This window comes from Burkholderia sp. WAC0059 (assembly GCF_002870125.1).
Lineage (GTDB): Bacteria > Pseudomonadota > Gammaproteobacteria > Burkholderiales > Burkholderiaceae > Paraburkholderia.
On record NZ_PNEO01000004.1, the window covers coordinates 224276 to 314164 of the forward strand.

Here is an 89889-nt window from a genome sequence, read left to right on the forward strand (position 1 = left end):
CGCAAGCTCAAGACGCTGCTCGACGTCGGCCTCGGCTACATCCGCCTCGGCCAGTCCGCCACGACGCTCTCGGGCGGCGAGGCGCAGCGCGTGAAGCTCTCGCTCGAACTCTCCAAGCGCGACACGGGCCGCACGCTCTACATCCTCGACGAGCCGACGACCGGCCTGCACTTCCACGACATCGCGCTGCTGCTCGAAGTGATCCACCGGCTTCGCGACCAGGGCAACACGGTCGTCATCATCGAGCATAATCTCGACGTGATCAAAACCGCCGACTGGGTCATCGACCTCGGCCCCGAGGGCGGCGCCGGCGGCGGGCAGATCATCGCGCAGGGCACGCCGGAAGACGTCGCGCAGTCGAAGGCGAGCTTCACGGGCCGCTATCTGGCCCCGCTGCTCGGCCGCACGGTCGCCGCGGCGGCCGCGGCCGCCCGGTAGGAGCAGGGGCGCGTTCGCGCGAGGAAAACCAAGACGACGCCGGCGACGGCGTCGCGGCAAGCCGGCAATAGCACGATCGGAAAGCGAAACACGAGATGGTCAAACGCAACGAAGCGCCGGAAAACAGGCAGGTGCACGATCTGCGCCCGCGTCCGGTCAGGCCGGCCGACGAGGCGGGCGCACCGCGGCTCTCCGTCGTCGAGGCGGGGAGCTACGCGAGCGCCGTGCTGGCCCTGTGGGCGACGCTGGAGTTCAAGCTGCTCGGCGCGCTGCTCGCCGGCATGCTCGTCTACCAGCTCGTGCATGCCATCTCGCCGCTGATCGAGCGCCACACGTCGAGCCAGCGCGCGCGCTGGGCGGCCGTCGTGCTGCTCTCGACGATCATCGTCGGCGTGCTCACGGGCGTGACGGTCGGCGTCATCGAGCACTTCGAGCGGGACATGCCCGGCATGCAGAAAGTGCTCGACCAGACGATGGCGTTCCTCGACCACGCGCGCGGCCGCATTCCCGACGCGGTCGCCGCCTATCTGCCCGTGGACGTCGGCCAGATGAAGGTGAAGGCCGTCTCGCTGATGCGCGAGCACGCCACCCAACTGCAGCAGGGCGGCAAGAGCGCCGCGCGGGTGTTCGGCCACATCGTGATCGGCATGATCATCGGCGCCATCGTCGCGGTCGGCGAGCAGCGCGGCACGCGGCGGCTGCCGCTCGCGCGGGCGTTCGTCGCGCGCGTTTCGCGCTTTGCCGACGCGTTCCGCCGCATCGTCTTCGCACAGGTGAAGATTTCGGCGATCAACACTGCATTCACGGGCGTCTATCTGCTCGTCGCGCTGCCGCTCTTCCACTCGACGCTGCCGCTCGCGAAGACGCTCGTCATCGTCACGTTCGTCATCGGCCTGCTGCCCGTGATCGGCAACCTGATTTCCAACACGCTGATCGTCGCCATCGCGCTGACCGTGAGCCTGCCGGCCGCGATCACGTCGCTCGCGTTCCTGGTCGTCATCCACAAGCTCGAGTATTTCCTGAACGCGCGCATCGTCGGCGGCGAGATCGAAGCGCGCTCGTGGGAACTGCTCGTCGCGATGATGGTGATGGAAGCCGCGTTCGGCATTCCCGGCGTCATCGCGGCGCCGATTTTCTACGCCTACGTCAAGCGGGAACTGGTCAGCCTGCGGCTCGTCTGAGGCCGCGGCCGTCGCCTCGGGCGGCCCGGGACGACGGAACGGATCAGCAAAACATTAGCGGAACACGACCGTCTTGCTGCCGTTGAGCACGATGCGATGCTCGACGTGCCACTTCACGGCGCGCGCGAGCGTCACGCACTCCACGTCCCGGCCGATCGCGGTGAGCTGCTCCGGCGTCATGCTGTGGTCGACCCGCTCCACCTCCTGCTCGATGATCGGGCCTTCGTCGAGATCGGTCGTCACGTAGTGCGCGGTCGCGCCGATCAGCTTCACGCCGCGGTCGAACGCCTGGTAGTAGGGCTTCGCGCCCTTGAAGCTCGGCAAGAACGAATGATGGATGTTGATCGCGCGGCCGGCCAGCCGCTCGCAGAGCGCCGGCGAGAGGACCTGCATGTAGCGCGCGAGCACGACGAGGTCCGCGCCGTGGCTCTCGATCACCTCGAGCACGCGCGCTTCCTGCGCGGCCTTCGCCTCGGGCGTCGCATGCGCAAGCGGGAAGTGGTGGAACGGAATGTTGTAGCTCGCGGCAAGCTGGTAGAAGTCGCTGTGGTTCGAGAGGATGGCCGGAATCTCGATCCCCAGTTGGCCCGTGCGATAGCGGAACAACAGGTCGTTCAGGCAATGGCCGATCTTCGAGACCATGATGACGACGCGCGGCTTCCGGTTCGCGTCGTGCAATTCCCAGCGCATGCCGAACTGCGAGGCGAGCGGCGCGAAGTCCGCGCGCAGCGCGTCGAGGCCGGGATCGCCGCCGACCTGCTGGAAATGCACGCGCATGAAGAATTCGCCCGTGTGGCTGTCGCCGAACTGCGCCGAATCGAGAATGTTGGCGCCGCGCTCGAACAGGAAGCCCGACACGGCATGCACGATGCCCGGCCGGTCGGCGCACGACAGTTTGAGAATGAAGCTGTGATCGGTCGACATGACCCCGGTAACTCCGTGTTTCAGTGATTCGGTGCGGCCCCGGCGCGAACTAGAGCGCCGGCGGCGAGAACAACGCGTCGATGCCCTCGCAGGCTGCCTCGTCGATCCAGCGACGGCGCAGCAGGCAGTCGAGCGTCGCGAGGCTCGCGTCCACCGTCATTTCGCCATCCTCGATCCAGCGCGCCACGTCGTCGATGCGCGCGAGCCGGTGCTCGCCGACTTCGCCGTCCTGATTATGCGGGGCGAAATCCTCGGGCAGCGCGAGATCGTAGATGAAGATCTGCTCGGCCTGCGTGCCCTCGGGCAGCGACTGCAGCACATGAACCGCGCGTCCCGGCTGCGCGCGCGAAGCCAGCGCCTCGGCGATGCCGGCTTCCTCCCAACACTCCTTGACGATCGTCGCCTCGACGCCGAAGCCCCAACCGATGCCGCCCGCCACGACGTTGTCCAGCATGCCCGGATCGGTGGCCTTGGTCTCGCTGCGCCGCGCGATCCAGAGCTGCGGCGCGCGGCCCGCCCATTCTACGACGCCGTTCAGATGGACCGCCCACGTCATCGTGCCGAAGAAGCGCGAGGCGGCCCGCTCGATGTAGGCGAGCGGCGGCGCGTCGAACGCGTTGCGGATCGCGTAGATCTCGTCGCGCCAGCCGTGAATCCGGCCCTCGGCCGCGAGCGCGCCGATCACGGCGCCGAGCGCGGCGCTGCGCAGCGTCTGCGTATTCAGATGCGGCGCGAGCGAGATGCGCGCGCCGTCCTGCACGAACACGTCCGGCCAGCGCGCGAGCAACGGCGCGTCGGTCGCGCGAATCCAGCCGACGCGCTCGTCGCCGATCCAGAACGGAAAATGCGCGCTCACGTCGAAACGGCGCGCGGCGCCGATGCAGGGCAGGGTCATGTCGGGGTACTCCGTGAATGCGGCCGGCGCGGCGGCGATTGCGGCGGCGCGCCGGCCGCCTGCCGCCCGCGGGTCCGGTCTCGCGGCGCGAGGCGGCCGCCGGACAGGACGCGGACGGTCGGATGATATCGGGCGATGCGGGCGATCAATGCCCGCCGAACGACGTGATCGTGAAAAGCGGCAGGCCGGCGGCGGTCAGGCGCTTCGAGCCGCCGAGGTCGGGCAGATCGATGATCGCCGCGCCCTCGACGACCTGCGCGCCGAGCCGCTGGAGCAGGCGCGTGCCGGCCAGCATCGTGCCGCCGGTCGCGATCAGGTCGTCGACGATCACGACCCGGTCGCCGGGACCGCAGGCGTCCTCGTGAATCTCGACGGTGGCGCTGCCGTATTCGAGCGTGTAGGTCTCGGAAACGGTCCGGTACGGCAGCTTGCCGGCCTTGCGCACGGGAATGAAGCCGAGGCCGAGCTCGTAGGCGACCATCGGCCCGATGATGAAGCCGCGCGCGTCGAGCCCGGCCACGTAGTCGAGCTTCGTGCCGACGTAGCGCTCGACGAACAGGTCGATCAATACGCGCAGCGCCTTCGGATTGCGCAAAAGCGGGGTGATGTCGCGAAACTGCACGCCCGGCTGCGGCCAGTCGGGCACCGTGCGGATCTGGCCGTGGATGAACTGCGCGGCATCCGCGGATGCGCTCGCGGGAACGTGGGACATGAATCTCTCCGGGTAATGTGGGTAACGCGTGCGGGCCGCGGCATGGGCTCGGCCGGCCAGAAGCGCGGCAATGGCCGCTTCCGTCCGCAATCGGGCGCCGCCGCCGGCGCTCAAGGCGCGTGCGCGCCGCTCCCGACGCCCGCGCGGCGGTGCCGCGACAGGCGCTCTTCGGCCAGCGCGAGCGGCTCCGGCAACCCGCGCAGCACGACGATGTCGTTTTCGCGCAGCACCGTGTCCGGGTCGGGCTCGACGCCGCGAATGCTGTGCCGGCGGATCGCCGTCACCTCGACGCCGAGCGCGTACAACCCGAGTTCGGCCAGCGTGCGGCCCACGGCGTCCGCGCGCGCGTCGACCGGCACCGATTGTAGCCGCACCTGCTCGTGGCCGTCGTCGTCGACGTCGTCCGTGCCGTGAAAATAGCCGCGCAACAGGCTGTAGCGCTCGTTGCGCATCTCCTCGACGCGGCGCACCACGCGCCGCATCGGCACGCCCATCAGCACGAGCATGTGCGAGGCGAGCATCAGGCTGCCCTCGACGATCTCGGGAATCACCTCGGTCGCGCCCGCCGCGAGCAGGCGTTCGAGATCGGCGTCGTCGACCGTGCGCACGATCACCGGCAGCGTGGGCTCGAGTTCGTGGACGTGGTGAAGCACGCGCAGCGCCGACTGCGTATTCGCGTAGGTGATCGCCACCGACGCCGCGCGGTGAATGCCCGCCGCGACGAGCGATTCGCGCCGCGCGGCATCGCCGTACACCACCGATTCGCCGGCCGTCGCGGCCGCGCTCACGCGGTCCGGGTCGAGGTCGAGCGCCACGTAGGAGAGCCCTTCGTGCTCGACCATGCGCGCGAGATTCTGGCCGGCCCGGCCGTATCCGCAGATGATGACGTGGCCGCTCTGCTTGAGGCTTTCCGTCGCGATGCGCGTCATCTGCAGCGATTGCTGCATCCATTCCGTCGAGGAGAAGCGCAGCACGATGCGGTCCGCGTTCTGGATCAGGAACGGCGCGGCCAGCATCGAGAGCAGCATGGCCGCGAGGATCGCCTGCATGAGCGTGGCGTCGACGAGGTGCTGGTCGAGAATCAGGTTCAGCAGCACGAAGCCGAACTCGCCGGCCTGCGCGAGCCCGAGGCCCGTGCGCATCGCGACGCCGGGCGCGGAACCGAACAGGCGCGCGAGCGCCGTGATCATGACCGCCTTGAGCAGCACCGGCCCGACGAGGAACGCCAGCACGATGAGCGGGTGACGCCAGATCACGAGCGGGTCGAGCAGCATCCCGGTCGTCACGAAGAACAGGCCGAGCAGCACGTCGCGAAACGGCTTGATGTCCTCTTCCACCTGATGCCGGTACGGCGTCTCGGCGATCAGCATGCCGGCAATGAAGGCGCCGAGCGCGAGCGACAGGCCGAACCGGTCGGTGATGAACGCCGCGCCGAGCGTGACGAGCAGCACGTTCAGCACGAACAGTTCCTGCGAGCGGCGCCGCGCGACGACGTTGAACCAGCGCGTCATGAAGCGCTGTCCGACGATGAGCAGCAGCCCGAGCGCGCAGACGATCTTCAGGAACGCGAAGCCGAGTTCGACGACGAGCGACGCCTGGCTGCCGCCGAACGCGGCGATGATGATGAGGAGCGGCACCACGGCGAGGTCCTGGAACAGCAGCACGCCGAAGATGTTGCGGCCGTGCGCGGACTCGATCTCGAGCCGCTCCGCGAGCATCTTGCTCACGATGGCCGTCGAGGACATCGCGAGCGCGCCGCCGAGCGCGACGCAGCCCTGCCAGGTGAGGTGCACCCAGTGCTCCAGCACCGTGCCGACGAGCAGCGCGACGAGGATCGTGCCGAGCACCTGCAGCAGGCCGAGCCCGAACACCGCCTGGCGCATCGCGCGCAGCTTCGCGAGCGAGAACTCGAGGCCGACCGAGAACATCAGGAACACGATGCCGAACTCCGCCAGGTTCTGCGCGCCCTGCAGGTCCGGCACGATGCGCAGCGCGTGCGGGCCGACCACGATGCCCACGCTCAGGTAGCCGAGCATGGGCGGCAGGTTCAGGGAGCGGAACAGCACGACGCCGGCCACCGAAGCGAGCAGCAGGAACAGCGTCATTTCCAGCGGGGAGATCATCGTGAAAAGCGTCCTCGTTCGTCAGCGATACCGGCGCGCGGCGCCCGGCACGGTCGGGCTCGCGAACCTGGGCGGAATCGGGCGGCCGGCGCGGGCAGCCGCCGGCGCGCGGCCCGTGACCGGAGCGCCGGCGCGGCGAACAAACGCCTTTGCTATACTCCGCGAATGATAGCGAAAATCAATGGCGATCGGGCACTGTCGCTGGCCCGCGACGTGCTCCAGATCGAAGCCGACGCAGTTTTCGGGCTGCGCGAGCGGCTCGACGAGAGTTTCGTCCGCGCCCTCGATCTCATCCTCAACTGTCGGGGCCGCGTGGTCGTCTCCGGCATCGGCAAATCGGGCCACATTGCCCGCAAACTGGCCGCCACGCTGGCTTCCACCGGCACGCCGGCCTTCTTCGTCCACCCGGCGGAAGCCAGCCACGGCGACCTCGGCATGGTCACGGCCGACGACGTTTTCATCGCGATGTCGAACTCCGGCGAATCGGAAGAGCTCGTGACGATCCTGCCGCTCGTCAAGCGCCTCGGCGCGAAGCTCGTCGCGATGACGGGCCGGCCCGGCTCGACGCTGGCCCAGCTCGCCGACGTGCATCTGAACTCGGCCGTCGAGAAGGAAGCCTGCTCGCTGAACCTCGCGCCCACGGCGAGCACCACCGCGGCGCTCGCGCTCGGCGACGCGCTCGCGGTGGCCGTGCTCGACGCGCGCGGCTTCGGCCCCGACGACTTCGCGCGCTCGCACCCCGGCGGCACGCTGGGCCGGCGTCTGCTCACCTACGTGCGCGACGTGATGCGCACCGGCGAACAGGTGCCGCGCGTACTGCCCGACGCGACGGTGAGCGACGCGCTCTTCCAGCTCACGGCCAGGCGCATGGGCATGACGGCGATCGTCGACGAAGCCGGCCGCGTGAGCGGTATTTTCACCGACGGCGACCTGCGCCGCGTGCTCGAGCGGGCCGGCGACTTCCGCACGCTGCCGATCGCGTCGGTCATGACGCACTCGCCGCGCACGATCGGCCCCGACCAGCTCGCGGTCGAGGCCGTGGAACTGATGGAGCGCCACCGAATCAATCAGATGCTGGTCGTCGATACGGCCGGCAAGCTGATCGGTGCCCTTAACATGCACGACCTGTTTTCGAAGAAGGTGATCTGATGGCCGCACCGGAACTTGACGCTACCGCCCGCGCCGCCCGCGTGCGCCTGATGATTTTCGACGTCGACGGCGTGCTGACCGACGGCGGCCTGATGTTCACGGGCGCGGGCGACACGATGAAGTCGTTCAACTCGCTCGACGGCTACGGCGCGAAGCTGCTGCGCGAGGCCGGCATCGAGACGGCCATCATCACGGGCCGGCACTCGGAAATCGTCGCGGTCCGCGCGAAGGAGCTCAGGATCCCGCACGTCTTCCAGGGCGTCGAGGACAAGCGCGTCGCGTTCGCGCAACTGCTCGCCGACACCGGCGTCGCGCCCGAGGCCTGCGGCTACATGGGCGACGACTGGCCCGACCTCGCCGTCATGCTCCAGTGCGGCCTCGCGGCGGCACCGGCCAACTCGCACCCCGAGGTGCTCTCCCGCGCGCACTGGGTGAGCCGCGCGCGCGGCGGCCACGGCGCCGCGCGCGAGCTCTGCGATCTGCTGCTGCGCGCGCAGGGCCGCTACGAGGCGATGCTCGCCGCGGCCTGCGGAGCCACGCACGGATGAACCCGAAGTTTCAACTGACGTCGCTGATTCCGGTCGTCGCCATAGCCGTGCTCGCGGCCCTCACGTGGTGGCTGCTGGAAGCGACGCGGCCGGCGCCGGACAATCAGCCCGAGCGCCCGCTCACGCACACGCCCGACTATTTCGCCGACAACTTCTCGGTCTCGGAGCTCGACCAGTCCGGCTCGACGCAGTACCGCCTGACGGCCACCCATCTCGTCCATTACGAGGACGACCAGAACAGCGACCTCACGCTGCCGGCCGTGCGCGCGTTCCAGCCCGGCAAGCCGGTCGTGACGGCCACGGGGCTGCGCGGCACCGTCAACGGCGACGCGTCGATCGTCGACCTGTACGACCACGCGCGCATCGTGCGCGACGCCGGCTTCGGCGACCCGCGGATGCAGGCCGATTCCGAGCATTTCCACGTGCTCGTCAACGACGATGTCATCCTGACCGAAAAGCCGGTTAAACTTCAGCGCGGCCAGTCTATCGCGACGGCCACCAACGGCATGAACTACAACAACGTCACCCGGGTCATCAAGCTCTACGGCAACGTCCGGGGCACGATCGCCCCGGCTGATTCCGGCGGCTCCTCCTGACACCCCGGAACCGTCCACTCCAGCCATTCCAGGCGTGACTGCATGAACGAATCGCTCCCCCGCTCCCTGTCCGGCCGCGCGCAGCGCCTGCGCCGCGCGGCCTTCGCGATGCTGTGCGCACTTGCCGCGGCGCTGCCGCTCGCCTTCGCGAGCCCCGCCCACGCGGAGCGCGCCGACCGCGACAAGCCGCTCAACATCGAGGCGGACAACATGACCTACGACGACCTGAAGCAGGTGACGGTGTTCACGGGCCACGTCGTCGCGACCAAGGGCACCATCCTGATCAAGGCCGACAAGCTCGTCGTCCATCAGGACCCGGAAGGCTATCAGTACGCGACGGGCACCGTGACGGGCAGCACGCTCGCCTACTTCCGCCAGAAGCGCGAGGGGGTCAACGAGTACATCGACGGCAACGCCGAGCGCATCGACTACGACGGCAAGCAGGACCTGACCACGCTCACGACCAACGCCACGGTGCGTCGCCTGCAGGGCCTCACGACCGTGATGGACCAGGTGCACGGCAGCGTCATCACCTACGACGGCCAGAACGACTTTTACACGGCGAAGGCCGGCAAGGACGTCGCGGGCCCCGGCAACCCGACCGGACGCGTGCGCGCGATGCTCTCGCCGAGCAACGGCGGCGCGGCGCCGCTCACGGGCGCGTCGGCCACGCTCGCGCCCTCGACCACGCTGCAGGAGGCGCCGCAACAATGAGCGCCACCGCCCTGCACAACCGCCAGCCGGCCGGCACGACGAGCTCTCTCGCCGTGCGCAACCTCAAGAAGCGCTACGGGTCGCGCACCGTCGTGAAGGACGTCTCGCTCGACGTGAAGAGCGGCGAGGTGGTCGGCCTGCTCGGCCCGAACGGCGCGGGCAAGACCACGTCGTTCTACATGATCGTCGGGCTCGTGCCGCTCGACGCCGGCGAGATCGACCTCGACGGCCAGTCGATCAGCCTGCTGCCGATCCACAAGCGCGCCTCGCTCGGCCTGTCGTACCTGCCGCAGGAAGCGTCGGTGTTCCGCAAGCTGTCCGTCGAGCAGAACATCCGCGCGGTGCTCGAACTCCAGCACGACGAAAACGGCAAGCGTCTCTCGAAGGACGTGATGACCGCGCGCGCCGAGGCGCTGCTCGACGAGCTGCAGATCACCCATCTGCGCAACAACACGGCGCTGTCGCTGTCGGGCGGGGAGCGACGCCGGGTCGAAATCGCGCGCGCGCTCGCAACCGACCCCAGTTTCATCCTGCTCGACGAGCCGTTCGCGGGCGTGGACCCGATCGCCGTGCTGGAAATCCAGAAGATCGTCAAGTTTCTGAAACAGCGCAATATCGGCGTGCTCATCACGGACCACAACGTGCGCGAAACGCTCGGCATCTGCGACCACGCCTACATCATCAGCGACGGCTCCGTCCTCGCGGCGGGCGCGCCCGGCGACATCATCGAGAACGAAAGCGTACGCCGCGTCTATCTCGGCGAACATTTCCGCATGTAACGGAACACGGGGCTCACGGCGGACCGCGCAAGACGCGAACAAGCCTCTCCGACCCGCGCGGCGCGCTATCCCGCTCCGCCGCCCTTCCCTGCCGGCGAACCCGCGCCGGCAATCGTTCCGGCAAACCGGCTCCGGGCGCCCTGTCCGGCACGGCGCGAGCTTTCCGCGTCCGTCCCCTTTGCGCCCCGCGCACGGCCGTGCTCCGGCCATCCCCGATCGCCCCCGTCGCGGGCGCGGCGAGGTATCGCGGGCGTGGCAAACTCTTTACAATGATTCGCACATCGCCATGAAAGCCAGCCTCCAACTCCGCCTCTCGCAGCATCTTGCGCTGACTCCACAATTGCAACAGTCGATCCGGCTGCTGCAATTGTCGACGCTCGAACTGCAACAGGAGGTTGCGGCGGCGATCGCCCAGAACCCGCTGCTCGAAAACGAGGACGACTGGATCGCGAGCCCGCTGCGCGTCGCCTCCGACGGCTCGCTGATCGCCCAGCCGCCCACGACGGCCGGGTCCGAGGGGATGGCGGGCGGTTCGGCCGCCACGGCGACGACCGGCAACGGTACGGCCAACGGCGAGCGCGGCGACGGCGAACCGCAGGGCGTCGACGAGTACAACGGCCTGAACGCCGATGCGAACGGCGACGCGAGCCAGTGGAACCTCGACGACTTCGGCCGCTCGGGCAATGCGTCCGACGACGACGACCTGCCGCCGCTGCAGATCCACGAATCGACGACCACGCTGCGCGACCATCTGACGGCGCAGTTGCGCGTCACCCAGGCGAGCCCGCGCGACCGCGCGCTCATCACGTTCCTCATCGAATCGCTCGACGACGACGGCTACCTCGGCGCGACCTTCGACGAAATTCTCGCCGACCTGCCCGAAGAGCTCGAAGTCGATACCGACGAGCTGAACGCCGCGCTCGCGCTGCTGCACAGTTTCGATCCGGCGGGCGTCGGCGCGCGCTCGGCCTCCGAATGCCTGAAGCTGCAACTGCTGCGCCTTGCGCCTTCGGAAACGCGCACGCTCGCGCTCGAGATCGTGTCGCATCACCTCGAACTGCTCGCGACGCGCGACTTCACGCGGCTGCGCAAACACCTGAAAGCGAGCGACGACGCGCTGCGCGACGCGCACGCGCTGATCCGCTCGCTCGAACCGTTCCCGGGCGCAGCTTACGGCAAGGCCGAAGCCGACTACGTGGTGCCCGACATCATGGTCAAAAAAATCGGCCAGAACTGGCACGCCGAGCTGAATCCCGAAGTCGTGCCGAAGCTGCGGATCAACCATCTCTATGCGAACATCCTGCGCAACAACCGCGGCGATCCGGGCAGCGGTTCGCTGCGCCAGCAACTGCAGGAAGCGCGCTGGCTGATCAAGAATATTCAGCAGCGCTTCGAGACGATTCTGCGCGTGGCGCAGGCCATCGTCGAGCGACAGAAGAATTTTTTCGTGCACGGCGAAATTGCAATGCGCCCCTTGGTTTTGCGGGAGATTGCTGATACGCTGGGCTTGCACGAGTCGACGGTCTCGCGTGTGACGACCGGTAAGTACATGCTCACCCCGTTCGGGACGCTTGAATTTAAGTACTTCTTCGGATCTCACGTATCGACCGACACGGGAGGCGCGGCCTCCTCCACCGCCATTCGCGCGCTCATCAAGCAACTGATAGGAGCTGAAAACCCCAAATCGCCCCTTTCGGACAGCCGCATAGCCGAGCTGCTGGCGGAACAGGGTTTCGTGGTCGCGCGCCGCACCGTCGCGAAGTACCGCGAAGCGCTGAAGATTCCGGCGGTCAATCTGCGCAAGTCTCTTTAGCCCGTTCGGGCCTCGTCGGGGTTCCGCGCGGGCCGTTCCCGGCCGCGGCGCTAGTTGGCGAAGATGGCCGGCCGAGGTATCCCGCCGTTTGCCGCCCCTGCCTGCAGGCCCGGTTCACGGCGAGCCCATCGACCGGCACATTGCACGCTCGCATCGCGTTCCCGACGGCCATCAGCCTGGAGAAGCACGATGAATCTGAAGATCAGTGGACACCATCTCGAAGTGACGCCGGCGTTGCGAGAATACGTGATCACCAAACTGGACAGGGTGCTAAGGCATTTCGATCAGGTCATCGACGGGAACGTGGTCCTCTCGGTCGACAACTACAGGGAAAAGGACAGGCGGCAGAAGGTCGAAGTCAATCTTCATCTGAAGGGCAAGGACATTTTCGTGGAAAGCGCGAACGGCGACCTGTACGCGGCCATCGATCTCGTGATCGACAAGCTGGACCGCCAGGTCGTGCGCCACAAGGATCGCGTCCAGGGACACCAGCACGACGCGCTCAAACATCAGAGCGCGGTCGGCGTGGAGTTGCCGCCGCCGCAGTAAGGCGCAGCACGTCGGCCATGCCGACCCTCCAGAACAGACCGCCCGGCACGCCGGGCGGTTTTTTCATGGGCAGGGATGGGGGAAGCCTGAGAAATCGCAGGAATCGGGACCATCGCGGGAGTCGTGAAAGCCCCGTCGCGGAACGCCCGCGATACATGGCGCATCGCACCATCCGCGCATACGCTTGTTCTATAATGATCCCGTCATTTTTCGGGGTATTCCGGCCCCGGGGTTTCGGCACCGGGCTTCATCGCCTGCCGCGGCGCCCGACGCTCGGGCATCGCGACAGTCCGCTTCCGGCGCGGGACATCCGCCAGCCGCCGGGGTGAGGAGCATTCAGGCCACGTTTTCGCCTGCAAACATGAATCGTTTAGCCAAAATACTTCCTCTCGAGAACGTCGTCGTCGGCCTGGCCGTTACCAGCAAGAAACGCGTCTTCGAGCAGGCTGGTCTGATCTTCGAAAACCAGAACGGCATCGCCCGCAGCACGGTCACCGACAATCTTTTCGCGCGCGAGCGCCTCGGTTCCACGGGCCTCGGCGAAGGCGTGGCGATTCCGCACGGCCGCATCAAGGGCCTGAAGCAGCCGCTCGCGGCGTTCGTGCGCCTCGCGGAGCCGATTCCGTTCGAGGCGCCCGACGGTCAGCCGGTTTCGCTGCTGATCTTCCTGCTCGTGCCCGAGCAGGCCACGCAGCAGCACCTCGACATCCTGTCCGAGATCGCGCAACTGCTGTCCGATCGCGACACGCGCGAGCGTCTGCATACGGAGCAGGACCGCGAGACGTTGCATCGCCTGCTCACCCAGTGGCAACCTTGATGCCGGGCGCCCGCTCCCGCGCCGCGCAGGCGGCCTCGCACACCTGACCGGCGAAGCTCGCGCAGCCAGCGGCCCACTACGGAGTCACCGACTCATGGACACTTCCAGCATCAACGCCCAAAGCATCTTCGACGACAACGCCGCCACGCTGAAACTGAGCTGGCTGACCGGTCACGAGGGCTGGGAGCGCGGCTTCCCGGCCGAGAGCGTCGCCACCGCGACCTCGAGCGCGGACCTCGTCGGCCACCTGAACCTGATTCACCCGAACCGCATCCAGGTGCTCGGCGAAGCCGAAATCCACTACTACCACCGCCAGACCGAGGAAGACCGCTCGCGCCACATGGCCGAGCTGATCGCGCTCGAGCCGCCGTTTCTCGTCGTCGCCGGCGGCGTCGCCGCGCCGCCCGAACTGGTGCTGCGCTGTACCCGCTCGTCGACGCCGCTCTTCACCACGCCGATGTCGGCCGCTGCCGTCATCGACAGCCTGCGCCTCTACATGTCGCGCATCCTCGCGCCGCGCGCGACGCTGCACGGCGTGTTCCTCGACATTCTCGGCATGGGCGTGCTGCTCACGGGCGACTCGGGCCTCGGCAAGAGCGAACTGGGGCTCGAACTGATCAGCCGCGGCCACGGCCTCGTCGCCGACGACGCCGTGGACTTCGTGCGGCTCGGCCCCGACTTCGTCGAGGGCCGCTGCCCGCCGCTCCTGCAGAACCTGCTCGAAGTGCGCGGCCTCGGCCTGCTCGACATCAAGACGATTTTCGGCGAGACGGCCGTGCGCCGCAAAATGAAGCTCAAGCTGATCGTCCAGCTCGTGCGCCGCCCGGACGGCGAATTCCAGCGCCTGCCGCTCGAAAGCCAGACGGTCGACGTGCTCGGCCTGCCGATCAGCAAGGTGACGATTCAGGTTGCGGCCGGCCGCAACCTCGCGGTGCTCGTCGAAGCCGCCGTGCGCAACACGATCCTGCAACTGCGCGGCATCGACACGCTGCGGGACTTCATGGACCGCCAGCGGCTCGCCATGCAGGACCCCGACAGCCAGTTTCCGGGCAAGCTCGTCTGACCGGCGCGGCCTGCGCGGGGCGTCCCGATTGCGCGAGGCAGATGCTATGATGGCCGGAACCGGGTTTTCCGACTTCCCATGCGCATCATCCTGATCACCGGCATTTCAGGCTCCGGCAAATCGGTGGCGCTCAACGCGCTCGAGGACGTGGGTTACTTCTGCGTCGACAACCTGCCGCCCCGTTTTCTGCCGCAGCTCGCCGAACACCTCGCCAACGAGGGCTACGCGCGTCTCGCCGTCGCGATCGACGCGCGTTCGAGCTCGTCGTTCGACGGCATACCCGAAATGATCGGCGCGCTCGCGCAACGCAACGACGTGCGCGTGCTGTTCCTGAACGCGAGCACCCAGGCGCTGATCCAGCGCTTTTCCGAAACGCGCCGCCGGCATCCGCTCTCGGGCTCGAGCACGCACGACGCGAACGTGGGCATGCTGAAGTCGCTCGAGGAAGCGATCGAGCACGAACGCGAACTCGTGTCGAACCTCGCGGAATTCGGCCACCAGATCGACACGAGCAACCTGAGCGCGAACGCGCTGCGCGCCTGGGTCAAGGTCTTCGTCGAGGAGGAGCGCGGCGCGCTCGCGCTCACGTTCGAGTCGTTCGGCTTCAAGCGCGGCGTGCCGCTCGACGCCGACTTCGTGTTCGACGTGCGCACGCTGCCGAATCCGTATTACGACGGCCGCCTGCGTCCGCTCACCGGGCTCGACAAGCCGGTCATCGATTTTCTGACCGCGCAGCCGGCCGTCAACGAGATGATCGAGGACATCCACGCGTTCATCGCGAAGTGGCTGCCGCGGTTTCGCGACGACAACCGCAGCTACCTGACCGTCGCGATCGGCTGCACGGGCGGTCAGCATCGTTCGGTCTTCATCGCGCAGACGCTCGCCGCTCGCCTTGCGGGCGAGGCGAGCGTGATCGTGCGCCATCGGGACGCGCCGCTCGACGTGGGCGACTCGTCCCGGCTGATCGCCTAACCGGCCGCATCGCGCGGCCTTAACCGTATAAGCGTTGCGCCATGCCCATCCCGCCCGCCGTGCTGGCAGATTTGCCGCTCTTTCCGCTGCATACGGTGCTGTTTCCCGGCGGGTTGCTGCCCCTGAAGATTTTCGAGGCGCGCTATCTCGACATGGCCCGCGCCTGCCTGCGCGAGCAGACGCCGTTCGGCGTCTGTCTGCTCAAGAGCGGCACCGAGGTCGCTCAGCCGGACGAGCCCGCCGTGCCGGAAACGGTGGGATGCCTCGCCGAAATCGACCAGTGCGACGTCGAGACCTTCGGCATGCTGCTGATCCGCGCGCACGGCACGCGGCGCTTCCGGCTGCTTTCGCACCGCGTCGAAGCGAGCGGTCTGCTGGTCGGCATGGCCGAGCCGCTCGCCGACGACACGCCGCTCGAAGGCCAGGACCGGCTCGCCTGCTTCGGCGCCTGCGCGGAGGTGCTCGAGCGGATCATCGCGACGATCCGCTCGCGTGACCCGGACGGCGTGCCGTTCGCGGAGCCGTTCAGGCTCGACGACCCGTCATGGGTGTCGAACCGGCTCGCCGAGGTGCTGCCGATCCCGCTGCGCGCGCGCCAGAAGCTGATGGAACTCACCGACGCGGGCGCGCGAATCGACGTGGTTCACCACTACATGCGGCAGCATCAACTGCTCTAGCCCCGGCGCGTCAACCGACCGCTAAAGCAAAGACCCGCGCAGGCTGTCGAGCAGCTTGCGTACCGGCGCCGGCACGCCGAACGCCTCGATCTCGCGCAGCGCCACCCAGGCGGTTTCCGCGTCCGGCAGATCGACTCGCGCGAGCGCGTCCTGCTCCATCTCGATCATGCGCGGCTCGATATCGAGCCGGAAATGCGTGAACGTATGGCTGAACGGCGCAAGCGGCGTTGCGTTGCCCCGCGCGCCAAACGACTGCGCGCGCGCGCCGAGCGCGCTTTCGTCGCCGGCTTCGGGCAGGCTCCAGAGCCCGCCCCAGATGCCCGAAGGCGGACGCTTCTCGAGCATCACCGCGTCGCCGTCGAGCAGCACGAGCATCCAGGTGCGCCGCGTCGGCACGGCTTTTCTCGGCTTCGCGGCCGGCAGTTCGCGCTGCCGGCCCGTCACGTTCGCGACGCAATCGGCCGCGAACGGACAGCGCACGCACGCGGGCTTGCCGCGCACGCAGAGCGTCGCGCCGAGGTCCATCAATCCCTGCGTATAGGCACTCACGTCTTCGTCGCTCGCGTCGACGCCCGGCACGAGCGATTCGGCCAGCGCCCACATTGCATTCTCGACGCGCTTCTCGCCCGGAAACCCTTCGATACCGAACACGCGCGCGAGCACGCGCTTCACGTTGCCGTCGAGAATCGTCGCGCGCGCGCCGAACGCGAACGACGCGATGGCCGCCGCCGTGGACCGGCCAATGCCCGGCAGCTCCGCCAGCGCCTCGACCGAATCGGGAAACGCGCCGCCGTGCCGCTCGACGACGGCCTGCGCGCAGCGGTGCAGATTGCGCGCCCGCGAGTAATAGCCGAGCCCGGCCCAGAGCGCCATCACGTCGTCGAGCGGCGCAGCGGCCAGCGCGCCGACGTCGGGAAAGCGCCCGAGAAATCGCGCGTAATACGGAATGACGGTCGACACCTGGGTCTGCTGCAGCATGATCTCGGACAGCCAGATCCGGTAGGGGTCGCGCGTGTTCTGCCACGGCAGGTCGTGGCGGCCGTGCACGCGCTGCCAGCCGATGAGCGTGGCGGCGAACCCGGCGGACGGCGGCGGGGAAAAAGGGCGTTCGGACATGATCGAAGAATCAGCGCTGGCAGCGCGGACAGTAGTAGGTGGAGCGCTGGCCCTGCACGATCTGCCGGACCGGCGAGCCGCACACGCGGCACGGCTGGCCCGCGCGGTCGTAGACGAAGTATTCGAGCTGGAAGTAGCCGCTCTCGCCGTTGCTGCCCACGAAGTCGCGCAGCGTGCTGCCGCCCTTCTCGATCGCGGCGGCAAGCGTGGCGCGCACCGCCTCCGCAAGCAGTTCGTAACGCGCGAGCGAGATGCGCCCGGCCGGCGTGGTCGGCCGGATGCCGGCCCGGAAAAGGCTTTCGGACGCGTAAATGTTGCCCACGCCGACGACGATGTCGCCCGCGAGCAGCGCCTGCTTGACGGAAACCTTGCGGCCGCGCGTCTCGCGATGGAGCAGCACGCCCGAGAACGACTGCGCGAACGGCTCGATGCCGAGCCTCGCGAGAAGCGGATGGCCGAGCACGTCGCCCGCCTCGCGCGAATGCCAGAGCACGGCGCCGAAGCGGCGCGGGTCACGAAAACGCAGCACGAAGTCGTCGAAAATCCAGTCGACGTGATCGTGCTTCGCCGCCGCGGGCGGCTTCGGCACGTTGCGCAGCACGCGCAACGTGCCCGTCATGCCCAGATGAACGATGCACCAGCCCTCGTCGACTTCGAGCAGCAGATATTTGCCGCGCCGCCCGACCCGGCGGATCGTGCGCCCGCCGAGCAGGGCCGCGAGCGCGGGCGGCACGGGCCAGCGCAACGCGCCCGTACGCACGTCGACGCGCTCGACGCGGCGTCCGGCCACCCACGGCTCGATTCCTCTGCGCGTTACTTCGACTTCCGGCAACTCGGGCATGTCTGACAGGTCTGCAACTTGCGTGTTGGTTGGTGCGCGTATTGTAGCGAGCGCGTTACAATCGACCGAAACATTCGACGCCACTCCATGGAGCTGTCTTTCGTGAAACTGTTTGCAAAGCGCCGGCGAGCGGCGCTGCCGCGCCTGTCCGCTGCCGTTTCCGTGCGCCGAGTGGTCGGCGCGGCGGTTCTCGCGGCGTGGGCCCTGACCGCCTCCAGCGCTTACGCGCAGGATTCGGCCCCCGACACGGACGACAGCACCGTCTCGCTGCCGGACCCGTTCGGCCCGGAATCCGCCGACGAGCAGAAGGATCTGCCGAAGGTCGATCTGTCGAGCCAGATCGTGTTCCAGGTGCTCGCGGCCGAAATCGCGCTGCAGCGCAATCAGCCGGCGCCGGCCTACCAGACCTATCTCTCGCTCGCCCACGAGACGCACGACCCGCGCATGGCCGAACGCGCGACCGAAATCGCGCTCGCCGCGCAGAGCCCGTCCGACGCGCTCAACGCCGCGCAGCTCTGGCAGCAGTACGCGCCGGACTCCGAGCGCGCCGTGCAGCTCGACGCCTCGCTGCTCGTGTTCTCGGGCCGCCCCGAAGACGCCGAGCCGCTGCTCGCGCGCGAACTGGCGCGGGTGCCGGCCGACAACCGCAGCAACGCGATCCAGTCGCTGCAGTTGCTGCTCTCGCGCGGCCCGAACCGCGCCGGCGGTCTCGAGGTGCTGAGGGATCTGCTCAAGAACGACATGAACCGCCCCGAGGCCCAGCTCGCGGTCGGCCGCCAGCAGTTGCTGGCCGACGACGCGCCGGGCGCGCGCAAGTCGTTCGAGCAGGCGCTCGCGATCCAGCCCGACTATCTGCCGGCCGCGCTGATGCTCTCGCAGATGGGGCCGGAAGAGCGCGACGAAGGCATCGCCGCGATCGAAAAGTACGTGCAGCAGAATCCGAAATCGCACGACGGCCATCTCGCGCTCGCGCAGACCTATCTCTCGGCGAACCGTCTCGACGATGCGCAGAAGCAGTTCGAGATCATGCACCGGGACGACGGCACCGACCTGATGCCGTTGATGGCGCTCGCGCTGATCGACATCCAGCAGAAGAAGTACGGCGACGCGCAGAAATACCTGACCCAGTACGCACAGCAGGCCGGGAAGACGCCCGGCGCGGACCCCGGCCAGGCTTACCTTTACCTTGCGCAACTCGCCGCCCAGCAGAAGAACAACGGGGCCGCGAACGACTGGCTCAACCACGTCACGCCGGCGAGCCAGCAGTACATTCCCGCGCAGATCGCGCGCGCGCAATTGCTCGACCAGGAAGGCAAGGTCGACGATGCGCGCCAGCTCCTCGCCAACATCGACACGACCGACCCGCGCGACGAAGCAGTGATCGCACGCACCGACGCGGCGATCCTGTTCGACGCGAAGCGCTATCCGGAGGCCGAGGCGCGGCTCGCGAAGGCAACGACCGATTTCCCGGACGACCCGGACCTCGCCTACGACTACGCGATGGCCGCCGAAAAGAACGGCCATTACGACGTCATGGAAACGGAGCTGCGCAAGCTGATCCGCACGGAGCCCGACAATCCGGAAGCTTACAACGCGCTCGGCTACTCGCTCGCCGATCGCAACGAGCGCCTCCAGGAAGCGGACAAGCTGGTCGAGAAGGCGTCGTCGCTCGCGCCCGACGACGCGTTCATCATGGACAGCGTCGGCTGGGTCAAGTACCGGCTCGGCGACACGGGCGACGCCATCAAGCTGCTGCGCCGGGCATTCAGCCTCCAGCCGAACGCCGAAATCGGCGCGCATCTGGGCGAAGTCCTGTGGAAAAACGGGGACCAGACCGAAGCTCTCGCCACCTGGCGCGAAGCATTGAAGATCGAACCCGACAACGACACGCTCCAGAAAACGCTCAAGCGCTTCCAGATTAACGATCTCTGATGCACGCATCCGTTTTTGACCCGCGCGCCGCCGCGCCCGCCGCACGAACGGGCCGCGCCCGCCGCGCGGCGGGCGCGGTTGCCGTCGCCGCGCTCTTCGCCCTCGCAGGCTGCGCCACGCCGCCGCACGAATCTGCCACCTCGAACGCCGCCCCGGCGCTCACGGCCCAGACGAGCCGCGCGTACCAGGGCCGCTTCGCCGTCCAGTACGTCGACCAGTACGGCCGCCAGCAAAACGCGTACGGCAACTTCGACTGGAAGGAAGCCGGCAGCACGATCACGCTGCAACTGCGCGACCCGTTCGGGCAGACGCTGGCCATCGTCACCTCGTCGCCGGCCGAGGCCATGCTCGAGCTGCCGAACCGGCAACCGCTCGTCGCCGACAACGTCTCGACGCTGATGCAAAACGCGCTCGGCTTCACGCTGCCCGTCGAAGGGCTGCGCTACTGGCTGCAGCCGTCCGTCGCCCCGACTTCGCCGGCCGAAACGAGCGCCGATCCGCAGCAGACCTCGCACCTTTCGCAGATCCGCCAGGACGGCTGGACCATCGACTATCTCGCCTATGCGAACGCCCCGGCCACGGGCGTGAAGCGCCTGAATCTGACCCGCACGGATCCGCCGCTCGAAATCAAGCTCGTGCTCGACCAGTAAGCCCCCGCACGCGGAAAAACCATGATCGAAACGAACGATGCGCTGCGGGATTGTCTCGCGCCGGCCAAGCTGAACCTGTTCCTTCACATCACCGGACGACGCCCGGACGGCTATCACGCGCTGCAAACCGTCTTCCAGCTACTCGACTGGGGCGACACGCTGCACTTCGCCCTGCGCGACGACGGCCGCATCGCGCGCAAGACCGCCGTGGACGGCGTGCCGGCCGAGCACGACCTGACGGTGCGCGCGGCCACGCTGCTCAAGCAGCACACCGGCACGGCGGCCGGCGTCGAAATCGACATCGAAAAATGCCTGCCGATGGGCGCCGGGCTCGGCGGCGGCAGCTCGGACGCCGCCACGACGCTGCTTGCGCTGAACCGTCTCTGGAAACTCGGCCTTTCGCGCGCCGAACTTCAGGCGCTCGCGCTAAAGCTCGGCGCGGACGTGCCCTTCTTCGTGTTCGGCCGGAACGCGTTCGCCGAGGGGGTGGGCGAAGCGCTCGAAGCAGTACAATTGCCGCGGCGTCATTTCCTCGTGGTAACGCCGCGAGTACATGTTCCGACAGTCGCGATTTTTTCCGAGAAGTCGTTGACAAGGGACACAAGTCCCATCACAATGACGGACTTTCTTGCACAGCAAGACTGCAGCGAAGGTTGGCCGGACAGTTATGGCCAGAACGACATGCAGCGGGTTGTTGCGGAAAAATACGCGGAAGTCGCGCAGGTGCTCGGATGGTTTGATAACATCGCGCCCGCACGGATGACCGGATCGGGGGCAAGCGTTTTTGCCGCGTTTGCCAGCGCTGCCGAAGCAGAAGCGGCGCGGGCCGGATTGCCGGCCGGCTGGGCCGGCGCGGTGGCAACCAGTCTCGATACGCATCCACTCCTTGCTTTCGCGGCATAGGTTTTGCATCGCCGGATGGCCCTACCCGTCCTGCGAAGCTCAAGGTTAGCGTAGGGGAGTCGCCAAGTTGGTTAAGGCACCGGATTTTGATTCCGGCATTCGAGGGTTCGAGTCCTTCCTCCCCTGCCAAAAATCTCGCATTTCTCCGCCTCCAGCCCAACGCAGGTGCACGATGAGCAGCCATGACGGCCTGATGGTTTTTACTGGCAACGCCAATCCTGCGCTTGCCCAGAATGTCGTCAATATCCTCGGGATCCCCCTCGGCAAGGCCATGGTCAGCCGTTTCTCCGACGGAGAAATCCAGGTCGAGATCCAGGAAAACGTGCGGGGCAAGGACGTGTTCGTCCTGCAGTCCACCTGCGCGCCGACGAACGACAACCTGATGGAGTTGATGATCATGGTCGACGCGCTCAAGCGCGCGTCCGCCGGCCGGATCACCGCCGCCATCCCGTACTTCGGCTACGCCCGCCAGGACCGCCGCCCGCGTTCGGCGCGCGTGGCGATCTCGGCCAAGGTCGTCGCGAACATGCTGGAAATCGCCGGCGTCGAGCGGATCATCACGATGGATCTGCACGCGGACCAGATTCAGGGCTTTTTCGACATCCCCGTCGACAACATCTACGCGACGCCCGTGCTGCTCGGCGATCTGCGCAAGCAGAACCACGAGAACCTGATGGTCGTGTCGCCCGACGTCGGCGGCGTGGTGCGGGCTCGCGCGCTCGCGAAACAGCTCGCCTGCGACCTCGCGATCATCGACAAGCGCCGTCCGAAGGCGAACGTGGCCGAGGTCATGAACATCATCGGCGAAGTCGAAGGCCGCACCTGCGTCATCATGGACGACATGGTCGACACGGCCGGCACGCTCTGCAAGGCCGCCCAGGTGCTCAAGGAGCGCGGCGCAAGGCAGGTGTTCGCCTACGCGACGCATCCGGTGCTTTCGGGCGGCGCGGCCGAGCGGATCGCTTCGTCGGAGCTCGACGAACTGGTCGTGACCGACACCATCCCGCTTGGCGCGGAAACGCGCGCCTGCCCGAAGATCCGCGTCCTCTCGAACGCGGACCTGCTCGCCGAGACGTTCGCGCGGATTCGCCGCGGCGACTCGGTGATGTCGCTCTTCGCGGAAAGTTAAAAGTATTGACGACGACCGCGGCGTCACGAAGATGCCGCGGTCGCCGTGCGATCGGTACGATCCGGACGAAGGTCCGTACCGCTATTCCCGGGCCGAAGCCGATGCGCGACGGCCCTGTTCTTACTGCCTGGTCGCGGGCGGTTGCATTGGAGAAACAACATGAAAGTCGTCGCTTTCGAGCGCAATCTGCAAGGTACGGGTGCGAGCCGCCGCCTGCGCAATACCGGCAAGACGCCGGGGATCGTGTACGGCGCGGGCGCCGAGCCCCAACTGATCGAACTCGATCACAACGCGCTGTGGCACGCCCTGAAGAAGGAAGTGTTCCACTCGTCGATCCTCGAGATCGAAGTGGCCGGCAAGTCGCAGCAAGTGCTGCTGCGCGACGTGCAATACCATCCGTTCCGCCAGCTCGTGCTGCACGTGGACTTCCAGCGCGTGGACCCGAAGCGCAAGCTCCACACGAAGGTGCCGCTGCACTTCCTGAACCAGGAAAGCAATCCGGCCGTGAAGCTGTCGGGCGCGATCATCTCGCACGTCGTCAACGAAATCGAAGTCGAATGCCTGCCGGGCTCGCTGCCCGAGTACCTCGAAGTCGATCTCGCGAAGATCGAAGTCGGCCAGACGCTGCACGCGAAGGACATCGCACTGCCGAACGGCGTCACGCTGACGGCGCACATCGAGGCCGAAAACCCGGTGATCGTGTCGGCCGCGATCCCGGCGGCTGGGGCATCCGCGGCGGCGGAAGGCGAAGAAGCGCCGGCGGCCGAGTAAGCCTTAAGCGCGAAACCAGCTATCCTCTCGATCCGTTCCGTCAGGACGGACGACGTGACCCGCCGCGGTTCGCCCCGGCGGGTTTTTTTCGTTCATCGAGGTTGCGCCGCCGGCGCGGCCGAGAGAGTACGCTCATGATCAGGCTGATCGTCGGGCTCGGCAATCCGGGCGCCGAATACACTGCGACACGTCACAACGCCGGATTCTGGCTGGTCGACCAGCTTGCCCGCGAGGCGGGCACCACGCTGCGCGACGAACGGCGCTTCCACGGGCATTACGCCAAGGCCCGGCTCTACGGCGAGGAAGTCCATCTGCTCGAGCCGCAGACCTACATGAACCGCTCGGGCCAGGCCGTCGTCGCGCTCGCGCACTTCTTCAAGATCATGCCCGACGAAATTCTCGTCGCGCACGACGAACTCGATCTGCCGCCCGGCGCGGCCAGGTTCAAGCTCGGCGGCGGAAGCGGCGGCCACAACGGCCTGAAGGACATCTCCGCGCATCTGTCCACGCAGCAATACTGGCGGCTGCGGCTCGGCATCGGGCATCCGCGCGACCTGATTCCCGAAAGCGCACGGTCCGGCGCGAAACCGGACGTCGCGAACTTCGTGCTCAAGCCGCCGCGCAAGGAAGAACAGGACGTGATCGACGCGGCGCTCGAACGCTCGCTCGCGGTCATGCCGCTCGTCGTCAAGGGCGAGCTCGAGCGCGCGATGATGCAGTTGCACCGCACGTAATTACGATGACGGCGCGCGGCATGCCGCGCGTCGCCGCTCCGGCCGGAGCTTCTTTCGCCGGAGACGAACAAGGAGAGCGTCTTGAGTCGTTACTGGAGTGACCTCGTGCACCGGCTGGTGCCCTACGTGCCGGGCGAGCAACCCGCGCTCGCCCGACCGGTCAAGCTCAACACCAACGAGAATCCGTATCCGCCCTCGCCGCGCGTGCTCGAGGCGATTCGACGCGAACTCGGCGAGGACGCCGAAACGCTGCGTCGCTATCCCGACCCGACCGCGAAGCGGCTGCGCGGGGCCGTCGCGAAACATCACGGCATTCGCGCCGACCAGATCTTCGTCGGCAACGGCTCGGACGAAGTGCTCGCGCACGCGTTCCAGGCCCTGCTCAAGCACGAACTGCCGCTGCTGTTTCCGGACATCACCTACAGCTTCTATCCGACTTACGCGCGGCTCTACGCGGTCGACTACCGGACCGTGCCGCTCGACGACGCCTTCGCGATTCGCCTCGACGACTACGCCCAACCCAACGGCGGCGTACTGTTCCCGAATCCGAACGCGCCGACCGGACACGCGCTGCCGCTCGCCGAAATCGAGCGGCTGCTCGAACGCAACACGGAGTCGGCGGTCGTGATCGACGAGGCCTACGTCGATTTCGGCGCGCAGTCGGCCATCGCGCTGATCGACCGCTACCCGAACCTGCTCGTCGTGCAGACAGTCTCGAAGTCGCGGTCGCTGGCGGGCATGCGGGTCGGCTTCGCGTTCGGCGACGCCGCGCTGATCGAGGCGCTGAACCGCGTGAAGGACAGCTTCAACTCCTACCCGCTCGACCGGCTCGCGCAGGCCGCCGCGACCGCGGCCTACGAAGACGACGCCTGGCTGCGCGCGACGTCCGCGCGCGTCGTCGCGAGCCGCGAGCGGCTCACGTCGGCGCTGCGGGCGCTCGGCTTCGAGATCGTGCCGTCGGCGGCGAACTTCGTGTTTGCCCGGCATCCGGGCCACGATGCGGCCACCCTCGCCGCCCAGCTGCGCGAGCGGGAAATCTTCGTCCGGCACTTCACCGCGCCGCGCGTCTCGCAGCATCTGCGCATCTCGGTCGGCACCGACGCCGAATGCGACACGCTCGTCGAAGCGCTAAACGGGCTCGTGGGAAAGAAGGCCGTCCGATAACGGCGGCGCCAGAACCGGCAGGACGGGAAAAGAAGAGCCAAGAAGAAATAAGGGGACGAGGGCCGGCCTTTCAGGCCTCGCGCCCCTTCGCAGCCGTCAACGCCTGGTACTTCTGCATCAATTGATCGCGCGTTTCCGCGTGCCGCGGATCGAGCGGAATGCACTCGACGGGACACACCTGACGGCACTGCGGCTCGTCGAAATGGCCCACGCACTCGGTGCATTGGTTCGGGTCGATCACGTAGATTTCCGGGCCCATCGAAATGGCGTCGTTCGGGCACTCGGGCTCGCAGACGTCGCAATTGATGCACTCGTCGGTAATCATCAGGGCCATGCTGTTCTCGCTTCGCGCCGGCGCAAGCGCCGGTTCCATCCGTCATCCGTTGACATGAACCTGTCAGTCTACGCCGCTTTTGCGTTGCGCTCAGGGCTTGCCGAACGGACCGCCCAGCGCGGCGACCTTCTCCTGCAGCCGCTTCTCGACGGACGGAAACACGAACTTGCTGACGTCCCCGCCCAGTTGGGCGATCTCGCGCACGATCGTGCCGGAAATGAACTGGTACTGATCGGACGGAGTCATGAACATCGTTTCGACGTCGGGCAGCAGATAGCGGTTCATGCCCGCCATCTGGAATTCGTATTCGAAGTCCGACACGGCACGCAGGCCGCGCACGATCACGCGCGCGTTGTTACTGCGCACGAAGTCCTTCAGGAGCCCCTTGAAGCTCGCCACCTGCACGTTCGGATAGTGGCCGAGCACCTCGCGGGCAATGTCGAGGCGTTCGTTGAGCGAGAAGAACGGCTTCTTGTTGCGGCTGTCGGCGACGCCGACCACCAGCGTGTCGAAAATGCTCGACGCGCGCCGCACGAGGTCTTCGTGGCCGCGCGTCAACGGGTCGAAGGTACCTGGGTACACGGCGACTACCATGGGGCTTCTCCTCTCAACGGAAACGGGGCGCCGGCGGCGAGAACGCCCGGCGCGGCGGCACGCGTGGCGGCAGTGAACCGCCCGGCGCCTGTTATCGAAGGCGCATTATTCATCATTTTCGCGCCGCAGCAAATGATAGAAAACGGCACCGGCACGGCCCGCCCTCGCGACGATCCAGCCCGCGAGCGCCGGTTCCGAGGCCGGATCGAGCGGCGCGCCCGATTCGACGTACAGGAATCCGCCCTCGGCGACGAGCGGCACGACCAGCCCGATGGCACGGCCCAGCACGTCGTCGCCGAAAGGCGGATCGAGAAACACGACGTCGAACGAACCCGGCGTCAATCCGGCCGCGAGCCTCAACGCATCGGCCTCGGCAATTTCGACGGCAGGCGCGGCCAGCCGCGCCTGGTTCGCACGCAGTTGCGCGGCGGCCCGCGGGCTGCGCTCGACCATCAGCACGCGCGCCGCGCCGCGCGAGGCGGCTTCGAAACCGAGCGCGCCGCTGCCGGCGAACAGATCGAGGCAACGCTGTCCGTCGAGCCGCTGGCCGAGCCAGTTGAACAGCGTCTCGCGCACGCGGTCGGGTGTCGGGCGCAAACCGTCGAGATCGAGCACGGGCAGCGGCGTGCGCTTCCAGTCGCCGCCGATGATGCGGACGGTATGCACCGCGCCGCCCCGGCCGGATGAGGCAGAACGAGCGTTGCGCGGACTGGGCGGGGCAGAACGGGACATGCGGGTTTCCGGTGGCTGGACGGGAACAGGGCGATGACGCGCCAATGGGGCGCAATCCAATGGGGACGCAATCTCGCCGCCGGGCGCCGTGTCCGGAGGCGCGCCCGACGGCCTGGCCGCACGTTACCACAGGCTTGTGCCGGCCACGACGCAGACGGGACGGCCTGACCTGATAAAATGACCGGTTTCCGCGCCCCGTATTCCGCCTTCGCGTTCGCTGCCCGTGGCCCTTGCCGGGTCCGCCGCGCCCGCGCGCGCTCACCCACGCCAGATCATGTTCAGCTTCTTCAAACGACTCCGGGGATCGAAAGCGACCGACGCGACCGACGCCGGGCAACCCGGAACAGCGCCGGCCGACGAACCCGTCAACGCGCAACCCGACGACGCATCGGCGCCGCAGGCGCCCGAAGTCCCGGGTACCGCGGCCATCGAAACGTCCAGCCCGCCCCCCGCCGTATCGGCCGGGCAACCCGTCCGCGCCGACGCGCCGGCGGCCCCGGCCATCGGGCCCGAGACGACCGGTGCCAGCGACGCAACCGGAATGCCCGGATTGTCTGAGGCGCCGCAAACGCCGGCCGCGGCGCCCAGCGAAGACGCCGCGGACACGCCCCAGCCGTCCGACACCGACATCGAAACGGGCGAAATCGTCCCGCCGCCCGCGCCGGAACCGGCCGCGAAACAATCGTGGCTGTCCCGGCTGAAATCGGGGCTGTCCAAGACCAGCTCGAATCTCGCGAGCATCTTCGTCAACGCGAAGATCGACGACGATCTCTACGAAGAGCTCGAAACCGCGCTGCTGATGTCGGACGCCGGCGTCGACGCGACCGGATATCTGCTCGATACGCTGCGCGCGAAGGTCCGCGCCGAGCGGCTCACCGACGCGGCACAGGTCAAGGTCGCGCTGCGCGCGTTGCTCGTCGATCTGCTCAAGCCGCTCGAACAATCGCTGGTGCTCGGCCGCGTCCAGCCGCTCGTCATGATGATCGCCGGCGTCAACGGCGCGGGCAAAACCACGAGCATCGGCAAGCTCGCGCGGCATCTCCAGCGCTTCGACCAGTCTGTCCTGCTGGCCGCCGGCGACACGTTCCGGGCCGCCGCGCGCGAGCAGCTTGCGATCTGGGGCGAGCGCAACGACGTGACCGTCGTGTCGCAGGAAAGCGGCGATCCGGCCGCCGTGATCTTCGACGCGGTCAGCGCCGCGCGCGCGCGCGGCATCGACGTCGTGATGGCCGATACGGCCGGGCGCCTGCCGACCCAGTTGCATCTGATGGAGGAGCTGCGCAAGGTCAAGCGCGTGATCGGCAAGGCGTACGACGGCGCCCCGCACGAAGTGCTGCTCGTGATCGACGCGAACACCGGGCAAAACGCGCTCACCCAGGTCAAGGCGTTCGACGACGCGCTCGGCCTCACCGGCCTGATCGTCACGAAGCTCGACGGCACCGCGAAGGGCGGCATTCTCGCGGCGATCGCGCGTCAACGCCCGGTGCCCGTCTATTTCATCGGCGTCGGCGAGAAGGCCGAGGATCTTCAGCCGTTCAACGCCGCGGAATTCGCCGACGCGCTGCTCGGCGGCTAGGCTCAGCCGGCGCTGAGCGTCGGGGCATTCACGCAAAAAAGGGCGTCGCAACGACGCCCTTTTTCGTTTCGCGTGCCCGGCGGCACCGCTACCGGAATCGCGCGCTCAGACCACGCTCACGGCGAATTCGCCGATGCCGTCCACGCCGCCGCGCATCAGGTCGCCCTTGACGACGGCCCCGACGCCTTCGGGCGTGCCCGTATAGATCAGGTCGCCCGGCTGCAGTTCGAACAGCGTCGAGAGGAACGCGATCGTGTCGGCGACCGGCCAGATGAGCTGGGAGATGTCCGAGCGCTGCTTTTCGTCGCCGTTGACGGTGAGCCAGATCGCGCCCTTGTCGATCTGGCCGACCTTCGACACCGGATGGATCGGGCCGATCGGCGCGGAATGGTCGAAGCCCTTGGCCGTGTCCCACGGGCGGCCGAGCTTCTTCGCCTCGGCCTGTAGATCGCGGCGCGTCATGTCGAGACCGAGCGCGTAGCCGTACACGTGGCCGAGCGCGTCCGCGACCGCGATGTCCTTGCCGCCCTTGCCGATCGCGGCGACGAGTTCCATCTCGAAGTGCACGTTCTTCGATTGCGCCGGGTACGGAAAGCGGCCGGTCTCGCCCGGCGCGACGTAGACGATCGCGTCGGCAGGCTTCGAGAAGAAGAACGGCGGCTCGCGGTTCGGGTCGTGGCCCATTTCGCGCGCGTGCGCCTCGTAATTGCGACCCACGCAGTAGATGCGCCGCACCGGGAAGCGCTCGCCGCTGCCGGCGACGGGCACGGATGCGACCGGCGCCGGTTCAAACACATAAGTCATGCTGTTCTCCGATTTCGTAGTCTGCCGCCCCGTGCGGCAAGAGGTGAGTGAGTTTAACGCGCCGCCTGGCCGCGTGCTCGTTCGTCCCCGAAACGGCCGCCCCCAGCCGGTCAGTCGTCAGGAAAACGGAAGGCGGCGGAGCCGGCTCGCCCCGTGCGGGCCGCCCCGTGCCGCTCGTGCGATACTGCGCGGATTCCGTTTCAATCCGTTCCGTATCCGGCCGAGCACGGCCGGCGCGCCTCCCGCCAGCCCGTTCCATGACCGACTCCGACTCCCCCGACACGTTCGCCTGCGCCCGCTTCATCAAGGAAATCGGCCGCGGACCGAACGGCGCCCGCGCGCTCTCGCCCGAGGACACCCGTGCGCTTTACGGCGCCATGCTCGACGGCCGCGTCCCCGATCTCGAGCTGGGCGCCGTCCTGCTGGCCTACCGGCTCAAGGGCGAATCCGCCGACGAACTGGCCGCGATGCTGGCCGCGGCCCACGCCTCGTTCGAACCGCTGCGCACGCCGGCCGGCGCGCACCGGGCCGTGTCGATCCCGAGCTACAACGGCGCGCGCAAGCAGGCGAATCTCGTGCCGCTGCTGGCTTTGCTGCTCGCCCGCGAGGGCGTTCCCGTGCTCGTGCACGGCGTCGCGATCGACCCGGGCCGCGTGACGAGCGCGGAAATCTTCGCGGCACTGCAAATTCGCGCCGCCGATAGCCACGACGAAATCGAAGCGCAGCTCGCGGCGCGGCGTCTCGCGTTCGCGCCCATCGAAGCGCTCGCGCCAAGGATCGCGCGGCTGCTCGCGCTACGCCGGCGCATGGGCGTGCGCAATTCCACGCATACGCTGGTCAAGCTGCTTCAGCCGTTCGCGGAGCCGGGACTGCGGCTCGTCAACTACACGCATCCGCCGTATCGCGACAGCCTGACGGCCCTGTTCGCCGCGCATCCCGAAGCGGCGGCGGGCGGCGCGCTGCTCGCGCGCGGCACGGAAGGCGAGGCGGTGGCCGACACGCGGCGCCAGGTGCAGGTCGACTGGCTTCACGACGGCGCCTGCGAAACGCTGGTCGAGCCGCAACGCTCGTCGCCCGACATGCCCGACGCCGATCTGCCCGAAAGCCGCGACGCGACCGCCACGGCCAGGTGGATCGAAGCCGTGCTGCGCGGCGACGCGCCCGTGCCGGACGCCATCGCCCGGCAAGTCGGGACGATCGCGTCGATCACCGCGCGAAACGCGAAATCCGGCGGGCCGGCCTCGCCGTCGTAACGCGTCGCGACCTGCTCCGGGCCCGTTTCATCGGGCTCCGGTTCGGCCCCCAGTTGACACGCCGGCCCGTCCTGGCATAAATTATCGGAATGCGTTCCTTCCAGAACACCCTCCGAATTACCCTCGGCCGTCTAGCACGGCCCCTATCGCTACGTCTAGCGTAAGCAAAGCGTAGCGCTGCGCGCGCCGCATCCGGCCTCGCAGTCCTCCCGGCAGTTTCGTAGTTCCAGCTTCACCCCAAACCGCAGTTCCCTTTACAACCTGTCAGTCGTTTGTATTCGTCCGTTTACCGTCCGGGCGAATCGCGAGGGTCGAAATGCACGTTGCATGGGCATCAGTCACGTTCGCTTCCGGCGCCATGGATACCTCCGGTATGTCCGTCGCCGCGGCGTTCGTCGTCCGTGCCCGTCCGCTGCGCCGGCCGGCCATCTCCGGCCGGCGCAACGTGCCTTCCCGGCAATCCGCCAGCCGCCCGTTGCCGGCCGCCTTCGCAGACGACACTCAGAACGAGGCTCGTCATGTTGCGTAACCCCGCCGAAAAATACCGCCCCTTTCCCGCCGTCCGCCTGAACGGTCGCCGATGGCCCACACGCACCCTCGAGCGCGCGCCCATCTGGATGAGCACCGACCTGCGCGACGGCAATCAGTCCCTGATCGAGCCGATGAGCGTCGAGCAGAAACTCGAATTCTTCGAGATGCTGGTCTCGATCGGCCTCAAGGAAATCGAAGTCGGCTTCCCGTCCGCCTCGCAGACCGACTTCGACTTCGTGCGCAGGCTCATCGTCGAGCAGCGCATCCCCGACGACGTGACGATCGAAGTGCTCGTGCAGTCGCGCGAAGAGTTGATCGCCCGCACGTTCGAAGCGCTCGACGGCGTGCCGCGCGCCATCGTCCATCTCTACAACGCGACTTCGCCGTCGTTCCGCAAAATCGTGTTCGGCCAGTCGAAGGAGCAGGTGAAGGCGCTCGCCATCGAAGGCACGCGCCTCGTGCGCGCCTATGCCGACGCGCGGCCGCAAACGCACTGGACCTACCAGTACTCGCCCGAAACCTTCTCTACGACCGAACTCACCTTCGCGCGCGAGGTCTGCGACGCGGTGGCCCAAACCTGGCGGCCGACGCGCGATCACAAGATGATCGTGAACCTGCCGGCGACGGTCGAGGCCGCGATGCCAAACGTCTACGCCGACCAGATCGAGTGGATGGACCGCAATCTCGCGTATCGCGACAGCATCGTGCTGTCGGTGCATCCACACAACGACCGGGGCACGGCCGTCGCGGCCGCCGAACTCGCGCTGCTGGCCGGCGCGGACCGCATCGAGGGCTGCATCTTCGGCAACGGCGAGCGCACCGGCAACGTCGATCTCGTCACGCTCGCGCTGAACCTCTACACCCAGGGCATCGATCCGGGCCTCGATTTTTCGGACATCGACGCGGTGCGCCGCGTGGTCGAGCGCTGCAACCAGATTCCGGTGCACCCGCGCCATCCGTATGCGGGCGATTTCGTGTTCACGGCATTCTCGGGCTCGCACCAGGACGCCATCCGCAAGGGCTTCGCGCAACAGCAACCCGACGCGCCCTGGGAAGTGCCGTATTTGCCCATCGATCCCGCCGACCTCGGCCGCAGCTACGACGCGGTGATCCGCGTGAACAGCCAGTCCGGCAAGGGCGGCGCGACCTGGCTGCTCGAGCGCGGCCTCGGCTTCGCGCCGCCGCGCCGCGTGCAGATCGAATTCAGCCACGCGGTGCAAACGGTCGCCGACACGTCCGGCGCCGAGGTGACGGGCGAATCGATCTGCGCCCTGTTCGCGCGCGAATATTTCCAGGCCGCGGGTCCCGCGGCGCATGCCGGCGCGCTTCGGCTGCGCTGGGCAGGCCACGACGTCGCCGTGCCCGTCGGCGCGGACGCGGACGACGCCTATGCGCAGGCCATCGCCGGCGCGCTCGGCGCGGCGGCAGGCGAGACGATCGAAATTACGTCCTGCGAAAGCGCGCGCACGGCCCGCGGCGACACGGCCGTGTTCGTCGGTTGCCGCGTCGGCGACCAGCCGCTGCGGTACGGCGTGGGCGTCGCGGCGGACGCGAAGACGGCCGCGCTCGAGGCGGTGGTAAGCGGCGTCAACCGGGCGGACTGGACGCAAGTCGAAAGCCGCGAGGCGGCCTGAGCCGCCCGGCGGCTTTTCGCCGGCACATGTAGCGGTAGCGTGCGGAAGATTTTTTCCTGTCAGAAACAGGACGAATGGGAAAGGAATCGGACGTCGGCGGCAAAACGGGCCGCCGACGCGTGCCCGGCGCGCCCACGAGGCGCTCCGGGTCTCTGCTTCACTCCAGCGCGCAACGCGTCGCCTGCCAGGCCAGCAGGCGCCATTGGCCGCTCTCCTGGGTCTGAATGGCCGTGTAGGCAATGGGAAAGAGCAGCGCGCCGCTGTTCGCCTCCATCTCGATCAGCGCGCGGCCGCTGACGACGCAGGTTTCGCGTCCGACCGTCAGCACGTCCTGCGACTGGATCTCGATCTGGCGATAGCGGCGCCGGCCGGCAGTGATCGCATCGATGAACTGGCGCTTGGTTTCGCGCTTGCCGTTCGTGTGCACGTAGATCACGTGGTCGGACAGCAGGGAATCGAGCAACGTGCCGTTGCCGTCCACCATCGCGCGAAAGCGCTCGCGCTCCAGCCCGCGAATCGCCTCGATCAGCTTTGCCGCCATCGCCCAAGCCCCTTTGCGCGCCTACCCCGGTCGGGCGCCGCACGCCACGAAATCCGCACCCAGCCCGACACACCCCCGACGCACCCTATAGCTGGCTGAAATTTATACCAGGATTCGGCTCTTTGATAACCCGGGTTCCACAGCACACCGCCCCCAGAAAAATCGGGGCAAATCGAATCAAATCGGCGAGTGCGCTCGAATAGGCAGCCACCACCTTTAGTTCACTATCAAATTCATGGATTCGATAGCAGAATAGGGAACCTCCAATCCCCTACGCGCTCCAAGTATTAGCACTCAGTTGATCAGAGTGCTAACATCCACGGTATAGTCGCTGTTTAGACTAGGCAAGACGCAAGATTTTTGAGGAGTTCGCCAACGTGAGCAACGCAATGACCCTTCCGAGTACTCTGAGCCCGTCGGCGGCCAAGGCCGCTCCGGCAGGTGTTCTGGCGCTCGCGCAGGCGTCCCTGCTGCCCGGCCAACTGGGCAATATCGACGCTTACATCCAGGCCGTCAACCGCATCCCCATGCTGACCCAGCAGGAGGAGCGCCAGTTCGCGACCGAATACCGCGAGCAGAACAATCTCGATGCCGCCCGGCGCCTCGTGCTGTCGCACCTGCGCCTCGTCGTGTCGATCGCGCGCAATTACCTCGGCTACGGCCTGCCGCACGCCGACCTGATCCAGGAAGGCAACATCGGCCTGATGAAGGCGGTCAAGCGCTTCGATCCGGCGCAGAACGTCCGGCTCGTCTCGTACGCGATGCACTGGATCAAGGCCGAGATCCACGAGTACATCCTGCGCAACTGGCGCATGGTGAAAGTCGCGACGACCAAGGCGCAGCGCAAGCTGTTCTTCAACCTGCGCAGCCACAAGCAGGGCCTGCAGGCGTTCACGCCCGAGGAAATCGACGGCCTCGCGCAGGAACTGAACGTCAAGCGCGAGGAAGTGGCCGAGATGGAAACGCGGCTCTCGGGCGGAGACATCGCGCTGGAAAGCCAGGTCGAGGACGGCGAGGAGTCGTTCGCGCCCATCGCCTGGCTCGCCGATTCGCACAGCGAGCCGACGGCCGTGCTCGCCGCGCGCCAGCACGACCACCTGCAGACGGACGGCATCGCGAGCGCGCTCGAGGCGCTCGACGCGCGTAGCCGCCGCATCATCGAAGCGCGCTGGCTGAACGTCGCCGACGACGGCTCGGGCGGTTCGACGCTGCACGAACTGGCCGACGAGTTCGGCGTGTCGGCCGAGCGCATTCGTCAGATCGAAGCGAGCGCGATGAAGAAGATGCGCACGGCGCTCGCCGAGTACGCCTGACGGCACCTGCGGCACGGACTTTTCCGCGCCGCATCATCGTTTCCCGAAAGCCCCGCCTTGTCCGCAAGGCGGGGCTTTCTTTTTTCCGTCCGCCACGTTGCGATCGTCCGCCTTCCAATTTTCCTAAGATAAAGGCGAGCTATCGTCGTAATGCGAAATGCATTTTAATTTGGACCCCGTTTCATTGACTTGAATCCGATCTGATTGCAATACTGAATATAGGGTGCGCCTGTGCGGCGCGACCCGACCGATCGGCGAATCGTCACGTCCCGGCAAGCCGCAGGCGCCTCCCGCCGTCGCCGGGCGTCAGACCGCATGCGTCGTTCATGACCTGACTGGACAACGATGTTTCGAGCAAAGCAGTCATCGATCATCATGGCCTCCCCATCCGATCGCCGACGCCGGCCGGGCGGCTCGCTGCGCGAGCGGCTCGCCCGCTGGTCGCACGGCCCGAGCTTCGCCCACGATCTCGCCGTCGTTCTCGCCTTCAAGCTCGTCCTGCTGATGGCCCTCAAGTACGCGTTCTTCAACCACCCGCAGGCGAAAGACATGTCGATGCCGCCGGCCTCAGTCGCCGAGGCCATCCTGTCCGTACCGGCGCCGAATACGCCGCCACCAGGGGACTCCCATGCCCATTAGCGAAACCGTCGATCTCTCGCGCCTGCAATTCGCCGTTACCGCGCTCTATCACTTCCTGTTCGTGCCGCTCACGCTCGGCATGACCTGGATGCTCGTCATCATGGAGTCGGTCTACGTGATGACGGGCAAGCCGATCTACAAGGACATGACGCAGTTCTGGGGCAAGCTCTTCGGCATCAACTTCGTGATGGGCGTGACGACCGGCCTCACGATGGAGTTCCAGTTCGGCACCAACTGGTCGTACTACTCGCATTACGTCGGCGACATCTTCGGCGTGCCGCTCGCCGTCGAGGGGCTTGCCGCGTTCTTCCTCGAATCGACCTTCGTCGGCCTGTTCTTCTTCGGCTGGGACCGGATGACGAAAGGCCAGCATCTGGTCGCGACGTTCTTCGTCGCGCTCGGCTCGAACCTCTCCGCGCTGTGGATTCTCGTCGCCAACGGCTGGATGCAGAACCCGGTCGGCGCCGCGTTCAACTACGAGACGATGCGCATGGAGCTCGCCAGCCTCTACGCCGTCATCTTCAACCCGGTCGCCCAGGTGAAGTTCGTGCACACGGTCTCGGCCGGCTACGTGACCGCGTCGATGTTCGTGCTCGGCATCTCGTCGTGGTATCTGATCCGCCGCCGCGACGTCGATTTCGCGCTGCGCTCGTTCGCCGTCGCCGCCGGCTTCGGCCTCGCCTCGACGCTGTGCGTGCTCGTGCTCGGCGACGAGTCGGGCTATCGCACCGGCGAAGTCCAGCAGGCGAAGCTCGCCGCCATCGAATCGGAGTGGGATACCGCGCCGCCGCCCGCGCCGTTCACGCTCTTCGGCATTCCCGATCAGCAGGCCGAACGGACCGACTACGCGATCCAGATTCCCTACGTGCTCGGTCTCATCGCAACGCGCTCGACCGACGAGCCCGTGGTCGGCCTGCGCGACCTCATCAACCAGGCGCAGACGCGTATCCGCAGCGGCATGCTCGCCTACGCGGCGCTCCAGAAGCTGAAGGAAGGCACGGCCGACGCCGCGACGCGCAGCACGTTCGACGCGCACAAGGCCGACCTCGGCTACGGCCTGCTGCTCAGGGAGTTCGCGCCGAACGTCGTCGACGCCACGCCCGCGCAGATCGACGCCGCCGCGAAGCATTCGATTCCGCCCGTCGCGCCGGTGTTCTGGTCGTTCCGGGCGATGGTGGGCCTCGGCATCCTGCTCCTGCTCACGTTCGTTCTCGCGTTCTGGTTCTGTGCCCAGCGCTCGCTGCTGCAACTCAATCGCCGATGGTTCCTGCGCTGGGCCGTCTGGGCCATCCCGCTGCCGTGGATCGCCGCCGAGTTCGGCTGGGTCGTGGCGGAGCTGGGCCGCCAGCCGTGGACCATCGCCGAGGTGCTGCCGACCGCGCTGTCGGCTTCGAGCCTCGCGCCCGGCGACGTGATGCTGAGCATCGGCGGCTTCGTCGTGTTCTATACGGCGCTCTTCATCGTCGAGATCACGCTGATGTTCAAGTACGCGCGACTCGGGCCGTCCGCGCTCCACACGGGCCGCTACTTCCACGAGCAGGACACGGCGCCGCTCGTCGGCAGCGGACACACCGCCTGAGTGCCGGGCACGTCGTCGACCGCATCGAGGAACCGACATCATGGACTACGAAACGCTGAGAGTGATCTGGTGGGTGCTGATCGGCGTGCTGCTGATCGGCTTTGCGCTGACCGACGGCTTCGACATGGGCGCCACGATCCTGCTGCCCTTCATCGGCAAGACCGATGCCGAGCGGCGCATCGTCATCAACACCGTGGGCGCGACCTGGGAAGGCAACCAGGTCTGGCTGATCACGGCGGGCGGCGCCATGTTCGCCGCCTGGCCGCTCGTGTACGCCGCGTCGTTCTCGGGCTTCTACTTCGCGATGCTGCTCGTGCTGTTCGCGCTCTTCTTCAGGCCGGTCGGCTTCGATTACCGCAACAAGCGCGAGGACCCGCGCTGGCGGCGCGCGTGGGACTGGGGGCTCTTCATCGGCGGCTTCGTGCCCGCCCTCGTGTTCGGCGTCGCGTTCGGCAACCTGCTCGAAGGCGTGCCGTTCATCTACGACAGCGACCTGCGCGTCACCTATCACGGCAGCTTCTTCGCGCTGCTCAATCCGTTCGCATTGCTATGCGGGCTCGTGAGCCTCTCGATGCTGGCCGCGCACGGCGCCGCGTTCATCCGGCTCAAGAGCGACGACGTGATCGCGCGCCGCGCGGCGCTGGCGCTGCGCATCAGCTCGCTCGTCGCCATCGTGCTGTTCGTTCTCGCGGGCGTGCTCGTGGCCACGCTGATCGACGGCTACCAGATCACCCGCGCGGCGTCGCCCGACGCGATGTCGAACCCGCTGCTCAAGGATACCGGCACGGGCCCAGGCCTCTGGCTCGCCAATTACGGCACCTATCCGTGGATGATCGTCGCGCCGGCGATCGGCGTCGCGGGCGGCGTGATCGCCTTCCTGCTGGCGGGCTCGCGCTTCGAGAAGAGCGCGTTCTTCGGCACCGGCCTCATGATCGTCGGCGTCATCCTCACGGCCGGATTCTCGATGTTTCCGTTCATCATGCCGTCCTCGCTCGACCCGCGCAGCAGCCTGACCGTCTGGGACGCCACGTCGAGCCGCATGACGCTCGAGATCATGCTCGTCGCCGTCATCATCTTCCTGCCGCTCATCCTCATCTACACGAGCTGGGTGTACCGCATCATGCGCGGCAAGGTCACGGCGGCCGTCGTGGAAGAAAACCGGCACTCGCTGTACTGAACCACGGTCCGACAGGAGCGAATCATGTGGTATTTCAGTTGGATTCTCGGCGTCGGCGTCGCGCTCGGCTTCGGCATCATCAACGTCATGTGGCTCGAGGCGAACAACAAGGTCTCCGCGACGGACGAGAGCGGCGACAAATAGGCAACGAATAAGCGGCGAATGGCGTCGACCGGCGGAACGGCCGCCGCCGGGTATCACGCGTCGTCGGGCGGCCAGCTTTCGCGGCTCGCCGCCCGGACCGCCTCCGCCGATTCGAGCGCAAGCGCTTCCTGGGCGCGCCGGCGACACAGCGCGTAGTCGAGGCCGCGCACGCGGGCCTTGACCGTCGGCACCGCAACCGGATCGACCGACAGCTCCGTCACGCCGAGACCGACGAGCAGCGGCACCGCCTGCGGATCGCCGGCCAGCGCGCCGCAAACGCCGACCCAGGTGCCGTGCTGCCGCGCGCCCTGCACGGTGGCCGCCACGAGGCGCAGCACGGCCGGATGCAGGCCGTCGGCCCGATCCGCGAGAGCGGGCTGGCAGCGGTCCATCGCGAGCGCGTACTGGGTCAGGTCGTTGGTGCCGATCGAGAGAAAGTCCGCGTATCGCGCCAGTTGGTCTGCCAGCAGCGCCGCCGACGGCACTTCGATCATCGCGCCGACCTCAATCGGACCGGTGCGACCCTGCTCCCGCGCGAGCGCGTCGATACGCTCGCGCAACCGCGCGAACTCGCCGGCATCGGTCACCATCGGCAGCAGAATGCGCACGGCACCCGCGGGCCGCACGGCCAACAGGCCGCGCAACTGGTCGTCGAGCAGTTCGGGCCGCGCCTGCGCGAGGCGAATGCCGCGCAGGCCGAGCGCCGGGTTCGGCTCGGGCGGCAGCGTCAGGTAATCGACGGCCTTGTCCGCGCCGACGTCGAGCGTCCGGATGATCGCCGTACGGCCGTCGAGCGCATCGACGATAGCCTGGTAGTCCAGACGATGCGCCTCGACGTCGGGCGCTTCCGGCCGGCGGGCGAGCAGCAGCTCGGTGCGCAGCAGGCCGACCGCGTCGGCGCCGCCGTCGACGGCCACGCGCGCGTCGTCCAGCGTCGCGATGTTGGCGGCCACCTCGATCGCGCGGCCGTCGCGAGTCGTCGCGCGCTGCCGCGACTTGAGCCGGTTCGCCTCCTGCCTTGCAATCAGACGCCGGCGCGCCGCCCTCGCCCGCGCCACGTCGTGCGTGCCCGGCGCGTGGACGAGCCGCCCCGCGTCGGCGTCGACGACGACCTGGGTGCCGTCGGCCAGCGCGTGCAGCGTATCGCCGACGGCGACGAGCACCGGAATGCCCGTCTGCCGCGCGATGATGGCCGCATGCGAAGTCGCGCCGCCGCGCGCCATCACGAGTGCCGTCACGCGTCGACGGTCGAGCGACGCGAGGTCCAACGGCGTGAATTCGTCGGCCGCGAGCACGGCTTCGTCGGGCAGCGCATGCCCCGGCTTGCCGGCATGCCCGAGCGTGCGCAGCACGCGCTTTTCGACGTCGCGCAGGTCGGCGACGCGGCCGGCCAGCAGCGGATCGGCGAGATTGCCGAGCACCGAAATCTGGGCGTGGATCGCCTCGTGCCATGCGAATCCGGCGCGCTTGCCGACGCGAACAAGGTCGTGCGCCACCTCGAGCAGCGCCGGATCGTCGAGCAGCATGCGGTGCACCGAGAAAATGTCGGCCTCGCCCGCCGCGCCGCGCTGCGACGCTTCCTGCACGGCGCGGGCCAGCTCGGCGTCCACGTCGGCCAGCGCCTGGTCGAGTTGCCGGCGCTCCGCTTCGGGCGCTGCGCTGGCGATCTCGGGCGGGGCGTGGGCCGCGTCGTCCCAATGCACGAGCGTGCCGACCGCGATGCCGGGCGCGGCGCCCACGCCCGCGAGCGACCCGGTCCCGTGCGGGGCGCCGCCGCGCGCCGCGGCCTGCTGCACGGGCAAACGCCGCCCATGCCCGGGCCGTTCCCCCGGGCTCTGACCGTCGACCTCCCGCCCGAGCGCCTCGGCGACCGCATCGATCGCCTCGCGCGCCTGCGGCCCCATGCCCACGAGTTCCACGCTCGCGCCCTCGGCCACGCCGAGGCCGAGCAGCCCGACCACGCTGTCGATCACCACCTTGCGCCCCCGATGGCGCACCTCCACGCGCGCGTCGAAACGGCGGGCCGACTCGCGCGCCCGCGCCGCCGGGCGTGCATGCAGACCGCCCGTGCGAGTCAGCGTCACTGTCGCGCGCGCTTCGTCCACGACCCGGCTCGCGCCACGCGCCGCTTCGACGGCGGCCGCATTGCGCGCGCGCAGTTCGAGGAGCGGGCTCGTCCCCGCGCACACCGCGCCTGCCTGTACGCGCGACACCACTTCGAAAGCGTCCGAATTGGCGATCGCCACGACCGACACGAGGCTCGGCACCGTGCTCGCCACGAAATCCCGCTCGAACTCGATCAGCAGATCGCCGCGCCGGACCCGCTCGCCCGGCGCGACGCGCGCCGCAAAGCCCCGGCCGTCCAGCCCGGCCGTATCGATGCCGATGTGCAGCAGCACCTCGGCACCCTCCGGGGTCTGCAGCGTCACCGCATGGCCGGTCGGCGCGAGATGCATCACCGTCCCGTCGCACGGCGCGACGAGCCGCCCCGCAACGGGGTCGATGCCGACGCCGTCGCCGAACATGCCCTGCGCGAACACGGGATCGGGAACTTCCGCGAGCGGCACGAGCAGCCCGCTCAGCGGCGCGACGAGTAGAACGTGGTCCTTCACGGCTTTCATCGGCTGCGACTCCTCTACGCGTTTCGTGCCCCTGCGCTCGATGCGCTTCGGTGATGCCGCGCGAACGACGCCGATCGCCCGGTGTCCGCCGGCTACGGGCTACGCTGCCGCGGCACCGGCGGGACGGGCTGCGCGTCAGTCATTCGCTGGCGATCGGCTCGCCTTCGACATAGGTCGCCGTCAGCGCAAGATCGCGATCGAACACGACGAGATCGGCCCAGGCCCCGCGCGCGATCCGTCCGCGATCCCCGATGCCGAGGTAATCGGCGGCGTGGTGCGACAGACGCTTCGACACGTCGGCGAGCGGCAGGCCGAGCGAGACGAGATTGCGCAGCGCGTCGTCCATCGTCAGCGTGCTGCCGGCGAGCGTCCCGTCGGCCAGCCGCACGCCGCCGAGACACTTGGTGACGTGCTGGCTGCCAAGCCGGTATTCGCCGTCCGGCATGCCCGTGGCCGACGTGCTGTCGGTCACGACGTAGAGACGCGGAATCGCGCGCAACGCAGCCCGAATCGCGCCCGGATGAACATGCAGCAGGTCGGGAATGATCTCGGCGTATTCGGCATGAGCAAGCGCCGCGCCGACGAGCCCCGGGTCGCGGTGATGGAACGTCGGCATCGCGTTGAACAGGTGCGTGAACCCGCGCGCGCCGTGCTTGAGCGCCGCGAGCGCGTCGTCGTAGGTCGCGAGCGAATGGCCGAGCTGCACGCGCACGCCGCGTGCCGCCAGTTCGCCGATGATCTCGAGATGGCCGGCCATTTCCGGCGCGATCGTGACCACGCGGACCGGCGCGATCGCGAGATAGGCCAGCACCTCGTCGAGCACGGCGGGCACAGCCGCGTCGGGCTGCGCGCCGAGCTTGCCGGGATTGAGGTAGGGCCCTTCGAGGTGAACGCCGAGCACGCGCGCGCCACCGGGCGTACGCCTGCGCGCGACCTCGCCGAGTTGCCCGACGACGCTCATCAGTTCGTCGCGCGGCGCGGTCATCGTCGTGGCGAGCAGGCTCGTCGTGCCGTGGCGCGCGTGCGTGCGGGCGATGGTCTCGATGGCCCTGCCCGCCTCCATCACGTCGGCGCCGCCGCCGCCGTGCACGTGCAGGTCGACGAAGCCGGGCAGGATGTACGGCTCGTCGTTGCCGGCCGGATCGACGCGCGCGCCCTCGAGCGCCGCGATGCGACCGCCTTCGAACGACAGCGAGCCGCGAATCCAGCCCTCGTCAGTCAGTATGTTTCCGCTCAGCATGAATTTTTCCCGATGTTGCATCGTTTTCCGACGGATTCGCTCCGGCGTATCGGCTCATCATATAACCATCACGAGGCCGATTATCGGGCCATGCCGGGACCGCGGCGGCATCGCTCCGCTTTCGCCCGATATATGACGGGGTCAATAAAAAACGCCGCGACAAGCGCGGCGTTTTCAGGTGTCGACCGACCGACATCAGGCCATCAATCGAGCAGCAGCTTCAGGTCGTGCACCCACGGCGTCGCGCCCTGGCCGTCGCGCACGAACAGCCGCAGCTTGCCGGTCGTATCGAACACGTAGCTCGCGGCCGTATGGTCCATCGTGTAGTCGCCCGGCGTGTCGCCCGGCACTTTCTTGTAGTAGATGTGGAAGTCCTTCGTGACCTGGGCCAACTGCGCGTCGTTGGCCGGCCGCAGGCCGCCGAACGTCGGATTGAAGGCCGCCGCGTACTGCGAGAGCACGGCCGGCGTGTCGCGCGCGGGATCGACGGTGACGAACAGCACCTGCACGCGCTTCGCGTCGGCGGGACCGAGCTGCTGCAGCGCCTCCGAGAGCTCGGCCATCGTCGTCGGACAAACGTCGGGACAATGCGTGTAGCCGAACACGAGCACGACGGCCTTGCCCTTGTAGTCGGCCAGCGAACGCATCTGGCCGTTCGCGTCGGGCAGCGAGAAGTCGCGACCGAACTGCGTGTTGCCCGTGATGTCCAGGTTCTGGAACGGCGGCTCCTGCTGGCCGCAGCCCGCGAGCAGCGCCGTGCCGCCGAGCGAACACGCAGCCGCGAGCGCGATCAGGACGGTACGCGAGGCCCGCCGGATGCGCGATGAAAAGGAAAGACCGGTCATGGATCAGACACCGATCAGCGCGTGCACGTAGTGGTCCACGAGCAGCGCGATGAAGATCAGCGACAGATAGACGATCGAATAACGGAAAGTCTTGCGCGCGAGCGCGTCCGAATACTCGCGATAGATCCGCCAGGCGTAGCCGAGGAACACCGCGCCGAGCAGCACGGCGACGACGAGGTACACGACGCCGCTCATGCCCGAGATGAACGGCATCAGCGTGACGACGAACAGGATGACCGTGTACAGGAAGATGTGCAGCCGCGTGTACTGCTCGCCGTGCGTGATCGGCAGCATCGGCAGACCCGCGTCCTCGTAGTCCTGGCGGCGATAGAGCGCGAGCGCCCAGAAATGGGGCGGCGTCCAGACGAAGATGATGAGCACGAGAATCCACGCGTCACCGGGCACGGCGCCCGTGACGGCGGCCCAGCCGAGCGCGGGCGGCATCGCGCCCGAGGCGCCGCCGATCACGATGTTCTGCGGCGTCGCCGGCTTCAGCAACAGCGTGTAGATGACCGCGTAGCCGACGAAAGTCGCGAACGTGAGCCACATCGTCAGCGCGTTCGTGAACGTGTAGAGCGTCCACATGCCGGCGGCGCCCAGCACGGCCGAAAACAGCAGGATCTGCACGGTCGTGATCTCGCCGCGCGCCGACGGGCGCCACGCGGTACGGCGCATCATCGCGTCGACCTTCTGCTCGACGAGGCAGTTGATCGCGAAAGCGGCGCCCGCCGTCAGCCAGATGCCGACGGTGCCGCCGACCAGCACCGTCCACGGCACCATGCCCGGCGTCGCGAGGAACATGCCGATGACCGCGCAGAACACCGCCAGTTGGGTGACGCGCGGCTTGGTAAGCGCAATGTACTGGGAAATCCGGCTGCCCGGCGTGCGGGAGAGGGTTGAGGTTTCCATAGGAGCAGATCAGGCCGGCGCCGCGTCGCGCGCGGACAAGACGGCGCGATCCTTGCGGCTGCAGGCAATTCGGAAGTTTAACATGACGAGCAGCAGCAGCAGGACCGCTGCCCCGCCGTTGTGGGCGACCGCAATGGCCAGCGGCCACTGCAGGACGATGTTGGAGAGCCCGGTCGCGAACTGCACCAGGACCATCAGCAGCACCGCATTGGCGGGGCGACGCAGCGACTCGAAACGCCGCAGCCTGAGCGCGAGCCAGACGAGCCAGGCGACGACGACGAGCGCGAACGTCCGGTGCGTCCAGTGGATGGCCACGAGCGCGTCCTGGGTAATCATTTCGCCGTCGCCGTCCGTGCCGAGCGCGCGCCACAGATGGAAACCGTGCCGGAAGTCCATCGGCGGAATCCAGGCGCCGTTGCAGGTCGGGAAATCCGTGCAGGCGAGCACCGCGTAGTTCGTGCTGACCCAGCCGCCGAGCGCGATCTGCACGACCAGTAGCACGAGCCCCGCGAGCGCGGCCGCCCGCCAGCGCGCGGCCTCGGGCTCCCGGGCCGGCAGGGGCGTGAGCCGGGCGCCGAGCCAGCCGAGCGCGCCGAGCAGCGTCAGGCCGAGCAGCAGATGGGTCGTCACGATCACGGGCTGCAGCTTGTGCGTCACGGTCCAGGCGCCGAACACGCCCTGCAGGACGATCAGGAGCAGCAGCGAAGTCGGCCACCACGGCGACACGTGCAACGGCCGGCGCCGGATGCGCGCCCCCCACGCGATCAGCATCTGCGCCATGATGAGCACGCCGATCGCCATCGCGAAGTAGCGGTGGATCATTTCGATCCACGCCTTCTTCATGCTGACGGGACCGCTCGGCATCGCCAGATGCGCGGCGGCGATTTGCGCATGTGCGACGAACGGCGAGGACGTGCCGTAGCAGCCGGGCCAGTCCGGACAGCCAAGCCCCGAATCGGTCAGGCGCGTAAAGCCGCCGAACATGACGAGGTCCAGCGTCATGAACGTCGTGACCCAGACCAGCTTGCGAAACTTGTCGTCGTCGGCCCTCACCCATACCCAGGACAGCGGCAGGAGCGCGATGCACAGCCCGATCAGGCCGAGTTGCAGTACGAACATCTCTCTTTCTACCTTCGTCTTTTCGCGATCGCCCCGCGCGACGCGTCAGCCGATGCCCGACCGCAGGTGCTGTTTCTTCGGCATATCATCCGGTTTCTCGCCGGGTCGGGACGAGTGGGAAGCCGCATCGTCGGGTTTTCCGCGCGGAGTCGACCGGCGAGGATCGACGTCCGTCGGCAGGCGGGCCGCCATGACCCGACGCGGGTGACGGGAAGGCTGCATGAATACGCCGTCAGCCCTTCATTTCCGCGGATGCGCCACGAAGCCAATAGCGGCAAGGCCCCGTGCGGTGCCGGCAGAATGCCACGGGGACCATCGTCGGGCACCCGAACTGCGCTCTTTTGTCGCAGCGCGGCGAGTCGCACCCGGTGCGCGCAAAACTTGCCGGACGGGGTTGCCCGTCCGCCGGATAGCCCATCACGACAAGGCGATTTCGGCTGCTGTGCTGCACGGATGGCAACCTCGGGATTCTGCCGTATCTCGCGACGTACTGCAGGGTCGCCGGCATCGGCCCCAGGCGAACGCATGAAACGCCGATGCCGCCGATTTCACCCCGACCTTTTCCGGCCGCAGGCCGGATCAGCGACCGGCGGCAGCCGGCCCTTTCGTCTTCTCGCCGTCGACCCATTTCGCGTAATCGTCGTCGGACAGCACCTCGACGACGACCGGCATGTCCGCGTGCGCCTTGCCGCAGAGCTCGGCGCAGAAGCCGCGGTAGGTCCCCACCCGGTCGGCCCTGAACCAGGTGTCCTGCACGGAGCCCGACATCGCGTCCGGCTTCATGCCGAACGCCGGCACGTACCACGCGTGGACGGCGTCGCCGCCCGCGGCGATGATGCGGATCTTCCGGTCGACGGGCACGACGAGCGGGTTGTCCACTTCCTGCCCGGACGGACTACCGCTCGCGGCGCCATGCGGCGCGACGAGCGTCGAGAAAAGGCGGATCCCTTCGCCAGGCCCCTGCACGTAGTCGTAGCCCCATTTCCCCTCGTAGCCGGTCACCCTGATGGTGAGATCGGCGTCGGACGTGTCGCTCATCGCGATGATCGCGCGCGTCGCGGGCAACGCCATCAGCACGACGATGACGAACGGCACGGCGGTCCAGATGATCTCGATGGTCGTGCTCTTGTGGAAGTGCGAAGCGTCGCGCCCCTTCGCGCGGCGGTAGGCGAAGATCGAATAGAACATGACGCCGGATACGCCGACGAAGATCAGCACGCACAGAATCAGCATCGTCGTGTGGAGGCGATAGAGATCCTCGGCGACGCGCGTCGCCGGCGGCAGGAGACTGATCTCGCCGACCGCGGAGCCCCCGGCCGCAAGCGCCGCGCCGGCGGACAGAAGTCCGCTCCATGCCAGCAGGACCGCAAGGGCTCGCCTGATTGTTCTCATAGCTTCCTTACCAAAATTTCCGTTCAGCCCTCCGGGCGGGCATCCCGCGCGCGGGCCAAAGCGCCGCCGGGCCGCCGGCTCGAAACCGGCGGGCGGACAGGGCGAACCGCACGCTATCGGACGGCAGCGGGAGGACGATTACCGTGGAGACCGACGCCAGCCCGGCGCGGCAGTACACGAATTGACGGGGCGAAACCGGGCGGTTGCGCTTCATGATCCAGTCTTTCGGGACCGGCTCCGGACTCGCCAGCAGATCAGGCGCCTGCATCGCCGCCTCCCGTCATCCGAGACCGCCGCAACCACAACCTCTTTTTTCCGCCCCCGATGTGGGGAGTTGCCGTGCCGGACAGCCGAAGCGTCTCCGGACGGCAGGCCGACGAATTATAGGCTTCGATCCCGCGGAGCCACAAGCAAGCCGCCGGGCCGCGCGCCGGGTCCGGCGCCACGGCAAAACCGTCTGGCAATCCGTTTCGGGCGCGACACACACGGGCCCTTGCCCCGTTCAGCGATTGCCCGCCCGCCCCCGCCCGATGTCCTCGATGCGCACGATGCCGTGTCCTTCCGGCGTGGTGTGCGGCACGGCTTTCCAGGCGTGGCCGTAGATGATCTCGAACGTCAGGGCAATCGTGCCGTCGTCGCGGCGGCGCGCCTCGAGTGCGTCGCCGAGCGCGCGGCGCAGCCGGGGCGCGGCATGCGCGCCGGCCTCGCGCTCGAACGGATAGGCACCCCAGCGGCGCACGTCGGCGAGCAACGTGTCGGGCGAGCGGTAGGTGATGGTCAGCGTCTCCTGGTCCATCACGGGAATCTCGAAGCCGTTCTCGACCAGCATGTCGCCCAGGTCGTGCATGTCGACGAAATCGACCACGTGCGCGCGCGTCGCGACGCCGTGCGCCGCCTCGACCTCCGCCCAGGCGCCGCGCAGCTCCCTGAGCGTGTCGGGGCCGAGCGTGCTGAACATCAGGAGGCCGTTGACTCTCAACACCCGCTGCCATTCGCCGAACACGAGATCGGGACGCGGATGCCAGTGCAGCGCCTGATTGGACCAGAGCAGATCGAACGACGCGGACGCGAACGGCAGCGCGCCGAAATCGGCCTGGGCGAAACGCGGGCCGCGCGCGCCGAGCGCCTTGCCGATCGACGCGGGCAGGAATCGCCGCCAGCTCGTGTCGCCGGCATCCTGGCGCGTCGCGCGCGCGAGCATCGCGCGGGAGAGATCCGTGCCGAACACGGGCGCTTCGGGAAACCGGTCGCGCAGGGCGGGAAGGTCGTCGCCGGGGCCGCACCCCACGTCGAGCACGCTCGCCGGATCGATCTTGATGTAGTCGAGCCGCTCGCGCATGCGCTGGGCGATTTCGCGCGGCAGGAAAGCGACCTCGTCGAAGGTCTCGGCGCGACGGTCGAAAATCCGCCGCAGGCGCCGGGAATCGTAGGCCGGACGGCCAGTTCTTGCGGGAGACGGAGGCATGACGGTCGTATTGGCGAAGTCTGCGAAGTATACTCGCTCACTCCCGTCCCTTCAGTCCGCGAGCCCGTTGCGGGCCTCCCCCGATGCCGTCGCCCACGCTTCCGCCTGCTTGCCGTCCGCACGCGTCTGTCGCGACGCGAGCGATCGCATCCGCAAACCAGAGATTGCGCGTCTGGCTGCCCCGGCTGGCCCAGCTCGCATTGCCCAATCACTGCACGTTATGCGGCAATTTGTCGCCAACCGTGCTGTGCATGGCCTGCGACGAAGCCTATTGGAACGAGCCGAGACTGCGCTGCGCGGTCTGCGCGCTGCCCCTGTCCGGCTACCGGCGCGCGGCGGCGCCGTATCGCTGCGGCGATTGCATCGGCACGCCGCCGCCTTTCGACACGACGCTCACGCTTGCGGACTACCGCGCGCCACTCGACTTGCTGGCGCGCGGCCTCAAGTTCCGCGCGCGATTCGGGCTCGCCCGCGAGTTCGCCTCGCGGCTCGCGCACATGGCCGAGGACGCGCTCGATCCGGCGCACTGGCCGGACGTGATCGTGCCGGTACCGCTGTCGGCGAAACGCCTCGTCGAGCGCGGCTACAACCAGGCCTGGCAGATTGCGAAGCTGCTCGCGAAAGCGCTGCACGTGCGCGCCGACGCGACGCTCGTGCGCCGCGTCGCGCATACGGCGCCCCAGTCGGGCTTCGACCTCGCCACGCGCCGGCACAACGTGGCGCACGCCTTCGCGCTGACCGGCTCCGTGCACGGCCTGCACGTGGCCGTCGTCGACGACGTCATGACCTCGGGCGCCACGCTCGAAGCGCTCGCGCGCACGCTCAAGACGGCCGGCGCGCGACGCGTGACGAATTTCGTCGCCCTGCGCACGCCCCGAACCTAGCCGTATTCCTTCACGCCCCCCGCCCCATGTTCAACGTCGTCCTCGTCGAGCCCGAAATTCCGCCCAACACCGGCAACGTAATCCGCCTGTGCGCCAACACCGGCGCGCGCCTGCATCTGATCGAACCGCTCGGCTTTCCGCTCGACGACGCGAAAATGCGTCGCGCCGGCCTCGACTACCACGAGTACGCGCAAATGCACGTGCATCGGAACTGGGATGCGTTCGTCGCCGCCGAATCGCCGGACCCGGCCCGCATGTTCGCGTTCACGACGCGCGGCGCGGGACGCTTTCACGCCCATGCGTTCCGGCCCGGCGACTGGTTCGTGTTCGGCGCGGAAACGCGCGGCCTGCCCGACGCGGTCCTCGAATGTTTCGCCCCGCCGCAACGCGTGCGACTGCCGATGCGGCCAGGCAACCGCAGCCTCAACCTGTCGAACACAGTGGCGGTCGTGGTATTCGAAGCGTGGCGGCAAGCCGGGTTCGAAGGCGGAGAGTGAGGGCCAAATAAGCCGCTCAGGAAGCACGGCGCGCGAGCGCGCGCTCGTAGCGGGCCAGCATCGCGTCGTCGAAGCAGGCGAAGATAACCTGCGCGAGTTCGGGGTAGCCGGGCAACGCGTCGATCACGGTGTGCGTTGCGATGGGCACCGCCTCGTCGGCCGGAAAACCGTAGACGCCGCAACTGATCGCCGGAAACGCAATGCTGCGGCAATCCACCTCGCGCGCGAGCGCAAGCGAGCGCCGGTAGCACGACGCGAGCAGTTGCGCCTCGTCGTGTCCGCCGCCCTGCCAGACGGGACCAACGGTATGGATGACGCACGCCGCCGGCAGACGGTAGCCCCGGGTCCGCCTGGCGTCGCCGGTCGGACAGCCGCCGAGCGAGGCGCATTCGCGCAGCAGGTCGGGCCCCGCCGCGCGGTGAATCGCGCCGTCCACGCCGCCGCCGCCGAGCAGCGACGTATTGGCTGCGTTGACGATCGCGTCGAGCGCGAGCGTCGTGATGTCGACGACCCGCGCCTCGACGCGGCAATGTCCGATGGTCAGCATCGCTCCCTCCCATGCCGGCGCCGATGACCGGCAACGCGCGGATTCCGCACCGGAATAGGCCCGCGGCAATCGGCGAAAACGTCAGTCAGTATGGAACATCGGCGGCACGGTGTCGCCGCGCGGGACAACGGACAGCGAACAGCGGTGGCGCTATTCCGCCTTCGCGTCGCGCCGGAGCAGCGCGCTCACGGCGTCGCCAGGCGCGACACCCTCGAACAGCACCGCGCAAACGGCCGCCGTGATCGGCATTTCGATGCCGTGAGCTTCGGCGATCGACAGCACCGCCTGCGCGCAGCGCACGCCCTCGGCCACGTGACCGAGCGCGCCGAGGATGTCGTCGAGCCCGCGGCCCGCCGCAAGCTGCATGCCGACGGTGCGATTGCGCGAGAGGTCGCCCGTGGCCGTCAGGATCAGATCGCCCAGGCCCGTCAGGCCCGTGAACGTTTCCGCGCGACCGCCGAGCGTCACGCCGAGACGCGACATCTCGGCAAGGCCGCGCGTGATCAGCGCGGCGCGCGCGTTGAGACCGAGACCCAGGCCGTCCGAGATGCCCGTCGCGATCGCGAGCACGTTCTTGACGGCCCCGCCCACTTCGACGCCGACGAGGTCGTCGCCGGTATAGATGCGCATGGCGCCGTGGTGAAAGGCCTCGAGCGTGCGTTCGCGGCAGGCCGCCGACGCGCTCGCGACCGTCAGCGCGACCGGCAGGCCCTCGCCGACCTCGCGCGCAAAGCTCGGGCCCGACAGCACGCCGTAGCTGTCGTGACCGGCCAGTTCGGCGGCCACGACCTGATGCGGCAGCCGCTGCGTCTGCGCTTCGAATCCCTTGCAGAGCCAGATGAAATGCGCGGGCACGTTGCCCGCGTCGCGCAGCGCGCCGAGCAGCCCGGGCAGTCCCGCCACCGGCGTGGCGAGGACGACGAGCGAAGCGTCGTCGGCCGCATGGGCGAGCGCTGCTTCAAGGCGGGTTTCGTAGCGCAGCGCGGCCGGCAGGGAAACGCCCGCCAGATAGCGGGCATTTTCGCGCGTCGCGCGCAGCGACGCGGCGAGCGCCGCGTCGCGCGCCCACAGCACGGTGTCGTGCGCGCCGGCCAGATGGCCCGCCAGCGCCGTGCCCCACGCGCCCGCGCCGAGAACGGCGACTTTCACCGGAACCCCTGCCGCGCGCCGGCGTTCAGTGGGTGGCGTTGCTCTGCGCGGCGCCGTCCTGCGTCGCGAGCTGGGAGAGACGCTGCTCGTAGAGCGCCTGGAAGTTGATTTCGGCGAGGTGGATCGGCGGGAAGCCCGCGCGCGTAATCGCGTCCGCGATGTTCGAGCGCAGGTACGGGAACAGGATGGTCGGGCACGCGATGCCGACGAGCGGATCGATCTGCTCGGCCGGGATGTTGCGAATGTCGAAAATGCCGGCCTGCTTCGCCTCGATCAGGAACGCCACCTTGTCCTTGACCTTCGCCGTCACGGTGCCCGTCACGAGAATTTCGAAGATCGACTCCGCGAGCCGCTCCGCCTTCACGTCGACCTCGACCTCGACCGCCGGCATCTCCTGCTCGAGGAAGATCCCCGGCGAATTCGGCTGCTCGAGCGACAGGTCCTTGAGGTAGATGCGCTGGATGTTGAAGAACGGCTGGTTATTCTCGTCAGACATGGTGATTTGCTTCCCTGATTGAATGAATTGCGCGGGCCCCGCGGCCCGGCGTTGCGACGCGTGCCGACGGTCTCTGTCGTGCGTGGCGAAGGCGAAGCCGCGTCGCCGGCGCGCCGGTCAAGCCGCGTTGAGGAGCGGCGTCAGGCCGCCCGCGCGATCGAGCGCCGACAGATCGTCGTAGCCGCCCACGTGCGTCTCGCCGATAAATACTTGCGGCACGGTCCGGCGTCCGGTGCGCGTCATCATTTCCTCGCGCCGCGACGGGTCCCGGTCGATCAGCACCTTCTCGACGTGCTCGACGCCGCGCGACTTTAAAAGACGCTCGGCCATCTGGCAATACGGACACACCTGCGTGCTGTACATGACCACCTTGTTCATTTCGAACCTCCGTGTTTCACGACCGGCATGCCGGCCTGCTGCCAGGCGTTCAGACCGCCCTCGAGCACATGAACTTCCTCGTAGCCCGCCTCTTTCACGACGCGCCGCGCCTTGCGCGACTGCTGGCCCGTCTGGCAGACCAGCAGCACCGGATTGCTCCGGTTCTTCGCCAGTTGCGCGACCTTCGCCTGCAGCTCCGCGAATTCGATCTGGCGCGCCGACGGCAAATGCCCGTTCGCGAATTCGGCGGCCGGGCGCAGATCGACGACGACGGCATTGCGACGGTTGATGATCTGGGTCGCCTCGGCGGCGGACAGCCCCGCGCTCCCGCCCCGGCGAAGCGTGGGCCACAGGAGCATCCCCCCAGAAATGAGGGCGATCGCAATCAGTACAAGGTTGATGTAATTGGAAAAGAACGTCACGGAAAATCCGCCGCGAAAAGAGGGGAATCAGGCAGGAAAACACAGGAAACCGGCCCAGGCAATCCGACCATTATAAAATAACCGCCTGACGCGGGTGCGACCTGACCAGGCGACGCCGCCCGTTCCCGCTTTCCTCACTACCTGCCCCCCCGACCTCCATGTACAAACTCGTTCTCATCCGCCACGGCGAATCGACGTGGAACAAGGAAAACCGGTTCACCGGCTGGGTCGACGTCGACCTCACCGGGCAAGGCATCCGCGAAGCGCAGCAGGCCGGCCAGTTGCTCGCGGAATCCGGCTACACGTTCGACATCGCCTATACCTCGGTGCTGAAGCGCGCCATCCGTACGTTATGGCACGTGCAGGACCAGATGGACCTGATGTATCTGCCCGTCGTCCACTCGTGGCGGCTCAACGAGCGCCACTACGGCGCGCTCGCCGGCCTGAACAAGGCCGAAACGGCGGCGAAGTACGGAGACGACCAGGTGCTAGTCTGGCGCCGCAGCTACGACACGCCGCCGCCCGCGCTCGATCCGGCCGATCCGCGCACGTCCTGCGACGACCCGCGCTACGCGAAGGTGCCGCGCGAGCAGTTGCCGCTCACCGAATGCCTGAAGGACACCGTCGCGCGCGTGCTGCCCATCTGGAACGAATCGATCGGGCCGGCCATCCGCTCGGGCAAGAAAGTGCTGATCGCGGCGCACGGCAACTCGATCCGCGCGCTCATCAAGTATCTCGACAATGTGTCCGAGACCGAAATCGTCGGCCTGAACATTCCGAACGGCGTGCCGCTCGTCTACGAGCTCGACGAAAATCTCAAGCCGCTCAGGCATTACTATCTCGGCGATCCCGAGGCCATCGCGAAAGCGCAGGCCGCGGTCGCGAAACAGGGCAAGGCGGGCTGAAGCCCGTGCGGTGCGGGCACGCGATACGCTCCATACGCCCGCACCGCCGCCGCCCGTTCTTCTTTCATCTTCCTTTATCCTCCCTGGCAGGATTGCCAGCCGCGCGTCAGCATCGCGCCGGGCGTGCGTCGGCGCGAACCCGGCAACCCCTGCGCTGTCGAACGCGCATTGTTCGTCGCTTCCGCACAGCACGGCAAAGTGTGCAGTTATACTTGTCCGTCGCCGTTCCCATTGACGCTGCCACGCGCTTCCGCCCGCAACAGACTCTATGCGAAAGAACCTGAGAAACATCGGCCTGATCGCCATTGGCCTTGCCACCGGCGTCTTCGCCACCCTGCAAATTTCCGCCTCGGCCCAGCAACCCGACTCGCTCGCGCCGCTGCCGCTCGACCAGTTGCGGCTTTTCGCCGAAGTGTTCGGACAGATCAAGCACGACTACGTCGTGCCTGTCGACGACGACAAGCTGATCACGGCCGCGATCAAGGGCATGGTGGCAAGCCTCGATCCGCACTCGTCGTATCTCGACAAGACCGATTACGAAGAGCTGCAGGAACAGACCAAGGGCAGCTTCGCCGGCCTCGGCATCGAGATCTCGACGGAAGACGGGCTCATCAAGGTGATCTCGCCGATCGAGGACACGCCCGCGTTCCGCGCCGGCATCCGGCCCGGCGACCTCATCACGCGCATCAACGACCTGCCCGTGCGCGGCATGACGCTCGACCAGGCCGTCAAGCAGATGCGCGGCGCGCCGGGCAGCAAGGTCCTGCTGACCATCTACCGCAAGACCGACGACCGCACCTTCCCGCTCACCGTCACGCGGGCGATCATCAAGGTGCAAAGCGTGAAGACGAAGATCCTCTCGCCGGGCTACGCCTACGTCCGCATCACGAGCTTCCAGGAACGCACGGTGCCGGACCTCGCGACGCAACTGCAGGACATCGCGCGCCAGCAGCCGAACCTCAAGGGCCTGATTCTCGACCTGCGCAACAACGGCGGCGGCCTGCTGCAAAGCGCGGTCGGCGTCGCCGGCGCATTCCTGCCGGACGACTCCGTCGTCGTGTCCACCAACGGCCAGATCGCGGACTCCAGGCAGGTCTATCGCGACACCTACGAGAACTACCGCCTGCCCTCGTTCGACAGCGATCCGCTGAAGAACGAGCCGGCCGAGTTCAAGACGGTGCCGATCATCGTGCTGACCAACGCGTACACGGCGTCGGCCTCGGAAATCGTCGCGGGCGCGCTGCAGGATCATCACCGCGCGCTCGTCATGGGCAAGACGACCTTCGGCAAGGGCTCGGTGCAGACCGTGCGTCCGCTGACGGCCGACACGGCCCTGCGTCTCACGACGGCCTACTACTACACGCCGCTCGGCCGCTCGATCCAGAACACGGGCATTCGCCCCGACATTCCGGTCGACCAGTACGCGGGCGGCGATCCGGACGACGCGTTCGTCTCGCGCGAAGTCGATTACTCGAACCACCTCGCGAACACGCAGGACCCGAACGCGCAGAAGGAAGAGGCGCTGCGCGAGCAGGAACGCATGGACGAACTGCGCCAGCTCGAGGAAGCGAACGACAAGAAGACGCCCGAGCAGCGTCAGGCCGATCGCGACCGCAAGCCGGTCGAGTTCGGTTCGGCCGACGACTTCATGCTCCAGCAGGCGATGAACCAGTTCGCGGGCAAGCCGGTTCAGGAATCGAAGTCGCCGATGGAGCAGCGTCTCGCGCAAACGAAGCCGGAGCAGTCGGCTTCGGCGCCGATCGCGGTGAAGCCGGCCCTGCCGTCCGTTCCCGGCGCATCGGCCGTGATACCGGCCTCGGCGCCGCCGGCACCGCAACCGGCCTCGCAGGCGCAGTAAGCGCCTTTGCCCGGCCTCGCGACCGGGCGAAAAGAAAAGGGCTTCGCGGCGGTTGCCGCGAAGCCCTTTTCGCTGGCGCGGCTACAATAGCGAAACCGGCGACGCGCCGCGGCCTCCCCTCCCGCCTTGCCGCGCGGCGCCCTCTCTACGCGCTGCGCGATGAACGACGAACAACTTCTCCGCTATTCCCGCCACATTCTCGTCGACGAACTCGGCATCGAGGCGCAGCAGCGCTTTCTCGATGCACACGCGATCGTCGTCGGCGCGGGCGGCCTCGGCTCGCCCGCGGCGATGTACCTGGCCGCGGCCGGCGTCGGCACGCTCACGCTCGTCGACGACGACACGGTCGACCTCACGAACCTGCAGCGGCAGATCCTGCACACGAGCGCATCGGTCGGCGAGAAGAAGGTCGACTCGGGCCGCGCCGCCATCGCGCGGCTGAACCCCGGCGTCGAGGTGCGAGCGATCGCCGAGCGCATCGGCGACGCGTGGCTCGATCGCACGGTGCGAGGCGCGAGCGTCGTGCTCGACTGCACCGACAACTTCGCGACGCGCCACGCGATCAACCGCGCCTGCGTCGCCCACGGCGTGCCGCTCGTGTCGGGCGCGGCGCTGCGCTTCGACGGGCAGATCAGCACGTTCGATTTCCGCGACGACGCCTCGCCGTGCTATGCCTGCGTGTTTCCCGAGGATCAGCCGTTTGAGGAAGTGGCCTGCTCGACGATGGGCGTGTTCGCGCCGACGGTCGGGATCATCGGCGCGATGCAGGCCGCGGAAGCGTTGAGGGTGATCGCCGGAATCGGCACGCCGCTCGTCGGGCGGCTCATGATGCTCGACTCGCTGCGCATGGAGTGGAACACGATGCGCATCGCGCGGCAGCCCGACTGCCCGGTCTGCGGCGGCACGCATCGGAAAGCCGGGCGCAGCGGCGCCTGAAGCTCGCCACCACAGCTACGTCCGGGGCCGGCGCAACCGCATAACGCCCGCATGCCTCATACGCCCAGCCTGCCTCCAAAGGAAGGACGCGGGTCAGGCCTCGGCCACGCGCTTGAGCGCCGCCTGCAACTCCTCGGGCTCGTAAGCGGCCAGCACGTCCGCCACCGGCTTTTCCAGCAACTTCAACTGCGAGCGCAGAATCTCCTGCTTGACGAACAATAGCTGGCTCGGGTGCATCGAGAACTCGGTGAGCCCCATGCCGAGCAGCAGCTTCGTCAACGCCGGATCGCCGGCCATTTCCCCGCACACGGCGACGGGCACCCCGGCGCGCTTCGCCTCGCGCAGCGTGTGCGCGATCAGGTGCAGCACGGCCGGATGCAGCGGGTCGTAGAGGTCGGCCACGGCGTTGTCGGCGCGGTCGATCGCGAGCGTGTACTGGATCAGATCGTTGGTGCCGATCGAGAGGAAGTCGAGCCGCTTGAGGAACAGCGGCAGCGCGATCGCGGCGGCCGGAATCTCGATCATCGCGCCGATGTGCACGCCCGGATCGTAGGCGAGCCCCGCGTCGTCGAGCTGGCGCTTCGCCTCGCGGATCAGGTCGAGCGTCTGGTCGATCTCCCGCGCATGCGCGAGCATCGGGATCAGGATCTTCACCTGACCGAACGCCGAAGCGCGCAGGATCGCGCGCAACTGCGTGAGGAACATCTGCGGCTCGGACAGGCTCCAGCGGATCGCGCGCAGCCCCAGCGCCGGGTTCGCCGTGCTCTCGTAGCCATCGCCGCCGCCGATCGAATCGAGCGGCTTGTCCGCGCCGACGTCGATCGTGCGGATCGTCACGGGCCGCCCCTGCATCAGCTCCACGGCGCGACGGTACGCGTCGAACTGCTCCTCTTCCTCGGGCAGCCCGTCCTTGTGATTCATGAACAGGAATTCGGTGCGAAAGAGGCCGACGCCCTGCGCGCCCGCGTCGAGCGCGGCCTGCGCGTCGTCGGGCAACTCGATGTTGGCGCACAGATGCACCTTCGTCCCGCACAGCGTCTGCGTGGGCGAGAACTTCAGGCGCTGCAGCTTGCGCTTTTCCAGCACCATCTCGCTTTGCCGGTACGTGTACTCCTCGAGCACGATCGGCGCGGGATCGACGATGACGATGCCGTGGTCGCCGTCGACGATGATGAGATCGTCCTGGCGGATCAGGGCGCTCGCCTGCTGCACGCCGACCGCGGCCGGAATGCCGAGGCTGCGCGCGACGATCGCCGTGTGCGACGTGCGCCCGCCGAGGTCGGTGACGAAGCCCTGGAACGTCTGCGTCTTGAACTGCAGCATGTCGGCGGGCGCGATGTCGTGGGCGACCACGATCATCTCGTCGCAGCCGCCGTGCAGCGTCGGCGACGTCGCGCCGGCCAGCGCCTTCAGCACGCGCTCGACCACCTGCTGGATGTCGGCCTTGCGCTCGCGCAGGTACTCGTCCTCGATGTCGTCGAAGTGGCGCGAAAGGCGTTCGAGCTGCTCGGCCAGCGCCCACTCGGCGTTGTAGCGGCGCGTGCGGATGAGATCGATGGTCTCCTGCACGAGCATCGTGTCCTTCAGGATCAGCAGGTGAACGCCGATGAACGCGCCCATTTCGCTGGGCGCGTCGGCGGACAAGTCGGCGAGCAGCACGTCGAGCTCTTCGCGCACGGCGTCCATCGCCGTGCGCAGGCGCTCGACTTCTTTCTCGACGTCGGCCGGTTCGACCAGATAATGGTCGACGTCGAGCGCGGCCGGGGCAATCAGGTAAGCCCGCCCGATGGCGATGCCGCGCGATACGGGAATTCCATGCAGCGTGAATGACACGCGCCCTCCTCTAATTCTGTGATGCCGCGGCAAGCCGCTGCGACGGGCTATCAGACTCCGCCGACGATTATAAATTCCATCGCGCCGCGACGGCATCGGGACAACACGAATGGGGCGCCACATCGGGCCGCCGCCGCCCGGTTCTCACCGTTTTCGTCCGCGCCATGAAAAACGCCGCGGCAAACCGCGGCGTTTCGTCATGCGCAGCAGCGGGTCCGCATCATTGTCCTTCGCCGAATTTATCGGCGATCAGCTTGAGCAGCGCGCTCATGGCCTCGGCCTCGTCCGGCCCCTCGGTCTCGATCAGGACCGTGCTGCCGATGCCCGCCGCCAGCATCATCACGCCCATGATGCTCTTGGCGTTGATCCGCCGGCCGTTGCGGCTCATCCAGATTTCCGACTGAAAACTCCCCGCCAGTTGGGTCAGCTTGGCCGACGCGCGCGCGTGCAGGCCGAGTTTGTTCACGATAGTCGTCTCTTGTTGCAGCATAAGGTTGAGGGCAAGAATAAAGGGCGGGAATCGGGAAATCGGGAGGAAAAATCGGCGAAGGCGGGGACGCTAGACACCGGCCCGTTTGAGCTGTCCGGCGGCGGTCACGACCGGCTGCGCGGGCAGGCATCCGCAGTCGGCCGGCAGCGGCGTCGTCGGCCCGATCGTATGAATGCCCTTGGTCGCGCCGGCCAGGGCCTTCTCGACCAGCGTGTCGAGCGGCGCGGCACGGTAGCAGACGGCACGCACGAGCATCGGCAGGTTGACGCCGGCCAGCACGCGCACCTGAGGCTGCGTCGCCAGTCGCACGGCGATGTTCGAGGGCGTCGCGCCGAACAGGTCGGTCAGCACGAGCGCGCCGTTGTCCTCGCGCAGGCGCTCGATTTCCGCATTGGCCTGCGCGACGACGCGCACGGGGTCGCTGTCGGGCAGGACGTCCAGCGCGCCGATGCGCGCCGGCAATCCGCCGTAAATGTGGGCGACGCACTCGCGAAGCGAGGAGGCCAGCGGCGCGTGCGCGATGATCAGAATCCCAGCCATATCAGTCATGCTGCAAAAAACGGCTCTGAACGCGGCCCCGCCCGATCCGCGGGAAAATCCGCCCGAACTGTCTGCCCCGCGGCCAGCCGCCAGCCATCGGGGTCAGAGCACGTACTGCGGCGGTCGAGGTACGCGCAAGGTACGCGTTGTCGCGCCAAACCCGCCGCATTGTAGCAGGGTCCATTTTCGCCCCGGCCGCGCAATCCTGCCTGGCCGGCATCCGCACATTGTGCGCGCCATGCGAACCGCTTCAGCCCGCCGCGCGCTCCAGCGCGTCGACGAACATCGCGGCCACGTCGAAACCGGTCTGCTCCATGATCTCGCGAAAGCAGGTCGGGCTCGTCACGTTCACTTCGGTCAGCCAGTCGCCGATCGCGTCGAGCCCCACGAGCAGCAGGCCGCGCGCCGCCAGCACCGGGCCGAGCGTTTCCGCGATCTCGCGGTCGCGCGCGGTGAGCGGCTGCGCCCGGCCGAGGCCGCCCGCCGCCAGGTTGCCGCGCACCTCGTTGCCCTGCGGAATGCGCGCGAGCGCATACGGCACGGGCACGCCGCCGATCAGCAGAATGCGCTTGTCGCCGTCCTTGATCTGCGGGATGAACTTCTGCGCCATCACGCTGCGCGCGCCGTCGTGGCTCAGCATCTCGACGATCGAGCCGAGGTTCATCCCGTCGGCCTTCACGCGGAACACGCCCATGCCGCCCATCCCGTCGAGCGGCTTGAGGATCACGTCGCCGTGCTCGGCGTGGAACGCGCGCAGCCGCGCAGCGTCGCGCGTCACGAGCGTCGGCGTGACGAACTGCGCGAACTCGCCGATCGCGAGCTTTTCCGAATGGTCGCGAATCGACTGGGGACGGTTGAAGATTCTCGCGCCGGCGCGCTCGGCGATTTCGAGCAGCCACGTGGACGTCACGTACTCCATGTCGAACGGCGGGTCCTTGCGCATCAGCACCGCGTCGAAGCTCGCGAGCGCGCGGGCGACGACCGGCTGCGCCTCGAACCAGCGCTCGCGATGCAGGTCCGCCGTGTCGCCGACGACCCGGAACGGCCGCACGTCGGCCTCCACCGCGCCGCCGCTCCAGGCGAGGTGCTGCGGCTCGCACGCGTACAGCGTATGCCCGCGGCGCGCCGCCTCGGCGATCATCGCGTAGGTCGAGTCCTTGTAGATGCGAAACCGTTCGAGCGGATCGGCGATAAAGAGTATGTCCATAAAATCCCTGAGCATCGTGGGCCCATGCCGCCGACCCGTGCTACGAAATGGCTGCCAAACGATCGCGAACCGGCCGCGAAAAAGAAAGAAAGGGGCGCGCCGACGGTCGCCCCGAGGCGGCCCTTATGGTACAGCACGGCAGAACGCCGTTACGGCGGCCCGGCGCGCCACCCGCGGGCAGCGCGTTTAAACCTGGATCGCCTCGGGATCGGTCTTCTCGAGCTCCACCGACGCGGCGATCAGACCGAGCCGGGCGACCACGCCGTACAGATAGAAGCGGTTGGGCGGCGCCGCGCCCGGCTTCGCGTGCGTGTCGGGCAGCGCCGTGTGCTCGAAGCCCAGCGGCACGAAGTGCATGCCCGGTGCGTTCAGGTTCTGGTCGCGCTCGCGGCCGCCGTGCGCACGGTAGAACCCGCCCACCACGTAGCGGTCGATCATGTAGACGACGGGCTCGGCCACCTCGTCGCCGATCCGCTCGAACGTATAGACGCCCTCCTGCACGATCACGTCGTGCACCTCGAGGCCGTCCTTGGCCGCCGCCATCTTCGCGCGCTCGCGCCTCGTGAGCGAGGCGACCTCGGCGGCGTCGTGCACCGTCATCACGCCCCGCCCGTTCGTGCCCGCGTCCGACTTGATGACGACATAGGGCCGCTCGGTGACGCCGTACTCGCGGTACTTCCTCGCGATCTTCTTGAGCACGGCGTCGATCGCCTCGGCCAGGGCTTCCTCGCCGGTGCGCTGCTCGAAGTCGACGTTCTCGACGTGCGCGAAATACGGGTTGATCATCCACGGATCGATGCCGACCATCTTCGCGAACTTCTTCGCGACGTCGTCGTAGCACGAGAAGTGCGTCGACTTGCGGCGCACGGCCCAGCCCGCGTGCAGCGGCGGCAGCAGATATTGCTCGTGCAGGTTTTCGAGCACCGGCGGAATGCCGCCCGAGAGATCGTTGTTCAGCAGGATCGAGCACGGATCGAAATTCTTCAGGCCGACCCGCCGCGCCGAGCGTTCGAGCGGCTCGAGCACGAGCTTCTGGCCGTCCGAGAGCGAGATCGTGACCGGCCCCGCGATGCTCTCATCGAGCGTGCCGAAGCGCACGTTCAGACCGGCCTGGCGCATGATCGTCGCGAGCCGCGCGACGTTTTCGAGGTAGAAGGCGTTGCGCGTGTGCTGCTCGGGAATCACGAGCAGATTCTTGGCGTCGGGGCAGATCTTCTCGATGGCGGCCATCGCCGCCTGCACGGCGAGCGGCAGCACCTCCTGCGGCAGGCAGTTGAATGCGCCGGGGAAGAGATTGGTGTCGACCGGCGCGAGCTTGAAACCGGCATTGCGCAGATCCACCGAGCAGTAGAACGGCGGCGTGTGCTCCTGCCATTCGAGGCGGAACCACCGTTCGATGGCCGGCGTGGCGTCGAGGATGCGCTCCTCGAGTTCGAGCAGCGGGCCGTTCAACGCCGTAACGAGGTGCGGGACCATGGGGTACTCACGGACTGAGCCGACAAAAACGGCGATTGTAGGGAATGACGCGTCGCATGTGGGGGCGCGCCCGCCATAAAACAAGCCGGTCATACCCCTATACAGCACAGGGCTTTCCGGCGCTCACGGCTCGCGCGCCGGAAATCCGCCCATCCGCAACACCGGCCGATGCGTATGCACGCTTGCTGCGCATCCATTCTGGCTCACGCCGCCCCCTGCGCGCAACGAGGCCATACACACGCCGCACACGCCCGGCCCGGCGCCCCGGCACCGGCCGGGGCCCGCCCCCGGGCCAGCGAGCCGCGTGCCCGAGCGAAACCGACAGCAAGGAAATCGACCGGAGGCAACCCGATCCGGGACACCCAAAAGAAAAAAGCCCGCCTGGGAAGGCGGGCTCAAGTCGCTGCGCTACTACTGCGTTGCTACCCCATACTACGACTACGCTGCTGCTCCGACGCGGAAGAACCGCTCATGCTCATTCGACGTGCTCGCCGTGGAGAATGATGTCGAGCCCTTCGCGCTCCTCGTCTTCCTTCACGCGCAGGCCCATCACCATGTCGATGATCTTCAGCAGGATGAAGCTGACCACGCCGCTGTAGACCAGCGTCGTCAGCACGCCCTTGGCCTGCAGGATCACGCTGCCGTCCGAGCCGCCGATGTCCTTGACCGCGAACACGCCGGTCAGCAGCGCGCCGACGATACCGCCGATGCAGTGCACGCCGAACGCGTCGAGCGAATCGTCATAGCCGAGCTTGCCCTTGAGCCAGGTCGACGCCCAGTAGCAGATCACGCCTGCGGCGATGCCGATCACGATCGCGCCCGCCACGCCGACGAAGCCCGATGCCGGCGTGATGGCCACGAGACCCGCGACCGCGCCCGAGGCGATGCCGAGCACCGACGGCTTGCCCTTGGTCGCCCACTCCGCGAACATCCAGGCGAGCGCGGCGATGGCGGTCGCCACCTGCGTCGTCAGCATCGCGAAGCCGGCACGGCCGTCCGCCGCCACCGCCGAACCCGCGTTGAAACCGAACCAGCCCACCCACAGCATCGCGGCGCCGATCAGCGTCAGCACCAGGTTGTGCGGCGCCATCGCTTCGCGGCCGTAGCCGACGCGCTTGCCCAGCACGAGACAGCAGACGAGGCCCGCGATACCGGCGTTGATGTGCACCACGGTGCCGCCCGCGAAGTCGAGGATGCCCGCGCTCGCCAGCCAGCCCGTCGGTTCCCAGACCATGTGCGCGATCGGCGAGTAGACGATGAGCGACCACAGGCCCATGAACACGAGCATCGCCGAGAACTTCATCCGGTCCGCAAACGCGCCGGTGATGAGCGCCGGCGTGATGATCGCGAACGTCATCTGGTAGACGAAGTAGACCGTCTCCGGAATCGTCGGCGCGAGGTGGCTCACTGTCAGCGTGGTCGCCTTGTCGCCCTTGATGTAGTTCATGCCCTCGAGGAACACGCGCGAGAAGCCGCCGATGAACCAGTTGCCCGGCGTGAACGCGAGGCTGTAGCCGACCACGGTCCAGATCACCGTCACGAGGCAGGTGATCGCGAAGCTCTGCATGAGCGTCGCGAGCACGTTCTTCTTGCGCACCATGCCGCCGTAGAAGAGCGCGAGGCCCGGAATCGTCATGAACAGCACGAGCGCGGTGGAGGTCAGCATCCACGCGGTGTCGCCGGAGTTGATCTTCGACGAATCGACCGAGAACGGCGCGGTCGGCGCCGCAGGCGCGGCCGCCGCTGCGGCGGAGGCGTCGGCCGCGGCCGATGCGGCCGCCGACGACGAGTCGGCCGCCGGCGCGGAAGCGATCGCGGCCGGCGCGGAGGACGTGGCCGCCGCGGCCGACGCATCCGCGCCCGGTGCGGACGCCGCCGCCGGCGCGGACGCGTCGTCGGCGAGCGCAGCCCCGACGCCGCCTGCCAGCAACGAGCCGGCCATGAACAATGACATCAGCAATTTACGCATCTTTATATCCTCTTCTCGTCCTCGGTATGTCTGGTCTCTGTCTGCTTGATTACAGCGCGTCGGCACCCGTCTCGCCGGTGCGAATCCGGATGACCTGCTCGATCGGCGTGACGAAGATCTTGCCGTCGCCGATCTTGCCCGTGCGGGCGGCCCGCTCGATGGCCTCGATCGCCTGATCGACGATGTCGTCCGAGACCGCGGCCTCGATCTTCACCTTCGGCAGGAAATCGACCACATATTCGGCGCCGCGATAGAGCTCGGTATGGCCCTTCTGGCGACCGAAGCCCTTCACTTCCGTCACCGTGATCCCCGAGACGCCGATGGCCGATAATGCTTCGCGCGCCTCATCGAGCTTGAACGGCTTGATGATTGCGGTAATCAGTTTCATGTAGTCCTCGCTGTGGTTGCATGACCGTTTTGCGTAGCCCCTGCCTGAAGCCGCCACTGGGCGTCGGCGGGTCTTCCGCCTCGACCGCGCCGATGCACCGCAGGCAAACCGCCGAACGGTGCGCGGGGCAGTAGTAGCAACTCGCGTGCCAAATCCGCACGACCGTTTTCCGCCTGCGCCCGGCGCCGGCCGACAGCCGATCCGGCCGCCTGGCCCCTGGCCGGACAGCCAGCGCGGCGTGCTTCCCGTAGCGCGTTGTAAGGATCGTTGCTAGAGTGTCCGAAGGCTTTTCGCCATCGGACGTACACTGGCGCCGCCGCGAGCACGCACCAGATTCGAGCGCCGGCAACACAATCGTCATGAAACCGCACCACGATCGCTCATCGGCTGGTGCATGAGGCTATCGCAATCGAATACGCACATTTTTTGTGCGCGAGGGAGAACTCCATGAAGCAACCCAACGACGTTTTCAACGACCTTCAGGCGCGCGTCAGCGAACTCCTGAAGAATTCGCCCGCCCGCGACGTCGAGCGCAACGTGCGCGCCCTGCTCTCGCAAGGCTTCTCCAGGCTCGAACTCGTGACCCGCGAGGAATTCGACGCGCAAACCCAGGTGCTGTTGCGCACGCGCACGCGCCTCGAGGAACTCGAGCGGCGCGTGGCCGAACTCGAGCAGAAGCTGCCGGTCACCCAGCCGTCCTGATTCACCGGGGCCGGGGGCCCATCCCTCCCAACGGTCCCCGCACGCACGCCACGCGTGCCCACGGCTGGCGAGCCGCAACGTCCCCGGCGGTCCCCGGTAGCCTTAAAAAAACCCGGGCCGCCCCTCTTCCGGAGAACCCCATGTCGCTTGCCGTGGTGCGCAGCCGCGCGCCGGCTGCCGGCCGCGCGCCGGAAGTCACGGTCGAGGTCCACCTCGCCAACGGACTCCCCTCTTTCATGATCGTCGGCCTGCCCGACCTCGAAGTGCGCGAAAGCCGCGAACGCGTGCGCGCGGCGCTGCAGAACTGCGGTTTCGACTTCCCGGTAAGACGCATTACCGTCAACCTCGCGCCCGCCGATCTGCCCAAGGAGTCGGGCCGTTTCGACCTGCCGATCGCGCTCGGCATCCTCGCCGCCAGCGGCCAGATTCCGGCGGCCGCGCTCGCGCACCGCGAATTCGCGGGCGAGCTTTCGCTGAGCGGCGCGGTCCGCCCCATGCGCGGCGCATTCGCCATGGCATGCGGCACGGCCCGCAGCCGGGCCGAGGCCCATCCCCGCGACAGCGACGACGGTATGCCGGACGACGATGCCCCGACCGGCCTGCCGCAGCTCTATCTGCCCGCCGAGAACGCCGCCGAGGCCGCGCTCGTGCCCGGCGTCGACGTGTTCGGCGCAACCGATCTGCCCTCGCTCTGCGCGCACCTGGCCGGCGTCCCCGAAGCCCGGCTCCGGCCGGTGAAAATGCCCGACCCCGATCCCGACGAAACCGCCGGCGCGCGGCCCGACATGGCGGACGTGATCGGTCAGCCTGGCGCCCGGCGGGCGCTCGAAGTGTCGGCGGCCGGCAACCACCACCTGTTGATGGTCGGCCCGCCCGGGGCGGGCAAGTCGATGTTGGCCGCTCGCCTGCCGGGCCTGCTGCCGCCGATGACGAACGCCGAGGCGCTGAGTTCGGCCGCGCTGCTGTCGGCCAGCGCCGTGGGTTTCACGCCCCGGCAATGGCGGCGGCGGCCGTTTCGCGCGCCGCACCACACGTCGAGCGCGGCGGCGCTGATCGGCGGCCGCAATCCCCCGCAGCCCGGCGAAATCACGCTGGCCCACCTCGGCGTGCTGTTCCTCGACGAGTTGCCGGAGTTCGACCGACACGTTCTCGAAACGCTGCGCGAACCGCTCGAAACCGGCGCCATCACGATCTCGCGCGCCGCCTGGCAGATCGACTTCCCCGCCGCCTGTCAGCTCGTCGCCGCCATGAATCCGTGCCCCTGCGGCTGGCGCGGCGACCCCGGCGGGCGCTGCCGCTGCTCGCCCGAAGCCGCCGCGCGTTATCTGCGCAAGCTTTCCGGCCCGCTTCTCGACCGCATCGACATCCAGATCGAAATCCCGGCCCTCTCGCCGGCCGAGCTTGCCGCCCGCGCCGGCGCCCCCGGCGAATCCAGCGCTATCGTCGCCAGGCGCGTACGTGCGGCCCGGGCACGCCAGATCGAGCGCCAAGGCAAGACCAACCGGGAACTGACCGGCCGCGAGGTCGACGAAGTCTGCCGTCCCGACGCCGCGGGCGAAGCGCTGCTGCGCGAGGCCGGCGAGCGCTTCGGCTGGTCGGCGCGCGCCTATTATCGGGTGCTCAAGGTCGCGCGCTCGATCGCGGACCTGGCCGGCGACGCGATGCCGGATGCAAGTCAAATCGCCGAAGCCGTGCAGTACCGGCGCGCGCTTCCGGGGGCGTAAAACTGGGCTGAAACGGGACGCGGTCGCAACAACCGTGCCGCCGCGCCTCCTGGCCGCACGTATGCGCACTAAAAAAATCAAAGTCAAGACTTGACTTATACACACGAACGGACTTCGCCCCGTTTTTCGTCCGTTTACCGACACAGCGCGAAGGCATCGCCGCAAGCCATTGATTCAATTGAATTTTAAAAACTGCCGAGATCGCGTGCAAACTAACCGGCGGCCCGCAGGACGGGCTTTTGCCGGGCGCGGAGGCCGGTTTTCAACAAAGTTTTCCACAGCCGCTGTGGGTAACACGAAAACCTCCATGAAATCGGGGCATTAGCACGACAAGCCAGGAAGGCGCTTTCACTTCCTGGCGCGGTACACGGGCTCGTGAAAACGCTTCCCGGCCGCACGCTGCCGGCCGCCAGATTCCCGACTACAATGGAGCGCCTCCCGTTTCCGTCCCTCCGCGTGCCCGAGATTCGCCCATGAGCCCGACGCCTTCCCCTTCCGCGCCCGTCAGGCAGCGCGCGGGCCTTGCGCGCTATGCCGCGCTTGCCGTGGTCGTCGGCGCCATCGCGATCGCCGGCTACTTCGCGTTCAACAGCCGGCAACACGTTCCCAACGCGACGTTCACGCTGCTGTCCGGCCAGAAAATTTCCACGAACGACCTGAAGGGCAAGGTCTATCTCGTCAATTTCTGGGCGACCGACTGCTCGACCTGCATTCAGGAAATGCCGCAGATGGTTCAGACCTATGACAGGTTCAAGGGGCAGGGGCTCGAGTTCGTCGCCGTGGCGATGAAATACGACGCGCCGACGTACGTGACGAACTATGCGCAGACGCGCCGGTTGCCGTTCAGGATCGCGATGGACGACGGCTCGGCCGCGCGGGAATTCGGCAACGTGCAGCTCACGCCGACCACCTTCGTCGTCGGCCGCGACGGCAGGATTCTGAAGCGTTACGTCGGCGAGCCGCAGTTCGCGGAGCTCGACCAGTTGCTGGAAAAGGCGCTCGGCACCTGAGGCCCTGCGCGCGGCCGGCTCCGCAGTCGACTTGTCAGGAAGCCGACCGACCGATCCCGACGATCCCGCTCATGCCCGCCCCTTCCAGGGCGCCAGCCGGCGCTCCAGCCAGCGCATGCCGAGATCGAAGAGCCAGGCGATCAGGCCGATCAGCACGATGCCCATGACGACGACGTCGGTGCGCAAGAAGTTGGAAGCGTTCAGCACCATCTGCCCGAGGCCCGCTGTCGCGGCCACCATCTCGGCGGCGACGAGCGTCGTCCAGCCGAAACCGATGGCGATGCGCAGGCCAGTGAGAATCTCGGGCAGGGCGGCGGGCAGCACGACGAAGCGCACGATCTGCCAGAACCCGCCGCCGAGCGAGGCGGCCGCGCGAATCTGCTCGACCGTCGCGCTGCGCGTGCCGGCGCGCGCGGCCATGGCGATCGGCGCGAAGCACGCCAGATAGATCACGACGATCTTGGCCGTCTCGCCGATGCCGAACCAGATCACCACGAGCGGCAGATACGCAAGCGGCGGCAGCGGCCGGTAGAACTCCAGCGGCGGGTCGAGCAGCCCGCGCACGATGCGGCTCACGCCCATCAGGATGCCGACGGGAACGGCCGTCGCCGTCGCCAGCGCGAATGCCCCGAACACGCGCAGGGCGCTCCAGCCCAGATGCTCGGACAGCGGCAGACCGCCCGCGATGTGACCGTGCCACGCGTCGACGAACGCCTGCCAGACGGCCTCAGGCGTCGGCAGGAAAAGCGGCGGCAGCCAGTGCAGATGCGTCGCCAGCCACCAGAGCAGCGCGAGCCCGACCACGGACGCGCAACTGAGCGCGGCGGTCGGCCCTTCGCCGGGCATTTGCCAGACCCGGGAGCGGCTCGGCGCCGGGGCCGCTCCCGAGGCGCGCCCGGCTTCTTCGGCCCGGGACAACGATTCGTGCGGCGCGTTCATGGCGCCCCTCCGGACACCGCCGCCTCGCGCTCGCGCCCGTGCAGCACCCGGATCAGGCGCTCGCGCCACTCGATGAATGCCGGCGACGACTTCACCGCCCGCGCGTCGCGCGTCTCGAGATAGCGGCGCGCGAACGGCAGCGGATAGCTCTCCTCGATCCGACCGGGCCCCGGCGTCATCACGACGAGGCGCGTCGCGAGAAAAAGCGCCTCTTCGACGCTGTGCGTGATGAAGAACACGGTCTTGCGCGTGCGCCCCCAGACGTCGAGCACGAGCTCCTGCACCGATTCGCGCGTCATCGCGTCGAGCGCGCCCATGGGTTCGTCCATCAGCAGCATCCGCGGATCGCTCGCGAGCGCGCGCGCGATCCCCACGCGCTGCTGCATGCCGCCCGAAAGCGCGTAGACGCGTGCGCGCGCATGCGCCTCGAGCCCGACGAGCGCGAGCATCTCGCGCGCGACGCGTTCGCGCTGCGGCTTCGGCACGCCCTGAAACCGCAGGCCGAGCGCGACATTGTCGAGCACGTCGAGCCACGGCATCAGGGCGTGCTGCTGGAACACGACGCCGCGATCCGCGCCGGGCCCCGTCACCGGCAGGCCGTCGACGCGCACCTCGCCCCGGGCCGGCTGGATGAAGCCCGCGATGCAGTTGAGCAGGGTCGTCTTGCCGCATCCGGAGGCGCCGAGCGCGACGACGAACTCGCCGCTCTCGACGCTCAGGTCAACGTCGGCGAGCGCGACGGTCGGCGGGCGACCGCGCGTGCCGTCGTAGACGACACTGAGGTCGCGGATTTCAAGCGTGCTCATGCGCGATCTGCTTCCACGGCTGCCTCTCTCCCCTGCCCGCTGCGTCCTTCCCCGTCCTCAGTGCGAGGCGATGGCCGCGCGCACGAACTGCGGGTCCACGCCGACCGAGTAGTCGGGCAGCACGTTCTGGATCGTACCCTGGCTCTTCAGGAACGCCGCGGTCGCCGCGAGCGAGCGCGCCGCGCCGGACTGGGCGCCGCCGCCGAGCCAGGTGCTCGACGCCTGCTGGGCCAGCGTCGGGAACGAGTAGAGCGCGAGGCTCGCCGGCACGTCCTGCGGATTCGCGCCCGACTCCTGCGCGACCCCCGCGACCTGCGGCGAACCGACCGTCCACTGGGCGCGGTGCGCGCTGTAGTCCGCATCGGCCGCCGCCAGCACCTTCACGAAGCGCGTGACGAAGTCCGCATTGTCCTTCGCAAAGCGCCGGTCGACCACGAAGCCGTCGAACGTCGCCTTGCCCGTCTCGCGCGCCACCTGGCCGGACGTGATCAGCACCTTGCCGTTCTTCTTCACCTGGGCGAGCACCGGGTTCCAGACGTAGGTGGCGTCGATGTCGCCGCGCGTCCAGGCCGCCGCGATCTCGGCCGGGCTCAGGTTGACGATCTTCACGTCGGCGGGATTCACGCCGGCGTACTGCAGCGCGACGAGCGTGTGGAAATGCGAGGTCGAGACGAACGGCACGCCGAGCGTCTTGCCCTTCAGGCCGGCGAGGCTCGTCACGCCCGAGCCGTCGCGCGCGACGAGCGCCTCGGCGTCGTTGATGTTGTCGAGAATCCAGAACAGCGAGATGTCGAGGCCCTGCGAAAGGCCCGCCGCGACCGGGCTGGAGCCGGCCTCGCCGAGCTGCACCGAGCCCGACGCGAGCGCGCGGATCACGTCGGCGCCGCTCCCCAGCTTGCGATAGGTGATCTTGTAGCCGGTTTCCTTTTCGACCTCGCCCGTCGCCTGCGCGTAGCGCCACGGCACCACCATGTCCTGATAGGCGATCACGACCTCGTGCGGATCGGCGGCGTAGGCCGCGCGCAGGCCCAGCGTGGACGTCAGCGCGGCGCACAGGGCGAATGCCGCTGCGAAGAAGCGCGGCCGGCGTGGCGAGAAACGGATAGCGCGTGTCATCTGCGAAGCTCCGGTAAAGAATTGTTATGAAAGGAAGCAGGCTCAGACTATAGGGAGTCTCGCGAACGCCGGTTCTAATTTATCCGCAATAGCTAATGACGCCGCCGCCTGGCGATCGCGCGGCGCCAGACGCCCCGCCCGCGCGTAGCCGGGATCGGCTCATGTCGCGCCGTCCGCATGCAAAAAAGCCCGCATCGCGCGGGCTTTCGGTCGGTTCGCAACGCCGGGTAAAGACGCGGGACTTCAGATCGTGGCCCCGTTCTGGTTGTTGCCGTTGCCGTTCAGGTAGTTGACGGCGTTGTTGGCATCGTTGTAGTAATTGTTGCCCTTGCCCAGCATGTTGGCGCCGCTCAGGATCGGATCGAGCGCGCTGCCGGCGCTCGCGGCCGCATCCGCGCCTTCGGCCGCGGCCGCGCCCACTTCGAGTTCCGGCGCGGCTTCGGGCGCCAGCACCATCGCGGCATCCATGGCCGCGCCGCCGAGCGCCTGGCCGAACTGCGAGAACGCGCCCTTGATGTTGCCGTGCACGAGATCGTCCACGCCCGTGGCCGTATCCGTAACGGGCGCCACGACCTTCTGCATGATGTCGCCGACGCCGTTTTCGAACTTGCTGAAGTCCTTCGCGCCTCGCGACGAGCCCTGATACAGCGTGTCGGCCCCGAACGTCTGCGTGAACGCCTGGTTTTCCTGCGAATTCACCTTGCCCTTGCCGTAGTTGCCGACCTGGCTGCCGAGCATCTGGGCGTCCTGGTCGGTGAAGGTGTCGGGCACCTCGCCGCTCTGCTCTTCCTGCTTCAGCTCGATCATGTCGTTGACCATGCCGTTGCCGTTGCCCTTCTTCGCGTCCTGCTCGAATTGCTGGGCCAGTTCCGGATCGGCGTCTTCCATGTCCTGCATGGCCTGCTGCGTGCCCTGCTGCACCGCCGGCTGCGCCGCCTGGAGGATGGTTTCAGGCTTCGAGCTGGAGGTCTTGCTCTGAACGCCCTTGACGATGGCACCGATAGGCGTGAAGGATTCGAGCGCCTTGACAATGTCGTGGGCGGCGCGCGTCTGGCCGCCCTTGATGTAGCTGCCGCCGAGCGCCTGCTCCGCATCTTTCCTCACGGTGCCGTTGATCTTGCCGCCGCCGTTGTTGTTGGCGAGGCTCTGGGCACCCGAAACCTCGTCGATACACTGCTGCTTGGTGATGTCGCCTTCCTTGTAGGCCTGCAGTTCGTCCTGGACGAGCCCGTTGCCGTTGCCGTCCTGGCCGTCCTTCTCCGTCTGCGCGAACAGCGTGGGATCTTTCTCCTCCGTCTGCGACATCGCATCCTGGAGCTGGGTGTTGGTGTTGTCTACGCTGCTGCTGCCCGACGAGCTGCCGCTGCTGCTCGCCGACGATGCGGTACCCGTCGTCGGCGCGCTGGCCGTTGCCGCCGGCGTGCCGGTGGCCGTCGCCGGCGTGCTGCCCGTCGTCGGCAAGGTAGCCGTCATATTGACGGGCGACTGGACGCCGCCCTCCGTGGGCGAAAGCTGTAGCGGCGACGCCGAGGACAGGCCCGAGCCGCTGGAGAGCGACGGCGCGTTGCCCGAGCCGTTCTGGGCCAGCATGGCCAACAGCTCGTTCAATACCTGCTGGATGGTGGACTGAATCGTGTCCTCCGTCGAATCGTCGGACGAGGTCGGATCCTGCACCCCCCCTGTCGACAGACCGCCAGAAAAATCCACCGGGCCGAGACCCATGAGGTTTCCGTTGTTCAAGCTATCGATAGCGACTGACATGGCACTCCCCTGAGCAAATAAGTGCGAAGCGTCGGACAGGACACTTCAGGCAATTTGACAAGAGCCAGTCTAGGCCGCCCCGGGCTCGCCCCACTCGCCCGATGCGAATAGATGCGCCGAAATGCGAATGCAGCATCCTGGCTGCCGCTCCGGCAGGCGGGCAGGCAGGTAAACGACCGTACCGGATCAGTTTTCCGAGGCCACGTGCCCCTGTTGCGCGCGTCCGCCGCGCGCGCGACCGCCGGCGACGGACGCGCCCGGCGCCCGCCGGTAGAAGCGCAGAAACTCGTCGGCCGGCAGCGCCCTCGAATACAGCCATCCCTGCGCGAACTCGACGCCGCGCGCCGCGAGATAATCGGCCTGCTCCTGCGTCTCGACGCCCTCGGCGACGAGGGTGAGCCCGAGGCTCTGGGCCATGTCGATGATGTGGCCGATGATGGGGCTCGACACCGCGTCCTTGCCGATCGAGCCGACGAAGGACTTGTCGATCTTGAGCACGTCGACGGGCAGCCCGTGGAGATACTGCAGGCTCGAATATCCCGTGCCGAAATCGTCGATGGCCGTCGTGTGGCCCATCTCGCGCGCCCGCGAAAGCGTCGCACAGGCGGCGCCGAGGTCCACGAATTCGCGCTCGGTCGCCTCGAGCCAGATCTGGCGGGCACTCACGCCGTTCTCGCCGAGCCGCTTCGAGAGCACGGGCAGCACGCGGGCGGTCCGGATATCCTCGGCGCAAAGATTGATCGCGACGTGCAGCGCGCTATCCGCCGCCAGCGCCGCCTTCATCTCGCGCACGACGGTTTCGATCACCTGGTCGGTAATCGGCACGATCAGCCCGCTTTCCTCGGCGAGCGGAATGAAGCGGTCGGGCCGTACCATCGACCCGTCGGCGCGGCGCCACCGCACCAGCGCCTCGGCGCCCGAGCAGCGGCCGGTGTCCAGATCGACGATCGGCTGGTAGTGGACGACGAACTCCTTGCGTTTGACGGCGGTCCGCAGTTCGGCGAGCAGCGACGTGCTCTTCAGGAACAGACGGACCGTCAGCACGAAAACGACGAGCCCGACGAACGCCCCGACGGCGAGCAGCCACCGCCAGGCGTCGCGCAGGTACGGGAGCATGCCCGGCTTGCGCTCGAGCGCGACGGCAATCCAGTTTCCCTGGCGAACGACGGCGCCCAGATACCGGCCGCGACCGGGAGTGCGCCCGCCCGCCAGAATGCGCGGGACGACCTCGCGACCGGGCGTCGCCGACTCGGCGACGATGGTGCCGTCGGACGCCGCGAGCGCGAGATGGACGCGATCGTCGACGGCCAGGTCGACGAACCGGCCGGCGCTGATCAGCGCGTTATAAGGGCCGTAGCGCAGCGCCATCACCGGATCGCCGCCGGTGACGAGCGGCGTCGTGCTCATCGTCACCTCGAAGCCGTCCGGGGTCGTGAAGTCGCCCTTGCCTTGCGAGATCGGAACGTCCACCTGCCCCCACGACGTGCATTTCAGCACCCGGTTTTCGGCATAGCCGAACTGGTCCACCGAATGGGTGTTCATGACCAGTTGCTGCATGACGTGGATATTAGCGGGCGAGCAGGGCGGGACCGAAAGTGCCGAAAGCGCCTTCAGCGCGCGCTTGGCCTCGGTGACGGAGAGGTCGGTACGGTCGACGATGCGTTGGGCGACCGATTGCAACTGCGTCTGCTCGGCCTGCAACGAGATGTTCCACGACAGCCAGGCCGTCAGCAGCATGGCCGAGACCGCGCCGGCGAGCGCCGCCGCGAACCCTGGCAGAATGACCCTGGAGCGTGCCATGCCATCCCTCTGTCGTGATTCCGCCGGCAGCCGGCGGCCCGGCATCACCCATCACGTCCGCCGACGTGCCCGAAGCTTACAGTTTGCCATAAACGGGTGTGGGCGGAATCGAACCCGGCCGGCGGCTTCGGCACCTTACGCATGCTCCGCTCCGTGCGGGGCCGCCGCCGGCCTTCGGGCTGCGAAAAAAGGGCCGGCCGCCTGTCGCGACCGGCCCGTGGTCCTCAACCCGTACTTAACGCGTAACCTGGCCCGTCTCGGCGCCCGGTCGGGGCGCGATCAGTCCGACATCGCGTCGGGGCCCTTCACGGCACACTGGGCCGTCACCTGCTCCCCGTCGCCGAAGGTGAAGGTCAACGGCACCGTCGTGCCGATCTGGAGCGGCTGCTTCGGCTGTTCGAGCATGACGTGATAGCCGCCCGGCGCGAAGGCGAGCGTTCCGTTCGCCGGCACGGTCGCCTTCTTGACCATCGCCATCGTGGATGTGCTGCCCTTGGCCCGGGTCTCGTGAAGCATCGCCATGCCGAACGCATCGGTCTTGATGCCGGTCAGGTCGATAGGGTCGTCGCTCATGTTCATCACGCTGAAGTAGCCGCCCGACGGCAGATTGCCGGGCAGCGTGCGAATCCAGCAGTTCGAGACCATGAGGACGTTCGGGGGAGCCGCCAGCGCGGGCACGGCACCGCCGCACAGCACGGCGAACAAGACCGTTTTCATCGAAGCTTTCATGTTTTCTCCAGTCACCAGAAACCAGGATCGACGGGCCGCCGACGGACCATCGCACACCGAGCGGAAAATCGCGTGGCGCGCGGCGGGACGGGGCCGGAAGTCGTTCGAACGGGAACACGCGGCCGTGCGAGAGACCGCGCGAATACGATCGGAAGATCAGAAGTAGGACGGGGGAGCCCGCTGACGCCCCGACGGGAAAGCGCGGGGCGGAATGAAGCGGGCGAAAGGCACCGGCCCGGCCGCCTTCGTCACCCGATTGCCGGGCGCGGGCAACGCCGGCGGCAGCGTCGGCATGGCAGCGTGACTTGCGAGGAGATCGCAGTAGCCGCAGGCCGCGAACGGATCGCCGTGCGTCGGCGCGCGTCCGCCATCGGCCGACTGCACGGCGCCGCCGCACAGCGGCGCGTCGAACGCATCGTCGCGACGCGCCGCAGCCTGGCTCGCGAGCGGCGCAAGCATGACGAGCCCCATGGCGACGAGGCCAAGCCATGCGGTCAGACGGTTGCGGGCGCGAAGAGACATGGTATCGGCGCAGGAACTCTGCCGAAGAATCCGCCGGGAATCACGGCTGCCTGCGGCTGGCCTGCATGTCCGCGCCCAGACACCCGCAGCCGGAGCGCCGGCTTATCGCCCGATGTCGACCACGCCGGCGTCGTGCGCCTGCTGGTCGGCGTGATAGCTCGAACGCACCATGGCGCCGACGGCCGCATGCGTGAAGCCCATCTTGTACGCCTCTTCCTCGTACATCCGGAAGGTGTCCGGGTGGACGTAGGCGCGCACCGGCAGATGGTGCTCGGACGGCTGCAGATACTGGCCGATCGTCAGCATGTCGACGTCGTGGGCGCGCAAATCGCGCATCACCTGGAGAATTTCCTCTTCGGTCTCGCCGAGGCCGACCATCAGCCCCGACTTCGTCGCGACGTCCGGATGCAGGGCCTTGAAGTCCTTGAGCAGCTTGAGCGAATGCGCGTAGTCCGAGCCGGGACGCGCTTCCTTGTACAGGCGCGGCACCGTTTCGAGGTTGTGGTTCATCACGTCGGGCGGCGCGGCGTTCAGGATGCCGATCGCGCGGTCGAGGCGGCCGCGGAAATCCGGCGTGAGGATTTCGATGCGCGTTTGCGGCGACTGTTCGCGCACCTCGCGGATGCATTCGACGAAGTGCCCGGCGCCGCCGTCGCGCAGATCGTCGCGGTCGACGCTCGTGATCACCACGTACTTGAGCTTGAGCGCCGCGATCGTGCGCGCGAGGTTCGCCGGCTCGTCGGGGTCGAGCGGGTCGGGACGGCCGTGGCCGACGTCGCAGAACGGGCAGCGGCGCGTGCACTTGTCGCCCATGATCATGAACGTCGCGGTGCCCTTACCGAAGCACTCGCCGATGTTCGGGCAGCTTGCTTCCTCGCACACCGTGTGCAGATTGTGCTCGCGCAGGATCTGCTTGATTTCGTAGAAGCGCGAACTGCCCGTGGCCGCTTTCACGCGGATCCACTCGGGCTTCTTCAGCTTTTCGATCGGAACGATCTTGATCGGGATGCGCGCCGTCTTGGCCTGCGCCTTCTGTTTGGCCGTGGCGTCGTACGGCGCGGCGTCGTCGGTCGTGCCAGCGAGATTCGCGGTTGCGTCAGTCATTCTTCGGTCCAGTCAGGCGGCGGCTGCGCCGCTCTGCGGTTGAGTCTGCGTTACGGCGGCCGCCCGGACGGCGTCGAAATGCGCATCGAGGTGGCGACCGAGGCGGTCGGCAAGCGTGGCGGCCACGTCCCGCCACGGCACGGCGACGCCGAGCGTCGCCATGTCGACCGTTTCGAGCCCCGCGTAGCCGCACGGGTTGATCGCGAGAAACGGGTCCAGGTCCATCGCCACGTTCAGGCTCACGCCGTGGTAGCTGCAGCCGTTGCGGATCTTCAGGCCGAGCGCCGCGATCTTCGCGCCGGCGTGCGCGCCGGACCCGGGTCCGGTGCCGGGCGCCACGTAGATGCCGGGAGCGCCCGCCTTGCGTTCACCGGCGAGATTATACGCCGCGAGCGTTTCGATCACGGCCTGCTCGATCAGCGTGACGAGCTCGCGCACCATGAGCCGGCGGCGGCGCAGGTCGAGCAGCAGATAGGCGACCACCTGGCCGGGCCCGTGATAGGTGATCTGCCCCCCGCGGTCGATCTGCACGAGCGGGATGCCGCTGTCGGCGACGAGCAGGTGCTCGGGCTTGCCGGCCTGGCCGAGCGTGAAGACGGGCGGATGCTCGACGAGCCAGATTTCGTCGTCCGTTTCGGCCGTGCGCGCCGCCGTGAACGCGCGCATCGCGTCGAAGCTGACGTCGTAGGGCTCGAGGCCGCGCCAGCGCAGCGCGAGCGGAAGCGAGGCGGGCGCGTTGTCCGCCGGCGCCGGATCGGGCGCGGCGGGCGGGGAAGAAACCGAGATGACCGGGGTGGCGCACATGATGGGGAGAAGTTTACCGAAATCGGCCCGGCGCCGCCGGCCGCGCAGACCGCTGACCGTCCCGCCCCGACTTCAGACGCTGCACCAGCCCTCGCCGACCGGCAGCCCGAGACGCCCCGCCAGCCGGACAAGCGCGTCGAGCGCGCGCCGGCCCGCGCGCGTCAGCGGGATGCGAAACACCACGCGCGCCGCGCGCCCGTCCTCCGCGCCGACCCACAGCCGCTCGCCCCGACGCAGGCGCAGCGCGTGGCCCGGCATGAGCCAGTAATCGGCCGTGTCGCCGCTGCGCGTCAGCCACACGGTGCCGTGCTCGACGACGAGCCGCGTGCTGCTCGCCACCCGCACGGAAACCGTCTCGCCCGCGTCGATCGCGAACGTCACATCTGAGGAAATTTCTTGCATGAGGAGCTCCGTCCGGGCTGTTCCACTGGCTACAATCGTAGACAGCACAAGGGATCGGGCCAAACGATCAATTTTCACCCTTATGTGAGAAAAATTACGATGGACCTGCGCCTGTTACCGCCGTTGAACGCGCTTAGGGCATTCGAGGCGGCCGCCCGCCACGAGAGCTTTTCGCGCGCCGCGGACGAGCTGTTCGTCACGCACGGCGCGGTCAGCCACCAGATTCGCGCGCTCGAGTCCGAGCTCGGCGTCGCGCTGTTCGCCCGCGACGGCAAACGCGTGCGGCTTACCGGCACGGGCCGGCGCTACGCCGGCGAGGTGCGCGAGGCGCTCGAAGCGCTCGCCCGGGCCACGCGCGGCGTCCGCGGCGGCGAGCGCGAACGGCGGCTCGTGGTGTCGATGCTCTCGTCGTTCGCCGCGCGCTGGGTGACGCCGCGCATCGGCCGCTTCATCGAGGCGCATCCGCAATGGAATCTCGAGCTGCAATCGACCAACGATCTCGTCGACTTCGCGCGCGACGACGTCGACGTGGCCATCCGGTTCGGCTATGGCCGCTATCCGGGCCTGCACGCGGAACTGCTGCTCGACGAAATCTTCTTTCCGGCCTGCTCGCCGCAGTTCAACGGCGGCAGGCTGCCGGCCGAGCCCGCGGCGCTGACGCAAGCCGCGCTGCTGCGCTCCGAAGACGAGCTCTGGCAGCCGTGGTTCGACGCGGCCGGCCTGCCGGGCCAGCCCGAGCCGCGGCACGGCGTGCTCTATCACGACTCGTCGAACCTGCTGCAGGCCGCCATCGCCGGACAGGGCATCGCGCTCGTGCGGCGCTCGCTGGCGATGCCCGAGATCACGGCCGGCCGGCTGGTCAGGCTCTTCGACATCGACGGCCCGAGCCCGTACCGCTACTACTTCATCTGCCCGCCGCAACTGCTGCAGACCGAGCGCGTGCAGGCTTTCCGCCGCTGGGTATTCGACGAGGTGGCGCGCTTCCGGCGGCTTTACGAGGAAGCCTGCGAGACGGACCCGCCGGCAGCGGCAACGCGGCACGCCGCGGACGATGCCGGCACGTAAGCCGCGAGCGAAAGCAAGGCGAAAAAAACGGGCCGCGAATGCGGCCCGTCACGTCGTCACCACTGCACCGCGCTCGCGGCAAATCTACAGCACGACCTTCACCATCGGATGCCCGGTCAGCGCGCGGTAGATGTCGTCGAGCTGCACGCGGCTCGTCGCCCGTACCGTCACGGTCAGGCCCGTGTAGTTGCCGCCGCTCGACGGCCGCGTCTCGACGCGCGCCGCGTCGAAATCGCCGTCGAACCGGCGGATCACGGCGACGATCGTTTCCTGGAAATCCGGATGCGATTTGCCCATCACCTTGATCGGAAAATCGCACGGAAACACCAGCAGCGATTCGTTCGTTTCGCTCATCTCCTGCTCCCTGCCGCCCGCGCCGGGAGAGCGCGGCACGGTCTGCTCACTTCTTCCGGTTGATCATCAGCACCAGCGAATCCCAGACGCGGCTCGCGATGCCGCCCTGCGGCACGGCCTGCAGCGCGACGATCGGGAACTGCGCCAGCGTCTTGCCGTCGGCGCTCACGAACCGCGCGGTGCCCACCTGCTGGCCGTCCGCGAGCGGCGCGATGAGCGGGCTCGTCAGGTCGATCTGCGGCTTCGCGTGGTCGGCGTCGCCGCGCGGCAGCGTCACGTACTGGTCGGTCTTCACGCCCACCCGGACGGTGTCTTCGGCGCCCTTGTAGACGCGCGGCGTCGCCACCGCCTGGTTGGCCGCATAAAGGCGCGTGGTTTCGTAGGCGCTATAGCCGTAGCTCAGCATCTTCATGCCGTCCTGCACGCGGGCACGCTCGCTCGGCTCGCCCATCAGCACCGCCACGAGACGGCGCGCCCCGCCGCTCGCGCCCGGCAGCGGCCGATTCGCCGTCGCGATCAGGCAGTAGCCCGCCGCCTCGGTGTGGCCCGTCTTCAGGCCGTCGACGGTCGGGTCCAGCCAGAGCAGCCGGTTGCGATTGGCCTGGCGGATGTTGTCGTAGGTAAATTCCTTGACCGAGAAGATGCTGTAGTACTCGGGGAAGTCGCGGATCAACTGCGTCGAGACCTTCGCCAGATCGCCCGCCGTCGTGTAGTGCTGCGGGTCGGGCATGCCGTTCACGTCGGCGAAATGCGTGTGCGTCATGCCGAGGCGCTGCGCCTCGGCGTTCATCATGTTGACGAAGTTCGCCTCGCTGCCGCCGACGAGCTCCGCGAGCGCGATGGCCGCGTCGTTGCCCGACTGCACGATCATCCCGTAGACGAGGTCGTGCACCGACACCGGCTTGCCGGCCTCGATGAACATCCGCGATTCGTCGTTGCCCACGCGGCGCACGGCGTCGCTCGGCGTGACCATCTGGTCCATCGAGATCTTGTGCTGCTGCAGCGCCTCGAACACGAGGTAGGACGTCATCAGCTTCGTGAGCGAGGCGGGCTCGACGCGCTCGTCCGGATTCCCGGAGGCGAGCACCTGGTTCGCCGTGGCGTCGACGAGCACCCACGAGCGCGCCGTCACCGCGGGCGGCGGCACCTGCGCGAAGGCGCTGCCGGCGGCCAGCAGCGAGGCCGGCAACAGCACGCCGAGCGCGAACGCGCGACGGACGGAACGCACGGAAACGGGAACGAAGGAAGCGCGGAATGCGGAGGAAATCGAAAGACCGGAGGGAAAAAGACGCATAGGTTCGATTCGGGCTGGATGAACGTCGCGCGCCATCGCTGACGCGCAATCTGGAAGAGCCGGAAGGCGGACGCCGATTCGCCGCGCATCGATCGCGCGGCACAGAGCGGCGCCGGTTGGACAGGCGCACCGCGCGATCGGTTCACGCGACGCGCCGCTCGTTCGCTGTCCGAAAGCGCGGCGCCCGCCAAAAGAGCGCTCATTATACGCGCCGCGCCGATGGGGAAACGCGCGGCCGCGCATGCGTCGCACGCCGGTTTCGCGCGTTTCGCCCGGACGCCGGTCAGCGCCAGGCGTCCACGATGATGCGCTTGAGCACGTGGAGCTTGCGATGGAAGAAATGCTCGGCGCCCGGAATCACGACGATGGGCAGCTCCTGGGGACGCGCCCATTCGTAGACCGACAGGATCGGCACCGTGTCGTCGAGCTCGCCGTGAATCGCGAGCGTGTTCTCGGGAACCGGCGCGACTTCCCAGCGGCTCGCGGCCGTGCCGACGAACACCATGCGCTCGATCGCGCCGCCGTCCGCCACGTAGCGCTTCGCGACGTGCGAGAGCACGAAGGTGCCGAACGAGAAGCCGGCCAGTACGAGCGGCAAGTCCGCCTGGCCCGGTTCGGCGCGCATGTGCGCGAGCAGCGCGAGCAGATCGTCCTGCTCGCCAATGCCGTTGTCGTGCGTGCCCCCGGTCGCGCCGACGCCGCGAAAGTTCGAACGGTAAGTCGTGTAGCCGAGTTGCACGAGCGTGCGCGCGAGCGTCTGGGCCACCTTGTTGTCCATCGTGCCGCCGAAAAGCGGGTGCGGATGGGCGACGAGCGCGAGGCCGCGCGGACGCGCGCCGTTCTCGCGCACTTCGTCGGGCAGGTCGAGCGCGACCTCGATCTTGCCGACGGGGCCGTCGACGAGGAATTTCTGCGTATGGACGTTCATCGCGCGCCGGGCCTCAACGGTCGATCTTCAGGCGCTCGACCACCTTGCCGTTCGCGAGGTGCGAGACGACGATCTCCTCGACGTCGGTCTCGTCGACGTAGGTGTACCAAGTGCCCTCCGGATACACGACGACGACGGGCCCCTCCTCGCAGCGGTCGAGGCAGCCGGCCTTGTTGATGCGCACCTTGCCGGGTCCGGCGAGGCCCAGCTCCTTCACGCGCTTTTTCGCGTATTCCTGCATCGCCTGCGCGTTGCAGTTCGCGCAGCTCGGGCGGTCGGCGCCGGGCTCGCGCTGGTTCAGGCAGAAAAACACGTGATGTTCGTAGAAGGAGGTCATGGCGAGGACGGGACGGATCGGAAACGGGAAGCGGGCGCAATCAGATGCAATCGGGAGCAATCAGGCGCAGGCGGCCCGCGCGGTTCGGTCGATTATAGCGAGCGCCGAGCGACGCTGCCGCCACCTCTCCGGCGTCGCGAACCGGCCCCGACAGGGCGGCGCGCGCCGCCCGCGCTCAGGGCGAGCCCGCCGCCTGCACGCTGAGCCATGCCGAAATCTGGCCGACGAGCTGGTCGCTCGCGGCGGCCAGCGCGCTCGCGCCGCCCTCCGCGTCGGGCGAGCTGGCCGGCGCGCGCGCGACGAACGTGTGCTGGCCGAGCACCCTGCCGTTCTGGATCAGCGTCGCGCGCGCGCTCAACACGCCGGAGCTTTCCGTCGAGCTGTCGAACACCTGCTCGAATTCGTCGAGTTCGACCTTCAGCATCGGCGCCGCCACCGCGTCGCCGCCCGAGAGCACGGTCGCCTTCGACGCCAGCGCCGCGCGCAATCGCTGCGTCAGCAGCCGCGCGGGCGACATGGTCCAGTGGCTGCCCGCGTAGTGGGCGATGCGCTGCGGGTCGGCATAGCTGAGCCGGTAGGCGAAGCTGTCGTTGTCGAGCGCGGGCGGCGCGCTCACGTCGAGCACCTTGACGGGCGGCAGCGTGCCGGCCGCGGGCGGCGCGCCGGGCGGCCCGAGGTCGTAGCGCGTGTCCGCGATGGCCGCCGGGTTGCCCGCGCAGGCCGAAAGCCCCGCGCACAGAACGAGCGCCGCCAGCGCGAGGCGGCCAGGCTGAAGAAGCGAAGATGGCATTGCTGATTTCCTCTGGATCGGGCGGCGCCTTGACCGTTTAACCCCCGGCACGGCGCCGCCCCGTTTGTTCCCGTCGTCCATTCCCATTCAATCGTCCGTCCGTTCCAACGGCCGGCCCGCGCCTCACCGGCTGCCGGCCGCGGCCCGCGCCGGCCAGACGAAACCCGGCTCGCCCGGCCCCGGCGCGGGCTGCTGCGCGCCGCCGAACAGCACGCTGCGCGGGTTGTCGCTGAACGTGTCGGCGGCATGGTTCACCGAGCGCATGGCCGAGCGCACGTCCTCGGTCAGCGAATCGACGTGCGGCAGCGTGTCGTAGCCCAGTTGCGCGGACAGCGCCCCGAGCGACGCGTTCATCGACGTGAGCGCATCGCCCGCCTGCTGAGCCGCCGTGCCGGCCTTGTTCAGGTTCGCGACGAACGGGCCGTTCGGGTTGTTGACGTTCGCGATCAGCCGGTTGGTCGAGTCGAGCGAACGCTGGAGCGCGCTCACCGCGCCCGGCAGGCGGGTCGCCGTGGGCTCGAGCTGCGTGGCCAGCGCGTTCACACTGTCGGCCGCGTGCTGCAGGCTCGTGACGGTCGCCATCATCTGCTGGCGGTTTTCGTCCGAGAGCGTCGCGTCGATGTCGCCCGCGATCCGGTCGAGCTTGCTGAGCAGCGCGTCGCCGCGCGCCTGCAACTGGTCGAAGAGGCCCGGACGCAGCGGCAGTTGCGCGACGCTGCTCTCCGACGAGGGGAGCGACGCCTCGTCGGCGCCGGTATCGTCGAGCTGCACGAACGCGATGCCGGTCACGCCCTGCAGCGCGAGCGTGCCGTAGGTCGAATGCGTGATCGGCGCGCGCTGGTCCACTAGGATGCGAATCCGGATGAGCCCGGGATGCTGCGGATCGAACTCGATCGACTGCACCTTGCCGACGTCGAGCCCGCGATAGCGCACCGCCGCGTCGGGGTAGAGCCCCGTCACGCTGGTGTGCGCGACGAGGTCGTACGGCACGCGCACCGTGCGGTCGGCGCTGAAGAAAAATATGGTCACCACGATGGCGGCCAGCAGGCCGATCGTGAAGAGCCCCGCCAGAAACGCATGGGGTTTGTTTTCCATCGTCAGATTCCCTCGCTTGCTGAGCGCATTCTTCCAGCCCCGGCGCCGGCTTGCCCGGGCGCCGAACCGATCCGGCCGACCTGCCGCATGGCCGCCGTCATGACGCGACGCCGATCGAGGCGGACGCGAGCGCCGCCTCCGGCAGCTTCGCGCGGCGCTCGGGCGGCAGCGCCTGCAGCGCGCGCCGGCCGCGCATGCCCAGAAAATACTCGCGGATGAACGGGTGATCGACCGTCGCCGCCTCCTCGACGGGCGCCGCGACCAGCACCTTGCGGTCGGCCAGCACGGCCACGCGCGTCGAGAGCGCGACCATCGCGTCGAGGTCGTGCGTCACGAGCACGACGGTCAGGCCGAGCGCGCGATGCAGCGTGTGGATCAGCTCGACGACCTCGTCGGACGAGTGCGGATCGAGCCCCGCCGTCGGCTCGTCGAGAAACAGCAGCTCCGGCTCGAGCACGAGCGCGCGCGCGAGCCCCACGCGCTTGATCATCCCGCCCGAGAGCGCCGCCGGCATCTTCGAGGCGTGCTTGCACGGCAGCCCGACCATTTCGAGCTTGAGCATCACGATGTCGCGCAGCAGGTCCGGCGGCACGCGGCCGAGCTCGCGCACGGGCTGGGCGATGTTGTCGAACACCGACAGCGACGAGAACAGCGCGCCGTGCTGGAACAGCATGCCGGTGCGGCTGCGCATGAGGCGCGCGGTGTCGGCGTCGAGCGTCGAGGTGTCCTTGCCGAACACGCGGATCGAGCCCGAGGTGGGCTGCTCGAGGCCAAGAATCTGCCGCACCAGCGTGGTCTTGCCCGAGCCCGAGCCGCCGACGAGCGAGACGATCTCGCCGCTGCGCACTTCGAGGTTCAGATGCTGGTGGACGATGTTGCGGCCGTAGCGCTTCGTCAGGTTGCGCACCTCGATCACGGGCTCGCCGATCTGCGGGCGCGCGACGTCGCGCACGGACTCCCTGAGCGACGCGTTCATCCGATCCCCACGTTCTGGAACAGCACCGCGAACACCGCGTCGGCGAGGATCACGATCGTGATCGACGTGACGACCGAGGTCGTCGTGCCCTCGCCGAGGCTCTGCGAATTCGCCTTGATCCGCAAACCGAAATGGCAGCCGGAGAGCGCGATCAGCATGCCGAACACGACGCCCTTGCCGAAGCCGATCCAGAGGTTCGCGATCGGCACGACGGAGGGCATCGAGCGGGCGAAGAACGCAAGGTCGATGCCGAGCACGAACTTCGCCGCCAGCGCGCCGCCGAGGAGCGCGATGGCGTCGGTCCAGACGACGAGCAGCGGCATGGCGAGACCGAGCGCGACGACGCGCGGCAGGATGAGCCGCAGCCCGTGCGGAATGCCCATCACGCGCATCGCGTCGAGCTCCTCGGTTACGCGCATCACGCCGATCTGCGCCGTGATGGCCGAGCCCGAGCGTCCGGCCACGAGGATCGCGGAGAGCACGGGCCCGAGCTCGCGGATGACGGCGAGCCCGAGAATGTTCACGATGTACTGGTTCGCGCCGAACATGCGCAACTGCTGCGCGGACAGGTACGACAGCACGATGCCGATCAGGAACGCGACGATCGCCGTAATGGGCAGCGCGCGCGTGCCGGCGTTGTACATGTTCGCCGAAATCTCGACCCACGGAATCGTCTTCGGATTGCGCGCCACCGCGAGCAGGTCGAGGATCACGCGGCCGAACATCGCGATGCCGCCGTAGAGATGGTCGCCGAACGCGAAGATCGCGAGCCCGAGCCGCGTGACGGGATCGACGCGCGGCACCTCTTCGGGCGGCTCGCGGGCGGCATCGAGCAGCGCGATGCGGCTGAAGATTTCGCGCTGCGTGTCGGTCAGCGCGACGAGGCCCGTGGGCATCTGGTGGCCCCAGACGCGCCACAGCGCCTGGCCGCCCACGTGGTCCATCTGCTCGATGGCCGAGAGATCCCACTGGCCGACGCGCCCGGAGGAGAGCGTGCGCAGGCGCCTCACCGTGCCGCCGCGATCGCGGTCGCGCGCGAGCGCCAGCGCGGTCCACTGGCCGGAAAGCCGGACGATCGTCCCATCGGGGCCGGCCGCGATGTCGAGGCCGGGCGGTATCTCGGGATTCAAGGATGACGGGCCATCGGAAATGAGATCAGGAGCCATTGTAGCGAACGCCCCCCGATTCGCGCGCCGGGCGCCGCACCCCACTACAATACCCGCATGAACGATTTGCCCGCCCCGCCTCGCACCGACGACTGGCGCATCGACCGCGACCGCGCCGTCGCGTTGTTCGGCCCCGCCGCGCACGACTGGCCGCTCGAAATCGTCGAGGAAACCGGCTCCACGAATACCGACCTGATGGCGCGCATGAAGGCGCTGCCGCACAAGGCCGACGCGCTTGCGCGGCCCATCGTGCGGGTCGCCTATCTGCAGACGGCCGGGCGCGGCCGGCGCGGCCGCGCCTGGTACGCCCAGCCCGGCGACGCGCTGCTGTTCTCGCTCGCCTGCGTGCTGCCGCGTCCGCTCGAAGGGCTCGCGGGCTTGAGTCTCGCGGTCGGCGTCGCGCTCGTCGACGCGCTGCGCTCGCTGCCGCTCGCGAACCCCGGCCAGATCGCGCTGAAATGGCCGAACGACGTGCTGCTCGAAGGCGACAAGCTGGCCGGCATCCTGATCGAGACCGCCTGGAGCACCGCCCATGCGAGCGCGGTCGTCATCGGCATCGGCACCAACGTGCGCGGCGCCGACGAGCTGGCTGCCAAGGTCCGGACCGCCGGCGCGCCGGTAGCGGGCACCACGCCGACGGCGCTTTCGCGGGCGCTGCCCGGCGCGAACCTCACCGACACGCTGGCGGCCGAGCTGAACGCGCTCGAATCCCTGCTGCAACGCTTCGGCGCGGCGGGCTTCGCGCCGTTCCAGGCGCGCTGGAACGGCGTCCACGCCTACGCGGGCCGCGAAGTGGTGCTGCTCGAACAGGGCGTGGAACTCGCGCGCGGCATCGCCGTGGGGGTCGACGCGCGCGGCCAGTTGCTGCTCGACACGCCGCACGGACGGGAAACCGTCGCCACCGGCGACGTCTCGCTGCGGCTCGCCAACACATGAGCCGCGCGCCGTTTTTGCTCGTCGATGCGGGCAACAGCCGCATCAAGTGGGCGCTCGCGCAGGCCGACGGCACGCAGGCGCACACGGGCGCGTTCGGCCATGCCGACGATGCGGCGGGCTGGTCGGCGTTGCCGCCGCCTACAGGCGCGTGGATATCCAACGTCGCGGGCGAAACGGTCGCGCGCCGCATCGACTCGCTGATCGACGCGCACTGGCCGGGCCTGCCGCGTACCGTCGTCCGCGCGCGGGCGAGCCAGTGCGGCGTCAGCAACGGCTATGCGGAGCCGGGCGCGCTCGGCAGCGACCGCTGGGCCGGCATGATCGGCGCGCGCGCGGCCTTTCCCGACGAGCCGCTGCTGATCGCGACGTTCGGCACGGCGACGACGCTCGAGGCGCTACGTGCCGACGGCCGGTTCGTCGGCGGCCTGATCGCGCCGGGCTGGTCGCTGATGATGCGCTCGCTCGGCGAACACACGGCGCAGTTGCCGGTACTCGACGCGCGCGCCGCGCAGACGCTCCCGGCCGGGCTGGTCTTCGCGACGGGCACGCCGCGCTCGATCGCGGCCGGCTGCACGCTGGCGCAGGCCGCGCTGGTCGAGCGGGCATGGGCCGACCTGCGCGACGACTGGCGGGCGCCGGTGCGGCTCGTGGTGAGCGGCGGCGCGGCCGACGCAGTGACAACGGTGCTGAAGGTGCCGCATACTCGCCATGACGCGCTGGTGCTCGCCGGCCTCGCCCGGATCGCAAGGGAGGAGGCGAACGCCGAACCCGGCTGACCCGGACCCGGCCCGGGAGCGGGAAGCGCACCGAAAGCGCGCCGAAAGCGCGCCGGCACGACGGACGGCGGAAGAGGCGCGGCAAACCGCGACGACCCTGAACGACTTACGACGGAGCCTCACACGATGCTGCGCTGGCTGATCGCCCTTCTGATCCTCGCGAACCTGCTCGCGCTCGCGACGATATACGGCGCGTTCGGCCCGCTGCCAGCGGCCGGTTCGCGCGAAACCTGGCACATGAGCCGGCAGTTCCATCCCGAGCGGCTCGCCGTGCGCGGGCTCGCCGCGCCGGAATCCGTCGATCCGGCCGTGGTCGGCGGGCCGGCGCCTTCGCCGCCGATCCAGGCGTCGTCGCTGGCGCCCTGATCCGCGGCCCGCAAGGAAGCCGCCGCGCGTCGCTCAGCCCTGCTCGCGCACCTTCTTCAACAGCTTCGTCGTCGAGCGGTCGTGTTCGAACGCGATCGCTTGCGCGCGGCCGCCCCAGCCGCGCACGAGCGCGGACTCGGGCAACGCGTCCATGTCGTAATCGCCGCCCTTGACCAGCACGTCCGGATGCAGCGCCTCGATCAACGACATCGGCGTGCGCTCCTCGAAGCGCACGACCCAGTCGACGCTCTCGAGCGCCGCGAGCAGCGCCATCCGGTCGTCCTCGTGGTTGATCGGGCGATCGTCGCCCTTGCCGAGCATGCGTACCGACGCGTCGCTGTTCACGCCGACGATCAGGCATGCGCCGAGCGCCCTCGCCTGCGCGAGGTACGTCGCGTGCCCGCGGTGCAGGATGTCGAACACGCCGTTGGTAAACACCACGGGGCCGGGCAGCGACGCCCGCCGCTGCGCGAGCGCCTCGCGGGCCGTGATCTTGCGTTCAAAAGAAGCTGGCATCGGAGAACCCGAAAAGAAAACGATCATGAAAAACGGTCCGGCGTGCTCGCGCATGCCGGACCGTTCGTTGTGCTGCCTTGTCGCTCCCCGGCCATAGACGTAGAAACACGCAGGGAGAAGCGCCGCCTGTTCCCGGGGCCATCGCCGGCCCCGTCGCGCGTCAGGCCGGCTGCCGCGCCTGCGCGCTCTGCTCGGCCTGCTGCAGGCGCGATACCACTTCCTTGCGGTAGCGGTTCAGCTCCTGCGCAGTGCTGAACGTACGCTCGAGCAGAATCGACAGGTTGTGCAGAATCCGTTCGACCACCTTCCTTTCCCAACTGTCGTCGAAGCGGATCTGCTCGTCGAGCCAGCGCTCGAGCCAATCCGGATCGGGCAGGCGCGACTGCACCGTATCGCGCGGGAACAGCGCCTGGTTCACGTGCAGATTGGTCGGGTGCAGCGGCTTCTCGGTGCGCCGCGCCGACGCCATCAGCACGCCGATCTTCGCGAACGCCGCGCGCGCGGCATCGCCGCAATTCGTGAGGGCCCGCTTCATGTAGCGCAGATACGCGCCGCCGTGACGGGCCTCGTCGCGCGAAATCGTTTCGTAGATGTGCTTGATGACGGGCTCGGTATGCCACTCGGCCGCGCGGCGATACCAGTGGTTCAGGCGGATCTCGCCGCAGAAGTGCAGCATCAGCGTTTCGAGCGGCGGCGCCGGGTCGAACTCGAAGCGCACCGCGTGCAGCTCCTCCTCCGTCGGCACGAGTTCGGGCCGGAAGCGCCGCAAGTATTCCATCAGCACGAGCGAGTGCTTTTGCTCCTCGAAGAACCAGACGCTCATGAACGCCGAGAAGTCGCTGTCGTGGTGGTTGTCGCGCAGGAACATCTCGGTGGCCGGCAACGCGGACCACTCGGTGATGGCGTTCATCTTGACGGTCGTGGCCTGTTCGTCGGTCAGGCGCGATGCGTCGAACTGGTCCCAGGGAATGTCCTTTTCCATGTCCCAGCGGACCGATTCGAGCGACTTGTAGAGTTCTGGATAAAGCATGGTGTTCATAGTCCCGCCCCTGTTCTGCGCATGACGACCTGTAACCTGTTGCATGCCGCAACCGCGCCCACCCGCGCATTCGCAGCGTAACCGATCAATTTTACGCGGTAATCGAACGTCCGCATCCGCCGTGCGCCGAAGAATTGCCTGCGACGGAGACGAAGCGTGAATACCGGGGTGGTTGGGCAGCGTGACCGACCGTGGGTGGAAACCATGCCTGGGATCGGGACTGCCGGGCGGCGCATGCCGCAACGCCGGGTGAGCCGGCGCCCGGCCCGCCATCCGGCGCGCTGTCCGCCCGCTTGCCACCGCGTCGAACCACCGGATAAAGCCGGGAAAAGGCTTACGGCATGATAGCACGCCGGCCTTGCGGTCCCGGCGCCGGAGCAGGCCGGCGCCCGGGCGCCACGAACGCCGGCCGAATCGCTCAATTCGCGCGGGGTGGAGCCTTCTTCGCCGCGCGCGGGGCCGTCCGCGCAGAAGCGCGTTTCGCGGCGGGTGCGGGCTGGCGGGCGCGCGGCGGCCCATCGTCCCCGGCCGTCCCCGTGGCGCCTGGCTCCCCGGCCGTCGTCGCTGCCGGCGCCTTCGGCGCGGCCGGTTCGCCCGACGCGCCCGACGCGCCCGCGCCGGGGGATTCGGCCGGCTGCGCCATCGCGAACTGCGCCAACTGGTTGAACTGCGCCTGAAGCAGGTTCCACCAGGCCGACGCATCGAGTCCGGCCTGCGCCGACGCCTGCCCCGACGATTCGTCCGCCGCCTGCGCGGCGCCTCGCGCCTCGTCGCCGCCCGCGGACGCGCCGGCGCCGGACGCCACGGCAGCCCGCTCGTCGGCCGACGTCATCTGCGCCTGCGCGAACGCCCCGAACGCGCGCAGCGTCGCGAGCGTCGAGCGCTGAACCTCGAGCGTCTGGATCGCCGACTGCAGCATGTTCAGGTTCAGCTTGAGCCATTGCTCGACCGCGCGCAGATCGGTGATGCGCTTGTCGAGCTCCTCGACGCTCGTGAGCGGCGCCATCATGTCGGACATCGCCGACAGCGACGCGCCGAATCCCTCTACCGACCCCGGCTGCGCCCCCGGAAACGCATTGCCGAACGGCGTGAAACGCAGCATCGTCCACATGCGCTCGAGCATGTCGGCGGGCGGGAAACCGGGGAAACCAGGAAAGCCGGAAAAGGGAGGCTGGGTGCCGGCGGGATCGGTCATGCGGAACTCCTTGCTCGATCGGGGGGGGGG

91 protein-coding genes, 1 tRNA gene and 1 pseudogene (1 of these 93 running past the window's edge) are annotated in these 89889 nt (G+C 68.2%); 42 read left to right on the top strand and 51 right to left on the bottom strand.

All coding sequences use genetic code 11. The annotated features are described in order from the left end of the window. A protein-coding gene (gene uvrA / locus CY652_RS06195) for an excinuclease ABC subunit UvrA (RefSeq protein ID WP_102129820.1) crosses the window boundary here: on the top strand, window positions 1-438 show its final stretch. Its footprint begins 2451 nt before the window's first position; 438 of the gene's 2889 nt are visible here — the last part of the coding sequence; the start codon falls outside the window, past its left edge; the stop codon is at window positions 436-438. Between the two features lie 95 nt (window positions 439-533). Then, window positions 534-1619, top strand: coding sequence for an AI-2E family transporter (locus tag CY652_RS06200; RefSeq protein WP_102129821.1), 1086 nt, complete (start codon window positions 534-536; stop codon window positions 1617-1619). 54 nt (window positions 1620-1673) lie between these two features. Here the strand turns inward: CY652_RS06200 and purU are convergent, their stop codons facing one another. From purU to CY652_RS06220, 4 genes are all read right to left on the bottom strand, one after another. Continuing rightward, the gene (gene purU, locus CY652_RS06205; protein WP_102129822.1) at window positions 1674-2543 is read right to left on the bottom strand and encodes a formyltetrahydrofolate deformylase; all 870 of its coding nucleotides are present in this window, start codon (window positions 2541-2543) and stop codon (window positions 1674-1676) included. Between the two features lie 49 nt (window positions 2544-2592). Then, on the bottom strand, window positions 2593-3438 hold the full coding sequence (locus tag CY652_RS06210; RefSeq protein WP_102129823.1) for an NUDIX hydrolase: 846 nt from the start codon (window positions 3436-3438) through the stop codon (window positions 2593-2595). A gap of 145 nt (window positions 3439-3583) precedes the next feature. Beyond that, window positions 3584-4150 (bottom strand): adenine phosphoribosyltransferase, encoded by a 567-nt coding sequence (locus CY652_RS06215; RefSeq protein ID WP_102129824.1) that lies wholly within the window; start codon window positions 4148-4150, stop codon window positions 3584-3586. Between the two features lie 110 nt (window positions 4151-4260). Continuing rightward, window positions 4261-6273 carry a monovalent cation:proton antiporter family protein gene (locus CY652_RS06220; RefSeq protein WP_102129825.1) on the bottom strand — a complete coding sequence of 671 codons (2013 nt, stop codon included), beginning with the start codon at window positions 6271-6273 and terminating at the stop codon, window positions 4261-4263. Between the two features lie 165 nt (window positions 6274-6438). Here CY652_RS06220 and kdsD point away from each other — a divergent pair, with 165 nt between their 5' ends. From kdsD to CY652_RS06275, 11 genes are all read left to right on the top strand, one after another. Then, window positions 6439-7422 carry an arabinose 5-phosphate isomerase KdsD gene (gene kdsD / locus CY652_RS06225; RefSeq protein WP_102129826.1) on the top strand — a complete coding sequence of 328 codons (984 nt, stop codon included), beginning with the start codon at window positions 6439-6441 and terminating at the stop codon, window positions 7420-7422. Then, a complete protein-coding gene (locus CY652_RS06230; RefSeq protein ID WP_102129827.1) occupies window positions 7422-7970 on the top strand; it encodes a KdsC family phosphatase in 549 nt (182 codons plus the stop codon). Before kdsD ends, CY652_RS06230 begins: the two co-directional genes overlap by 1 nt. Further along, window positions 7967-8566: an LPS export ABC transporter periplasmic protein LptC gene (lptC, locus tag CY652_RS06235; protein WP_102129828.1), complete on the top strand. Its 600-nt coding sequence runs from the start codon at window positions 7967-7969 to the stop codon at window positions 8564-8566. The genes CY652_RS06230 and lptC overlap by 4 nt, the downstream gene beginning before the upstream one ends. Window positions 8567-8608: 42 nt before the next feature. After that, complete coding sequence (lptA, locus tag CY652_RS06240; RefSeq protein ID WP_102129829.1) at window positions 8609-9280, top strand: lipopolysaccharide transport periplasmic protein LptA; 672 nt, start codon at window positions 8609-8611, stop codon at window positions 9278-9280. After that, on the top strand, window positions 9277-10059 hold the full coding sequence (gene lptB, locus CY652_RS06245; RefSeq protein ID WP_102129830.1) for an LPS export ABC transporter ATP-binding protein: 783 nt from the start codon (window positions 9277-9279) through the stop codon (window positions 10057-10059). The genes lptA and lptB overlap by 4 nt, the downstream gene beginning before the upstream one ends. A 286-nt stretch (window positions 10060-10345) precedes the next feature. Next, the gene (locus CY652_RS06250) at window positions 10346-11872 is read left to right on the top strand and encodes an RNA polymerase factor sigma-54 (RefSeq protein WP_102129831.1); all 1527 of its coding nucleotides are present in this window, start codon (window positions 10346-10348) and stop codon (window positions 11870-11872) included. A gap of 189 nt (window positions 11873-12061) precedes the next feature. Further along, complete coding sequence (hpf, locus tag CY652_RS06255) at window positions 12062-12421, top strand: ribosome hibernation-promoting factor, HPF/YfiA family (protein ID WP_102129832.1); 360 nt, start codon at window positions 12062-12064, stop codon at window positions 12419-12421. A gap of 361 nt (window positions 12422-12782) precedes the next feature. Beyond that, window positions 12783-13238: a PTS IIA-like nitrogen regulatory protein PtsN gene (ptsN, locus tag CY652_RS06260; RefSeq protein ID WP_102129833.1), complete on the top strand. Its 456-nt coding sequence runs from the start codon at window positions 12783-12785 to the stop codon at window positions 13236-13238. 94 nt (window positions 13239-13332) lie between these two features. Then, window positions 13333-14301 carry an HPr(Ser) kinase/phosphatase gene (gene hprK, locus CY652_RS06265; protein ID WP_102129834.1) on the top strand — a complete coding sequence of 323 codons (969 nt, stop codon included), beginning with the start codon at window positions 13333-13335 and terminating at the stop codon, window positions 14299-14301. 78 nt (window positions 14302-14379) lie between these two features. Beyond that, the gene (rapZ, locus tag CY652_RS06270) at window positions 14380-15273 is read left to right on the top strand and encodes an RNase adapter RapZ (RefSeq protein ID WP_102129835.1); all 894 of its coding nucleotides are present in this window, start codon (window positions 14380-14382) and stop codon (window positions 15271-15273) included. A 41-nt stretch (window positions 15274-15314) separates the two neighbouring features. Continuing rightward, window positions 15315-15950, top strand: a complete 636-nt coding sequence (locus tag CY652_RS06275; protein WP_102129836.1) for an LON peptidase substrate-binding domain-containing protein — start codon at window positions 15315-15317, stop codon at window positions 15948-15950. 21 nt (window positions 15951-15971) lie between these two features. Here CY652_RS06275 and mutY read toward each other — a convergent pair whose 3' ends face one another. Together mutY and mutM are read right to left on the bottom strand one after the other, a co-directional pair. Continuing rightward, window positions 15972-17066 (bottom strand): A/G-specific adenine glycosylase, encoded by a 1095-nt coding sequence (mutY, locus tag CY652_RS06280; RefSeq protein WP_102129837.1) that lies wholly within the window; start codon window positions 17064-17066, stop codon window positions 15972-15974. 10 nt (window positions 17067-17076) lie between these two features. Then, window positions 17077-17907 carry a bifunctional DNA-formamidopyrimidine glycosylase/DNA-(apurinic or apyrimidinic site) lyase gene (gene mutM / locus CY652_RS06285; protein WP_102129838.1) on the bottom strand — a complete coding sequence of 277 codons (831 nt, stop codon included), beginning with the start codon at window positions 17905-17907 and terminating at the stop codon, window positions 17077-17079. A gap of 87 nt (window positions 17908-17994) precedes the next feature. Between mutM and CY652_RS06290 the strand changes: the two genes are divergently transcribed. The 8 genes from CY652_RS06290 to hisC all read left to right on the top strand — a co-directional run bounded on the left by CY652_RS06290 (window position 17995) and on the right by hisC (window position 25190). After that, entirely contained in the window at window positions 17995-19839 is a 1845-nt protein-coding gene (locus tag CY652_RS06290) for a tetratricopeptide repeat protein (RefSeq protein ID WP_102129839.1), read from the top strand. Beyond that, entirely contained in the window at window positions 19839-20489 is a 651-nt protein-coding gene (gene lolB / locus CY652_RS06295) for a lipoprotein insertase outer membrane protein LolB (protein WP_102129840.1), read from the top strand. Before CY652_RS06290 ends, lolB begins: the two co-directional genes overlap by 1 nt. Window positions 20490-20510: 21 nt before the next feature. Continuing rightward, the gene (gene ispE / locus CY652_RS06300) at window positions 20511-21392 is read left to right on the top strand and encodes a 4-(cytidine 5'-diphospho)-2-C-methyl-D-erythritol kinase (RefSeq protein WP_102129841.1); all 882 of its coding nucleotides are present in this window, start codon (window positions 20511-20513) and stop codon (window positions 21390-21392) included. A gap of 52 nt (window positions 21393-21444) precedes the next feature. Further along, a tRNA-Gln gene (locus CY652_RS06305) sits at window positions 21445-21521 on the top strand. A 43-nt stretch (window positions 21522-21564) separates the two neighbouring features. After that, window positions 21565-22521 (top strand): ribose-phosphate pyrophosphokinase, encoded by a 957-nt coding sequence (locus CY652_RS06310; RefSeq protein WP_102129842.1) that lies wholly within the window; start codon window positions 21565-21567, stop codon window positions 22519-22521. A 159-nt stretch (window positions 22522-22680) separates the two neighbouring features. Then, a complete protein-coding gene (locus CY652_RS06315) occupies window positions 22681-23292 on the top strand; it encodes a 50S ribosomal protein L25/general stress protein Ctc (RefSeq protein ID WP_102129843.1) in 612 nt (203 codons plus the stop codon). Between the two features lie 134 nt (window positions 23293-23426). Then, window positions 23427-24026 carry an aminoacyl-tRNA hydrolase gene (gene pth / locus CY652_RS06320; RefSeq protein WP_102129927.1) on the top strand — a complete coding sequence of 200 codons (600 nt, stop codon included), beginning with the start codon at window positions 23427-23429 and terminating at the stop codon, window positions 24024-24026. Between the two features lie 81 nt (window positions 24027-24107). Beyond that, window positions 24108-25190, top strand: coding sequence for a histidinol-phosphate transaminase (gene hisC, locus CY652_RS06325; protein ID WP_102129844.1), 1083 nt, complete (start codon window positions 24108-24110; stop codon window positions 25188-25190). 70 nt (window positions 25191-25260) lie between these two features. On the opposite strand, the gene CY652_RS06330 is transcribed toward hisC, so the two are convergent. The 3 genes from CY652_RS06330 to rsmD all read right to left on the bottom strand — a co-directional run bounded on the left by CY652_RS06330 (window position 25261) and on the right by rsmD (window position 26850). Further along, complete coding sequence (locus CY652_RS06330; protein ID WP_102129928.1) at window positions 25261-25524, bottom strand: YfhL family 4Fe-4S dicluster ferredoxin; 264 nt, start codon at window positions 25522-25524, stop codon at window positions 25261-25263. A 90-nt stretch (window positions 25525-25614) separates the two neighbouring features. Beyond that, window positions 25615-26118 carry a pantetheine-phosphate adenylyltransferase gene (gene coaD, locus CY652_RS06335; protein ID WP_102129845.1) on the bottom strand — a complete coding sequence of 168 codons (504 nt, stop codon included), beginning with the start codon at window positions 26116-26118 and terminating at the stop codon, window positions 25615-25617. 105 nt (window positions 26119-26223) lie between these two features. After that, on the bottom strand, window positions 26224-26850 hold the full coding sequence (rsmD, locus tag CY652_RS06340) for a 16S rRNA (guanine(966)-N(2))-methyltransferase RsmD (protein WP_102129846.1): 627 nt from the start codon (window positions 26848-26850) through the stop codon (window positions 26224-26226). 274 nt (window positions 26851-27124) lie between these two features. Here rsmD and ftsY point away from each other — a divergent pair, with 274 nt between their 5' ends. After that, window positions 27125-28426, top strand: a complete 1302-nt coding sequence (gene ftsY, locus CY652_RS06345) for a signal recognition particle-docking protein FtsY (protein ID WP_102129847.1) — start codon at window positions 27125-27127, stop codon at window positions 28424-28426. A 105-nt stretch (window positions 28427-28531) separates the two neighbouring features. On the opposite strand, the gene CY652_RS06350 is transcribed toward ftsY, so the two are convergent. Continuing rightward, entirely contained in the window at window positions 28532-29230 is a 699-nt protein-coding gene (locus CY652_RS06350) for a fumarylacetoacetate hydrolase family protein (RefSeq protein WP_102129848.1), read from the bottom strand. Between the two features lie 257 nt (window positions 29231-29487). On the opposite strand from CY652_RS06350, the gene ybiB reads away from it, so the two are divergent. Further along, window positions 29488-30483: a DNA-binding protein YbiB gene (gene ybiB / locus CY652_RS06355; RefSeq protein WP_102129849.1), complete on the top strand. Its 996-nt coding sequence runs from the start codon at window positions 29488-29490 to the stop codon at window positions 30481-30483. A gap of 518 nt (window positions 30484-31001) precedes the next feature. Next, window positions 31002-32648 (top strand): 2-isopropylmalate synthase, encoded by a 1647-nt coding sequence (gene leuA / locus CY652_RS06360; RefSeq protein WP_102129850.1) that lies wholly within the window; start codon window positions 31002-31004, stop codon window positions 32646-32648. Between the two features lie 157 nt (window positions 32649-32805). On the opposite strand, the gene CY652_RS06365 is transcribed toward leuA, so the two are convergent. Next, window positions 32806-33189 carry a nuclear transport factor 2 family protein gene (locus tag CY652_RS06365; RefSeq protein ID WP_102129851.1) on the bottom strand — a complete coding sequence of 128 codons (384 nt, stop codon included), beginning with the start codon at window positions 33187-33189 and terminating at the stop codon, window positions 32806-32808. A 377-nt stretch (window positions 33190-33566) separates the two neighbouring features. Between CY652_RS06365 and rpoH the strand changes: the two genes are divergently transcribed. From rpoH to cydX, 5 genes are all read left to right on the top strand, one after another. Then, complete coding sequence (rpoH, locus tag CY652_RS06370; RefSeq protein ID WP_102129852.1) at window positions 33567-34502, top strand: RNA polymerase sigma factor RpoH; 936 nt, start codon at window positions 33567-33569, stop codon at window positions 34500-34502. A gap of 375 nt (window positions 34503-34877) precedes the next feature. Further along, window positions 34878-35141: a cytochrome oxidase putative small subunit CydP gene (gene cydP / locus CY652_RS06375; RefSeq protein WP_102129853.1), complete on the top strand. Its 264-nt coding sequence runs from the start codon at window positions 34878-34880 to the stop codon at window positions 35139-35141. After that, window positions 35131-36720, top strand: coding sequence for a cytochrome ubiquinol oxidase subunit I (locus tag CY652_RS06380; protein WP_102129854.1), 1590 nt, complete (start codon window positions 35131-35133; stop codon window positions 36718-36720). Before cydP ends, CY652_RS06380 begins: the two co-directional genes overlap by 11 nt. 40 nt (window positions 36721-36760) lie before the next feature. Then, the gene (gene cydB / locus CY652_RS06385) at window positions 36761-37897 is read left to right on the top strand and encodes a cytochrome d ubiquinol oxidase subunit II (RefSeq protein WP_102129855.1); all 1137 of its coding nucleotides are present in this window, start codon (window positions 36761-36763) and stop codon (window positions 37895-37897) included. A 24-nt stretch (window positions 37898-37921) separates the two neighbouring features. After that, complete coding sequence (gene cydX / locus CY652_RS06390; RefSeq protein ID WP_102129856.1) at window positions 37922-38041, top strand: cytochrome bd-I oxidase subunit CydX; 120 nt, start codon at window positions 37922-37924, stop codon at window positions 38039-38041. A gap of 53 nt (window positions 38042-38094) precedes the next feature. Here cydX and ptsP (CY652_RS06395) read toward each other — a convergent pair whose 3' ends face one another. From ptsP (CY652_RS06395) to CY652_RS06430, 7 genes and pseudogenes are all read right to left on the bottom strand, one after another. Then, a complete protein-coding gene (ptsP, locus tag CY652_RS06395) occupies window positions 38095-40662 on the bottom strand; it encodes a phosphoenolpyruvate--protein phosphotransferase (RefSeq protein WP_102129857.1) in 2568 nt (855 codons plus the stop codon). A gap of 139 nt (window positions 40663-40801) precedes the next feature. After that, window positions 40802-41902, bottom strand: coding sequence for an N-acetylglucosamine-6-phosphate deacetylase (gene nagA, locus CY652_RS06400; RefSeq protein ID WP_102129929.1), 1101 nt, complete (start codon window positions 41900-41902; stop codon window positions 40802-40804). 203 nt (window positions 41903-42105) lie between these two features. Then, entirely contained in the window at window positions 42106-42747 is a 642-nt protein-coding gene (locus CY652_RS06405; protein WP_102129858.1) for an SCO family protein, read from the bottom strand. A 3-nt stretch (window positions 42748-42750) separates the two neighbouring features. After that, a complete protein-coding gene (cyoE, locus tag CY652_RS06410) occupies window positions 42751-43656 on the bottom strand; it encodes a heme o synthase (RefSeq protein WP_102129859.1) in 906 nt (301 codons plus the stop codon). 9 nt (window positions 43657-43665) lie between these two features. Next, window positions 43666-44775: a COX15/CtaA family protein gene (locus CY652_RS06415; RefSeq protein ID WP_102129860.1), complete on the bottom strand. Its 1110-nt coding sequence runs from the start codon at window positions 44773-44775 to the stop codon at window positions 43666-43668. Between the two features lie 588 nt (window positions 44776-45363). Beyond that, window positions 45364-46167 (bottom strand): annotated as a pseudogene (gene coxB / locus CY652_RS06420) (cytochrome c oxidase subunit II); the annotation flags it as partial. 502 nt (window positions 46168-46669) lie between these two features. After that, a complete protein-coding gene (locus CY652_RS06430) occupies window positions 46670-47632 on the bottom strand; it encodes a methyltransferase domain-containing protein (protein WP_102129862.1) in 963 nt (320 codons plus the stop codon). 83 nt (window positions 47633-47715) lie between these two features. On the opposite strand from CY652_RS06430, the gene CY652_RS06435 reads away from it, so the two are divergent. Both CY652_RS06435 and trmL read left to right on the top strand, forming a co-directional pair. Further along, window positions 47716-48516: a ComF family protein gene (locus CY652_RS06435; protein WP_102129863.1), complete on the top strand. Its 801-nt coding sequence runs from the start codon at window positions 47716-47718 to the stop codon at window positions 48514-48516. 26 nt (window positions 48517-48542) lie between these two features. Continuing rightward, window positions 48543-49013: a tRNA (uridine(34)/cytosine(34)/5-carboxymethylaminomethyluridine(34)-2'-O)-methyltransferase TrmL gene (gene trmL / locus CY652_RS06440; protein ID WP_102129864.1), complete on the top strand. Its 471-nt coding sequence runs from the start codon at window positions 48543-48545 to the stop codon at window positions 49011-49013. Window positions 49014-49029: 16 nt separating this feature from the next. Here trmL and CY652_RS06445 read toward each other — a convergent pair whose 3' ends face one another. The 5 genes from CY652_RS06445 to CY652_RS06465 form a co-directional block, all read right to left on the bottom strand. Next, the gene (locus CY652_RS06445) at window positions 49030-49560 is read right to left on the bottom strand and encodes an O-acetyl-ADP-ribose deacetylase (RefSeq protein ID WP_102129865.1); all 531 of its coding nucleotides are present in this window, start codon (window positions 49558-49560) and stop codon (window positions 49030-49032) included. A gap of 150 nt (window positions 49561-49710) precedes the next feature. Continuing rightward, window positions 49711-50709, bottom strand: coding sequence for an NAD(P)H-dependent glycerol-3-phosphate dehydrogenase (locus CY652_RS06450; RefSeq protein ID WP_102129866.1), 999 nt, complete (start codon window positions 50707-50709; stop codon window positions 49711-49713). A gap of 25 nt (window positions 50710-50734) precedes the next feature. Then, window positions 50735-51205, bottom strand: coding sequence for a protein-export chaperone SecB (secB, locus tag CY652_RS06455; RefSeq protein ID WP_102129867.1), 471 nt, complete (start codon window positions 51203-51205; stop codon window positions 50735-50737). A 117-nt stretch (window positions 51206-51322) separates the two neighbouring features. After that, on the bottom strand, window positions 51323-51583 hold the full coding sequence (gene grxC / locus CY652_RS06460) for a glutaredoxin 3 (RefSeq protein WP_102129868.1): 261 nt from the start codon (window positions 51581-51583) through the stop codon (window positions 51323-51325). Continuing rightward, a complete protein-coding gene (locus CY652_RS06465) occupies window positions 51580-52005 on the bottom strand; it encodes a rhodanese-like domain-containing protein (RefSeq protein ID WP_102129869.1) in 426 nt (141 codons plus the stop codon). The genes grxC and CY652_RS06465 overlap by 4 nt, the downstream gene beginning before the upstream one ends. Window positions 52006-52163: 158 nt before the next feature. On the opposite strand from CY652_RS06465, the gene gpmA reads away from it, so the two are divergent. The 3 genes from gpmA (at window position 52164) to CY652_RS06480 (ending at window position 55704) form a co-directional block, all read left to right on the top strand. Then, on the top strand, window positions 52164-52910 hold the full coding sequence (gpmA, locus tag CY652_RS06470) for a 2,3-diphosphoglycerate-dependent phosphoglycerate mutase (RefSeq protein ID WP_102129870.1): 747 nt from the start codon (window positions 52164-52166) through the stop codon (window positions 52908-52910). A gap of 268 nt (window positions 52911-53178) precedes the next feature. After that, complete coding sequence (locus CY652_RS06475; RefSeq protein WP_102129871.1) at window positions 53179-54768, top strand: S41 family peptidase; 1590 nt, start codon at window positions 53179-53181, stop codon at window positions 54766-54768. A gap of 159 nt (window positions 54769-54927) precedes the next feature. Beyond that, complete coding sequence (locus tag CY652_RS06480; RefSeq protein WP_102129930.1) at window positions 54928-55704, top strand: HesA/MoeB/ThiF family protein; 777 nt, start codon at window positions 54928-54930, stop codon at window positions 55702-55704. Between the two features lie 93 nt (window positions 55705-55797). Here the strand turns inward: CY652_RS06480 and ptsP (CY652_RS06485) are convergent, their stop codons facing one another. The 7 genes from ptsP (CY652_RS06485) to CY652_RS06515 form a co-directional block, all read right to left on the bottom strand. Continuing rightward, complete coding sequence (ptsP, locus tag CY652_RS06485) at window positions 55798-57537, bottom strand: phosphoenolpyruvate--protein phosphotransferase (RefSeq protein WP_102129872.1); 1740 nt, start codon at window positions 57535-57537, stop codon at window positions 55798-55800. Between the two features lie 220 nt (window positions 57538-57757). Continuing rightward, window positions 57758-58027, bottom strand: a complete 270-nt coding sequence (locus tag CY652_RS06490; RefSeq protein WP_102129873.1) for an HPr family phosphocarrier protein — start codon at window positions 58025-58027, stop codon at window positions 57758-57760. Between the two features lie 69 nt (window positions 58028-58096). After that, a complete protein-coding gene (locus CY652_RS06495; RefSeq protein WP_102129874.1) occupies window positions 58097-58567 on the bottom strand; it encodes a PTS sugar transporter subunit IIA in 471 nt (156 codons plus the stop codon). 250 nt (window positions 58568-58817) lie between these two features. Further along, window positions 58818-59774: a glutathione synthase gene (gene gshB, locus CY652_RS06500; RefSeq protein ID WP_102129875.1), complete on the bottom strand. Its 957-nt coding sequence runs from the start codon at window positions 59772-59774 to the stop codon at window positions 58818-58820. 186 nt (window positions 59775-59960) lie between these two features. Next, window positions 59961-61250: a glutamate--cysteine ligase gene (gshA, locus tag CY652_RS06505; RefSeq protein WP_102129876.1), complete on the bottom strand. Its 1290-nt coding sequence runs from the start codon at window positions 61248-61250 to the stop codon at window positions 59961-59963. A 475-nt stretch (window positions 61251-61725) separates the two neighbouring features. After that, entirely contained in the window at window positions 61726-63219 is a 1494-nt protein-coding gene (locus CY652_RS06510) for an ammonium transporter (protein ID WP_102129877.1), read from the bottom strand. Window positions 63220-63268: 49 nt separating this feature from the next. Further along, the gene (locus tag CY652_RS06515) at window positions 63269-63607 is read right to left on the bottom strand and encodes a P-II family nitrogen regulator (protein WP_020566534.1); all 339 of its coding nucleotides are present in this window, start codon (window positions 63605-63607) and stop codon (window positions 63269-63271) included. A gap of 447 nt (window positions 63608-64054) precedes the next feature. Between CY652_RS06515 and CY652_RS06520 the strand changes: the two genes are divergently transcribed. From CY652_RS06520 to CY652_RS06530, 3 genes are all read left to right on the top strand, one after another. Beyond that, window positions 64055-64309 carry an accessory factor UbiK family protein gene (locus CY652_RS06520; protein ID WP_102129878.1) on the top strand — a complete coding sequence of 85 codons (255 nt, stop codon included), beginning with the start codon at window positions 64055-64057 and terminating at the stop codon, window positions 64307-64309. A gap of 140 nt (window positions 64310-64449) precedes the next feature. Next, window positions 64450-66033: a YifB family Mg chelatase-like AAA ATPase gene (locus tag CY652_RS06525; protein ID WP_102129879.1), complete on the top strand. Its 1584-nt coding sequence runs from the start codon at window positions 64450-64452 to the stop codon at window positions 66031-66033. Window positions 66034-66506: 473 nt separating this feature from the next. Beyond that, entirely contained in the window at window positions 66507-67043 is a 537-nt protein-coding gene (locus CY652_RS06530; RefSeq protein WP_102129880.1) for a TlpA family protein disulfide reductase, read from the top strand. A 69-nt stretch (window positions 67044-67112) separates the two neighbouring features. On the opposite strand, the gene CY652_RS06535 is transcribed toward CY652_RS06530, so the two are convergent. From CY652_RS06535 to CY652_RS06550, 4 genes are all read right to left on the bottom strand, one after another. Further along, entirely contained in the window at window positions 67113-67982 is an 870-nt protein-coding gene (locus CY652_RS06535; protein ID WP_102129881.1) for an ABC transporter permease subunit, read from the bottom strand. Beyond that, on the bottom strand, window positions 67979-68788 hold the full coding sequence (locus tag CY652_RS06540; protein ID WP_102129882.1) for a taurine ABC transporter ATP-binding protein: 810 nt from the start codon (window positions 68786-68788) through the stop codon (window positions 67979-67981). The genes CY652_RS06535 and CY652_RS06540 overlap by 4 nt, the downstream gene beginning before the upstream one ends. 57 nt (window positions 68789-68845) lie before the next feature. Next, complete coding sequence (gene tauA, locus CY652_RS06545; RefSeq protein WP_102129883.1) at window positions 68846-69904, bottom strand: taurine ABC transporter substrate-binding protein; 1059 nt, start codon at window positions 69902-69904, stop codon at window positions 68846-68848. 243 nt (window positions 69905-70147) lie between these two features. Then, the gene (locus CY652_RS06550) at window positions 70148-71209 is read right to left on the bottom strand and encodes a hypothetical protein (protein WP_102129884.1); all 1062 of its coding nucleotides are present in this window, start codon (window positions 71207-71209) and stop codon (window positions 70148-70150) included. A 16-nt stretch (window positions 71210-71225) separates the two neighbouring features. Here CY652_RS06550 and CY652_RS06555 point away from each other — a divergent pair, with 16 nt between their 5' ends. Beyond that, window positions 71226-71534 (top strand): hypothetical protein, encoded by a 309-nt coding sequence (locus tag CY652_RS06555; RefSeq protein ID WP_146010031.1) that lies wholly within the window; start codon window positions 71226-71228, stop codon window positions 71532-71534. A 317-nt stretch (window positions 71535-71851) separates the two neighbouring features. Here the strand turns inward: CY652_RS06555 and CY652_RS06560 are convergent, their stop codons facing one another. The 6 genes from CY652_RS06560 to CY652_RS06585 all read right to left on the bottom strand — a co-directional run bounded on the left by CY652_RS06560 (window position 71852) and on the right by CY652_RS06585 (window position 77026). Continuing rightward, a complete protein-coding gene (locus CY652_RS06560; protein ID WP_180970430.1) occupies window positions 71852-73465 on the bottom strand; it encodes an EAL domain-containing protein in 1614 nt (537 codons plus the stop codon). Window positions 73466-73744: 279 nt separating this feature from the next. Beyond that, window positions 73745-74194 carry a copper chaperone PCu(A)C gene (locus CY652_RS06565; RefSeq protein WP_102129887.1) on the bottom strand — a complete coding sequence of 150 codons (450 nt, stop codon included), beginning with the start codon at window positions 74192-74194 and terminating at the stop codon, window positions 73745-73747. A 156-nt stretch (window positions 74195-74350) separates the two neighbouring features. Continuing rightward, a complete protein-coding gene (locus CY652_RS06570; protein ID WP_102129888.1) occupies window positions 74351-74716 on the bottom strand; it encodes a DUF2946 domain-containing protein in 366 nt (121 codons plus the stop codon). A gap of 102 nt (window positions 74717-74818) precedes the next feature. Further along, entirely contained in the window at window positions 74819-75820 is a 1002-nt protein-coding gene (gene lipA / locus CY652_RS06575; RefSeq protein ID WP_102129889.1) for a lipoyl synthase, read from the bottom strand. Window positions 75821-75832: 12 nt separating this feature from the next. After that, window positions 75833-76624 (bottom strand): lipoyl(octanoyl) transferase LipB, encoded by a 792-nt coding sequence (gene lipB / locus CY652_RS06580; protein ID WP_102129890.1) that lies wholly within the window; start codon window positions 76622-76624, stop codon window positions 75833-75835. 72 nt (window positions 76625-76696) lie between these two features. Continuing rightward, a complete protein-coding gene (locus tag CY652_RS06585; RefSeq protein ID WP_102129891.1) occupies window positions 76697-77026 on the bottom strand; it encodes a DUF2917 domain-containing protein in 330 nt (109 codons plus the stop codon). A 99-nt stretch (window positions 77027-77125) separates the two neighbouring features. Between CY652_RS06585 and CY652_RS06590 the strand changes: the two genes are divergently transcribed. Next, entirely contained in the window at window positions 77126-78091 is a 966-nt protein-coding gene (locus tag CY652_RS06590; protein ID WP_102129892.1) for a transcriptional regulator GcvA, read from the top strand. A gap of 84 nt (window positions 78092-78175) precedes the next feature. Here the strand turns inward: CY652_RS06590 and CY652_RS06595 are convergent, their stop codons facing one another. The 8 genes from CY652_RS06595 to CY652_RS06630 form a co-directional block, all read right to left on the bottom strand. Beyond that, the gene (locus CY652_RS06595; RefSeq protein ID WP_102129893.1) at window positions 78176-78445 is read right to left on the bottom strand and encodes a DUF493 family protein; all 270 of its coding nucleotides are present in this window, start codon (window positions 78443-78445) and stop codon (window positions 78176-78178) included. 46 nt (window positions 78446-78491) lie between these two features. Beyond that, window positions 78492-79739, bottom strand: coding sequence for a D-alanyl-D-alanine carboxypeptidase family protein (locus tag CY652_RS06600; RefSeq protein ID WP_102129894.1), 1248 nt, complete (start codon window positions 79737-79739; stop codon window positions 78492-78494). Window positions 79740-80022: 283 nt separating this feature from the next. Then, window positions 80023-80667, bottom strand: coding sequence for an alpha/beta hydrolase (locus CY652_RS06605; protein WP_102129895.1), 645 nt, complete (start codon window positions 80665-80667; stop codon window positions 80023-80025). Window positions 80668-80680: 13 nt separating this feature from the next. Beyond that, entirely contained in the window at window positions 80681-81004 is a 324-nt protein-coding gene (locus tag CY652_RS06610) for a (2Fe-2S) ferredoxin domain-containing protein (RefSeq protein ID WP_102129896.1), read from the bottom strand. A 175-nt stretch (window positions 81005-81179) separates the two neighbouring features. Continuing rightward, window positions 81180-81794 carry an ABC-type transport auxiliary lipoprotein family protein gene (locus tag CY652_RS06615; RefSeq protein WP_102129897.1) on the bottom strand — a complete coding sequence of 205 codons (615 nt, stop codon included), beginning with the start codon at window positions 81792-81794 and terminating at the stop codon, window positions 81180-81182. A 123-nt stretch (window positions 81795-81917) separates the two neighbouring features. Continuing rightward, a complete protein-coding gene (locus CY652_RS06620) occupies window positions 81918-82889 on the bottom strand; it encodes an MlaD family protein (protein WP_102129898.1) in 972 nt (323 codons plus the stop codon). A 97-nt stretch (window positions 82890-82986) separates the two neighbouring features. Further along, entirely contained in the window at window positions 82987-83865 is an 879-nt protein-coding gene (locus CY652_RS06625; RefSeq protein WP_102129899.1) for an ABC transporter ATP-binding protein, read from the bottom strand. Continuing rightward, entirely contained in the window at window positions 83862-84995 is a 1134-nt protein-coding gene (locus CY652_RS06630) for an MlaE family ABC transporter permease (protein WP_102129900.1), read from the bottom strand. The genes CY652_RS06625 and CY652_RS06630 overlap by 4 nt, the downstream gene beginning before the upstream one ends. Before the next feature lie 93 nt (window positions 84996-85088). Between CY652_RS06630 and CY652_RS06635 the strand changes: the two genes are divergently transcribed. The 3 genes from CY652_RS06635 to CY652_RS06645 all read left to right on the top strand — a co-directional run bounded on the left by CY652_RS06635 (window position 85089) and on the right by CY652_RS06645 (window position 87109). Continuing rightward, window positions 85089-85967, top strand: coding sequence for a biotin--[acetyl-CoA-carboxylase] ligase (locus CY652_RS06635; RefSeq protein ID WP_102129901.1), 879 nt, complete (start codon window positions 85089-85091; stop codon window positions 85965-85967). After that, a complete protein-coding gene (locus CY652_RS06640; protein ID WP_102129902.1) occupies window positions 85964-86743 on the top strand; it encodes a type III pantothenate kinase in 780 nt (259 codons plus the stop codon). The genes CY652_RS06635 and CY652_RS06640 overlap by 4 nt, the downstream gene beginning before the upstream one ends. A 126-nt stretch (window positions 86744-86869) precedes the next feature. Further along, a complete protein-coding gene (locus CY652_RS06645; protein ID WP_102129903.1) occupies window positions 86870-87109 on the top strand; it encodes a hypothetical protein in 240 nt (79 codons plus the stop codon). Window positions 87110-87142: 33 nt separating this feature from the next. On the opposite strand, the gene rfaE2 is transcribed toward CY652_RS06645, so the two are convergent. The 3 genes from rfaE2 to CY652_RS06660 form a co-directional block, all read right to left on the bottom strand. Beyond that, window positions 87143-87625: a D-glycero-beta-D-manno-heptose 1-phosphate adenylyltransferase gene (gene rfaE2 / locus CY652_RS06650; protein ID WP_102129931.1), complete on the bottom strand. Its 483-nt coding sequence runs from the start codon at window positions 87623-87625 to the stop codon at window positions 87143-87145. A gap of 160 nt (window positions 87626-87785) precedes the next feature. Beyond that, on the bottom strand, window positions 87786-88664 hold the full coding sequence (locus CY652_RS06655) for a ferritin (RefSeq protein WP_102129904.1): 879 nt from the start codon (window positions 88662-88664) through the stop codon (window positions 87786-87788). 418 nt (window positions 88665-89082) lie between these two features. Continuing rightward, the coding region (locus tag CY652_RS06660) for a PhaM family polyhydroxyalkanoate granule multifunctional regulatory protein (protein WP_374703631.1) at window positions 89083-89889 on the bottom strand (807 nt) is incomplete at its 5' end.

What these genes read in the sequence shown, in the direction of transcription:
- gpmA (WP_102129870.1), top strand. Translation starts at nt 52,164, where the DNA reads ATGTACAAACTCGTTCTCATCCGCCACGGCGAATCGACGTGGAACAAG.
- CY652_RS06570 (WP_102129888.1), bottom strand. Translation starts at nt 74,716, where the DNA reads ATGTCTCTTCGCGCCCGCAACCGTCTGACCGCATGGCTTGGCCTCGTC.
- CY652_RS06640 (WP_102129902.1), top strand. Translation starts at nt 85,964, where the DNA reads ATGAGCCGCGCGCCGTTTTTGCTCGTCGATGCGGGCAACAGCCGCATC.
- CY652_RS06415 (WP_102129860.1), bottom strand. Translation starts at nt 44,775, where the DNA reads ATGTTCGTACTGCAACTCGGCCTGATCGGGCTGTGCATCGCGCTCCTG.
- hprK (WP_102129834.1), top strand. Translation starts at nt 13,333, where the DNA reads ATGGACACTTCCAGCATCAACGCCCAAAGCATCTTCGACGACAACGCC.
- CY652_RS06215 (WP_102129824.1), bottom strand. Translation starts at nt 4,150, where the DNA reads ATGTCCCACGTTCCCGCGAGCGCATCCGCGGATGCCGCGCAGTTCATC.
- CY652_RS06290 (WP_102129839.1), top strand. Translation starts at nt 17,995, where the DNA reads ATGGAGCTGTCTTTCGTGAAACTGTTTGCAAAGCGCCGGCGAGCGGCG.
- gshA (WP_102129876.1), bottom strand. Translation starts at nt 61,250, where the DNA reads ATGGTCCCGCACCTCGTTACGGCGTTGAACGGCCCGCTGCTCGAACTC.
- rfaE2 (WP_102129931.1), bottom strand. Translation starts at nt 87,625, where the DNA reads ATGCCAGCTTCTTTTGAACGCAAGATCACGGCCCGCGAGGCGCTCGCG.
- CY652_RS06530 (WP_102129880.1), top strand. Translation starts at nt 66,507, where the DNA reads ATGAGCCCGACGCCTTCCCCTTCCGCGCCCGTCAGGCAGCGCGCGGGC.
- CY652_RS06525 (WP_102129879.1), top strand. Translation starts at nt 64,450, where the DNA reads ATGTCGCTTGCCGTGGTGCGCAGCCGCGCGCCGGCTGCCGGCCGCGCG.
- hpf (WP_102129832.1), top strand. Translation starts at nt 12,062, where the DNA reads ATGAATCTGAAGATCAGTGGACACCATCTCGAAGTGACGCCGGCGTTG.
- CY652_RS06315 (WP_102129843.1), top strand. Translation starts at nt 22,681, where the DNA reads ATGAAAGTCGTCGCTTTCGAGCGCAATCTGCAAGGTACGGGTGCGAGC.
- ptsN (WP_102129833.1), top strand. Translation starts at nt 12,783, where the DNA reads ATGAATCGTTTAGCCAAAATACTTCCTCTCGAGAACGTCGTCGTCGGC.
- CY652_RS06595 (WP_102129893.1), bottom strand. Translation starts at nt 78,445, where the DNA reads ATGAGCGAAACGAACGAATCGCTGCTGGTGTTTCCGTGCGATTTTCCG.
- CY652_RS06495 (WP_102129874.1), bottom strand. Translation starts at nt 58,567, where the DNA reads ATGGCTGGGATTCTGATCATCGCGCACGCGCCGCTGGCCTCCTCGCTT.
- CY652_RS06230 (WP_102129827.1), top strand. Translation starts at nt 7,422, where the DNA reads ATGGCCGCACCGGAACTTGACGCTACCGCCCGCGCCGCCCGCGTGCGC.
- CY652_RS06635 (WP_102129901.1), top strand. Translation starts at nt 85,089, where the DNA reads ATGAACGATTTGCCCGCCCCGCCTCGCACCGACGACTGGCGCATCGAC.
- CY652_RS06560 (WP_180970430.1), bottom strand. Translation starts at nt 73,465, where the DNA reads ATGGCACGCTCCAGGGTCATTCTGCCAGGGTTCGCGGCGGCGCTCGCC.
- rapZ (WP_102129835.1), top strand. Translation starts at nt 14,380, where the DNA reads ATGCGCATCATCCTGATCACCGGCATTTCAGGCTCCGGCAAATCGGTG.
- lptC (WP_102129828.1), top strand. Translation starts at nt 7,967, where the DNA reads ATGAACCCGAAGTTTCAACTGACGTCGCTGATTCCGGTCGTCGCCATA.
- CY652_RS06330 (WP_102129928.1), bottom strand. Translation starts at nt 25,524, where the DNA reads ATGGCCCTGATGATTACCGACGAGTGCATCAATTGCGACGTCTGCGAG.
- cydB (WP_102129855.1), top strand. Translation starts at nt 36,761, where the DNA reads ATGGACTACGAAACGCTGAGAGTGATCTGGTGGGTGCTGATCGGCGTG.
- nagA (WP_102129929.1), bottom strand. Translation starts at nt 41,902, where the DNA reads ATGCTGAGCGGAAACATACTGACTGACGAGGGCTGGATTCGCGGCTCG.
- pth (WP_102129927.1), top strand. Translation starts at nt 23,427, where the DNA reads ATGATCAGGCTGATCGTCGGGCTCGGCAATCCGGGCGCCGAATACACT.
- lipA (WP_102129889.1), bottom strand. Translation starts at nt 75,820, where the DNA reads ATGACTGACGCAACCGCGAATCTCGCTGGCACGACCGACGACGCCGCG.
- CY652_RS06250 (WP_102129831.1), top strand. Translation starts at nt 10,346, where the DNA reads ATGAAAGCCAGCCTCCAACTCCGCCTCTCGCAGCATCTTGCGCTGACT.
- CY652_RS06520 (WP_102129878.1), top strand. Translation starts at nt 64,055, where the DNA reads ATGAAGCAACCCAACGACGTTTTCAACGACCTTCAGGCGCGCGTCAGC.
- CY652_RS06625 (WP_102129899.1), bottom strand. Translation starts at nt 83,865, where the DNA reads ATGAACGCGTCGCTCAGGGAGTCCGTGCGCGACGTCGCGCGCCCGCAG.
- lolB (WP_102129840.1), top strand. Translation starts at nt 19,839, where the DNA reads ATGCACGCATCCGTTTTTGACCCGCGCGCCGCCGCGCCCGCCGCACGA.
- rsmD (WP_102129846.1), bottom strand. Translation starts at nt 26,850, where the DNA reads ATGTCCCGTTCTGCCCCGCCCAGTCCGCGCAACGCTCGTTCTGCCTCA.
- CY652_RS06430 (WP_102129862.1), bottom strand. Translation starts at nt 47,632, where the DNA reads ATGCCTCCGTCTCCCGCAAGAACTGGCCGTCCGGCCTACGATTCCCGG.
- CY652_RS06515 (WP_020566534.1), bottom strand. Translation starts at nt 63,607, where the DNA reads ATGAAACTGATTACCGCAATCATCAAGCCGTTCAAGCTCGATGAGGCG.
- ftsY (WP_102129847.1), top strand. Translation starts at nt 27,125, where the DNA reads ATGTTCAGCTTCTTCAAACGACTCCGGGGATCGAAAGCGACCGACGCG.
- CY652_RS06550 (WP_102129884.1), bottom strand. Translation starts at nt 71,209, where the DNA reads ATGTCGCAGACGGAGGAGAAAGATCCCACGCTGTTCGCGCAGACGGAG.
- CY652_RS06220 (WP_102129825.1), bottom strand. Translation starts at nt 6,273, where the DNA reads ATGATCTCCCCGCTGGAAATGACGCTGTTCCTGCTGCTCGCTTCGGTG.
- CY652_RS06480 (WP_102129930.1), top strand. Translation starts at nt 54,928, where the DNA reads ATGAACGACGAACAACTTCTCCGCTATTCCCGCCACATTCTCGTCGAC.
- CY652_RS06610 (WP_102129896.1), bottom strand. Translation starts at nt 81,004, where the DNA reads ATGACCTCCTTCTACGAACATCACGTGTTTTTCTGCCTGAACCAGCGC.
- CY652_RS06210 (WP_102129823.1), bottom strand. Translation starts at nt 3,438, where the DNA reads ATGACCCTGCCCTGCATCGGCGCCGCGCGCCGTTTCGACGTGAGCGCG.
- CY652_RS06365 (WP_102129851.1), bottom strand. Translation starts at nt 33,189, where the DNA reads ATGGCGGCAAAGCTGATCGAGGCGATTCGCGGGCTGGAGCGCGAGCGC.
- CY652_RS06490 (WP_102129873.1), bottom strand. Translation starts at nt 58,027, where the DNA reads ATGCTGCAACAAGAGACGACTATCGTGAACAAACTCGGCCTGCACGCG.
- CY652_RS06600 (WP_102129894.1), bottom strand. Translation starts at nt 79,739, where the DNA reads ATGCGTCTTTTTCCCTCCGGTCTTTCGATTTCCTCCGCATTCCGCGCT.
- CY652_RS06435 (WP_102129863.1), top strand. Translation starts at nt 47,716, where the DNA reads ATGCCGTCGCCCACGCTTCCGCCTGCTTGCCGTCCGCACGCGTCTGTC.
- cydP (WP_102129853.1), top strand. Translation starts at nt 34,878, where the DNA reads ATGGCCTCCCCATCCGATCGCCGACGCCGGCCGGGCGGCTCGCTGCGC.
- CY652_RS06620 (WP_102129898.1), bottom strand. Translation starts at nt 82,889, where the DNA reads ATGGAAAACAAACCCCATGCGTTTCTGGCGGGGCTCTTCACGATCGGC.
- CY652_RS06200 (WP_102129821.1), top strand. Translation starts at nt 534, where the DNA reads ATGGTCAAACGCAACGAAGCGCCGGAAAACAGGCAGGTGCACGATCTG.
- CY652_RS06510 (WP_102129877.1), bottom strand. Translation starts at nt 63,219, where the DNA reads ATGCGTAAATTGCTGATGTCATTGTTCATGGCCGGCTCGTTGCTGGCA.
- cydX (WP_102129856.1), top strand. Translation starts at nt 37,922, where the DNA reads ATGTGGTATTTCAGTTGGATTCTCGGCGTCGGCGTCGCGCTCGGCTTC.
- CY652_RS06585 (WP_102129891.1), bottom strand. Translation starts at nt 77,026, where the DNA reads ATGCAAGAAATTTCCTCAGATGTGACGTTCGCGATCGACGCGGGCGAG.
- trmL (WP_102129864.1), top strand. Translation starts at nt 48,543, where the DNA reads ATGTTCAACGTCGTCCTCGTCGAGCCCGAAATTCCGCCCAACACCGGC.
- cyoE (WP_102129859.1), bottom strand. Translation starts at nt 43,656, where the DNA reads ATGGAAACCTCAACCCTCTCCCGCACGCCGGGCAGCCGGATTTCCCAG.
- CY652_RS06615 (WP_102129897.1), bottom strand. Translation starts at nt 81,794, where the DNA reads ATGCCATCTTCGCTTCTTCAGCCTGGCCGCCTCGCGCTGGCGGCGCTC.
- lptB (WP_102129830.1), top strand. Translation starts at nt 9,277, where the DNA reads ATGAGCGCCACCGCCCTGCACAACCGCCAGCCGGCCGGCACGACGAGC.
- CY652_RS06380 (WP_102129854.1), top strand. Translation starts at nt 35,131, where the DNA reads ATGCCCATTAGCGAAACCGTCGATCTCTCGCGCCTGCAATTCGCCGTT.
- CY652_RS06565 (WP_102129887.1), bottom strand. Translation starts at nt 74,194, where the DNA reads ATGAAAGCTTCGATGAAAACGGTCTTGTTCGCCGTGCTGTGCGGCGGT.
- CY652_RS06405 (WP_102129858.1), bottom strand. Translation starts at nt 42,747, where the DNA reads ATGACCGGTCTTTCCTTTTCATCGCGCATCCGGCGGGCCTCGCGTACC.
- CY652_RS06475 (WP_102129871.1), top strand. Translation starts at nt 53,179, where the DNA reads ATGCGAAAGAACCTGAGAAACATCGGCCTGATCGCCATTGGCCTTGCC.
- mutY (WP_102129837.1), bottom strand. Translation starts at nt 17,066, where the DNA reads ATGTCCGAACGCCCTTTTTCCCCGCCGCCGTCCGCCGGGTTCGCCGCC.
- purU (WP_102129822.1), bottom strand. Translation starts at nt 2,543, where the DNA reads ATGTCGACCGATCACAGCTTCATTCTCAAACTGTCGTGCGCCGACCGG.
- ispE (WP_102129841.1), top strand. Translation starts at nt 20,511, where the DNA reads ATGATCGAAACGAACGATGCGCTGCGGGATTGTCTCGCGCCGGCCAAG.
- CY652_RS06310 (WP_102129842.1), top strand. Translation starts at nt 21,565, where the DNA reads ATGAGCAGCCATGACGGCCTGATGGTTTTTACTGGCAACGCCAATCCT.
- lipB (WP_102129890.1), bottom strand. Translation starts at nt 76,624, where the DNA reads ATGTGCGCCACCCCGGTCATCTCGGTTTCTTCCCCGCCCGCCGCGCCC.
- secB (WP_102129867.1), bottom strand. Translation starts at nt 51,205, where the DNA reads ATGTCTGACGAGAATAACCAGCCGTTCTTCAACATCCAGCGCATCTAC.
- CY652_RS06275 (WP_102129836.1), top strand. Translation starts at nt 15,315, where the DNA reads ATGCCCATCCCGCCCGCCGTGCTGGCAGATTTGCCGCTCTTTCCGCTG.
- coaD (WP_102129845.1), bottom strand. Translation starts at nt 26,118, where the DNA reads ATGGTAGTCGCCGTGTACCCAGGTACCTTCGACCCGTTGACGCGCGGC.
- tauA (WP_102129883.1), bottom strand. Translation starts at nt 69,904, where the DNA reads ATGACACGCGCTATCCGTTTCTCGCCACGCCGGCCGCGCTTCTTCGCA.
- ybiB (WP_102129849.1), top strand. Translation starts at nt 29,488, where the DNA reads ATGACCGACTCCGACTCCCCCGACACGTTCGCCTGCGCCCGCTTCATC.
- kdsD (WP_102129826.1), top strand. Translation starts at nt 6,439, where the DNA reads ATGATAGCGAAAATCAATGGCGATCGGGCACTGTCGCTGGCCCGCGAC.
- mutM (WP_102129838.1), bottom strand. Translation starts at nt 17,907, where the DNA reads ATGCCCGAGTTGCCGGAAGTCGAAGTAACGCGCAGAGGAATCGAGCCG.
- CY652_RS06655 (WP_102129904.1), bottom strand. Translation starts at nt 88,664, where the DNA reads ATGAACACCATGCTTTATCCAGAACTCTACAAGTCGCTCGAATCGGTC.
- CY652_RS06540 (WP_102129882.1), bottom strand. Translation starts at nt 68,788, where the DNA reads ATGAGCACGCTTGAAATCCGCGACCTCAGTGTCGTCTACGACGGCACG.
- ptsP (WP_102129857.1), bottom strand. Translation starts at nt 40,662, where the DNA reads ATGAAAGCCGTGAAGGACCACGTTCTACTCGTCGCGCCGCTGAGCGGG.
- CY652_RS06445 (WP_102129865.1), bottom strand. Translation starts at nt 49,560, where the DNA reads ATGCTGACCATCGGACATTGCCGCGTCGAGGCGCGGGTCGTCGACATC.
- CY652_RS06350 (WP_102129848.1), bottom strand. Translation starts at nt 29,230, where the DNA reads ATGACTTATGTGTTTGAACCGGCGCCGGTCGCATCCGTGCCCGTCGCC.
- CY652_RS06605 (WP_102129895.1), bottom strand. Translation starts at nt 80,667, where the DNA reads ATGAACGTCCATACGCAGAAATTCCTCGTCGACGGCCCCGTCGGCAAG.
- leuA (WP_102129850.1), top strand. Translation starts at nt 31,002, where the DNA reads ATGTTGCGTAACCCCGCCGAAAAATACCGCCCCTTTCCCGCCGTCCGC.
- grxC (WP_102129868.1), bottom strand. Translation starts at nt 51,583, where the DNA reads ATGAACAAGGTGGTCATGTACAGCACGCAGGTGTGTCCGTATTGCCAG.
- CY652_RS06590 (WP_102129892.1), top strand. Translation starts at nt 77,126, where the DNA reads ATGGACCTGCGCCTGTTACCGCCGTTGAACGCGCTTAGGGCATTCGAG.
- CY652_RS06535 (WP_102129881.1), bottom strand. Translation starts at nt 67,982, where the DNA reads ATGAACGCGCCGCACGAATCGTTGTCCCGGGCCGAAGAAGCCGGGCGC.
- CY652_RS06645 (WP_102129903.1), top strand. Translation starts at nt 86,870, where the DNA reads ATGCTGCGCTGGCTGATCGCCCTTCTGATCCTCGCGAACCTGCTCGCG.
- gshB (WP_102129875.1), bottom strand. Translation starts at nt 59,774, where the DNA reads ATGGACATACTCTTTATCGCCGATCCGCTCGAACGGTTTCGCATCTAC.
- lptA (WP_102129829.1), top strand. Translation starts at nt 8,609, where the DNA reads ATGAACGAATCGCTCCCCCGCTCCCTGTCCGGCCGCGCGCAGCGCCTG.